This is a genomic window from Arthrobacter sp. NPDC058192 (assembly GCF_042883665.1).
Lineage (GTDB): Bacteria > Actinomycetota > Actinomycetes > Actinomycetales > Micrococcaceae > Arthrobacter.
Genome location: NZ_JBHVVJ010000013.1, coordinates 1 through 112580, shown reverse-complemented (window position 1 = coordinate 112580; position 112580 = coordinate 1). Strand labels below are relative to the sequence as shown.

Genomic DNA, 112580 nt, shown 5'->3' with positions numbered 1-112580 from the left:
AGACGCTGCTTTTCGCGCAGACGTACGGCGTAGTCGGAGTCCTGCTTCTTGCGGGCACGGCCATGCTCACCGGGACCGTACGGGCGGCGCTCCATGTACTTGGCGGCCTTGGGGGTCAGAGCGATGCCGAGTGCACGCGAAAGGCGTGCGGTACGGCGAGCACGAGTGTTGTTAGCCACTTGTGTCCTTCCAATATCTGCGGTGTGTCAGTGTTACTGGCCTCCACGATGGAGAGCATCGGCCAACCGCTGCCTTTTGCTACTGGGCACAGGGCAACCCGGATCAAATTCAATGATTTTCCAAAATTTGATGGATTGCGCGTCCGTGCCTTGCCAGACAACGAACTAGCCTACCATGACGGGGCCCGTGGCCCGAAGCCGGCATCGAAGTCAGATGCGTGCGTGCACGCCCCGGCTGCCCCTGCGCCCGAATGACGCCGCACCCAGGAATTCCACGGCTACAAACGGCTCCTGGCCCACCACCCACTCGTCGTGGCCCGGCGGAATCGCGTAGGTGTCGTTGGCGTGGATCGTCGAATGCAACCCTTCGGCAGTTTCCACCTCCATGCTTCCGGAAATGCAAAAACCCAGATGGTGGTGCTGGCAGACGTCGGTCAGCTCGTAGGGTCTGGTGTTCCACGACCACCGCCAGCCCGGGCCGAGGATCAACCTGGCCACCGAGTAGTCGTCCACTGTGCAAAGGTCAATTTCGGCCTTGTCGGGGCAACGTTTCCTGTCGGGCACATCAAACGACTTAACTGCCATGGCGGTGACGCAGTTGATGCTCATGGGACACTCACTTGGGAAAAACTGGGACGGGGGCGGGGACTCTCGGGGCGGGCGGAAGACCTTGGTGGAGCGAAGCCGGCCTAAGTCTGGGGTTCGCATGTCGGACCGGCGGAATGGGCTGCGCTGTCCCCTGCGTCGCACGAACAGTCAGCAGATCCGTGCTGACGTATTTTCCACGTTAGACCTCTTGGCCGCCATGTCAACGGCGGATTCCGGCCCCGCACAACCGCGGCGGGACCGCCGCTGGTCAGGGCTTGCTCTCCAACCGGCTACTGGCCGCGGATGATTTTCCGAAGCCGCTCGAGCCTGGTGGCGATGTCGCGTTCCGCGCCGTTGGCGGTGGGCTGATAATAATTCCGGCCCACCAGATCATCGGGCGGGTATTGCTGGGTGGCCACGGCGTGCGGGGCGTCGTGGGCGTATTTGTAGCCCGCGCCGTGGCCCAACTGTTTGGAGCCGGGGTAGTGGGCGTCGCGCAGGTGGGCGGGAATCCCGTTCCCGAGCCCGGCGCGGACGTCGGCGATCGCCTGGTTGATTCCCATGTACGCGGCGTTGGACTTCGGCGCGGTGGCTAGGTGCACCACGGCCTCCGCGAGGATGATGCGGCCTTCGGGCATGCCAATGAGCTGGACTGCCTGGGCGGCCGCGACGGCGGTCTGCAACGCCGTCGGATCCGCCATGCCGACATCCTCGGCGGCGGAGATCACGATCCGTCGGGCCACGAACCGCGGGTCCTCCCCTGCCTCGAGCATCCGGGCGAGGTAATGCAGTGCGGCGTCGACGTCGGAGCCCCGGATGGACTTGATGAACGCGCTGGCGACGTCGTAGTGCTGGTCCCCGGCGCGGTCGTAGCGAACGGAAGCGACATCCAGGGCCCGCTCCGTGTGCTTGAGCTCAATCTGCACGGGAGCGGGCGCCCCGGCGACTGTGCCGGCGATCCCGTCGACGTCGTCCCCGTCCCCGAATGCGACGCCGGCGGCCGCCTCGAGCGCGGTCAGCGCACGGCGGGCGTCCCCGCCGGAGAGCCGGACGAGGTGCGCCAGGGCTTCGGGGCTGAGCTCTGCCTTGCCGTTCAGGCCGCGGGCATCCGTGACGGCCCGCTGGAGCAGGCCCTCGACGTCGGCGTCGGTGAGCGGCTTGAGGGTCAGCAGCAGCGAGCGGGACAGCAGCGGGGACACCACGGAGAACGAGGGGTTCTCCGTCGTCGCCGCCACCAGCACCACCCAGCGGTTCTCCACGCCGGGAAGCAACGCATCCTGCTGTGCCTTGTTGAAGCGGTGGATTTCGTCGAGGAACAGCACCGTGGTGGTCCTGTACAGGTCGCGCGCGGTCAGGGCCTGGTCCATCACGCGGCGGACGTCCTTGACGCCGGCGGTGATCGCCGAAAGTTCGACGAATTTGCGGCCGGGGCCCTTGGCGATCACGTGGGCCAGGGTGGTCTTTCCGGTGCCCGGGGGACCCCACAGGATCACGGAGCTCGGCCCGGCCGGGCCGGTCGCATCGGAGCCGGCGGCCAACTGGCGCAGCGGGGAGCCCTGGCCCAGCAGGTGTTGCTGGCCCACCACGTCATCGAGGGTGCGCGGCCTCATCCGGACGGCGAGGGGGCTCCGCGGCGAGGCGTTCCCGGCGGCGGAACGGGCGTCGGTGGAGTCGGCAACACCGACGTCGTTACTGCCGTCGGCGTCGTCGTCTTCCCGCCCTGCGCCAAAGAGATCATCCACATAGATAGGCTACTTCTAGTTCCGGCCCGCCCTGACACCCGTCACCCCTCCCCCTCACTCCTCACCCCGCAACGGAGAGCCCGCCATGCCCAGCCCCGAAACCCGCGTGGCCTTTGTTTCCGGCGCCCGGCTGCCCGGCTGGGTGGAGCGCTTCGCGGCGAGCCACGGCGCGCTGGTGGAAGAGGAGCTCGACGCCGGCCTACGGCTGCGCGCCGCGGACGGCGCCGCTGCCCTGCTTACACCGCCGTGGCCGGTTGACGGGCGGCCGGGCCGGGGCGCTGACGCGGTGTCCCGCGTGGGCTCGCTCGCCTCGCAACCGCGGACGCTCGGTGCAGTCCTGGTCCGCCGGGGCGGCTATTCCGTGGCCGTGGTCAGCGCCGGCGCGGTGCTGGCCTCCAAGACCGGCACCCGGCACGTCCAGTCCCGGACAGCGGCGGGCGGCTGGTCCCAGCAACGCTTCGCCCGCCGTCGCGCGAACCAGGCCGACGCCCTCGTGGAGGCAGTAGCGGAGCACGCCGCCAGGATCTTTGCGGACCACCGGATCGAGTACCTGGCGCCCGGCGGTGACCGGACCCTCGCCGAGCAGGTCCTCGCCGAGCCGGTCCTGAAGCAGTACGCCGCGCTGTCCAGGCTGCCTTTCCTTGACGTCCCCGATCCCCGGGCCGCCGTCCTGAAGAAGGCCGCCGCGGACCTGTGTGCGGTGCGGATCCAGGTCACCGATCCCCCGGCGTAGCCCGCCGTCCCCCGTCCCCCGCCCCGCCCTCGCACGCCGCACGCCGCACGCAAGCCGCACCGTCGCGCGGTTTCCGGACCGCAGCTGCCCCGCTGGCCTCGCCGAAAGGTCAGCCGTGGTTACGGCGGAAGTGCCAGGCCGAGTAGATCAGCCACCCGACCCAGAACACGACCAGCGTGCCGGCCCCAGCCAGGAGGCTGCTCCATCGGAGGGGGTTCGCCTGGTCGAGCAACACCGCGAGTCCGGCCCAGACGGCCCCGGCCGCCACGAATAGCGTGAACAGGCCGCCCAGTAGTTCGGGCAGTTCCGACTGGCCGCGGCCCCATCCCACTGCCAGGTCCACCGCCAGAACCAGGACGAGGGCTGCGCCTGCCCCCAGCGGGTAGGAGCTGAAGCTGCCGCTGAAGTCCTGGGCGTCCGCCCAGAACAGGAAGATGAGCAAGCCCGCCAACAGTGCAAGGGCCTTGATCGCGGCCGCCGCGACGGCCAGGCGCGTCAGCCGCCGGTGCGTGTCGTGGCGCCGGCGCGGGATGTAGTCCCACGCGGCCCGCGTGAACCGCGAACCGACGAAACCGGCGATGACGGTGCCTAGTAGCGGCGCGACGACGGGTGTGACGTAGTTGTTGCTGACGGCCCACAATCCCGCCAGCAGGGCGGTGAACACCTGCGGCGTGGCCGCGATCCCCAGCCACCAACCTTTCAGGTACTCGCCCCGGGCCGCCGGCAGGTCCAGAGGATGGACGAGAAATCGTTGCTGCGGGTCGGGCAGTTGGACCTGCTCTTCGATCGGCTTCACGGAGTCCTCCAGGGCACGTTGTCGAAATGTGGTGGGCGAAGGCCGGCACGGGCAATCTCGTAGACCTTCTGGCGTGAGACGCCGAGTTCACCAGCCACGGTGACGGCGCTGTAGTCCTCCAGAAGCTGGGCAACCGCCTCCGAGCGGATGCCGGAGGCCCGTGACGTCACATGCGCGGCGAAAACGCTGATCTCCGCCGCGAGCAGGGCAACAGCCAGATTTCCGCCAAAAGGCTCGGCCCAGTCAGCGCCGTGGTGCCGCGCGGCCTCGTAGAGCGCGTCGCCGCCGTCGGACAGAGCCGCACGCACGTCTGCGGCCCCGACACCTGCCGCGGTGAACCGCGCCGCGGCGGCATCCCGGGACCCGTCCTCCGGCGGGCGGTAGGCCAGCACAGTCTCCCACTCGGCATCGGAAGCCGAACCGGCCATCTTGTCACCCCTGGGGTTACTTGACATGGCTCCAGCATGGGACCGCCGGGCCCGTTCGTCAACCCCGGGGCGACAATTCCATGCTTCCTGCATCTCCCGCGGCGACGTGCCGTTTCGTGCAGCGCCCGGCTTATTCGAAGCGTGTGGCCGTCATTGCCGCATTGGGGCGGATGAGACTGAATGTGGCGATGACGGCCCCGAGCGCCAGGAGCAGGCTGAGGCCCAGGGCGGTGAAATAGGCAGGCGTCGGCCAAGCCATCCGGTAGGTGTCGTCGATGAATGTCACCATCAGCCAGGCCACGAGGAATCCGAGGCCGACCGAGAGCAGCAGCACGGTCAGGAGCGGGACGGCCGCTTCACGGGTGACGATCCGGCGCAGGACGGATGCCGGCATCCCCATCAGCTGCATCAGCCTGAGCACCCTCCGCCGGTCCAGAATGGCGGAGGCGGTGGCGACGGCCAGGGACAAGCCGGCGATCGCGATCGCTACAAACATGCCGAGGTACGCGAGCACCGCCAGTCCCTGAATCAGGCGTGTGGTGGACTGCAGGCTGTTGTCCGACGGGGCAGCGGCAGGGATGGCTGTAACGCCTGAACCGTTGAGCGCTGTCCGGGCGCGGTCCATGGCCTCCGGGCTCCCGTCGGTGCCGAGCACAATGACCACCGGCACCAGTTCGCCCAGGTTGGCGGCTGGCGCCGGGGTCAGCGCCAATGGCTGGGTTGTCCAGTAGTGGAGGAACGAGGCATCGACGGCGACGCTCTCCGTGGCAGGAATGTCCTGGAATCCCAGGCCGGGAGCGTCTTTGGCGCGAAGGTAGATTTCCGGTCCGGCGTCCGGGGCGGACAGGGCGGCCGGGCCGTAGCCAACGGTGGCGCTCCGGATTCCGGGCAGTTCGCCGGCCCGGCGGGCGGTTTCCGCGACCTGGCCCGGGGTGTGTCCGGTGCCGACGGTGGCGTGGAGGCTGGTGGGTTGGAGCAGGCCGGGCCGGGCCGGAGGCGCCTCAGTGGATTCGATGATGCTGGATCCTCCAGCGAAGACGGAGACCACGAACACGGCGACCACTAGCCCTGACACGGAACGAAAGGTCGCTACGGGTGTTTTTTGGATCCGGCTGGCGGCAATGACTCCCGCCGTGGTCCGCGCCCGGCGCAACGCGATCCGACTCACCAGGCGGGTCAGCCACGGCCCGATGACCACGATGCCCACCAGCGTCAGCACAAAGCCGGCCACAAGGAGCGGCGATTCAAGCCAAGGCAACCGCGCGTCCAGGACCCGGATCAAGACGACAGCCGCGGCCATGGCTGCCAGGCCGGCGGCCAAGGGCACGACGCGCCACATGGTGGGCACTTTTTCGTGCACCACCCTTGTCACCCCGAGGGGGCCGATACCCGCACGGGTAGTGCGGTGCGCGGCCACGAACGCGGAGGCCGCGACCACTACAGCGACGACGGCGGCTGCCACCGCCCAGCCGAAGGTCAGGTCGGCCGCGAACATCCTCGTGCCATTGACGGGTATTTGCGCGGCAGCCGGCCTCAGGGCGATTGCCAGCACGACGCCCAGCACACCGCCGATCAGGCTGGGGACGGCAGTTTCTGCGGCGGCGATGCGGGAAACCGTGCGCGGTGACGCGCCAATGAGGCGCAGCGTGGCGAATCGTTCGCGGCGCTGGGCTGCACCCAGGCCGGTGACAATGCTGATCAGCAGCAGAACGGGGAACAACACCGCAAGGGCCCCAATGGACAGCACTGTGCTGTAGGCCGCCGCGCTGCCACCGTAGGGTTCGGTCGTGAAGTCCGTCACCAGGAAAGCGCGCCCGCTTTGGCGGAGCTCGGCTTCCGGGGCTCCCGTTACGACGACCAGGGAATCCGGTCCGGGCAAGGCGGCATCGTCGATTATGCCGGCGAAAGTTCCGAATCGCTCTCCAAGCTCATCCCGAGGGGTCGATTCGATCAGGCGCTGCAGCGCAGGAGATGCATAGTAATGGCCCGGCTGCGGAGGGTGGGTGATCCCGGGGATCTTGACGGTGCTCAAGCCAAGGAATGCGACATCGCGCCGGTTGATCAGTTGGTCCCGGAAAATCTCGGCAGCGTTGGCTTCCATGAGCATCGTGTCCGCGGTCAGCGGCACGGGGGTGGCCGGCCCCGAAGCGGTGGGATCGTCCGTCGTTTGCGGAGCTGTCACAGAGGGGCGCCCGGTCTCGCGAAGCCACGCGCCGCGGTCATCGCGTGCGGCCAGTCCGTTCGCGCCGCCCCACAACAGCAACAGCAGGCAGACGCCGACGGCGACCCCTCCGGCGATTCCGGCAAGCCTGCCATAGGCGGACCGGCTGCCGACGACGGCCAGCCGGAGCAACCCGGGATTCACGCGGACACCCGGTAGCCGGAGCCAACCACGCCGTCGCGCACCATGACCTCCCGGTCGGCATAGGCTGCGGTACGCGCGTCATGGGTGATCATGACCAGCGTCGTGCCCTCTTCACGGACCAGTCCGAGCATCTGGGCCAGCACGTTCTCTGCGGCGAGGGAGTCCAACGACCCCGTGGGCTCATCGGCGAACAACACCGCTGGGGACATTACGAGCGCGCGGGCGACAGCGACGCGCTGGGCCTGGCCGCCGGACAGTTCGCCGGGAAGCTTGGCGGCCGCCCCCTCCAGGCCGAGGCGTTCCAGCAGGTCCGTCGCCCGGCGCCTCGCCTCCGGGCGACGCGTTCCGGCCAGGAGCAGCGGGATGGTGACGTTGTCCGCCGCCGTCAGCTCCGGCAGCAGCTGCCCGTACTGAAAGACGAACCCGAAATCGGTCAGCCGCAGCCGGGTCCGCCTGGGCTCGGAGAGGGCACGGAGCTCAACTGGGGGCTGCCCGGCGGGACGGTAGGTCACAGTACCGCCGTCGGGGACGAGGACCCCGGCGAGGCAGTGCAGTAGCGTGGACTTGCCCGATCCGGACGGGCCCATGACGGCGAGTACCTCCCCCGGGCGGACGTCGAGGTCGATACCCCGCAATGCCTCGGTTTGCCCGAACGCGTGGTGCAGGCCGCGGGCCGTGAGGATGGGCGACGTGGCGTCCTTGGTGCTCATGCGCTCCGGAGCTCCTTCTTGAGTTGGGTCAGGCGGGCGCTGGTGAGGTCGATCCAGCGCAGGTCGGCTTCGATGTGGAACAGGCCGTGGTCGCACGTCAGGACCCGCAGCAGGTCGGCGTCGCGCTTGAGCCGGGTCAGCGCCCGCATCCGGCTCATGTGCTCCGCGCGCTGCACATCCAGCAGCCGCTCGGCGTCGTCGTCGAGCAGCAGCGCGATCACGGTCTTGGCAAAGAGGTTGCTTTGCAGGGTTTCCGAGGGAACGTCGGGTGTGAATAGCCACGCACGTACCCTGTCCTGGCCGGCGGTGGTGATCTCGTACTTCTTGCGGTCCGGACCCCCGCCGGTCTCATCACCCAGCGCCCGGATCAGCTCGTCGCGGACCATTCGGGCCAGCGTGGAATACACCTGCCCGAAAGCCAGCGCCTTGCCGGTTCCGAAGTAACGGTCGTAGGAATGCTTGAGGTCATAGCCATAGCTCGGCTCGCGGCTCAGGAGACCCAGCAGGGTCAGGGAGTTGTTCACCCCCTCATCTATACACTGAGTGCATAGAATCATCCGGGTGGCGCCGACTATGAAAACCTCGTGTCGTCCAGCTGCCCGTGGCGAACAGGCAGGGTGCCGCGGCCGCGCTCCTGTTTGGAGGCCCCGGGTTAGATTGGACCCGTGGATGACGAAGAGCTCCTGGCCGGCGGCAACTCGACCCTCGTGACGAGGGTCGGCCACACGGTGCGGCGAAGCACCGGGCCGTGGACGCCCGCCGTGCATGCGCTCCTCGACGCCCTTCGAGCCGCGGGCGTCACCGAGGTGCCGGAGGTCCTCGGCATCGACGAAGACGGCCGGGAGATCCTTACGTTCCTGCCGGGCGACGCGGCGCACTACCCGCTGCCGCAGTGGGTGTGGGATCCGTCGATCCTGCACGGCGCCGGGACACTGCTGCGACGCACCCACGACGCCGGCGCCGGGCTTGCCCGGGCGGACCTCCAGTGGCAGTTGCCGACCCATCACCCGGTAGAAGTCGTGTGCCATAACGACGCCGCGCCGTACAACATGGTCTTCCGCGATGGACAACTGGTGGGGCTCATCGACTTCGATACCGCCTCACCGGGTCCGAGAATCTGGGACTTCGCCTACCTCGCCTACCGGCTCGTGCCGCTGGGAGAAAACGGTGGCGAGGATGCCCCGGGCGAAAATGACAGATGGCCGCGGCTTGACGCCTTGATCAAGGCATATGGCGTCGAGTTTGGGCACCGGGACGTCTTTGAAACCCTCGCGATCCGGCTCGACGAGCTGGCCGTATTCACCGACGGGCGCGCGGCAGCGACAGGACGATCCGATTTCCTCGACCACTCCGCGATGTACCGCCGCGATCGCGACAACGCCCGTGCCCTTGCTGCCGGCCTTCCGAATGGCACGCATTCCGGCCCCCGCCGGCGCGCCACCCTGAATGAGAGCGGAACCCAGCCACCCCGGTAGCCTGTCCAGATGAATGTCCATGATCGCCTCGACAGCATCCGGTCAGCCTACGACGCGGTGGCAGGGAGCTACGCGGAATTGCTGCCTGATGCCAGCTTCGAGGCACCGACGGACCGCGGCATGATTGAAGCGTTCGCCTCCCACGTGGCCGCGGGAAATACCCGGCCGGTGGTCGATGCCGGCTGCGGGACTGGCCGCATGACCCGGTTGTTACGTCCTGCTCGGCTTCCAGGCGGGCGAAGGCCATCGGCATCTCTCGCGCGCCTACGGGCACGACGTGTCGATGACGGCGCACCTCTTCACACCTGAGATTATCGCCGGACATCTGACGGCGGCGGGCTTCAACGTGACCGCCCAGATGACACGCCAGCCCGGTCCCCTCGAGAACACGCCTCAGGCGGTCGTACTTGCTCACCGGCCCGCCAAGGAGACACAGCCCGGCCGGTAGGTTCCGGTTCCCTGCCGTTTCGAGCTGCGAAACGTCTACTGGGCACGGAACCGTCGAAACGGCGCGGTACGCGACGTCAGCAGCCGGTCAGGTGCCGCTTCGGCCGTTCCTGCCGGTAGAGGTACCGGCCCGCTGCCTGGAAGCCGGCGCGCGCGTAGAGTTCCCGGGCCCCGGCATTGGCGGCCGTCACCAGCAGCCAGTAACTGCCGAGGCCTTGGACATCACCTGCACGCAGCAGACCCTGCAGGACCCGCGAGCCGTGCCCGCGCCTGCGGGCGTCCGCTCGCGTGGCCATGCAGTACAGCCCGCCCGTGCCCGCAGCAGCGCCGGCACCAACGCCACCAGCAGCGCCGGGAAGCAAGGCAAGGCGTCCGACGGCGGCGGGTACGCCGTCGTCGTCCCGGACGAGGGCATACAGCGAGGGGCAGCGTTCGAGGATCCCCCGGGCGACGGCGAGGGCAGTTTCGTTCCCGCGGCCGTCCACGCTCCACCACAGCCGCAGCCACTCCGCGGAGGGCTCCGCAGCGATTTCGACGCCGGGATCGGTCGCCGGTGAATCCGTGCCGCCGCTCCGGACCAGCACCAGCGTTTCGGACTGCCGGGTAAACCCTTCCTCGTCCAGGACGGCGTTCAGCGGCCCGTAGCGCGGGTTGTCGAACACCTGGAAAATCAGCGGCAGTCGGCGGGTCCGGTACCAGAGGCGCGCCTCCCGGAGCGTGGCCAGAACCCGGTGGTGGTCGCCGCCGGGTTCCCGGGGCCAGACGGAGTTGGCCCGTTGCGTCACGCCGGCGGCAGCGCGGAGCACCCAGCCGCCGGACTCCTCCCGCTCGTCGGCGGGCCACGCACTGTCCATCAGTGCTTCAAACGCCGGCTTCGATTCCGGTTCCATGGGATCTCCTCCGCCCAGCATTCGTTCCGTAGTTCACTGACAGGAAAGGCTCCCCGGTTCCCCGGAGAGCCTTTCCTGATCTAGACGTCAGCCTACTTGGTGCCGTCCTCGTCCTTCTTGCCGTCTTCTGCCTTCGGCGCGGCTTTCTTCGCTTCCGGTTTGAAGTCCACGCCGGCCTCCTTGCGCTGCTGCGCGGTGATCGGAGCGGGCGCCTGGGTCAGCGGGTCGAAGCCGCCGCCGGACTTCGGGAACGCGATGACGTCGCGGATGGACTCCACGCCGGCCAGCAGCGCGACTACGCGGTCCCAGCCGAAGGCGATGCCGCCGTGCGGGGGCGCGCCGAACTTGAAGCCCTCGAGCAGGAAGCCGAACTTGGTCTGGGCATCGGCCTTGTCCAGGCCCATGAGCTCGAAGACCCGTTCCTGGACGTCGCGTTCGTGGATACGGATGGAGCCGCCGCCGATTTCGTTGCCGTTGCAGACAATGTCGTAGGCATAGGAGAGCGCCGACTCCGGATCCTGGTCGAAGCTGTCCAGGTACTCCGGCTTGGGCGAGGTGAACGCGTGGTGCACTGCGGTCCACTTGCCGGTGCCGACGGCGACGTCACCGGAGGCCACTGCGGCTGCGGCGGGTTCGAACATCGGCGCGTCCACGACCCAGCAGAAGGCCCAGTCCGCAGGGTTGATCAGGCCGGTGCGGTGGCCGATTTCCACGCGGGCAGCGCCCAGGAGGGCACGCGACGGGGTCTTCTCGCCGGCTGCGAAGAAGATGCAGTCGCCGGGCTTGGCGCCGACGGCGTCGGCGAGGCCGGCACGCTCGGTGTCGGTCAGGTTCTTGGCCACGGGGCCGGCGAGTTCGCCGTCCTCCTTGTACAGGACGTACGCCAGGCCCTTGGCGCCGCGCTGCTTGGCCCATTCCTGCCAGGCGTCGAGGGCGCGGCGGGCCTGGGAGGCGCCGCCGGGCATGACGACGGCACCGACGTAGGGCGCCTTGAAGACGCCGAAGTTGGTGTCCTTGAAGAACTCGGTCAGCTCGGTGAGCTCCAGGCCGAAGCGCAGGTCCGGCTTGTCCGAACCGTAACGGGCCATCGCGTCGTGGTAGGTGATGCGCTGGATCGGCGTCGGGATCTCGACGTCGATGAGCTTCCAGAGTGCCTTCACGATGCTTTCGCCGAGGCGGATGATGTCGTCCTGCTCGACGAAGCTGGCTTCGATATCAAGCTGGGTGAATTCCGGCTGGCGGTCCGCGCGGAAGTCCTCATCCCGGTAGCAGCGGGCAATCTGGTAGTACTTTTCGAAGCCGCCCACCTGCAGAAGCTGCTTGAACAGCTGCGGGGACTGCGGCAGCGCATACCAGGACCCCGGTGCGAGACGTGCGGGGACCACGAAGTCACGGGCGCCTTCCGGCGTCGAACGGGTCAGCGTGGGGGTCTCGATTTCCACGTAGCCGTCCTGGTGGAGCAGCTCGCGGGCCACGCGGTTCGCCTCCGAACGCAGGCGCAGGTTGCGGGCGGGGCCGGGGCGGCGCAGGTCCAGGTAGCGGTGCTTGAGGCGGGCTTCCTCGCCCACTTCAACGTGCTCGTCGATCTGGAACGGCAGCGGGTCGGAGGTGTTGAGGATGGTGACCTTCTCGGCCATGACCTCGATCTCACCAGTGGGAAGCGCCGGGTTCTCGTTGCCTTCGGGACGCTGGGAGACGGTACCGACAATCTGCAGCACGTATTCGTTGCGCAGGCCGTGGAAGACCTCCTCTTCGCGGACGACAACCTGGGCGACGCCGGACGCATCACGCAGGTCAACGAATGCGACACCACCGTGGTCACGACGCCGGCCGACCCACCCGGCCAGGGTTACGGTTTGTCCAATGTGCTCGGAGCGAAGGGATCCGAGGTCATGTGTGCGCAGCACAGCACGCCTTTCTGAAGAAGACAAGAGGGAAAATCAAAAGTGATGCTGATTTAGGATCGCTGCAGGAACGATCCCGTTCGAGTTTACCCGTTGGAAAGGCCCCTCCCGCCATGGCAAGCCGGCGTCACGGAACCCCGCCCGGCATGCCGCCGGGCGGCCACGCCGGCCAGCAGCGGCTCAAGCGCCGCCTCGGCGCGGTGGACTCGACGGCGATCGGCCTCGGTTCCATGCTCGGCGCGGGCGTGTTTGTGGTGTTCTCCCCCGCCGCCGCCCTGGCCGGGCCGCTGCTCAATCTCGCCGTGGCCGTGGCGGGCGTGATCGCTTACTGCAACGCCGTCGCGTCGGCGCAGCTGGCGGCCAAGTACCCCGCCAGCGGCGGCACGTACGTGTATGGACGCAGGCAGTTGGGCGAGTGGCCCGGCTTCATCGCGGGTTGGGGTTTCGTGACGGGCAAGACGGCGTCCTGTGCGGCGATGGCGCTCACGTTCGGGCACTACGCCGCCCCGGCCTACGCCACGCCGCTGGCTATCGGCGCCGTCGTGGTGCTCACCGGCGTCAACCTGCTTGGCATCACGCGGACCGCGCTGCTGACCAGAATCCTCCTCGCCGTCGTGCTGGCCACGCTCGTGTTCGTGGCAGTGGCGTCGCTGCTGGGCCCGCACCCGGAAGGCGCCCCCGGCGCGGCCGGGGAGCTTGCGCCGCTAGCGGCACCGACGACCGGTGGCTGGGGCGTCCTTCCGGCGGCGGGACTGATGTTTTTCGCGTTCGCGGGCTACGCCCGGGTCGCCACGCTGGGCGAGGAGGTCAAGGATCCGGCCCGCACCATCCCGCGCGCCATCCTAGCCGCCTTGGCCGGGGCCTTCGTGATTTACCTGGGACTGGCCGTCCTGCTGCAATGGCACCTGCCGCCGCAGCAGTTGGCGGGCTCGACGGCGCCGCTGCTGGACGCGGTGGAGCACTCCCGGCTCAGCGCCGGAGCCCCTTTCATCCAGGCCGGCGCAGCCGCCGCCTGTCTTGGCGCGCTTCTGGCCCTGATCGCAGGGGTAGGCAGGACCACCCTGGCGATGGCCAGGGAACGTGACCTGCCCGCCCCGCTGGCCCGGGTGGGCGGCGCCCACACCGTCCCGTTGGTCGCAGAACTGGCCGTCGCCGCCGTCGTCATCATCTTGCTGCTGACCCGCGACGTGCTGACCGTGGTCGGGTTTTCCAGCTTCGGCGTGCTGATCTATTACGCCGTGGCCAACGCCGCCGCCTTTACCCTTCCCGGCCGGCCGTGGCACGCCCCGCGCTGGCTCAATGTGCTGGGCTTCCTCGGCTGCGTGGTCCTGGCCGTGACGCTCCCGCCGGCCTCCATGCTGGTCATGGCCGGGGTGCTGGCCGCCGGAGTGGCCGGGAGGTTCCTCGTCCTGCGGCGGCGCCGTACCCAGTAAGGAACCAGTTCAGTGTAAGGAATTAGTTCGCGGTGGTGACCCGCACGTGCAGGTCCTCCTCCGACGGCGCCCACGTGGCCGGGTCGGCGTCGTACTGCTCGCCCGAGCGGATGTCCTTGACCTGGTGCTTGCCGTCGTCGTCAGTGAACCAGACGAAGGGAATGCCGCGGCGGTCCGCGAACTTGATCTGCTTGCCGAATTTCTCCGCCTTCGCCGCGACTTCGGTGGAGATGCCGCGGCTGCGCAGCTGGGCGGCGACGTCCTGTGCGGCTGCCCAGCTCTCGTCATCGTTCAGCGCCACCAGCACGGCCGTCGGAACAGACCGCGAGGCTTTCGCGAGGTCCTGACTGAGAATCCGGGATACCAGCCGGGTCACGCCGATGGACAGCCCGACGCCGGGGAACTTGCGGTTGCCTTTACTGGCTAGCGCGTCGTAGCGACCGCCGGAGCAGATGGAGCCCAGCTGCTCATGCCCCACCAGGACCGTTTCCACCACGGTGCCCGTGTAGTAGTCGAGTCCGCGCGCGATGCTGAGGTCGGCAACCACCCTCCCGGGGGCGTGCTGGACGGCGGCGGCGATGACCTGCTCCAGTTCGTTCAGGCCCTCCTCGAGCAGCTCGTTGCTGACGCCCAGCGCCCGCACCTGTGCCACGAAGGACGTGTCCTTGGTCCGGATCCCGGCGAGTTTGAGGGCGGCCTGCGCCTGCTCGTCGGTGGCTCCCAGCTCTTCCTTGAGCAGCTCGGCAACCTTTGCGGCCCCGACCTTTTCCAGCTTGTCGATGCTGCGCAGCACGCCCGGGGTGTCCGTCAGGCCGATCCCGGTGTAGAAACCTTCGGCCAGCTTGCGGTTGTTGATCCGGAGCAGGAAGTCGGGGATCGGCAGGGCGCTCAGGGCTTCGGCGATCACCAGCGCGATCTCGACGTCGTAGCGGAACGGCAGGTCGCCGTCGCCCACAACATCGATGTCCGCCTGGGTGAACTCGCGGGCGCGTCCCTCCTGCGGACGCTCGCCGCGCCAGACCTTCTGGATCTGGTAGCGGCGGAACGGAAACGCCAGGTACCCGGCGTTTTCGACGACGTAGCGCGCGAACGGCACGGTGAGGTCGAAGTGGAGGGCCAAGGCATGGTGATCGGTCTTCGGCGTTGCGTCTTCCTCGTCCTGGAGACGGCTGAGGCCATAAACCTCTTTGTCGATTTCGCCCTTGCGCAGCAACTGGCCGACAGTCTCCACGGCACGGGTTTCGATCGAGGAGAAACCATGGAGCTCAAATGTGCGGCGCAGCGTGTCCAGCACATGGAGTTCCACCAGCCGCTCCTCGGGAAGCCACTCGGGGAATCCTGACAGGGAGGCTGTGCGTGCCATGGTGAAATTTTCTCCTCTAGTTGCTACTGCTGTGTGTCGTTGCGACGCAGCATCTTCGGGCGCGGTCTTCTTCGGTCATTCTCTGTCGAAACGCAATGAAGATAGGCGGCAGACCGGCCAGTCGTGCATAAACTGTGTGCGGCAGTCAGTTTATGCGTTCGGCGCCCGCTTCTTCCAACGGGACCGGCCCGGCGGACTGCCGGCAGCTTGCAGCTGTAACCGCGACGGCGCCCACCGCCCGTTGCGGTCACGGCCTTACAACCAGGAGGACCATTGGCGCCCAGTTCACGCAGCGCCCGCGAGGCGAAGCGGCGCGTCCAGCAGATGGAGGCCAGGCGCGGTCTGCGCCGGGACCAGGACAAGCGCCGCAAGCGTGACAACGTTCTGGCTGTCAGCGCCGGCGCAGGGGCGATTGCCCTGGCCCTGATCATGCAGCTCACCGTCTTTTCTTCAAACCCGACCGAAGAAGAGGTCACTGCCGCGCAGGAGGGACTAGCGAGCCCGTCAGCGTCCGCCACGGCGACTGCTGCCGCGACGAATGCCGCCAACATCCCCAAAGCGGATACCGCCGCGGGCAAGACCTTTACCGGCGAACTGAAACTGAATGGCGGCGCGTTGGGCGTTGAGCTCGATGGCACGAAGGCTCCGCAGGCCGCGGCCGTTTTCAAGTCCCTGGCCGACCAAAACTTCTACAAGGGCCTCAATTGCCACCGGCTGACCACGGCCGAAAACTTTGGTGTCCTGCAGTGCGGTTCCAAGTCCGGCAACGGCAGCAGCGATCCGTCCTACGTCTGGGGTCCGGTGGAAAACGCCCCGGCGGACAACAAGTACCCCGCGGGAACGATCGCCGTGGCCCGGACCAGCGGCAACGCCAACAGCAACGGAACGCAGTTCTTCATCGTGTACAAGGACACGGTCATTCCGGCCGATGCCGCTGGCGGCTACACGGTGGTGGGCAAGGTGACGTCCGGGCTCGACGTGGTGAGCAGGATCGCCGCCGCCGGACTTAAACCGGGCGGGAGCGCCACCGACGGCGCACCTGTGGAACCAGTCACGATAGACTCGTTCTCACTGAAGTGACCAGCCGCGGCCCTGAAGGCCGTGGTCCGGTATCCCTCCAAGCGAAAGACTTCTAGCGGTGACAGAGAGTCAGAAATCCGACGAAACATTGGCAGCAGCTGCTGCCAACGAAACCGAAGCCGAGGCAACCCTGGCCCAGGGTGCTGGCGCTGCCCCGGACGCGTCCGGCGATGTAGCCGGCGAGACGGCGCCGGCCGCGGCTGAGACTGCGGAGCCGGCCACGAGCGACGCCGCCGAGGCTGCCGAGCCGGCCGAAGAAGCCGCGCCTGCCGCTGAGCCGGCCGAAGAAGCCGCGCCAGCCGCCGCGCCGGCCGCTGCTGCTCCCACGCCGTCCCCGCGCCCGGCGCCGGCCCCCCGGCCCGCGCCGACTCCGGCAGCATTCGCCGCCCGCCCCAAGGCCAAGCCGTCCCCGGCCGCTCCGGCTCCCGCGCCGGCGGCCGTGTCCTCCGCAGCCTCACTGGCCGAAGCAGCCCGCTGGGGCCGGGCGGAGGACGACGGCCACGTATTCCTGACTATTGACGGCACGGAATACCCCGTCGGCCAGTACCCGGGGGTCAGCGCCGACGAGGCGCTGGGGTACTTCGCCCGGAAGTTCGACGACGTTGTGGCCCAGATCGACCTGCTTGAACAGCGCGTCAGCTCCAAGGCACCCACCACGGACATGCAGAAGACCGTTACGCACCTGCGGGAGCAGCTCGCCGAACGGAATATGGTGGGTGACTTCCGCTCCGCGGAGGCCCGGCTGGACGCCCTCGTGACGCAGATCGGCGAGCTTGAGAAGGCCGAGAAGGCCGAACACGATGCCGTCCGCGCCGCCGAACTCGCCGCCCGCGAGGCCATCGTGGCCGAGGCCGAGGAGATCGCCGGGCATGATCCGGCGCAGATCCAGTGGAAGACTTCCAGCGCCCGGATGAACGAACTCTTCGAAAGCTGGAAGACGGCGCAGAAGAGCGGCGTCCGGCTTGGCCGCAGCAACGAGGACGCCCTGTGGAAGCGGTTCCGCGCCGCCCGCACGGTCTTCGACCGGCACCGTCGCGCCTACTTCTCCCAGCTGGACAGCACCAATTCTGCAGCCAAGGCTGCCAAGGAAAAACTCATTGCCGAGGCCGAGGCGTTGTCCTCATCGACGGACTGGGGCTTTGCCGCCGGCGAGTACCGCCGCCTGATGGAGGACTGGAAAGCGTCCCCCCGCGCCAGCCGCAAGGACGACGATGCCCTGTGGGCGCGGTTCCGCGCCGCGCAGGATGTCTTCTTCACCAACCGGCAGGCAGCCAACGACGAGATCGACCAGGAATACGGCGCGAACCTCGTCGTCAAGGAAGCGCTCTTGGCCGAGGCCAATGAGCTCCTGCCGATCAAGGACCTCGCAGCCGCCAAGAAGGCGCTGCAGTCCATCCGCGACCGCTGGGAAGAAGCCGGCAAGGTTCCGCGTGCCGACATGGGCCGCATCGAAGCGGGCCTCCGGAAGGTCGAGGACGCCGTCCGTGAGGCCGAGGACGAGAACTGGAAGCGTTCCAACCCTGAGACGAAGGCGCGCACCAACAGCGCGCTGACCCAGCTGGAAGCTGCCATTGCCGGCCTCAAGGAAGACTTGGCAAAGGCCGAGAAGGCTGGCGACGAGCGCAAGATCAAGTCAGCCAAGGAAGCCCTCGAGGCGAGGCAGGCCTGGCTGGAGCAGCTCGAGCGTTCGGCGAGCGAACTCGCCTAAGCACGTCAGGCAGCCAACTCAGGCCCCGTTCCGGTTTATCCACATGACCGGACCGGGGCCTGTTCTGTGTGCGGGTAAGCGGCAACGATGGCGGAATGGTACTCATGCCCCGCGCTCCCGCTCCGGGTCCGGGCCCCACGCGGGGGCAGGGTCCGAGGGCTCAGGGCGGGGAGCCAAGGGCCCAGGGACTGGGGCAATGCGAGCTCTACTCCCCCGGTGCCCTGTTTTCCTGGCCGGAACTGCAAGCCATGGCCGCCGACGGCGTGCTGACGCAGCTGTACCAGCGCGGCTACCTGCCGCCCGGCGCCCCTGCCAGCCCGCAGTTGCGGGCCCGCGCCGCGGCCCTTGCCGTGGCGCCGGCGATCCGGCAGCGGGTGGTGGCGGGGCGGATGACAGCCGCTTGGATTTACGGCTGCGCCGCCGAACCTGACCGCCTGGCACTGCTGGTCGATGCCAACCGGCGCATATCCAGCCTCAGGTCCGTGCGCGGCTGCACGTTCCATGAAGTGCGTTTGGGGCCGTTCGACGTGGTCAGCATGGGAGGCTTGATGGTGACCAGCCCGCTGCGAACCGCGCTGGACGTCGCCCTGCACGTGGAGGCGGAACGCGCCGCGCCAGTCCTGAGCGCTTTCCTGGCCAGACCCGAGCTGGGCGTTCGGCTCCGGCTACTCAGGCTCGCGATTGAGGCCAGCCCCCGCGTCCCACACAGGAGGGCGGCACTGGCCAAGCTCAGCGCCCTGGCGCCGCCCCTGAATGAACTGCCCCCGGAGGGGCCGCCGGTGGAGCCATCACCAAAGGAACGGTCCCCGGATAATCCGTCCTCGTAGGAGCCGGTCTGGGTTGGTTAGGTTGGCTAGTTGCGGCGGCGGTTGCCGGTGGTGCGGTACACGTCGAAGACGCCGTCGATCCGGCGGACGGCGCTGAGCACGTGGCTGAGGTACTTCGGATCGCCCATCTCGAAGGCAAACTTGGAGATCGCGACCCGGTCCGTGGAGGTATGCACACTGGCCGCCAGGATGTTGACGTGGTTGTCCGAGAGCACGCGGGTGACGTCCGAGAGCAGCGACTTGCGGTCCAGGGCTTCGACCTGGATCTCCACGAGGAAGACGCTGGACTGCGTGGGTGCCCAGTCCACTTCCACAATCCTGTCCGGCTGGTCCATCAGGCCGCTGACGTTCGTGCAGTCGGTCCGGTGCACCGACACCCCTGAGCCGCGCGTGACGAACCCCAGGATCGGGTCCGGCGGCACGGGTGTACAGCACCGGGCCAGCTTCACCCAGACATCGTCTACGCCGCGGACCACAACCCCGGAATCGGAGAACCGGGCCTTGCTGACCTGCGTGGGGATGGAGACCTCGGAGAGATTGTCGTCCGGGTGCTCGTTCCCGCCGAGGCTCTCGACCAGGCGTTCCATGACGGACTGCGCGGACGTGTGTCCGTCACCGACACCCGCGTAGAGTCCTGAGATGTCCGTGTACTTGAAGTCCTCGGCGATCGCGGCGAGGGCGTCATGGGTCATCAGTCGCTGCAGCGGGAGGTTTTGCTTCCGCATCGCCTTGGTCAGCAGGTCCTTGCCGCGGTCGATCGCTTCCTCGCGGCGTTCCTTGCTGAACCACTGCCGGATCTTGTTCCGGGCCCGGGCGCTCTTTACGAAGTGCTGCCAGTCCTGGCTGGGGCCGGCACCCTCTGCCTTGGACGTGAAGATCTCGACCCAGTCGCCATGGTTCAGTTCGCTGTTGAGCGGCACGAGCTTGCCGTTGACGCGGGCGCCGATGGTCCGGTGGCCCACCTCGGTGTGCACGGCGTAGGCAAAGTCCACCGGGGTGGAGCCCGCCGGAAGGGCCATGACCTCGCCCTTGGGGGTGAAGACGAACACTTCGCGGGCGTTGATTTCAAAGCGCAGCGAATCGAGGAACTCGCCCGGGTCCGAGGTTTCCTGCTGCCAGTCGACCAAGGAGCGCAGCCAGCCCATGTCGCCGTCGCGCGGGCTGCCCGGGCCCGCCGCGGTCCGGTTCGGCTGGTCCTTGTACTTCCAGTGTGCGGCGACGCCGTACTCGGCCCGGCGGTGCATCTCATGCGTCCGGATCTGGATTTCCACCGGCTTGCCGCCCGGACCGATCACCGTGGTGTGCAGCGACTGGTACATGTTGAACTTGGGCATCGCGATGTAGTCCTTGAACCGCCCGGGCAGGGGGTTCCAGCGTGAGTGCATCGCGCCCAGCGCCGCGTAACAGTCCCGGACGGAGTCGACCAGGACGCGGACGCCCATGAGGTCGTTGATGTCGTCGAAGTCCTTGTCGCGGACGATCATCTTTTGGTAGATCGAGTAGTAGTGCTTGGGCCGGCCGGTGATCGTGGCCTTGATCTTCGCGGCCCGAAGGTCCTCGGTGATCTGGTTGCGGATGACGGCCAGGTTCTTCTCGCGCTCCGGGGTCCGGTCCCCCACCATCCGCACGATTTCCTCGTACACCTTGGGATAGAGGGCCGCAAAGGACAGATCCTCCAGCTCCCACTTGATGGTGTTCATACCGAGCCGGTGGGCCAGCGGCGCGAAGATTTCCAGGGTCTCGCGGGCCTTGCGCGCCGAGGATTCAGCCGAGACGAAACGCCAGGTACGGGCGTTGTGCAGCCGGTCGGCGAGTTTGATCATCAGGACGCGGATGTCCTTGGCCATGGCCACGACCATCTTGCGGACGGTCTCGGACTGGGCCGCCTCGCCGAAGCTGACCTTGTCCAGTTTGGTGACGCCGTCCACCAACATGGCCACTTCCGGGCCGAATTCAGCCTTGAGGTCGGCCAGGGTGTAGGAGGTGTCCTCGACGGTGTCGTGCAGCAAGGCTGCGGCGAGGGTGGTGCCGCTGAGCCCCAGTTCGGCGAGGATGGTGGCGACCGCCACCGGGTGCGTGATGTACGGGTCGCCGCTCTTGCGTTTCTGTCCACGGTGGCAGCGTTCGGCCACCAGGAAGGCGCGCTGGATGAGGTCGAAGTCTTCTTTGGGATTGTTGGCGCGCACGGTGCGCAGCAGCGGCTCCAGGATGGGGGAATAGGCGGGCGCCCCGCGGCCCGTCAGCCGAGCAAGGCGCGACCTCGTGCGTTCACGCCGGCCCGGAAACGTTGGCCGGGCGCCGGTGTTGCCGACAGGTACTGGCACATCGGGACGTCCGGGAGCCACCAAGCCAGTCGGATGACCCTGGCCTGGGCCCTTGTCCACAGGTGCCACCGGCACCGGCGTCGAACGTTCTTCCAATGGAGCACCTCTCGCGACCGGTTTAATTATTCAAGTGTATTCCCGCGGCAGGATACTTCGATAACCCGCCGGAATGCGGAGACGGGCCGAAGACCGTCCTCAGGACGTTCTCCAGCCCGTCGATGGACCGTTCAAGGGCGGACCGTTAAGGGCAGCAGGGGCATGGGGTGCCCCGCCACCCGGGGCATCAGACCGTCCCGCGAGGGGTGGACTCAGGCCGGCGCGGCCGTTGCCTGCGCGCCAGCCTTGGCGGCCGCGTCCGCGCGCCGCTGCTCCACGCGCTTGGCCTGCTTGACCAGGTCAGGTTCGCCTTGCCGCAACGCGGCGTACAGCGGTGCCGCGATAAAGATCGTCGCGGCGGTGCCAACCAGGATGCCCACAAACAGCGCCAGGGACAGGTCCCGCAGGGTTCCGGCGCCCAGCAGCCCGGCACCGATGAAGAGGATGGCGCCAACCGGCAGGATCGCCACCACCATGGTGTTGATGGAGCGGACCAGGGTCTGGTTGATGGCGAGGTTGACCTCTTCGGCGAACGTCCGCCGGGTGGATGCCTGGATCTCCGACGTGTTCTCGCGGATCTTGTCGAACACCACCACGGTGTCATACAGGGAGTAGCTGAGCACGGTGAGGAAGCCGATAATCGCCGACGGTGTCACTTCGAAGTCACTGAGCCCGTAAACACCGGCGGTAATGAACATCGTGACGACCATCCCGACGAGGGCCGAGAGCGACATCTTCCAGGTCCGGAAGTAGAGCGCCATCAGTACGGCAGCCAGGCCGACGAAGGTTGCCAGGCCGATCAGGGCCTGCTTGGTGACGTCGGCGCCCCAGGTGGGGCCGACAAAGGTGGAGGTGACCTCGTTCTCCGTCACGCCGTAGGCCTTGGTGAGGCCTTCCTTGATCTGCAGTGTCTCGTCGTCGCTGAGCTTGTCCGTCTGGATGCGCATGGTGTTGCCGGCGACGTTGGCCACGCGGGGCACGGCGCCCGGCACGACTTGCTGAACGGCCTTCTCGCCGCGGGATGCCTCGGTGGACGTCACGTTGGAGACGGTGAACTCGGAGCCGCCGCGGAACTCGATGCCAAGGTTGAAGCCGCCCTTGGCGACCGGGATCAGGATCGACAGGGCGACCGCGATCCCGGCAATCAGGAACCAGACCTTCCTGTAACCGACAAAGTCGTAGGAGCGCTTGCCCGTATACAGCTCATTGCCGAACGTTGAGAAGTTGACCATTTACTTGCCCTCCTGGGATGTGATCTTGGAGGACCCGGCGAGCTGCCCCTGCTTTGCCTGCTCCTGCTTTTCCGCGAGTCGTCGTTCGGCGATCGTCATCCGGCGCTCCGCCTCTGCCGCGGCTCCGGAATTCTTCGCCCGCACCAGCACGGGCTTGTCCTCCGGGGTACGGAGCCGGCCGGCCCCACGGTACAGCGGGACGGCACCGAGGCGCTTCGGGTCAAGACCCGAGAACCGGTGGCCTTCGCCGAAGAACTTGGTCCGGGCCAGCAGCTGCAGGGTGGGGTGGGTAAACATGAAGACGACGATGAGGTCGGCGATGGCGGTGAGGCCGAGGGTGAAGGCGAAGCCGCGGACGTTGCCCACCGCCACGAAGAACAGCACGACGGCGGCGAGGAGGTTTACGGCCTTGGACGCCAGGACGGTGCGCTTGGCCCGCTTCCAGCCGTTCTCCACGGCAGAGACCAGGCCGCGGCCTTCGCGAAGTTCGTCGCGGATGCGTTCGAAGTAGACGATGAAGGAGTCCGCCGTCTGGCCGATGGCGACGATCAGGCCAGCCACGCCGGCGAGCGAAAGCCGGTAGTTCTCGGTCCAGCCGAGGATGGCGATGGCAAGGAACGTCAACACTCCGGCGATCACCAGGGATGCGACAGTCACGAAGCCAAGGGCTCGGTACTGGAACAGCGAGTAGACCACCACGAGCAGCAGGCCGATCAGGCCGGCGAGCATGCCCATGCGGAGCTGCTCCCCGCCAAGGGTTGCCGAGATTTGCTGTTCGCTCTGGATTTCGAAGCTGATCGGCAGGGCGCCGAAGCGAAGCTGGTCGGAAAGGGCCTTCGCGGATTCCTCGGTAAACCCGCCCGTGATCTGCGGGCGGCCATCAGTGATGACGGCGAGGGAACGCGGGGCGGAGATGACCTGGTCGTCCAGGACGATGGCGAACTGGGCCTTCGGATCGGAACCCGTCTCGCCGCCGCCGGCGGCGTAGAACTGGTACAGGCGCTGTGTGACGTCCTTGAACTTGGCGGTGCCCGCCTCGTCGAACTGAATGTTGACGGCCCATTCGTTGGTCACGGCGCCCTGGGCGCCGCGCTGCAACTGGAAGGAGGAGGACTTGATGTTCGAGCCCTTCACTTCAACCGGGCCCAGGATGTATTTGATGGCAGGTGACTTGGCCGACGCAGGCTCACAGGTCACCAGCGGCTTCGTCGGATCGGACCGCTGCTGCTTGTCCTGCGACGGGTTGTCGCAGTCAAGTGCCTCAAACTGCTTGTAGATCGCGGGGGTAATCCAGTTTGTGTCGCTGCTGTTCGCCGGCGCGGCCGTCGGTTTGGGTATTTGGCCTTCCGGCGTACGTGATGCTGCGGGGACTGCGGCGCCGGCGCCCGTCTGGAGAACGGGGCGGAAATTCATGTCCGCGGAAGCCTGGATCAGCGCACGGGTCTCCTTGGCAGGAGTTCCCGGAAGGCTGACAACGACGTTGCGGCCGGACTGCGTGCTGATCTCAGCTTCGGCAACGCCGGAGCCGTCGACGCGCTGACGAATGATCGCCACGGCCTGGTTCAGCTGATCTTCGGTAATACCCGAACCGCCCTCAACCTTGGGCGCCAGAATCATCTGGGTGCCGCCTTCGAGGTCCAGGGCGAGCTTGGGAGTCCACCCGGCCTGGCCGGCAATGGTGCCGCCCGCCAGAACGGCGGTCATGGCGGCGATGAGTACGCCAAGCCATACCAACGTTCTGATGGCTGAGTGTTTGGGGCCAGTTCGTGCCATTGTCGATCTTTCTATTTATTGACGGCGGATCCGCCGGCGGGGGCACTTGGCCCCGCCAGCGGATGCCCGCAACCGTTGCTTCGCGGGATAGCCCAGGTAGGCAGACTAGCTGTCTTTCTTGCCCTCGTCGTTGAGTCGGCGCAAGGTTTCCTCGGGGGTTTCGGTCCGGGGCGCTTCGTTAAGAGGGGCGGCGCTGTCCGTCTTCTCCATGGTCAGTGAGTTGTCAGTGGTCACGGAGTCCTCCGTGGTCAGCGAGGAAGCGTCGTGGGGAACAACTGTCGGCTCCTCCGCCGCCGCTACCGGCTCCACAATCTTGGTGACAGCCTGGCGGTGGACAGTGGCGGTATTGCCCGGGGACAGCTCGAGCGTGACCTTGTTCTCGGCCTCGTCGATGTCGACGATCCGGCCGAACAGTCCGAAGCTCGTCATAACCTCGACGCCAGGCCCGAACTTGGACTGGAGCTGGGTCTGCTGCTGCTGGGTCTTCTTGTTCCGTCGGAACATCATGAAGACGAACACACCGAGCATGACGAACAGGAGAATTGTCATTGGATCCAAGGGGATTGTTCCGTTCTGTACTTGCATAGCTGTTTTTCAGCAACGTCCGTTTGCTCCGGGCGGCGCGGGGCACGAGCCGCCACGGAACCCTGTCCGCGAGACCATCCCCCGCCGCCGGCGGCTACCTACTCTCCGCCCACGGAAACAAACCCGGACGTGCCGAGCGTCATACCAGTCTAAAGGGAAAAGCTGAAAGAACGGTGCTAGCTGCTATAACGGAACCGTTCCGGACCAGTTTCGTCGCCGAATTCTGCGCCGATTTCTCCGCCGGGGTTGCCTGGCGTCCCGTCGCCCCGCTCGTCGGATTGGAACAGCTCCAGGGGATCTTGCCCAAAGACTCCCGCGGGCACGGCGAAGCCCAGGTGTGTCCATGCAGGGGCCAGGGCGATGCGGCCCCGGGGCGTCCGGCCGAGCAGCCCCTCACGGACGAGGTACGGCTCGGCGACGGTTTCCACGGTCTCTGTTTCCTCGCCGACGGCGATCGCCAGCGTGGAAAGGCCCACCGGTCCTCCGCCGAACTTGGTAATAAGGGCTTCCAGAACGGACCGGTCCAGCCGGTCCAGCCCGCGCTTGTCCACCTCGTACATGTCCAAGGCCGCGGACGCCGCTCGGGCATCAATTTGCTCGATGCCGTGCACGAGTGCCCAGTCCCGCACCCGTCGCAGGAGCCGGTTGGCGATGCGGGGCGTGCCCCGGGACCGTCCGGCGATCTCGCTGAATCCCGCCGAATTGACCTTCAGGTCCAGCAGGCCCGCGGACCTGCGCAGGACGAGCTCCAGCTCTTCGACTGAATAAAACTCGAGGTGGCCGGTGAAACCGAAACGGTCACGCAGCGGTCCGGGGAGCAGACCGGCGCGCGTGGTGGCGCCCACCAGCGTGAACGGCGGCAGCTCGAGCGGGATGGCGGTTGCGCCGGCGCCCTTGCCGACGACGATGTCCACGCGGAAGTCCTCCATGGCCATGTACAGCATTTCCTCGGCCGGCCGGGACATGCGGTGGATCTCGTCCAGGAAGAGGACTTCGCCTTCAGAGAGCGAGGACAGGATGGCCGCGAGGTCGCCCGCGTGCTGGATGGCCGGCCCGCTGCTGATCCGCAGCGGAACGTTCATTTCCGCGGCGATGATCATCGACAGCGTGGTCTTTCCCAGGCCCGGAGGGCCGGAGAGCAATACATGGTCCGCGCTGCGGCCCCGCATGCGCGAGGCCTCAAGGACGAGGGACAACTGCTTCCGGACCCGGTGCTGGCCCACGAAGTCGTGCAGGTTCTTGGGCCGCAGGGCGGCTTCAATAGCGCGCTCCTCCGGCTCCTCTCCCCCGGCAACAATGGACGGCTCAGCCACGCGCGCCTACCCGGTTTCCGGCGCGGGCGCCGTCCTGCCCGAGCCACCGCAGCGTAGCGCGGAGGATCTCCGCCACGTTGCCGGCCGCGGCCAAATCCGGGGAATCGGCGAGGGACTTGTCAATGCTGGCGGCCGCGTCCTTCTCGGACCAGCCAAGGCTGGTCATGGCCGCGACGACCTGCGGCTTCCACACGGACTCCGCGGAAACCTGCGGCACCGACGCCCCGGCCGTGCCGTGCGGGACGAGCTTGCCGGCGAGTTCCAGCACAATACGGCCAGCCACCTTGGGGCCGATGCCGGGGACCTTCGTGAAGGCCTTGCCATCGCCGGAGTGGGCGGCCACGCGGATGGCTTCGGGTTCGTGGACGGCCAGCACGGCCAGGGCCAGGCGGGGTCCGACGCCGCTGACGCTGAGCAGGACGTCAAACACAACACGTTCGTCGTCGCTCGCAAAGCCGAACAGGGTCAACGAGTCCTCGCGCACAATCAGAGACGTGAACAGCTTCCCCTCTTCCCCCACGTGGAGGCTGCTGAGCGTCTGCGGCGTGGCGTTGACGCTCATGCCGGCGCCGTTGAGGTCGATCACAGCGGAGGACAGGCCTACGTGCGCTACGGTTCCGCGAAGAAAACTGATCAAGGCCTGGCTCCTGGTCTACAGCTTGGTGTGTCTTCAGATGGGGGGTGTACGGCTTGCTGCGATCCGCAACCACGAACCAGATGACAAGCCGGCCGGCGACCCAATCGTCCGAACATATCTACGAATACCCTACCAAGTTCCATGGGGGGTACAGGCGGACATTAGCGCGCGCGGCGCGCCTTGGCCTCCGCGTCCGCCCACGCCCGCTGGGCCGGGGTGAGCGACTGGCTTCCCGGGCCCGTCGTCGAGACGGCGGCGCCGCTGCCGGCCCGCCAGGCGTGGGTGATGGCCAGGGCCAGGGCGTCGGCGGCGTCGGCGGGGCGCGGCGGCGCATCCAGCCGGAGGATCTTGGTTACCAGCTTCGTCACGGCGTCCTTGTTGGAGGTGCCGCTGCCCGTTACCGCGGCCTTGACTTCGGACGGCGTGTGGAGCGCCACCGGGATGCCGCGGCGGGCGGCGGCCGCAATGACGACGCCGGAGGCCTGGGCAACGCCCATGACGGTGCTGACGTTGAGCTGGGAAAAGACCCGCTCCACGGCGAGGACGTGCGGTTCGTACCGGTCCAGCCAGTCGTCGATGGAAGTGGCGATGACGAGCAGCCGCTGGTCCAGGCTCTCCTCTGGTGAGGTTCCCACCACACCGAAGTCAACCATGGTGGCACGCCGGTTCTTTTCGACGTCGACGACGCCGATGCCGCAGCGGGTGAGGCCCGGGTCAACCCCCAAGACGCGCAGCGTCAAGGTCGGGCCGTCAAGACCGGGCCTCAAAGTCACGTCGTGGTGACCGGGTCACTCGGCTTCCAGTGCGGCCTGCACTTCGTCGCTGAGGTCGGCGTTGCTGTAGACGTTCTGGACGTCGTCGAGGTCCTCCAGGGCGTCCACGAGCTTCATGAACTTCTTAGCGGCGTCGACATCCAGCGGCACCTCCATCGAGGGCACGAATTCGGCCTCGTCGGTGTCGTATTCAATCCCGGCTTCCTTGAGCGCATCGCGGATGGCCTGCAGGTCGGTCGGCTCGGAGTGGATCTCGAAGCTGTCGCCGTTGTCCTTGACTTCCTCCGCACCCGCGTCCAGGACGGCCATCAGCAGGTCATCCTCGGTGAGGCCGTTCTTGGGCAGCGAAACCACACCCTTGCGCGTGAAGAGGTAGCTGACCGAGCCGGGATCGGCGATGGTGCCGCCGTTGCGGGAAATGGCCAGGCGGACCTCGGAGGCGGCACGGTTTTTGTTGTCCGTGAGGCACTCGATCAGCAGCGCCGAGCCCTGGGGGCCGCGGCATTCGTACATGATCTCGGTGTAGTCCACGACCTCGCCGGTAAGCCCGGCGCCGCGCTTGATGGCGCGGTCGATATTGTCGTTGGGGACGGAGGTCTTCTTGGCCTTCGTGACGGCAAGTTCCAGGCCCGGGTTGCCCGCGAGGTCCGGGCCGCCCATCCGCGCGGCAACTTCGATGTTCTTGATCAGCTTGGCGAACGACTTGGCCCGGCGGCTGTCAATGATGGCCTTTTTGTGCTTGGTCGTTGCCCATTTGGAGTGGCCTGACATGCTTTACGCTTCTCCTCTGATCATTCGAATAAACAGTTCATGCACGCGCTTCTCCCCCGTCACTTCCGGGTGGAAGGAGGTGGCCAGCAGCTTGCCGGAACGCACTGCAACAATTCTAGCCGTCCCGTCGAGGGATTCGGGGTGGGCCGCCTTGGACGGCTCCACCTGCGCGAGGACCTCGACGCCGTCGCCTGCGCGCTCTACCCAGGGCCCGCGGATGAAGACGGCGTGGACGGGAGCGACTTCGCCGTCTGCCGCGCTGAACTCCAACTCCTTGAAGTCGAGGTCCGTCTCAAAGGACTCGCGCTGCCGGCCGAACGCGTTGCGGCGCACCGTGATGTCGAGCCCGCCGAAGGTCTGCTGCGGGTTGCCGGCGAGGTCCGTTGCCGGGTCTGCGATCTCGTCGGCGAGCAGGATCATGCCGGCGCATGAGCCGTAGACGGGGAGTCCGTCGGCGATCAGTTTGCGCAGCGGATCCGTGAGCTCGAAGGCTCGCGCCAGCTTGTCGATGGCCGTGGATTCACCGCCCGGAATAATCAGTCCGTCAATGCCGTCGAGTTCGGCCGGCCGCCGGATTCCGAGGCCTGTGGCGCCCATTGCTTCCGCTGCTCGCAGGTGCTCCCGGAAATCGCCCTGTAGCGCCAGGACACCGATCCGGAGGCCTGTTCCCACGCGTGATTCACGGGAATAAGAGAGGGTGGTCATCTCCTCAGCATAATGCGCCGCGCGTGCCCGGAACGCATACGGCCGCACCGGGCGTCCAGGTTCCATGCCTCTGCTGGGATATATTACTGAGCATGCTTTACTTCAGCGTTCCGCTCGGCAAGCTCGTCCGCCGGGTCTCCCGGCTCAGGGGCGGAGGCTCGGCCCTTCCCGGGCTTGTAGTCGAAAAAATCGACCCCGGTTTCATGCAGCGGACCCTGTCCACGCTGCCCCAGGGGGTCGCCGTCGTCAGCGGCACGAACGGGAAGACCACCACCACCAAGATGGTGGTGGAACTGCTGGAAAGCCAAGGACTGAAGGTCTTCACGAACCGCACCGGCAGCAACTTCACGCGCGGTGTGGCCGCGGCGCTGCTGGGCGAAGTGGACTGGCGGGGCCGGCTGGATGCCGACATCGCGGTCCTGGAACTCGACGAGGCGCATGCCGTGCACTTCGTCAACAGGGTCCCTCCGCGGTACAGCCTCCTGCTCAATGTCCTCCGCGACCAGCTGGACCGTTTCGGCGAGATCGACAAGACCGCGGAGCTGCTCCAGCACATCGCCGCCAAGACCACCGGGACTGTGGTTCTGAACCGGGAAGACCCCCGGGTAGCGCGGATTGCCGGGACGCTGAACGAACCGGACGTGCTGTACTTCGGGCTCGACGATTCCCTGCTGAGCACCTTCCCCAACGACGACGAAATGCGCGCGGCGCCGGGCAGCCCGGTGCCTGCGGCGCCAGCCCGGGCGGACGCCGACGTCGTGCTGCGCCGGGTGGGCGCCAATGACGCCGATTTCGAGTACGACGGCGGCACGGTCACCACGCCGATGAAGCTGCGCGGCGTCTACAACATTTTCAATGCCGCCGCCGCGCTGACCCTGGCGCGCGCGATCGCAGGCGCCCGCGGCACGGGCACCGACCAGGCCGGTCTGCTCACGGCCCTGTCCAACGTGGCGCCGGCGTTCGGCCGCGGTGAAAGCCTCGTGGTCGATGGCCAGCCGCTGGAACTGGTTCTGGTCAAGAACCCCAGCGGCTTCCGCCTCGGACTAAAGTCCTTCCCGGCCGCCGGTTACGCCACCATGATCGCAATCAATGACAACTATGCGGACGGCCGGGACATGTCCTGGCTGTGGGATGTCGAATTCGACACGCTCCGCGACGGCGGCGTGGACCAGCTGACGGGCTCCCGCGCGTACGACATGGCGCTGCGCCTGCAGTACGACGACGTCGCCATCGGCGCCGTCGACACGGAGATTGCGCCGGCGCTGGCGGCGTTCATCCGCGGCGGCCAAGGCAAGCCGAAGAGGATCTTCTGCACGTACACGGCCATGCTGGCCATCCGCCGCGAGCTGTCCAAAATCACCACAGTGGAGGTGGTCTCATGACCCCCCGATCCCCGGAAACCCCGCACGGGCTCTCTTTTGGGCACGAACTGCCGCCCAAAGACTCCCCCGCGCCGAGCAAGGGAACCCTTCGGGTCCTGCAGCTCTACCCGCGCGACATGAACATCTACGGCGACTGGGGCAACGCCCTGGTTCTCGCGCAGCGCCTGCGCTGGCATGGCTACACACCCGAGCTGCTCGAATACAACGTCGGTGACCCGTTCCCCTCGGACGTTGACCTCATTGTGGGCGGCGGCGGGCAGGACAGCGGACAGCTCGTGATCCAGGACGACCTGCTCTCCCGCGAGTCCACGCTGAAGGAACTGGCCGAAGACGGCACCCCGATGCTCGTGATCTGCGGGCTCTACCAGCTCTTCGGAAAATTCTTCAAAACCCGGCTCGGCACGGTCATTCCGGGCATCGGCATCCTCGATGTGGAGACGCACGGCACCGATGAACGCCTGATCGGCAACGTCACCGTCTCCTCCCCGGAATTCGGCAACATCCTGGGCTACGAGAACCACAGCGGCCAGACCACTCTGGGACCCGGCGTCGAGCCGCTTGGAACCACCGCCAAGGGCACCGGCAACAACAGCGCCGACGGCCAGGAGGGCGCCCGCTACCGCAACATCGTGGCGAGCTACCTGCACGGCTCGCTGCTGCCCAAGAATCCGGCCCTGGCGGACTTCCTGATCCGGGCCGCCGTCGAACGCAAATACGGCAGCTTCACGCCCGGCACGCCGGATGACTCCTACGCGGTGCTGGCCCGGGAACACGCTGCCCGCCGGCCCCGCTGAGGAGCCGGGAGAACGGCGGAGGACCAGATGATTCGGATTGAGCGGGACGACCCGGGGCGACTGGATGTGCAGAAGCTCTTGGGCGAGCACCTCGCGGACATGTACGCGACGTCGCCTCCGGAGAGCGTGCACGCGCTGGATCACGAATCGCTTTCCGGTCCGGGGATGACGTTCTGGACCGCCCGGCAGGACTCCGAGGTCCTCGGCTGCTGCGCGCTCAAGCAACTGGACGCCGGGCCCGGCAAAGAGAAACAGGGCGAGATCAAGTCGATGCGCACCGCGGCGCATGCCCGCGGCCGGGGCGTTGCCACGGGTCTGCTCGAACACCTCCTTGCGGAGGCCCGGCGAAGCGGCTACGAACAATTGTTCCTGGAGACCGGAAGCCAGGAATTCTTCGCCCCCGCCCGCCGGCTGTATCAGCGGCACGGGTTCGTCGACTGCCCGCCGTTTGGCACCTACGTACCCGATCCGAACAGTATCTTCATGACCCGTGTACTGCCCTAATTGCCGTTGACACTAATTGCCGCTGACGAACGCCAACACGTCGCGTGCGACCCTGCTGCTGGCGGCCACCCGAAGGTGACCGAGGCCTTCATACCAGATCAGCGTGCAGTCCGGGATCAGCCCGGCGGTCTCGGCAGCAACATCCTTGGGAAAGAATCTGTCGCTGTCGCCGCAGATAAGCAGTACAGGCGGCTGGATCCTCGGCAGGACCTCCCGGGAATTGAAGCTCAGCTCCGCCCGGGCTTCAGTCTTCACGTCCTCCGGCGGGTAGTCGGAGGCGGCCAGCAGGCGACCACCGATGAGGGGCCCCAGCAGCCGGCGGAGCCATTGCAGCCGCGTCTCTGGAAACAGGTACTCGGCGAACACAGTCCCCGCCCGCCCGGCGTCGCCGTTGGCGATGGCGCCCGCCATTCGCGTATCGAAGTCCTTGCCCCAGTCGCTTAGCTCAGCCGCGGCGACAACGACGACGATCCGGCCGGAAGCGTCGGGGTGCAGGGCCGCCAGGTACTGCGCAATCATTCCGCCGAACGACTCGGCCACCACGACGTCGACGTGTCCGCCGAACTCCTCCGTGATCACGTGGGCGTAGTCGCCGGCCATGTCGGCAATCGTGTGCCCGTGCGGCATGTTCCTGCGCCGGGTCACCACCCAGACGGAAAAGCCCGCGTCCAGATACGGCTCAAACTGCCGCCGGATCATCCGGCGCATCATCCCCTGGGGCACCGCACTGCCGGGGCCGCCCTGGATGAACAAGAGCGTCTTCGGGCCGCTGCCCCAGCACAGGTACTCCATGCCGTTGCCGAACATCCCGCTCCTGGCGGTGCGTTCGGCCGGCCGCTGCGCCGCTGTCACCGGCTGACGTGGCTTTCCCGCAGCAGCTGCGCGAACTCCGAGGGCCGGGACGCCGGCCACCAGTGGCCGCTGTCCACCCTGACGACAGTCAGCTGATCCACCCACGCCTCCAGTCCTTCCACGAGACCCGGTGACAGGAAGGGATCCTTGAGCGGCACCACCACCTGGACGGGCATCGTCACGCGGCCGCCTGCCGGCCAGTTCTCCGACGAGAAGAAGTTGGCGCGGTAGAGCGCCAGCCCCCGGACCGGGTCATCGCCGACGTCGCGCTTCGCGGTCTGGGCGTAGCGTTTGGTGAGGAACAGCCGCCAGGCGGCCTCCGGCAGCTTCGGCACGAGGAAGGCTGCGATATACCAGCTGCGGGCCAGCTGCCCCGCCAGCTGCGGCCAGGCGCGTGGCCGCGAATACCGGCCGCGCACCCAGCGGGCGAAGTGCCGCAGGTCCGGGCCCGAGATGGAAGTGTACCGGCCGATCAGGCCCGCGGCCCGGGGGTCCTGGACGGCGGCCCAGCCCTGGATCGATCCCCAGTCGTGCCCCACGAGATGAACGTCCGTGGCTCCGACGGCCACCAGCACGGCGAACATGTCATTCACGAGCGTCTCCAAGGTGAAATCCCCGGGGAGACCGACTGCGGCCGATGCACCCGCGTTCCGGGTGTCGTAGGCGACCACGTGGTGGCTCCGGGCCAGGTCACGGATGGCAGGCGAGTAGACCCGATGGTCGTCCGGGTAGCCGTGCACCAGCAGCAGTGTCGGCACATCCGGCCCGGGCTCGAGTCCGTACTCAAACACGGCCAGCGCAGCCCCGGGCGACGCCACGATGCGCCGCCGCTCATTCAACGTCTCCATGCTGCCCAAGCTTAGGGCCCCGGACAGAATGAGCCGGTCATTTTGCGTCGGCGGACTCACAACACCCCGCGCCACCGTTGAGAAACACCCGCCATGCATGAAAGAGTTCCTTCATGACCAATCCCCTCCTCAGCCCCAGCACCCTGCCCTACGGCCTGCCGCCTTTCGCGGATATCGAAGACGCACACTATGCCGAGGCCGTTGAGGCCGGCCTGGCCGAACAGCTTGCCGAAATCCAGGCCATTGTGGACAACCCGGAGGCCCCGTCCTTCGAGAACACCGCCCTCGCCATGGAACGCTCGGGCCGGCTCCTGGAACGGGCGGCGGCGTCCTTCTTCACGCTCGTTTCCGCGCACGCATCGGATGCCATCCGCGATCTCGAAACCCGTCTCTCCCCCTTGTTCTCCGCCCACCAGGATGCCGTCTACCTCAACAGGGGGCTCTACGAACGCTTCGCGGCGCTGGACCCCGCCGCCCTGGATCCGGAGTCCGCCCGTCTCGTGGAGGAATACCTTAAGGAGTTCCGGGCCTCGGGCATCCAGCTTGACGACGCCGGACAGCAGCGGCTCAAGGACATCAATGCCGAGCTTGCCCGCCTGGGCACCGAGTTCGGGCAACGTGTGAAGGAAGGCATGAAGTCCGCGGCCCTGCTGCTGGAGGACGCCACCGACCTCGCCGGCCTGCCCGCCGACGACGTCGCCAGCGCGGCGGAGGCCGCCCGGACCGCCGGACACGAGGGCAAGTTCCTGCTCACGCTGATCCAGCCGAGCAACCAGCCTGCCATGGCGGCCCTGGCGAACCGGGATGTCCGCCGTCGGCTCTACGAGGCCTCGATCGGGCGCGGCAGCGGTGGCGGCAACCTCGATGTCCTCGATCTGGTCAAGGACATGGTCCGGTTGCGCGCCGAGAAGGCCGCCCTGCTGGGGTTTGCGAACTTCGCCGAACTCACTGTGGACCGGCAGACGGCGCCGGACTTCCAGGCGGTGCAGGACATGATGAGCCGGCTGGCCCCCGCAGCCGTCCGCAATGCCGACCGGGAGGCCGAAGCGCTGGCCGAGGCCGCCGGCCACCCGCTCGAGGCTTGGGACTGGGCGTATTACTCGGCCAAGGTCAAGCGCGAGCAGTACGCCGTGGACGAGCAGGCGCTGCGCCCCTATTTCGAGCTGGACCGGGTTTTGAAGGACGGCGTGTTCTTCGCTGCGAACGCCCTGTACGGCATCACTTTCCACGAGCGCACCGACCTCGCCGGCTACCACCCGGACGTTCGCGTCTGGGAGGTGAAGAATTCCGACGGCACTGACCTTGGCCTGTTCCTGGGCGACTACTACACCCGTGACACCAAGCGCGGCGGAGCCTGGATGAATTCCCTCGTGGAGCAGTCCGGGCTGCTGAACACCCGATCAGTGGTGATCAACAACCTCAACATCTCCAAGCCGCCGGCCGGCGAGCCCACCTTGCTGACACTGGACGAACTGCGCACCACGTTCCACGAGTTCGGCCATGCCCTCCACGGGCTGTTTTCCGCCGTCACCTATCCGCGGTTCTCCGGCACCAACGTGCCGCGGGACTTCGTGGAATACCCGTCGCAGGTCAACGAAATGTGGATCATGTGGCCCGAGGTCCTGGCCAACTACGCGCGGCACTACGCGACCGGCGAAGCCCTCCCGCAGGAAACCGTCGACAAGCTCAATGCCGCCCAGCTGTGGGGGGAAGGCTTCGGCACCACGGAATACCTCGGCGCAGCCCTACTGGACCTGGCCTGGCATGTGCTGGACGTATCCGGGACCCCCGATGATGCCCTCGAATTCGAAGCCAAGGCCCTCGCGGCGGCCGGCGTGGCGCACAGTCTCATCCCGCCGCGCTACCGGACGGGCTACTTCCAGCACATTTTCGCCGGCGGCTGGTACGCCGCCGGCTACTACTCCTACATCTGGAGCGAAGTCCTGGACGCCGACACCGTGGAATGGTTCAAAGAAAAGGGCGGACTCAGCCGGGCCAACGGCGATTTCTTCCGGGCCGAGCTGCTTTCCCGCGGCAACAGCCGGGACCCGCTGGAGTCGTTCCGTTCCTTCCGAGGCCGGGACGCGGACCTAGGCCCGCTGCTCAAGCGCCGCGGCTTGGACTGACCCGCCATATCCAAATAGCTAGCAGCAGGGGCCGTTCTGCGGGCTCAGAACGGCCTCTGCTGCGAGTTGGTTGGAAGAAACGACGACGGCGGCGAGTCACCCAAGAGAGGTGACTCGCCGCCGTCGTACTAATGAGGAGCGCAAGGCGCCGGGCGGTGTGATCCGACCGTCGTTCAAACAGGAGCGCGAGGCGCCGGGCGGTGTGATCCGGCAGCTCGCGGTTTACGTTCAGGCGACAAGCGCGCCCGACTCTCTCGGCTTAAGCGCCCGACTCTCTCGGCTTAATAAGAGAGGGCGCAGAGGCTCAACATTCGGGGCGCCCTGCGCCACGAATGTTGAGAAGCGTCCGAACGTTACCAGCCGCGCTCGGCGAGGCGGTGCGGCTGCGGGATCTCGTCGACGTTGATGCCGACCATGGCCTCGCCCAGGCCGCGGGAGGCCTTGGCAATCTCGTCCGGGTCGTCGTAGAAGGTGGTGGCCTTCACGACGGCGGCGGCGCGCTGGGCCGGGTTGCCGGACTTGAAGATGCCGGAGCCGACGAACACGCCGTCGGCGCCGAGCTGCATCATCATGGCGGCGTCGGCCGGGGTGGCGATGCCGCCGGCGGTAAACAGCACCACCGGGAGCTTGCCGGTCGCGGCGACTTCCTTGACCAGTTCGTACGGCGCCTGCAGTTCCTTGGCCGCGACGTAGAGCTCGTCCTCCGGCATGCCGGCGAGCTTCTTGATCTCAGCGCGGATCTGGCGCATGTGCGTGGTGGCGTTGGAGACATCGCCGGTGCCGGCCTCGCCCTTGGAGCGGATCATCGCCGCGCCCTCGTTGATGCGACGCAGGGCCTCACCGAGGTTGGTGGCACCGCACACGAACGGAACGGTGAAGTTCCACTTGTCGATGTGGTTGGTGTAGTCGGCCGGGGTCAGGACCTCGGACTCGTCGATGTAGTCCACGCCGAGGGACTGCAGGACCTGCGCCTCGACGAAGTGCCCGATCCGGGCCTTGGCCATGACCGGCACGGAGACGGCGGCAATGATCTTGTCGATCATGTCCGGATCGGACATGCGGGACACGCCGCCCTGGGCGCGGATATCGGCCGGAACGCGTTCCAGCGCCATCACTGCCACGGCACCGGCGTCTTCGGCGATGCGGGCCTGCTCGGCGTTGACGACGTCCATGATGACGCCGCCCTTGAGCATCTCCGCCATGCCGCGCTTGACGCGGCTGCTGCCCGTGACGTTCTTCGCGGACGCGCCGGCTTCGCTGCTTACATCAGGTGTAGACACAAAAACCCCTATGGGTAGATAGATGACCTCGCCGGGGCGCGGACGGCACGTTCATGCCGTGTCTCGCACACACCGGATTACCGGATCCATTGGCCGGTAAAGCTAATACTAGCCCCCGGCCGGGGGCGTGGCAGAATTCCGGTTACGGCAGCTTGACCCGCTCGGGGCCGCGGTTTCTCTGCACGGGCCCGACGCCGTGAGGCGGGCTCAGGCCGGCTGTTCCGTGGCGGTTCCTTCGGGTTCCGCCAGCGACTGGCGGTGCACCGTCACGATGCGCTGGATCACCGTTATCAGGCTCGCTGCCGCGAGGAGGCACAGCGTCGCGAAGAGCACGACGGCGGGCAGGCCCAGGCCGGTGAGTCCCGTGACCACGAGCACGGACACCAGCCGCTCGGCGCGCTCGGCAATCCCGACGTTGGCGTGGAAACCCAAGGCTTCCGCCTTGGCCCGCGCGTAGGAGACCACCATGCCCAGCACGAGGCAGACGACGGCGGCGATGGCGATCGGCGGATTGGCGCCCCCGGTGAAGAACCACACGGCGAGGCCGGCAAACAGGGAGCCGTCGGCCACGCGGTCCAGCGTGGAGTCCAGGAAGTTGCCCCACCGGCCGCCCCGGTGCTGCATTCGGGCCATGATCCCGTCAATGACGTCCGAGAAAATAAAGGCCGTGATGAACAAGGTTCCCCAGAAGAGCTGTCCGAGCGGGTAGAACACCAGGGAGCCGACCACCACGCCGAGTGTGCCGACTACCGTCACGGCGTCCGGAGACACGCCGATCTTCAGCAGCCAGCGGGCAAACGGCGAGAACAGGGCGGTGAAGAAGCCTCGGGCGTGCCTGTTAAGCATCCTTCTCCCCGAGCGCTTGTTCCTGCCCCGGCAAATCCTGCGGCCACGCATCCGCCACCTGCTGTCGAACCTCGCCGAGGGTCTGCGTGATCGCCTTGGTCTGGGCAATGATGGGGAAGAAATTCCCGTCCCCGCCCCAGCGCGGCACCACATGCTGGTGCAGGTGGCCGGCAATGCCTGCCCCGCCGGTGACCCCCTGGTTCATGCCCAGATTGAAACCGGACGGATTGGCGACTTTGCGCAGCACCCGCATGGCTGTCTGGGTCAGCTCGGAAAACTCGGCCGTTTCCTCGACCGTGAGATCCGTGTAGTCGGGGATGTGCCGGTAGGGGCAGACCAGCAGGTGGCCGGGGTTGTACGGGAACAGGTTCAGCACCACGTAGCTGGTCCTTCCCCGGTACACGATCAGGGAGTCTTCGTCCCCCCGCTCCGGCGCGGCGCAGAACGGGCAGTCGTCCGGGTTCTTGAACTGGTGCTGGCCGCCCTTGATGTACGCCATCCGGTGCGGGGTCCACAGGCGCTGGAAGGCGTCCGGGACCCCGGCCAGGCCGAACTCATCCGTCACGTCGTGGTCGCCCGGATACTCCGGCCCGGCCCCTGTGGTTTCCTGCACGCGCTGCCCTTCCGTCTGCCTAGCTGGTCCTGTTACGGACGGCGTCGACGATCCGCTTGACCGCCTCGGCGACGGGAACACCGTTGTCCTGGCTGCCATCACGGAAGCGGAAGGACACGGCTCCTGCCTCGGCGTCGTCCCCGCCGGCGATCAGCACGAAGGGGATCTTGTCCTTGCTGGCGGTACGAATCTTCTTCGGGAAACGGTCCGAGGAGATGTCCACCTCGGCGCGGATGCCGGCCGCCTTAAGCTGGTCCACGACGTCGAACATGTAGTCGTTGAACGCCTCCGCCACCGGAATGCCGACCACCTGCACGGGCGCCAGCCAGGCCGGGAAGGCGCCGGCGTAGTGTTCGGTCAGCACGCCCATGAAGCGCTCCACCGACCCAAACAAGGCGCGGTGGATCATCACGGGCCGCTGGCGGGTGCCGTCGGCGGCCTGGAACTCCAGTTCGAAACGCTCCGGCAAGTTGAAGTCCAGCTGGATGGTGGACATCTGCCAGGTGCGGCCGAGGGCGTCCTTGGCCTGGACCGAGATCTTGGGGCCGTAGAACGCGGCTCCGCCCGGATCCGGGACGAGTTCCAGGCCGGAGGCTTCGGCTACTTCGGCGAGGGTCCGGGTCGCTTCCTCCCAGGTGGCGTCGTCGCCGACAAACTTGTCCTCGTTCTTCGTGGAGAGCTCGAGGTAGAAGTCATCCAGGCCGTAGTCCTTGAGCAGGCCCAGGACGAAGTTCAGCGTGGTGGTGAGCTCATCCTTCATCTGCTCGCGGGTGCAGTAGATGTGGGCGTCGTCCTGGGTCATGCCACGCACGCGGGTCAGGCCGTGCACGACGCCGGACTTTTCGTAGCGGTATACCGACCCGAACTCGAAGAGCCGCAGGGGCAGTTCGCGGTAGGAGCGTCCGCGCGAGCGGAAGATCAGGTTGTGCATGGGGCAGTTCATCGGCTTGAGGTAGTAGTCCTGGCCGGGCTTGCGCACGGTCCCGTCCTCGTTCAGCTCCGCGTCGATGTGCATCGCCGGGAACATGCCTTCCTTGTACCAGTCCAGGTGCCCCGAGACTTCGTACAGGTGCCCCTTGGTGATGTGCGGGGTGTAAACGAACTCGTAGCCGGCGTCGACATGCCGCTGCCGGGAGTAGTCCTCCATGGCCTTGCGGATGATGCCGCCCTTGGGGTGGAACACCGGCAGGCCCGAGCCCAGTTCATCCGGGAAGGAGAACAGGTCCAGCTCGGCGCCCAGTTTGCGGTGGTCGCGGCGTTCGGCCTCGGCGATGCGTTCCTGGTAGGCCTTGAGCGCGTCCTTGGTGGGCCAGGCTGTGCCGTAGATGCGCTGCAGCTGCTGGTTGTTCTGGTTGCCGAGCCAGTACGCGGCAGAAGAACGGGTCAGCGCGAAGGCATTGGAAATCAGCTTGGTGTTGGGCAGGTGCGGGCCGCGGCAGAGGTCGCACCAGACGGTGTCGCCGCTCTTGCGGTCCACGTTGTCATAGATGGTGATGTCGCCGGCGCCGACTTCGACGTTGACGCCCTCCCCGGCGTCGGCGGCGTCGTTCTTCTTGCCCAGGAGCTCGAGCTTGTAGGGCTCATCCTTCATCGCTTCGCGGGCCTCCTCCTCGGAGACGACGCGGCGGACGAACCTCTGGTTCTGGTTGATGATCTTCTGCATCATCTTTTCCAGCTGGCGGAGGTCTTCCGGGGTGAAGGGTTCCGCGACGTCGAAGTCGAAGTAGAAGCCGTCGGTGATGTAGGGGCCGATGCCGAGCTTCGCGTCGGGGCGCAGCTGCTGCACGGCCTGGGCCATGACGTGGGCCGTGGAGTGGCGCAGGACGTTAAGCCCGTCAGGGGAATCCATGGTGATGCCCTCGACCGTGGCATCCTCGGGCAGGGGCTGGTCCAGGTCCTTGAGTTCGCCGTTAACGCGGGCAACTACGACGTCGCGGCGCTCAAAGAAGAGTTCCGCGCCGGTGGTCCCGGTAGTCACCTTGGTCTCTTCGCCGTCGACGAGAAGGGTGATCTGCTGGGCATCTGACACGGGTGTCTCCTATTCAAAGTTAAGGCTTCGTAGCTTGTGGCGTACGGGGACCACAGCCAGCCTCGTCCATGCTATCGGTTTCTCCACAGGCCAACCAACGCGCCACGGGGCGGGCCGCGCCGCGGCGGCGGGGTCACCGGAGGGCGCTCAGCCGCCCAGCCCGGTGATGGCGAGGTTCCGGCTGATCCCGTCCAGCGGACCGGGCAGTTCCGGTTCGCGGGAGGCGGTGGTACCTGGAACAGGTTCCGGGAACGGCAGGGTCTGAGGGCGGCTGAGGTCCCAGGCCATGCTGGCGCTGATGCTGATCCCCCGCGGCCCGGTCCGGCGGGTGGTGCCGCGGATCAGCAGCAGGCGGGTGCCGAACAGCAAGGATCCTGCCTGCTCCTGCGCTTCGTGGAAGAACACCGAATCCACGCAGCCGGTGCCGTCGTCGATGCTGATGAACACCACCCGCCTGCCGCCCCGCATGGGCGGAGTCTGGGTGGCCACCCGGACCCCGGCCACCAGCACTTCTGTGCCGTTGCGAAGTCCCAGCAGCCTATCCGCGGTGGTGACGCCTAGCCGGTCCAGCAACGGACGGTGGCTGGTCATGAGGTGCTCGCTGACGTCCACTGCCATCAGGTCCAGTTCCGCCCGGACGTTGTCCACCATGCTGGGTGCGGGAAGTGCTCCCTTCAGGTTCTTCAGCTCCACATCCCCCAACGGCAATGCCAATTGGCCGTCAACGATCTCCACGCCCTTCCGCTGGGGACGGGCCTGGAGCTTTTGCAGATGCTGGACCAGATCCGCCCGGTTGGCGGTTCCCCCGGAGGCCCGGTGCAGCGAATCGAAGGCGCCCAACTGGGCCAGTCTCTGGATGCTGGGCCGGCTCAGCCGAGAACGGGCGCGCAGATCCGCCAGGGAATCGTAGGGCTGGCCGGCCACGATCCGTTTCAGCTCGGCGCCGGAGAGGCCGAAGATGCCATTCAGACTCAGCCGGATGCCCAGCCTGCCCCGGTCCGGCCCGGATTCCACCCGCTCCACCCGGTACTCGGCCTGGCTCCGGTTGATGTCCAGGGGAAGGATGGGGATGCCCAGCCGGCGGGCCTCGGCGACAAGCAGGCGTTTGGGGTACATGCCGGGGTCGTGTTCCCAGAGCCCGGCCAGGAAGGCTTCCGGGTGGTGCGCCTTGAGCCAGGCCGACTGGTAGGTGGGCACGGCAAAGGCTGCCCCGTGGGCCTTGCAGAACCCGAAGCTGCCAAAGGCCTTCAACGTCCCCCAGACCTTGTCCACCACCTCTGGGCTGTAGTTCCGGACCCGCGCCTCCTTCCGGAAGAACTCCTCCACTTTCGCTTCCAGCACCTCGTTGCCCAGTGCCCGGCGGAACTCATCAGCCCGCGCCAGCCCGCATCCGGTCAGAACGTCGAAGGTCTTCAGGATCTGCTCATGGAACACGGTGACCCCGTGCGTCTCCTGAAGGACCGGCTTGAGATCCGGGTGCGGATAGACCTCCGGCGCGAAGCCGTGCCGATGTTCCAGGAAGGGCCGCACCATGTCTGATTTCATCGGCCCGGGCCGGAAGAGGGAGATGTCGATAATGAGGTCGTTGAATTCCCGGGGCGCCAGTTTTCCGATGAGTTCGCGCTGGCCCGGGGATTCGATCTGGAAACAGCCCAGGGTGTGGGTGCTGCGGATCAGTTCGTAGGTGGGCTCGTCGTCGAGCGGGACCGCGTTAAGGTCAATCCGGCCGTCCTCGGCGATGTAATCCGGGCCTGCCCCGTCCGGACCGGCCGGATGCGCGCCGGCGGCGACCACCTCAGCCTTGGAGGGGTGGAGACGGATCACTTCCCGGACGGCGAAGGCCATGGCGCTCTGCATCCGGACGCCCAGGACATCGAGTTTGAGCATGCCCATCGGGTCCATGTCGTGCTTGTCGAACTGGCTCATGGGCAGTCCCAGGCCGCTGGGCTGCACCGGAGTGCGGTCCAGCAGGGTGGCATCGCCAAGAATGACGCCGCACGGGTGCATGGAGATGTGGCGGGGCAGCCGGTCCAGACGTTCCGTGAGGTCCACCAGCAGGTCCAGCTGCTGGTTTTCGCCAAAGCCGCGCTGCTCCACCCGGTCGGCGAATTCCTTCAGTTCGGGTTTCTCCACGAGGGCTTCGCGGAAGTGCCGGGCAGAAAAACGCCACAGCTGCTTGGCGATCTCCCCGACCTCGCCGTCGTCCATGCCCAGCGCCAGGCCGGCATCCCGCACGGCACCGCGAGCGCGGTAGCCGTTCTGCATGCTCATCAGCGTGACCCGCTCCGCCCCGAAGCGCTCAAAGATCTTCCGGTAGACGTTGTGCCGTTCGGCGCTTTCGACGTCGATATCAATGTCGGGCAGGGTGGCGCGGTCGCGGGAGAGGAAGCGCTCAAAGATGAGGTCGTGCTGGAGCGGGTTCACCTGGCTGACATCGATCAGGTAGTTGACCAGGCTTGAGGCGCCCGAGCCGCGGGCGGCTGCCCGGACGCCCATGGCCATGATCATCCGCGAGACCTCCGCGACGGTCAGGAAGTAGGAGGCGAAGCCCAGCGAGTCGATGATCCGGAGCTCGTGCTTCAGCCGGGATCGCATCTGCTGTTCCCGCTGCCCGGAGATTCCCGGGAAACGGCGCCCGATGCCGGCCTCACAGCGCAGGGTCAGCTCTGCGAGCGCGTCTCCGGCGATCCCGATCACGGACGCTTCCGGGACCACAGGCTGTTTCCAGCCCATATCGGCCACCGGATCCATGCGGCAGCGGTCCGCGAGCGCCTCGGTCTGGGCGAGAAGCCGTCTGAGGTCCGCCGTGCCGTACCCCGCGGCGTGGATAATTTCCCTGCCCAGTTGCAGCATCTGGGCACCCGATTTCAGCCAGCCCTGCCCGTTGGGCTGCAGCAACGGGGCCGCGGAGAGTTCGGGGAGGGATTTGAGCGTCCTGGCGGAGTCAAGCACATCAGCTGTTGCCGCGCCGTCCTCGGCGACATACCGCACGGCGTTGGTCAGCACCGCGGGGACCCCGTGTTCTGCCGCAAGTTTGAGCATGCGCACCGCGTGGGCGGTGCTCAGTGCTTCCCCTGGCGGGCTGAGCTGGGAAACGACCTCCGCGGCAAGGGTGCCCGGCGGCATGGCGTCCAGCCAGCGTTTGAACAGGGTGCGGGGGCGCAAGTACCGGCGGCCGCCCATGGCGCGGCCGACGTCGGAGTCCGGGCCGATCAGCACCGTCAGGACCGGCTGGAGGGTTTCCGGGTGCAAGGTCCGCGAGGCCAGTTCGGCCCTGGTGACGGCCACCGGCACCGTTCCCCCGGCCTTGCCCGTGGTGCGGGCATGGGCGTCGGAGATCAACCGGCACAGGGCCCGGTAACCGGCGCCGTTGTTGTGCCCGTGCGCCAGCACGACGACGCGTCCCCCCAGCTGGGTACGGAGGTCGCCGTCGTTGTCAAAGACCGCGAGGTCCACCCCGACGATCGCCTCCAGTCCCGCCGCCATGCACGCTTTCAGGTGCTTTACTGTTCCGTACAGTCCGTCCCGGTCCGTGCAGGCCAGCGCGGTGGCGCCGTCGGCGGCTGCGGCGGCGGCAAGTTCATCGGGCCACGAGACGCCGTAGTGGGCGCTGAAGGCGGTGGAGACATGCAGGTGGGTGAAGCTCATGCTGGTTCAGCCCTCCGCATGGGGTGCAGGGCGTCGTGGATCCTCACAAGCCGCCACCGCCCGCTGCCGATATGCCGGCTCAGGTCTAGGGTGAGGGTGGGTTCTGCCGCGTCCTCCCCCGCAGCGCGCACCTGGACCCGCCAGATCTCGTGGTCCACCAGCCCCGCACCGCTCCCGAGCGGCGCCCGGCTTTCCTCCGTCCACCACTGGCGTCGTTCATACCAGCGGACGGGCTCAGCGCAGACCGTGTAATGCCGGCCTTTCCAAACGAGGCGCAGGGGCTGGCCTGAGGGCAGGCAGGCCACCTCCACGGACTCGCTGAACATGCCCACACTGCCTCCCGACCCCGTCCGGGCTGGGGCCGGCCCAGTCCCCGCTTCGGCTTTCCGCTTCTAGCGCTTCTTCTAGTAGTTCTTCTACTATTTTTCCTCAGGTATTCGAACATATCTTCGAATAAAACCAGTCTACGCCGGAGGCGCTGCAAAACCCATCTCAGGGGTGGACGGACGCTGATGCAGGTAGCAGGATTGAGCCATGAGCTCCCATAACGCACTCCTGAAGCACGTAAGGATCGCCGCCAAGGAATCAATCTTGGTGGCGACTTTTGATATTGAAGGCAACATTCCCGGCCAGGGCGCATATGTGGTGGGTCTCCTGGCGGCCACCCCGGACTACTCCCATCAGCGCAGAATGGGGATCGAATTCATGAATGGTGAAGCAGTTTCCTTCTTCTGCTTCAGCCATGACGGCACCGAGGAAAATTTCGACCTCAACGGGGTCGAGCACTCGGGCAACACCATCACCGGCCATTTCCCGCTCGCCACGGTGCTGGGGCTGCCGAAGGGCCACCTCATGACGGCGTTCAGCGACGCGGATGGCCGGGACTACCAGGCCAACGTGCCCGTGGAAGAGGCCTTGTAGCCGGCGGCATCTGGCGCACCGGCTGCCGTCGCGTTTTTGTAGCGGGGACGGCCTAGTCCGGCGACCGGTGGAGGACAAAGATACCGCCGAACGCGGGCTGGTCCGGCCGCTGCCGGTCACTGTCGGTATATTCGTTCAGCACAGCCTCGATCCGCGTGACGAGGTCCTCAACGTCGCCCTCGGAGAGGTGCAGAACGAAGCGTGAGAGACTGGCGAGCGCATCCGGCCCCGCTTCCGTCAGCTCTTCCCGAAACGCCTCCAGCGGCGCCAGCGGACCGCCCGGGCCGGCCTCATTCAGTGCGGTGTCCAGGTTCCAGGACCGCCCCGTGGAACGATACGGCTTCTCCAGCGCACCGCTGACTCCCGTGCGGACTTCGGCGGGCTCAAGAAATCCGGTTGTGAGCAGTTGCCGCACGTGATAGAGAACCGTCCCCGGGTCCTGGCCCAGTCGGTCGGCGAGCTGCTTGTTGGTCAGCTCGTGGAGCCCGCACAGGCGCAGGATCCTCAAGCGCAGCGGATGGGCCAATGCCTTAATCTCCCGGGCGCTCGCTACGGGTTTTTTCTTGTCCGGGATCTTCTGCCCTGCGTCCGCCATGTCTCTATCCTACAAACTGATGTACTAAACTCAACCACCTTGAACTTTCTCAATCAATGTGGAATGGTCCACCTATGACCATTCCCGCGGGCCAGGTAAAAGAACGGCAACGTGCGCCGCTGGGTGCGTCCTACTGGAAGCTGTGGACCTCATCCGGGTTGTCCAACCTCGCGGACGGCGTCTTCAAGATCGCGCTACCGCTTCTGGCCGTTCAGCTCACTCAGTCCCCCACAGCGGTCGCCGGGCTTACCGTCACCGCCACGCTTCCCTGGCTTCTCTTCGCCCTGACTGCTGGGGCGCTGGCCGACCGGCTGGACCGGCGCAAGCTCATGTTGTGGGCCAACCTCAGCCGCGCGCTCCTGCCCGCCGTGCTGGTCGGCCTCATCCTGCTGGACTTCGGCTCCATTGCGGCACTCTACGTCGTCGCATTGATGGTCGGTGTGGCTGAAACGCTCTACGACACTTCGGCGCAGTCGATCATGCCCCAGGTAGTCCAGCGCGATCAGCTCTCGCGCGCTAACGGCCGGCTCTACGCCGTCGAGCTCACCACCAACCAGTTCGTGGGCCCCCCGCTGGGCGGGCTGCTGGTGGCCCTCGGCGTCGTTGCGGGTTTTGCCGTGCCGGCGGCACTGTGGCTCGCCGCCGTCGGTGTCCTGCTCATGGTCCCGGGGACTTTCCGCGTTGAGCGGGAGCAGAAGTCGACGCTGCGATCCGACATCGGTGAGGGTTTGCGGTTCCTCTGGAACCAGAAAATCCTTCGCACGCTCGCGGTGATGACCGGAGTCTTCAACTTCGCGTCCAGTGCGGCATTCGCGGTCCTGGTGCTGTTTGCCGTGGGACCGGCCTCAGAAATGAAACTGTCCGAGGTGGGGTTCGGCCTACTCCTGACGACCTCCGCTCTCGGCTCCGTGGTCGGCTCGTTCATTTCCGAACGGGTGGAGGCCAGGCTGGGCCGGTCAAAGTCGCTGACGCTCACGGTCTTCGGGGGTGCGCTGTTCATCGGCGCTCCCGCCCTGACCAACAACCCCTATGTTCTTGGCCCGGTCTTCTTTGTGGGGGGCATTCTGATCGTGCTCTGGAACGTCATCACCGTATCCCTGCGCCAACGCATTACTCCCAACGGACTGCTGGGCAGAGTCAACAGCGCCTACCGCCTGCTGGCCTGGGGCACCATGCCGCTCGGGGCGGCAGCGGGCGGCCTGCTGGCCCAATGGCTGGGCCTGCAGGCCATGTTCGGCATCATGGGAGTGCTGACCCTTGCCCTACTCGGGATGATGCCCATCCTCACGGACAAGGCAATCGCCGCGGCCGACGTCGAATCCTAGGCGGCACTCCAACCGGCAGTTGTTACCTCACGGCCGAGTCAGCTGCCGGCTTTGTACACTTCGAGTTCCAGCGCGATGAACGCATCGACCATGGCGCGGTAGGTCTTTTCGACGAGTTCGACGTCGATGTCCTTCTGTTCCGCTGTCGCCTTGACGTGTTCGAGCACGCGCTCCACGCGGCCCGGCGCCCGAACCTCTGCACTGTCGGCCTTCAGGGTTCCGGCGATCCGGATCAACCGCTCCCGGCGGCCGATCAGCGCCACAATCTGCTCATCCACTTCGTCAACTGCCACCCGCACAGCTGCAAGCTGCTCCTTGTCGGCCTGGGCGTCTTTGTCGAATGTGTGATTTGTGGACATGTTTCTGACAGTATCCAAAGATGCAGCCACGAGTCGACTTAATCTCACTGGGTGTCCGCAGTGTTGCCGCCTCCCGCAGCTTCTACGTTGACGGCCTTGGATGGCCCGTCCACCGGGAGGTTCCCGGCGAGGTGCTCTTCATCCAAATCAACCACGGCCTCCTCCTCTCGCTCTGGGACGCCGGGCAAATGCAGGCCGAAGCCGGCACTGACCCCCCGTCCGGGGTTCCGTGCATCACACTTAGCCATAATCTGGGCAATGCCGCGGAGGTCGATCGGGTCATGGCCGACGCCGCATCGGCAGGCGCCGCCATTGCCGCTGCGCCGCAGACGCAACCCTGGGGTGGCTACACCGGGTACTTCGCTGATCCGGACGGCTACCGCTGGGAGGTCGCATTCAACCCCAGTTGGGCGGTCGACGGCGGCGGCAGAGTGACGCTCTGACCGGCCTCGAAGACACTGTGGCGCCGCAGGGGCCGCCCCCCGCCTCCAGCCGGCGGACAGGCTCGCTGACCGCCCGGCAAACCCAGCGCTAGAACAGGGTTCCGACCGGCTGGATGAGTTCCGGCGAGTCGTTCTTGACGTTCCCGACGGCGGTGCCGACGGCGTCGATCCGCCAGCCTTCCGCGACGTCGTGCGCCCCGGCCCGGACCAGGTCCACGAGCCCGGCCGCGTCGTCGGCCTGCGGGTCCAGCCACGTCTGCATAGTGTCGCGGTCCATTGGCAGCGGAACGCGGTCATGCAGCGCGGTCAGCTCGGCCAGCATGCCCCCGGCGTACCCCTCGGGCGGAGAGTCGGTGGTGATGATCGACGTCGAGAGCATCCAGCGTTCCGGGTCGCCCTCGGCTTTGGACGGGTCCTTCCACCATTCATAGAGTCCGGCAAACACAATGGGCCGCCCGTCCTTGGGATGCACATAGTAGGGTTGCTTGCCGCGGCCCTCGCCCTTCCACTCGTAGTAGCCGTCCGCCGGGACAGCGCAGCGCCGGGACCGGGTCGCCTTCCGGAAAGCGGGCTTCTCCAGCACGCTCTCACTGCGCGCATTGATCATCTTCGACCCGATTCCCGGGTCCTTGGCCCAGGAAGGCACCAGTCCCCAGCGGGCTATATGGAGCTGGCGGACCGGCTCCCCATCCACGAGTCGTTCCAGCAAAATAGGAACGTCGGCCGTCGGGGCAACATTCCAGGACGGCGGGATCGCGATCTCATCTTCGAGTTCCGCGTCGAATTCGGCCAGCAGGTCTCCCACGGCCCGGGCCATCACGTAGCGTCCACACATGTCCCCAGCATGCCACCGCGGGTCTCTCCGGGCCACTGGCGGACACGCCGTGCGGGAATAGTGGGGTGCACGGTACGGTTGTTGGCAGTGAGGCAAGACTTCCGTGGGCACCTGGCACTACGCGCCGGTCCCAACAACCAGCTTGAGGAGAACTTAGTGGACTTCACCCCCGAATCCGGCACCATCACCATGTTTTCGACCACCTGGTGCGGCTACTGCAACCGCCTGAAGAAGCAGCTGGATGCCCAGGGCATCGGGTACACCGAGATCAACATCGAAGAAGTCGAAGGCACCGCCGATCTCGTGGAGCAGCTCAACGGCGGCAACCGCACCGTCCCCACCGTCCTCTTCCCGGACGGCACCGCCGCCACCAACCCCTCCGCGGCCGAGGTCAAGAGCCGGCTCGCCGCCTAGCCCTTCCACTCTCCGGAGACCATCCAGAAGCGACACCAAACCACGACGGCGCGGCCTCCCAAGGGCCGCGCCGTCGCCCGTTGTGCCAGTATGTTGTGCGGATATGCCGCCATCAGAGCAGAGGAGCTTGTTCCATGGTTCATAAGGTCAAAGCCGCAGTAGTCCGTTCCAAGAATGCCGACGTCACGCTTGAGACGATCCTGGTGCCGGATCCCGGCCCCGGCGAGGCCCTCGTGGACATCCTCACCTGCGGTGTCTGCCACACGGACCTGCACTACAAGCAGGGAGCCATCAATGACGACTTCCCCTTCCTGCTCGGCCACGAGGCCACCGGAGTTGTCAGCGCGGTGGGGCCCGACGTTACGGACATTGCCCCGGGTGACCGCGTGGTGCTGAACTGGCGTGCCGTCTGCGGCGAGTGCCGCGCCTGCCGCCGCGGTGAACCCCAGTACTGCTTCAACACCCATAACGCCACCCAGAAGATGACGCTGGAAGACGGAACGGAACTGAGCCCCGCCTTGGGCATCGGCGCCTTCGCCGAAAAGACCCTCGTCGCCGCCGGACAGTGCACCAAGGTGGACCCCGACGCCGACGCCGCCGCCGTCGGACTGCTCGGCTGCGGCGTCATGGCCGGCATCGGCGCGGCGATCAACACCGGAAACGTCAAGCGCGGCGATTCCGTTGCCGTGATCGGCTGCGGCGGTGTAGGCGTGGCGGCCGTCGCCGGTGCCGCCCTCGCCGGCGCCACCACCGTGATCGCCGTCGACATCGATGCCAAGAAGCTCGACCGTGCGAAGGACCTCGGCGCCACCCACACGGTGGATTCCTCCGCCGTCGACCCCGTGGAAGCGATCCGCGAAATGACCGGGGGCTTCGGTGCCGATGTGGTGATTGACGCCGTCGGCCGCCCGGAAACCTACAAGCAGGCCTTCTACGCCCGCGACCTCGCCGGCACGGTGGTCCTGGTGGGCGTGCCGAGCCCCGAGATGACCCTCGAACTGCCGCTGCTGGACGTGTTCGGCCGCGGCGGGTCACTCAAGTCCTCCTGGTACGGCGACTGCCTGCCCTCGCGCGACTTCCCCATGCTGATCAGCCTCTACCGGCAAGGCAAGCTGGACCTGGATGCCTTCGTGACGGAGCGGATCCGGATCGACCAGATCGAGGAAGCCTTCGACAAGATGCATGCCGGCGCGGTGCTGCGCTCGGTGGTGGAGCTGTGAGCATCCGGATCGACCGGCTGGTCACCTCCGGGACGTTTTCGCTCGACGGCGGGACCTGGGACGTTGACAACAACGTCTGGATCATCGGGGACGACGCCGAATGCGTCATCATCGACCCGGCGCACGACCCCGCTGCCGTGGCCGCCGCCGTCGCGGGCCGGAAGGTCACGGCGATCCTGCTTACGCACGGCCACGATGACCACATCCGCGCCGTCGGCGAGGTTCGCAGGCTGGTGAACGCCCCCGTGTACCTGCACCGGGAGGACTGGATGCTCTGGGAGCAGGTCTTCCCGGGCACTGAGCCGGACCACGCCATCGCCGACGGCGACAGGTTCGACGTCGCGGGGGCCAGCCTCGTGGCCCTGCGTACTCCCGGCCACTCGCCCGGGTCCGTGTGCTTCCTGCTTGAGGGCAATGACGCTGCGTCTGCAGGCGCCGTGCCTGCAAGCACCGTGTTCAGTGGCGACACGCTGTTCCAGGGCGGCCCGGGCGCAACCGGCCGCTCCTTCAGCGACTTCCCCACCATCATCGGCTCCATCCGGAACCGGCTCCTGCCGCTTCCCGCGGACACAGTGGTACGCACCGGCCACGGGGATCCGACGACGATCGGCGCCGAGGCGCCGCACCTCGAGGAATGGGTCGCCCGGGGGCACTGACCGGATTCCTGGTCGGTCGGTGCCGTTGGTGCGATGGACTGGCCGCACCGGCGTGTCCGGATCCACGGCAACGCTGAGGGTCGGTACTAGGCTTTGGGGCCATGAGACCAAACCCCAGCATGGAACCGGACACATGGACCGCGGACATCCGGACCCAGCTCGATGCGTTCCTCGATGAGCACCGCGCGGCCCTGCACGACTGTCTCGACGGGCTGACGGAGCAGGAGGCCCGGGCATCGCTCGTCCCGTCCAGCACGACCCTCCTGGGGCTGGTCAAGCACGCCACGTTCGTGGAAAAGGTCTGGTTCGACGAGGCCATCACACGCAGGACGCGCCAGGAGATCGGTATTCCGGCCACGCCCGATGAATCCTTTATCCTCGGGGACGGCGCCACAATTCCCGGCATCCAGGCCGCCTACAGCCAGGCTTGCGAAGAGTCACGCCGCCGGGCCGCTCCCCTGGCCCTTGACGACGTCGTCCGGGGCAACCGGCGCGGCCCGCTGCCCCTGCGGTGGGTCTACCTGCATATGCTGCGGGAACTGGCCCAACACTGCGGTCACGCGGACATCCTGCGCGAACAGATCCTCGCTGCCCGCAAGTAACTGCCACGCCCGCGACCATGAAATCACCACCGCGGACCCCGGAAAGCGTTTGAGCCTCCAGCCCATAACGGGCCCTCTGGAACCACCGGCGACAACCAGCTCGGCCCGGAGCCCGGTGAAACCAAGGTCAGGCTCTCCCTGTACCCGGCGTCGTGCTGTCGAAGTTTGCCGGAAATTCTCGCCAGGTTCGCACTGGCGACAACGCGATAGGGACCGCGGAGGCCCCCGCGAGCAGGGCCCAGATCCAGAGCACGGCTTGGACGCCAATCAAGCCGGCCAGGGCGCCACCGGCGAGGCTGGCGACCGGCATAATTCCGAGGACAAATAGCCTGTTACTGGCCATGACGGTTCCGAGCCTGTGGGAGGGGGCGATGCGCGGGACGATGCCGGCGCCGGCTACCGATATGACCACCACGAGGAATGCCCATCCAAACGCGGACGCACCGAGCCAGAGCGCGGGGAACCATGGCAGGACCTCGGCCATGGGCGCCAGCGCAACCACCGGGACGCAGGCAACACCGGCGAAAATCCTGGTGTTCCCGATGCCGAGCTGCTTCAGGATGGCCGGTGCTGCGAAGGAGGCCACAAGGCCGCCCAGAGCGGCAAAAGTGCTGAGTATCGCGAACACGGCAGGGCTAAGCCCCAGGACGTTGAGGGCATATACCGCCATGGCGGCGCTGCCGAATATGGTGGCAGCGTTAAGCATCATTCCGGAAAGAAGCAGCCCCCTGAGCACCGGGTGGTGAACGGTGAAGGACAAGCCGGCCCGCGCCGCAGGCAAGAACCGCTCGTGGCTTTGGGGCGGCGTGACGTTCTCGTCGACCTGGATTCTCGTGAGCGACAAGGCTGAGGAGGCGTAGGACAGTCCGGCCGTCACGAGTACAAACGGTGCGGCGATCGCACTCAGCAGCGCTCCCGTCAAGGAGGGAGACGCGACGGCGACGGCGCTGGCGGCCGACTGCAGCCGGGCATGAGCATCACTGACCCGTTCCCGCCCCACCACCGTAGGAATGAACGCTCCATGGGCCGTAGTGAAGACAACATCGCCGACGCTGATCAACGCCACGCAGGCCAGCAGATGGCCCATCGTCAACGCACCGGTTACGAAGGCGGCCGGAACGCTCAGAACCACGATGGCCCGGAACACGTCCGCGGCGATCATCAGCCGGCGTCGGCGGATCCGGTCCACCCAAACGCCGACCGGCAGGCCCAGGACAAGGAACGCACTCAAGCCCAGAGCATTAATGATTCCCACGTCCAAAGCACCGGCACCGAGCATCGAGACTGCGACGATCGGGACCACGACCCGACTGGCTTCATCGCCGACGCCCTCGAGCGCACTGGCGATCCAAAGCTTCCGGAACGCAACCAGCCGCGCCACTGACGCGTCCACTCGTGGCCGGGCTCTGGCGTCTACACCTCTTTGTAAGGTCACACCTGACAACTTGTCAGGCGTGACCTTACAAGTCAAGTAAGCTGGACCCCGTTACCCGATCATGTGAGGGAGAATCCCATGGAGCTGGAACCACCGCTGACTGGCCCGCTGATGTGCAGCTTCTGCGCGAGGTCGGCTGGCGCCGCAGGCCGCCTGGTGGCGGGGCCCGGAGTTGCCATTTGTGCGGCGTGTGTCGAGGCATCCATGAAGCTCTTGAGCGGTACGAACGGATCACAGGCAGAGAATCCTTGGCTACGCATGACCGACGACGAACTACTGGCCCACCTGCCGGAAATCGCCGCTGTTGCCTCGCAGGTTGAAGAGCGTCTGCGGTCCTGGATTGGGACCGCGCGGCAAAGACGAATCAGCTGGGCGCGCATAGGCGCCTCGCTGGGCATGACAAGACAATCAGCGTGGGAACGCTTTCAGACTCCGCGCTAGACACAGGCTCCTGCCTCGCAACCCGCAGGTAGCTGTCAGACACCTGTCCGCCGGACTCCCGGATCACCCGGGCTGGCGAAAATGGGCAAAAACGCGCACGGGTTCCGGACGGAAATCCCGCCCTTCGGTAAAGCCCAACGCTTGGTAAAAGGCGCGCTGGGCCGGCTCGTCGTCGGTGATCAGCACGGTTTGCCGCACGTGACCGTACTTGTCGGTGATGCTTGCCAGCATTGCCCGGCCGATGCCGTTGCCCTGCCAGGCGGGCCGGACAAGTACGTCCTGCACATAGCAAATAGTCGAATCATCCGAGATCGCCCGGGCCAGCCCCAGCAGCTGGCCACGGTCGTCGCGGGCTGCAACGACGTACGACGAGTTGCGGACCGCCTGGGCCAAAACCTCGGGCTGACGGGTATACGCGGACCATCCGACAGACTCGTACAAGTCGACCAACTCGACCTCGGAAACCTCGCTGACGGTGGAGATGCTGAACGTTGGCATCGGCCCAGTGTCGCACAACGCTTCGAGCTTCCGTTGTCCTGCGGGCCCCATGCGGGCCGGTCCCGATCGACCGACCAGAGGATATTCTTGCGTTCCTATCCACAAGCCAAACTGAAGGAGAGAATCCGTGATCATGCGAGGCGACGTGCTCGAAGCGGAGAGGCGCATCAGCGGCTATGTGAGGCGCACGCCCCTGCTCCGCGGTGGCACCGCCACCGCTCCACTGTGGTTCAAGTGCGAGTTCCTGCAGCACACCGGGGTCTTCAAAGCCCGAGGGGCCTTCAACCGCATCCTGGCTGCTCGCGAGCGTGGGGAACTCGACCCAACGATTGGCGTAGTGGCGGCATCCGGCGGCAATGCTGGCCTGGCCAATGCCTACACCGCGGCGGCACTCGGGGTTCCGGCAACTGTGTTCGTGCCGGAGACGGCGCCTCGGGTCAAAGTCGAGCGCCTGCTCGGGTACAACGCAACAGTCCGTCAGGTCGGCGCGGAGTACGCGGAGGCCTATGCGGCCGCAATGCAGTACGTCGAAGCCAGCGGTGCCTTGTTCTGCCACGCCTACGACCAGCTGGAGATCGCTGCGGGGGCCGGCACGCTCGCCGAAGAAATCTTTCAGGACGAACCCGGCATTGACACCATTGTTGTCGCCGTCGGCGGGGGCGGGCTGTACGCTGGCGTCGCCGCCGCTGCTGAAGGCCGGGCACGCATCGTCGCGGTAGAACCCTTCAATATCCCCACCCTGCACGCGGCCCTCGAAGCCGGCCGCCCGGTCAACGTGTCCGTATCCGGGATTGCCGCGGATTCCTTGGGTGCCCGGCAGGTGGGCGAGATCGCTTTCAGCATGGCTTCGCGTGTCCCACCGACGTCGGTGCTCGTGGATGACGCAGCCATTGTCAGCGCCCGATCCCAGCTGTGGAGCGAGTACCGCATCCCCGCTGAGTACGGTGCGGCGGCGGCCCTCGCTGCCCTCACTTCCGGCGCCTACATACCAAGCGAAGGCGAACGCGTGGCAGTAATCGTCTGCGGAGCCAACACCGATGTGCATACGCTCTAGGCATTGACCACGGACCGCAACGCGGCGCTTCTGGGACAGACGGACCCAGCCTTATTCGAGGCGGAAGTATCTGTTCCGGCGGGGTGTCTGGCCCGGATCGACGTGCGGCGGCGGGATGAACCAGGGAATGCCGCTGCGCATCTGGATGGTCCACTGTTCCTTGTGGATCAGGTGGTGATGGTGCGAACACAGCAGCGTTCCGTTCTCTGTTCCGGTGCTGCCGCCCCGGGACCAGTACGTCACATGGTGGGCCTCGCACCACGCCGCGGGGATGGTGCATTGCGGGAACGAACAGCCCTGGTCCCGGACCGTGATGGCCCTGCGGATATGCGGCGGAAAGACCCTTGAGGCGCGGCCGATGTCCAGGACCCTGCCCTCGCCGCCGAGCAGGACCGGGATGATGTCGGCATCGCAGGCGATCTTGCGCACGGTCGACGCCGTGACCGGCCCGGTGAACAACAACGATCCGGTCCCGCCGGCGCCATAGGTCGCGGTGGCGCCGGAAGATTCATTTGCCCAGGGGCCGTTGGTCCAGGGGTCGTTGGTCTGGGGTTCGGTGGCGCCGAGCCGTCCGACGAGGTCCTGATAGTTGATGGTTGCCATCACCTGGGGGCGGAGCCCTCCCGCCACAGACAGCTGTCCCGAAGCCAGGGCGGCCCTGCATCCGCCGACGAGCCCGTCGAGGAGTTTCTGCGGCCTTGTTCGGGGGTCCAGCCGGGCTTCGACCGGGTCGATTCCGTTCCCGGTCGCGGCCGGCGCGGGGACAGCCGGGTCGGGGACGACCGGGTCGGGGACAACCGGGTCGGCGACGGCCGGGTCGGCGACGACCGGGTCGGGGACGGCCGGGTCGGGGGCGGCCGCACGGTCGCCGGCACTGCCCGCATCGGCTGCGGCACCGGCGGTGGCCAGGCGTGGATTGGTGGCCACATTCATCACTGTGACCAGGCCCTCGAACTGGTCCGTGGTGGCGAAGATTTCCAGATGATGCAGCCCGTGGCGCGGTTTCCGGATGAAGACGCCCTGGAGCCGGCGCAGCACCTCCTCCGATGGCTCGGCTCCGTCCTGGTCCAGGGCATCGATCCACCGCCGGGTGACCCTGGCCAGGAAATCGGGGTCGTTCTCGACCGCCGTCATCGTCAGGGCATGCTCCATGCCATCAACAGCCTCCGGCGGGGCCACATGCCCCGCCCGGTTCAGGGACATCGCGATGAGCGTGGCCGTATGGGAGGCGATGGCTCCCTCGGCGACCGCTGCGGCGAGTTCCTGCCGCGCCGGCGGCAGGGACCGGCCCGCAATGCCGGCCCGGGGCAGCACCACGGCGCCCAGCGCGATCCGGCGCTTGGCCTCGGACGCACCAATCCGCAGCCGCGCCCGCAGGAACTCCGCCGAATTCCTGTACCCGTCATCCGCCACCGCAGCCACAGCAGACCTCCCCACCGCAGACACGGCCGCGGCACCAGTTCCGGCAGGCACTGCCGGACCCCCGCCCGGGGCTGCCCCGCCCTCCGCCCCGGCGCCGTTCCCGCCGTCGAATTCATTCCCGGACCCAACCTCGCTCCCGGGATTGGCCGCTCCCCCGGGAACGCCATCACCGGGCACTGTGTTCCACCCCGTCAGCCAGCCACCGGCCGCTCCGGCCGCCGCCTCCCAGCCCCACCCGCCGGGCGCCTTCTCCACCAAGGCCGCCTCGCGGCGCGCGCGGTCCACCCGGGCGGCACCGATGACCTGCAGATACTCCACTATCCGGGACAGCTCCTCCACGCCTTCGGCGAAGTCCGAAGCCCGAAAGAAGTCCAATCCGGCAACGTTTTCCGCCGCCGTCCCCGTGGCTGCCCGGAGCAACTCCAGGGCCGCGGCCACAGCGCCGTCCACCGAATCACCTGGCACCGAGGGAACGGCTGACACCTGCGGAAGCCCGAGGCGCATCGCGGACCCCGGCCGGTAGGCCCGATCCGGAACGAACTCTCCAACAGCTTCCATAACTGAACTCTGCCAGAGGGGTACGACAGAAATCATGGAGCTGGCTGGGTTGCTGGTTGCGTCAGTAATTGCGGCGCGACTCCGGGTACGACTGACGCACTGGATCCTCATGGCCCGTTGACCAGCGATTCGGCCTCGCCCCGCCGTGGGGAGAAAGTCCCAGCGGAAGAGGCGTGTCCCAAAGGCGGTCGAAACAGCCCCACGCCCGGCACACGGCGCTGGTAGGGTCAGCGCATGGATGAAAATTTGGGGAAGTTCATCGACAATTTCGCGCGGCTCGTGGAGATCGCACAGTCCGGACAGCATCGGGTGAAACGCGGAACCCAGTTGCTGACAACGCTAACCGACCATTTGGAGGTCCCGGCGGAAACAGTGTCCGTGGTGGTGGAGGAGATTCCGCCGCACCGGTTCGTGGACGCTGACATCCTTATGGCAGAGCTCGCCGCAGAGGACCCCGAGTTCCGGCTCGCGGGCATCGGCGGCGGCGACCAACGCCACCATCAGTCGCTGAGCGACATGCTGCAGCAGTCGCAAATGTTCCCCCACTTCCCCCTGTCCCAGCCCGACTACACCAACCTCGCGGTCGGTCCGGATGAGCAGCGGCAGGTAGTGGCGCTGGGACTATGGCTGTTCAACCACGCAGGAAGTCCGATTGCGATCCTGCAAAGGGACGCCAATCCCCGGTACGGCCGGCAAACGGCGTCCCTGGAAGTCCTCGCCGGCGCCACCGACCACTCCGCACGCTTCCTGACGGAGTTCCGACGGCGGATGCATCACCGCAGTGTCCTCAAGGGCCAGGTTATCTCCCTGGTGATGGGCGAATACGGTCCCAGCGCGGCCGGAGTGACCTTCCACGCCCGGCCTGCCCTCGCCGCGGACGATGTCATCCTGCCCGATGGCCTGCTGGAAAGGGTCTCCGACCACGCCCTGGGCATCGGTGAGCACCGGGACGCTCTCAACAAGTACGGGCAGCACCTCAAGCGCGGCGTCCTACTCTACGGCCAGCCGGGGACCGGCAAGACCCACACTGTGCGGTATCTGCTGAGCCGCGGCGAAGGTGCCACAGCGATCCTCCTTTCGGGAGGATCACTGGCCAGGATCTCCGAGGCCGCCACCATGGCCCGGGCCCTGCAGCCCTCCATCGTCGTCCTGGAGGACTGCGACCTCATCGCCGAAGACCGAAGCTTCGGTCACGGGCCTCAGCCGCTGCTGTTCGAGGTGCTGGACGCCATGGACGGCTTGGCCAACGACGCGGATGTTGCGTTCGTCCTCACCACCAACCGCGTCGACATGCTGGAACGCGCGCTGGCACAGCGGCCCGGGCGTGTGGACCTGGCCGTGGAAATTCCCCTCCCTGCCCCGGCGGAACGTATCTCCCTGCTCAGGCTCTATGCCCGCGGCATTTCCTTCAGCCCGGAGGCACTCGAGGATGCGGCAGCGCGCACCGAAGGCACCACCGCCTCGTTCGCACGGGAGCTGGTCCGCCGGGCGGTCGTTGCCGCCGCGTTGGACGGCGTCCCGGTCGCGGACTCCCATTTGGCGAAGGCCGTGGATGACTTGATGGCCGACAGCGCCGCCCTGACCCGGAGCCTCCTCGGCAGCGGGACCGGCGGAGATGGCGACGGCCATGGCGGAGGGTTTCCCGGACCGTTCCCCGGGCCGCCAGGAGCATTCCACTTCGGGGGCTAGGAACGGGAGTTGCAACCAGCTCCACGGGCCGGCTAGAAGGTGTAGCGCAGGATTCGCGCCTTGCGGGCAAGGCTCGGTATGCGCCCGGAGAACCGAGTCGCGACGCGCAGCCATGCCGGGAAAAGCTCCACCTCCGGGGCATGGGCCAGGCTGGTCTCCTCCACCAGCTTCAGCCGGGGGTTCCACGCCTCTGGCCGGTGGGCGTCCTTGAATCCGGGGTAGCCGCTCCATTGGCCGGACACGGCCTTGAACATCCGCTGGGGAGCCAGCTTCGCCATTTCCCTACTCACCCAACCGATGCGGCCGTAATCGTTGAAGGCCAGCTCACCCGACTTAAAGTGACCGGTCACCGCCGTGAACAATGAAATGATCTCTTGCTCGCTGAGGAAAGCCAGCAAGCCGTTTGCGATCAGCATGGTCGGTTGCCCCGCCGGGATCGGGTCCGGCCAGTGGTCGCCGGTGAGCGATTGGGGCACGCTGTGGGCCCGGGCATTCGCGGGAACAACTCTGTCCCGGAGCGCGATCACCGCAGGGAGGTCAACGCTGTACCAATCGACACTCGCCGGCGGCTGCACCCGGGACATGCCGTCGTCCAGCCCAGCCCCGAGATCCACCACGACGGCGTCGGGATGACCGGCAACGAACGTGCGCACCCTGTCGTCCAGCATCTTCGTGCGCAGGGCCGCCTGGCAGACGACGCTGGTCACCAGACCAAGTCCGGCGAAGTCGTAGTCGATGCCGGCGGCGATCCTGTCTGCGCCCTTGTCGCCGAGGATCGTCCGTGGCGAACGGCTGTCCAAGGCCCGGGCGTACAACGTCAGTAACGCCGTTTCTCCCAACGGCGTAATACCGTCGACGTCGATCCCCATGTTCCCGCCTCCCTGCGCCATGCCCGGGGGTTGTGCCCGCGCTGGACATGCACTCCGCGGCCCCGAATCCGGCCATCACCGCCGTCCATATGGCCCCGCCCCTCTAGGCCGGGGACCTTACGCGCCAGGGAGTGAGCCTGGGCAGCCAGCGCGGCACGTTGTCGCGGTAGGCCTCATACTCAGGACCGAACTTCCGTGCCAGCGTGGGCTCTTCATGGAGCACGACAAATGCGGCCACTGGGACGGCGCCCAACGCGGCAAGGCCAAAAAGCTTGGGCTGCCCGAGTACGAGGCCCTGTCCGGTTATCGCCGCGGCCAGGGCAACGTAGATGGGGTTCCGCACGAAGCCGTACCAGCCGCCGACCACCAGATGCTTCGTCTGCGCAAAGGGCGCAGGCGTTCCCAGCCCCTCAACGGCGAACCGCACAAAGGAACTTGTGATCACCGTTGCGCCCGCGCCGATCAGCACGACGCCGACGCACTGCGCGGGGAGTCCGCCCGGCACCGGCCGTTTCACCTGCCAGCGCGTCATCACCCAGGGGACGAGACCCGCCGCCGTGGCCGGTGCGACGGCGAACACCGCCGTGCCAATCGCCGCGAGTCTCTTCTCACGCGCTGTCTCTCCGGATGCTGCCATGCTGATCATTTCATTTTTCACCTACCGTGCGTCGCGGTGCCGACCCGTCGGCCTGTCCAGACAAGTGCTGCCAGCACGGCACTGGGCGCCGGCCCTTGCGGCCGGTCGATGCCCCGGCCGGTCAGATTCTGCGGCCCTTCGGGCGAGGCGGACTAGTTACAGCTTGGACCTCCCGCGGTCCAACCGCCAGAGCGCCTCCAAAAGCCACTCCACGCAGGGATCTTCGGCTGCGGTTCAGCAGCCTGGCGGCCAGAGGCCAGCCGGTCGCAGGCCTCTTCCACGGCCTGCCCAGCAGGCTTAGACTCGATTCGCTTGACTCAACAGGGAGAAGTTCGGCATGAGGCTCGTCGTCGATCTCACTAAATGCCAGGGTTATGCCCAATGCGCCTTCCTCGCCCCGGACGTCTTCACGATCCAGGGGGACGAGGCGCTCACGTATGACCCGGACCCTGACCCGGCGCAGCGCACAAGGATCCGGCGGGCCGCCGCGGCCTGTCCCGTCCAGGCAATCCGGCTCGATCAGCTTGACGAACCGGCCCAGTCGCGGTCTTCGGACAGGCCACGCACGGCATCCACTGTCGAGAGCAACGGCGGCCACTTCAAGCGATCCGGTCGGATCGTTATCGTTGGCGCATCGGTGACCGGGTTGCGCGCAGCGGAGCGGCTGCGCGAGGAGGGGTTCACCGGCTCCTTGACACTCGTCGGCGAGGAAGCCCACGAGCCCTATGACCGGCCGCCGCTGTCGAAACAGGTCCTGGCGGGATATGTCGTGTCCGGAGACACTTCGCTGCCCCGGCACCGGGACATCGACGCTGACTGGCGTCTGGGCGTCGCGGCCACGAGTCTGGATCTGGCCGCGAAGCAGGTGCAGCTCGCGGACGGCAGCCGGATCGGCTTCGACAAGCTGCTGATCGCTACCGGCGTGCGGGCCCGGTCCTGGCCAAACGCTGCGGAGGCCGCGCTGGCAGGCGTCCTGACCCTGCGGACCAAGGAGGACGCGGCAACCCTCCGACAGTTCCTCGCCCGGCGCCCTCGTCGCGTCTTGGTCATCGGCGCCGGGTTCATCGGCTGCGAAGTCGCTTCCGTGTGCCGCGAACTCGGCCTTCCGGTCACCGTTGCTGAAGCCGGCCCGGCACCGCTCGACGCGGCGCTCGGACGTGTGGTCGGCGCAATCGCCGGCGAGCTGCAGCTAGAGAACGGCGTGGACCTGCGCTGCGCCGTCAGGGTCGTTTCCCTCGAGGGCGATGCCACCGGACAGCTGCGACGCGCCCACCTGTCCGATGGCACAACACTTGACGTGGACGTGGCGGTCGCCGCCCTGGGAGCCGTTCGAAACGGCGAATGGCTCGCCGGTTCGGGATTGGCAAGCGGCATGTGGGGGGTCGCGTGCGACGCCGGCTGCCGTGCTTTCGACGCCAACGGGCTGGTCACCGACGACGTCTTCGTCGCCGGGGACGTGGCACGCGCCCCGCAGCCGATGTTCGGCTACCAGTTCCTCGCCGTTGAACACTGGGGCAATGCGAACTCCCAAGCCGAGGTTGCGGCCCACAATATGGTCAGCGACGAGACAGAACGGTGGCCCCACCTTGCCGTGCCCAAATTCTGGTCGGTCCAATTCGGCACCGAGATCAAAAGCGTGGGCGTTCCCTCAGTCGCCGATCAGGTCGTCATCGCGCAAGGATCGGTTGCCTCGCGGCGGTTCCTGGCGGTCTATGGCTACAAGGGACGCATCGTGGCAGCGGTCGCCTTCAACCAGAACAAATGGCTTGATTTCTACGAACCGCTGATCGAGCAAGCGGCGTCATTCCCGCCGTCTTTCCATCATATTGACGAGCCCACGGATGCCCAGCCGGTGCCGGCCGGGTTCCGGCCAACTACCAGCCCTACCCAGGACGCAACCGTCGTCGTGACCGGTCACTATCCAAATGAGCGCCGCGCCCGACTAACCGATCACCGCCTCCCCTGAAGCGCCTTCCCGGGCCCGGAAGCCACCGGCGCCCCCTATCTAAGGAGTCTGCACCATGACCGAGCCCAGCTCATGGGACCAGATCCTCGACTACTCCAACCGGGCGAACCCGTACCCGTTTTACGACGAACTCCGCAAGACCCCGGTGACACGGCTTCCGGACGGAAGCTATCTGGTGAGCACCTACGCGGAGATCACCGCCCTGCTGCACGATCCGCGGGTCAGTTCAGACATCACGCGCAACCCGGCCGCCGCCGCGGCAGGCGTCACTGCGGGCGGCGACGACGACGGGGGCGGACCGGGCATGTCTCCGACCTTCCTCAGCATGGACCCTCCTGACCACGACAAGTTTCGACGGATCACCATGCGGCATTTCGGGCCGCCGACGACGCCGGGCAGGGTTGCCGGGATGGAGGCGAGGATGACGGACATTGTCACCGACCTGATCGACAACATGGCGGGGTTCAGCCGGATCGACGTCGTCGATGACCTGGCCTACCCGCTGCCCGTCACGGTGATCTGCGAACTTCTTGGCGTCCCCCCAGGCGACGAACAGCGGTTCCGGGTCTGGGTAGACGTCGCCCTGCAATCCACGGATCCCGGTCTCGATCCTGAAACACAGCAAAAGAAGAGGGTTGAGGCCGGCAAGGAACTGCGTGCCTTCATGGAAGAACTGGTCGAAGCCCACCGGCAGTCACCCGGCAATGACCTGCTCTCAGCTATGGCCACCGACGACGGCCCGGAAGGTCGCATGCCGGACGAGCAACTGGTGAGCACCGGGCTCCTCCTGCTCATCGCCGGACACGAAACCACCGTCAATCTCATCTCCAATGGCGCTTTGACGTTGCTCAGGCACCCGGCGGCGCTCCAAAGGCTGCGCAACGACCCCGGCCTCGCCATCCCGATGGTCGAGGAGTTGCTGCGCTACGAGCCGCCCGTACATTTTGTCCCCTTCCGCACTGCCCTCGACGACATCGAGATCGCCGGAACCACCATCCCGGCCGGCGCCTCCCTCACCCTGGTCCTGGCCGCTGCCAACCGCGACCCCGCCCACGTCACCGACCCCGACGCCTTCATTCCGGACCGGCGCAACAACCAGCATCTGGGCTTCGGCGGCGGCGTCCATCTCTGCTTCGGAGCACCCCTGGCCCGGCTGGAAGCGCAGATCGCCCTCACGGCATTCGCCACGAGGCTGGAAAACCCGCGGCTGGTCTCCGACCCGCCGCCGTACCGGCCGAGCCCATTCCTGCGCGGCCCCTCCCACCTCCCGATAGACATCGACGGCATCGCCGACCGAAGGCTGGCGACCTGAGCCTACCTGTGCGCGCAGATGAGGCAGTCGGCATTGTCAGCGCCCGGGCCCACATGGACCTCGGTCGCCTGGCACATTAGGCTGCCTCCGACCGTGATGGCGGCGTCGTTGCAGGCCGACGGCGTCCGCGCTTGCACAATACGTTAGTCAGTACTAACGTATCTTTTGTGTTGGATGCCTTGGAGGTCGCCGCGGAGCCGAACCGGCGCAGGCTGTTGCATCTCCTGGCGAGCCATGAACAGTCGGTCGGGGAACTGGCCGCGCATTTCACCGTGAGCCGCCCTGCCGTTTCTCAACATCTACTGCTGCTGGAGCAGGCAGGCCTCGTGTCTGCCCGCAAAGAGGGACGCAACAGGTACTACCGGCTCGACCCCAACGGCATGGGCAGGCTCCGTGAGCTTGTCGAGCAGTTCTGGACCAATGAGTTGGACCTGCTGGCCTCTGACGCGGCAGCGCTTGCCGAACGGCGTCACGACTCAAAGCCCACAACGTAGTCGGAAACTTCAATCCCAGAAAAAGGACCACACATGAGCTTCGACAAGACCATCCACCTTCCCGTCGACGCGGACGAGGCGTTCGCCCTCATTACGGAGCCCGAACGCCTCCGCCGCTGGCAGACGATCGCTGCCCGGGTGGACCTTCGGATCGGCGGCGAGTACCGCTGGACGATTACCCCCGGCCACCACGCGGCGGGGACGTTCCAGGAGATCGAACCGGGCAAGCGGGTCGTCTTCACCTGGGGCTGGGAATCCGGCATGGACCTGGCGCCGGGCGCGTCCACCGTAACCATTACGCTCGAGCCCGACGCCGCGGGCACCTCACTGCGCCTGGTCCACGAGGGGCTCAACGAGGCTCAGGCCTCAGCCCACGCCGAGGGCTGGAACCACTACCTGGACCGCCTGGTAGCCGAAACGTCCTCGGATGCCGGCGCCGGACCGGACGAGTGGTCCGCGGCCCCGGACCCGATCGACCACTTCAGCTCCGCCGAGGCATCCCTCGGAGTCCTCCTGGGCGTGCTCCGCAAGCTCACCCCCGCAGACCGTGAGAAAGCCACGCCGTGCGCAGACTTCAACGCCCATGAGCTGCTGGAGCACCTTGCCGGCTCGCTCAAAAACATTGGCACGGCACTCGGCGCGGACGTGACGGACCACACCGACGCGTCCCCTGAGGTGCGCATCGCCGGGCTCGCCCAGACCACCCTGGAAGCCTTCACCCGCCGCGGAATCGAAGGCACCATCGACATGGGCTTCGCGGAACTGCCAGCCACCATGGTCGCGGGCATCGTCAACCTGGAACTGCTTGTGCACGCCTGGGATTTCGCGACCGCCACGGGCCAGGAGCTCATCGTCTCAGACGTCGTCACCGGGTTCGTCGAGGACCTCGCGCGGCAGACCATCTCCGAGCAGGTCCGCACCGGCGGCAGCTTCGCCGCTGCCCAGCCGACCGCGGAGACGGCCGACAGCCTCGAGCGCCTCATCGCCTTCACCGGCCGCTCCGTCAACGCCTAAGTTCCCACCAGCAGCAAACCCAACACGAATCAACAGAAAGCAGGGTCCCATGTCCAAGTTCGTTTTCATTTACCACGCCCCAATGACCCCAGCCGAGGCCGCTCCGCCGTCGCCCGAAGAGATGGCCGCCGTCATGGGCCAGTGGAACGCGTGGGGAGCCAAGGTGGGCGACGGCCTGGTCGACTTCGGCACCCCGCTGGCCAACGGTGTCCGCGTCTCCCCCGGTGGAACCACGGCCCCGAGCCAGCGTGAGGTGGCCGGCTACAGCATCATCGAAGCGGACAACCTCGATGCAGCCGTGGAGCTCGCCAAGCAGCACCCGCACCTGAACATGCCCGGCGGCTGTGAAATCGAGGTCCACGAGGCCCAGCAGATCCCTGGCATGTAGCACCGGTCCACGCCGGACCTGACAGGGCGTCCGCTGCTGCTCGGCAACAGGGAACTCGGACACTGGTCTGGCAACAGGCACACGAGGGCAGTCGGCATAGGCCGGCTGCCCTCGTGGTTTCCGGGAGGATCACGGGGAGACGAGCGGGCGCTGCAGAACCACGCGCGGCGCCAAAACCTTGCTGTGGCGGCGCTCCGATACCGGAGGATTGAACCGGGTATCTTCCAGGGCTCCCCCGTCGTCGAGCCAGCCTCGGTGGTTGTAGAAGCTGATTGCCCGACTGTTGCCTTTCTCCACCCAGAGAAAGGCCCGGTTACAGCCGAGTTCGATGAACTTTTGCTCGGCCGCTGCAAACAGGACGGATCCAAGGCCCCGGGCCCACCAGTCCGGATGCACATTGATCGCGTAGAGCTGTCCTGTTCCAGGGTCAGCGTCTTCAGGGGCAGCGCCGAGAATGGCGAAAGCCGCAACGTCATCGCCGCTTTGAACGACGAGATGAACCGTCCCGTCCCCGGGCTCAAGGATGTTTCGACGCCAAGCATGAGACGCCCGTCCGACGTCGAGTCCGTCAAGGTACTCATCGGTCATGACCCCGCGGTAGGTGGCCCGCCACGCCGCGATGTGAACTTCTGCCAGCCGGGCGGCATCGTGTTCAGTTGCTGTCCTGACGGTGACATTCGGAAGGGTCATGTTCCCGAATCTATCAACCCGGGTCACCGGCTACGTGCGGCGGATACGAGGCGGCGGGCGAGGTGGACGATGACGACGACGCTGACTGCCACCAGGAGCCACGAGCCGGCCAGCCCAAGGATCGGGCCGCTCGTGCAGGTACTAACGGCGCCTGACTCCACCGCGAAGTCGTGACACTCCCCGACCCGAAACCCGAGCATCAAGGCGTCCACGGCAATCACGAGCCCCATGGCCATTACCCAGGGCCACCGCCGGCCCCGGCGCAGCTGAGGCTGAGGCGCTTCCTTCACGGCACCGCCCCCGCATCTCTCCATAGAGGAGTTCTCCCATAGACCACTTGGTAGCTATCACAACACGAGTCGGTGGCAACGGAAAGGCTCTGGTTACACAAATTCAGAAACCCCTAACTAGCCCACGAAGACCGTCGCTTTCGGTCCTTACCGGCTCCGAATTCGCACCTGACCGCCTCCATATGCGCTGAAGCATCTATGCTTCGCTGAGTCGCGAACGCGGCATTGACAGGCACCGCAGGTTGTTGTGGTACAGGGAGATGCCTCCGCCGTCGGGAATGCGGAAAGCAGATTAGGATCGCATCGCCGGGCTGCTCTTGCCCGCCGACTTGCATACCCAAGGAGCCACGTGAACCGCGCCCTTCTCGTCATCGACGTCCAGAACGAGTACATCTCCGGAAACCTGCCGATCGGCTTCCCTCACCCGGACGTGAGCCTGTCCAACATCGGCAAAGCCATAGATGCCGCCACAGAAGCAGGAATACCTGTGATCGCAGTTCAGCAAGCTGCGCCGGAGACATCACCGATCTTCGCCCGCGGCAGCCACGGATTCGACCTGCATCCCGTTGTCGGCAGCCGTGGCCACGACCACCTGGTCGAGAAGACCCTTCCGTCCTGCTTCACCGGCACTGATCTCGCCGAATGGCTCACTGCCCACGACGTCGACACGGTCGCAATCAGCGGATATATGACGCAGAATTGCGATGAATCGACGGCCCGGGACGCAGCACACCGTGGACTGAAAGTCGAGTTTCTCGCCGACGCCACAGGCACGCTGGCCATGTCCAACGAGGCGGGATCGCTGGGGGCCGAGCAGCTGCACACCGCGGTGCTTGTGGTCCTCCAGTCGCGCTTCGCCTCTGTTGTTTCGACTGCCGAGTGGATCGATGCCGTGCAGCACGGCTCGCCCGTTCCGAAGCCGGACATTTTCAGGAGCACGCAGGCCGGCCGCGACGCCGCCGCGGACTTGGTCTGACCCGTTCAGACCGAGCGGTACCGGAGTGAGCCGGGAATCTCGCCCCGGCGCCCCAGGCTGTCCCCGTAGGCGAACTTCGCCCAAAGTGCCCGGATCGCCCGGCCGTGGGTGTTGATGTCCTCCCAAGTCGCGCCGGCCAGTAGCCCGGCGCCCTCCCATGTGCCTTGGTGGCCGAACAGCAGCGGCAGATCAACGGTGTGCGCGGCGCCGTAGGGATTGCCGGGTGCCCGCCAGGAAAGCACGTAGCTGTGGGCCCGTCCGCCCGCGCGCACGTGCCGCCGCGCGAACTGCCGGGCCGACTTGCCGTAGACCAGCTCGGTCACCGCCCACGTGATCGCCGTTAGGACTGCGTTGCCGACGACGGGGATCCGCCCCACCCGGCTCAGGCGGCGGCTCCTGGGCAGGAACAGCCGGACCTCCTCCGCGGTATGGCCGATCAGGACGTCGATCCCCGGCGCGGCAGCATCCCAGGCCCGGCCGATCTCGGATTCCTGGGGCAGGGGCGCGTGCCCGTACTGGGTTCCGAACGGCATGGCAGCCATCAGCCCGAATTTGCGCGCCGTCTGGGCAACATTCTCTTCGATGGCCACCACCTCCATGGCCGGCGTGCGCTCGGTGACGGCCTCAGCGGCGGCGCCCATGGCGGCGTTCATCCTTTCCCGGCCGCGGGAGATACCCAGGGGCGCGCTTTGGATGATGGCCCGCTGGAACAGTGATGCCGCGTCCGGCGTCGCCATGAGGTGTGCGACGGCGTCGCCGCCGGCGGATTGCCCGAAGGCGGTCACCCGGCCAGGATCGCCGCCAAAGGCGGCGATGTTCCGCTGCACCCAGCGGAACGCCTCGAGCTGGTCCAGCAGGCCGAGGTTGGCTGGCCGGCCGGTGCTCGTGGCGAGATAGCCGAAGAGGCCCAGACGGTACGTCACCGAGACAACGATGACCTGGTTTTCGGCAACCAGCGACGCCGGATCGAATATGGCCAAGTCACCCGAGCCGGACGTGTAGGAGCCGCCGTGGAGCCACACCATCACCGACAGCCGCGCGTCGGCGTCGACGCCGGCAGGCAGCGTGATGGAGAGGCGCTGGCAATTTTCGTCGCCGGGAAGTTCCCCGTAGCGGGTGCCCAGCACGTCATCGAGGAACGGCACCGGCGCCTGTGGGCACGCCGGCGACAGGGTGGTGGCAATGAGCATGTCGGACCAGTCGGGCGCCGGGGCGGGCGGCTGGAACCGGCCGGCGGCGGCGTACGGAATGCCGGTGGCCCGGACGACGTCGCCGTCGAGCCACCCGGCGACCGGGCCGCACGGCGGCTCAAAGGCAAGGTTCACGTAACGATCTACCCGTTTTTCAGCAGGGCCACATCGGAGACAAGGTCGAGGTGCTCCAGCATCGCCGCCGCCGCGGCGGCGGAATCCTGGGCCCTGATGGCGTCTGCAATCCGGCGGTGGGAAGCGAGGGACTGCTCCGGGCGGCCGGGCTGCCCGAGCGATTCGAGGCGCGTCTCCAGCACCATTCCGGCAATGAACGTCATCAGCTGGGCCAGCACTGCCGAATGCGCCGCGGCGGTCACGGCCTGGTGGAACAACTCGTCGCCGTGCGCGCCCTTGGCCCCCGAGGAGACTTCGGCCGCCATCGCGTCGAGCGCCTGGTCGATCGCTTGCATGTCCGCCTCAGTCCGCCGGGCCGCGGCAAGTTCGGCCAGCTTGACTTCCAGGGTGCTCCGCGCTTCCACGATCTCTGGCAAACGGTTGCGGTGCTCGCGGAGGCCCTTGATCACCGACGGAATGTTGGGCCGGTACACGAGCACCGCTCCCGTGCCGTGCTGGACGTCGATCACGCCCAATACTTCGAGGGCCACCAGGGCCTGGGCCAGGGTGGCCCGCGAGACACCCAGCTGTTCGGCAAGCTCCCGCTCGGCCGGCAGCGTGTCCCCCGGCCCCAGCTGTGCGGCCTCAACGAAATCCATGATCTGCTCCACCAGCTGCTCATAGAGCCGGGGCCGCGAAACACGGGAAATGTGGTGCGTTGCCGACTGCTTTGCCATGCGCGTCCTTCCGCCCTGTCGTGAGCCCAGCGTACCGGACATCTATTGACAAAGACACCCGGTGTCTAGGAGGCTAGGCCACTAAGCCAGTAAGCCACATCACATCAATTCCCGATCCGGAGGCACAACGATGTCCGCTCCCGTACTCTCTATCATCATCCTGGCGGTGATGTTCCTGCTTGCCACGGTGCTGCCCCTCAACATGGGCGCCCTGGCCTTCGTGGGCGCATTCCTGCTGGGCTCGGTCGTGCTCGGCATGTCCACCAACGACATTCTTGCCAACTTCCCCGGCGGGCTGTTCCTGACCATCGTCGGGGTCACATACCTCTTCGCCATCGCCCAGAACAACGGAACCATTGACCTGCTGGTCCGCGGCGCCGTCCGGCTGGTGGGCAATAAAGTCGCCCTCATCCCTTGGGTGATGTTCGCCATCACCGCGCTCATCACCGCTGTAGGCGCCCTGTCTCCCGCCGCCGTCGCGATTATCGCGCCGATCGCACTAAGCTTCGCCGCCAAGCACAAGATCAACCCGCTGCTGATGGGCATGATGGTCATCCATGGCGCACAGGCCGGCGGCTTTTCCCCGATCGCCGTCTACGGCGTCACGGTCAACGGCATCATCGCCAAGACCGACCTGGAAGCCAGCCCGATGGCCATCTTCCTGGCCAGCTTCATCTTCAACCTCGCCATTGCCGTGGTGCTGTCCATCGTCCTGGGCGGTAACAGGTTCCGCTCCACGAAGGCTGGCCGGCTGGTGGAGCAGGCCGCCGAAACCCGGATGACTGTCAGCGTGGGCGCCCGTGCAGCCGGCGCCACCCTGCGGGGCTCCGGCTCTGACATCTCGCCCGCCGGCGTTTCGGCGAAGGGAACCTCCGGTTCCGGCTCAGCCGGTTCCACCGCCGCCGACGCCAGCGCTGCCCGCGCGACCGTTCCGCAACTGGTCACCATCGCGGGCCTGATCGCCCTGGCCGTCATCTCGCTCGGTTTCAAGGTGGACGTCGGGTTCGTCTCCATCACCATCGCCATCATCCTGGCCCTCGTCTCCCCGGCCGCCCAGAAGGGCGCCGTGAACAAAATCAGCTGGTCCACCGTCCTGCTCATTTGCGGCATGCTCACGTTCGTGGGCGTCCTGGAGGAAGCCGGCACCATCAAGTTCGTTTCCGACGGCGTAGCCCATATGGGGATGCCCCTGCTCGCGGCCCTGCTGATTTGCTACATCGGCGCCGTGGTCTCGGCCTTCGCCTCCTCCACCGCCATCCTCGCCGCCCTCATCCCGCTGGCCGTCCCCTTCCTGTCCACCGGCGAAGTCGGCGCCGTCGGCGTGATCGCCGCCCTGGCCGTCGCCGCCACGATCGTGGACGTCTCCCCGTTCTCCACCAACGGCGCGCTGGTGCTCGCCAACGCCCCGGAAGACGTGGACAAGGACAAGTTCTACAAGCAGATCCTGGCCTACAGCGGCATCGTCGTCGTCGTCGGGCCCGCCGTCGCCTGGCTGGTCATGGTGATGCCGGGCTGGATGTAGCCGGCCCCGCAACGAACGCCGCTGGCGGAATCCCGCCAGCGGCAGGCGCTAACAGCAAAATCCAGCAAGAAAGCAAGAAAAGGAACACCATGAGCACTGAACCAACGCCCCCAGCCGAAGGCCCCCTTTCGGGCTACCTCGTGGTTGACCTGAGCCGTGCCCTCGCCGGCCCGCACGCCGGAATGATGCTGGCCGACCTCGGAGCGCGGGTCATCAAAGTGGAGAACCCTGGGACCGGGGACGATACCCGCGGCTGGGGTCCGCCGTTCGTTGGCCCCGAGGACGACCCGCAGGCCACGTACTTCCTGTCCTGCAACCGCAACAAGGAATCCATTGCCCTGGACCTCAAGAGCGACGACGGGCAGACCGTGCTGCGTGAACTGCTGGAGCGCGCCGACGTCGTGATCGAGAATTTCCGGCCCGGCGTCCTGGACCGGCTCGGGTTCTCGGCCGCGCAGATGCATGCCCTGAACCCCAAGCTGGTGATCCTGTCCATTACCGGCTTCGGCCACGACGGGCCAGAATCCCGGCGCAGCGGCTACGACCAAATCCTGCAGGGGGAGGCCGGACTGATGTCCCTGACCGGGTCCGGGCCGGACGACCCCCAGCGCGTGGGGGTGCCCATCGCCGATCTGCTCTCCGGCATGTACGGCGCGTTCGGCACGCTCGCGGCGCTGCTGCAGCGGGAGCGGACCGGCCAGGGGCAGATCGTCCGCACGTCCCTGCTGGCAGCCCTGATCGGGGTCCACGCCTTCCAGGGCACGCGCGCCACCGTGGCGGGCGAAGTCCCGAAGGCCCAGGGAAACCACCACCCTTCCATCGCCCCCTACGGGCTGTTCCACTGCCGGCAGGGCCGGGTGCAGATCAGCGTCGGCAGCGAGAAGCTCTGGGCCACCTTCGCCTCCACCTTCGGGATCGACAACACCCGGCCCGAGTTCGCCACCAACGCCGAGCGCGTCCGGAACCGGGAGAAGGTCATCGAAGAGGTGGAGCGCGTGTTCGCCGACTACGAGGCGGAGCCGCTGCTGGCCAAGCTGAACGACGCCGGGATCCCGGCCGGCAAGGTCCGCACCCTGGACGAGGTCTACGAATGGGAGCAGGTGCACTCCCAGGGCCTGGTGATTGACGTCGACCATAAGATCCTCGGCAACGTGAGCCTCCCCGGGCCGCCGCTGCGGTTCTTCACCGCCGCTGACACCGACGAAACGACACTCAAGACCCACACCGCGCCCCCGCTGCTGGACCAGGACGGGGACCAGATCCGGCAATGGCTGGGGCTCTCCCTCGCAGCCGGAGCCAGCCGCGGGGCGGAAGGCCAGTGAGCATGCAAGTGGATGAGGAAGTCCGGCCGGAACAGCAGGGGCCGGAACATAAGGGGCCGGAACATAAAGTCCGGCACCTGGACGCCACCGAACTCATCGCGGCAGTCCTGGATCCGGGCTCCTACCGCACCTGGGATACCGCGGTGACCGATCCGGCGCCGGATCCCGCCTACCGGGACGAACTCGCCGCGGCGCGGGCAAAGACCGGCGTGGACGAATCAGTCCTGACCGGGGAGGGCCTCATCCGGGGCCGCCGGGTGGCCGTGATCGTGAGCGAATTCCGCTTCCTGGCCGGCTCCATCGGGCTCGCCGCGGCGGAACGGATCGTGAACGCCGTCGAACGGGCAACCCGCGAGGGACTTCCGCTGCTGGCCGGCCCGGCGTCCGGGGGAACACGCATGCAGGAAGGCACCATCGCCTTCCTGTCCATGGTGAAGATCAGCGCGGCCGTGCGGGCACACCGCCAGGCCGGGCTGCCGTACCTCGTCTACCTGCGCCACCCCACCACCGGCGGCGTGATGGCGTCCTGGGGCTCGCTCGGACACATCACCGTGGCCGAGCCGGGGGCGCTGCTTGGCTTCCTGGGGCCCCGGGTCTACGAGTCGCTCTACGGCAGCCCCTTTCCGAAGAACGTCCAGGTAGCCGAAAACCTCTTCGACAAGGGGCTCGTCGACGCCGTCGTCCCGCCCTGGCAGCTGTCCGACGTCGTGGACCGCGCCCTGAACATCCTGGTCACAGGACCGAACGCGCGGGTGAGTCCGCCCCGGACGCTCGCCGTCAAACCGTCCGACGCCGGGGCCTGGGAGTCGATCGAAATCTCCCGGAATCCGCGCCGGCCCGACCTGCGGCAACTGCTCGCCTACGGTGCCCGCGACGTTCTCCCGCTCAACGGCACAGGGCAGGGCGAGAAGGACCCCGGCCTGCTGCTGGCCCTTGCCCGCTTCGGCCAGAAGTCCTGCGTGGTGATCGGCCATACCCGGCCGCGACCCTCGCAGCAGACGGCGATGGGGCCGGCGTCGCTGCGGGAGGCCCGCCGCGGAATGCGGCTCGCCGAGGAGCTCGGCCTGCCGCTGGTCACTGTGATCGATACGGGCGGCGCCGCGCTGTCCAAGGAGGCTGAGGAAGGCGGGCTCGCGGGTGAAATCGCCCGGTCGCTGCAGGACCTCATCGGCCTGAATTCGCCCGCCGTCTCTGTATTGCTCGGCCAGGGAGCCGGCGGGGGCGCCCTGGCGCTGCTGCCGGCCGACCGGACCATCGCGGCCCAGCACGCCTGGCTGTCCCCGCTGCCGCCCGAAGGCGCGAGCGCCATCGTCCACCGCACCACGGACTTTGCTCCGGCGATGTCCGAAGCCCAGGGCGTCAATGTCGCCTCGCTGTACGCCGGCGGCCTCGTGGATCACATCGTGGACGAGCGCGGCGACGCCGCGCAGGAGGCCAGGGCCTTCTGCCAGCGCGTCGGCCAGGCCATCGAGTACGAGCTCGCGACCCTCGCCGGGGCCGGGATTACCGAGTTGCTCGCCGGGCGGCTGGCGAAATACCGCAACCTGGGCGGCATTGGCGGACGGGCCTAGCTGTCCATCTAGCGCAAGCTGGAGAACTCCGCCCGGCGGAGCGTGGCGTAACGGCCGTAGGCGGCGACCACAGCAGCCTCGACGGCGTCGACGTCGAGCCCCGGCACGAGGTCATCGGCCGCACCCGCCGTCGTCGGGTCCCACGCGAGGCCGAGGGCGGCGTAGCTGGCCTCGAGGACGGCGCGGATCGGGGCGGAGTTCTCCACTACGATCACGGAGCTGAAGAGCCAGCCGCCGGCGACGACCCGCTGGGCGGTGCCGACCAGTTTGATCCGGTGGCCCGGGTCCTGCGGGCCGGTGCCGTGCACGCTGAACTCCCCGGGGCAGTACTCCCCCGGGATCTCGCCGACGCCGGCGTCCACACCGGCGTCGCGCAGCGCCCCGGCGAGCAGTTCACCAAACAGGGAGAACCGACCCTTGGCCCCGGCGATGGCATCGGCGTGCGGCTCGATGTGGTCGATCACCAGCGTCCCCTGGTGATAGGCGGCGGCCCGGCCGCCGGCCTTCCGGACCAGAGGTTCGAACCCCAGATCCCGGCAGGCCTGAACCGCAGCATGAAAGCCCGGCAGGTGGGTGTCCCGCTGGCCGAAGGCCACGGTGGGTTCGGGCCGGTACAGCCGCAGGGTCGGGCCCACGTTTCCGGTCTTGACCCGCTGCAGCAAATCCAGGGCGAAGTCCAGGTCCGCGGCGGCGCCCAGAGTCTCCCCCTGCCGGACAACAGCCAGTGTCTGGGGTCCGGCGTCGGCCTGCGGCATGTTGTTATGCTCCCTTATGCTCATCTTGCAGTTTCTGGTCGTCGCCGCCGCTTTCGCCGTCCTGGATGCGGTCTGGCTCAAATCAATGAGCAAGTTTTACCGGAACCATCTGGGCCACCTCATGGCGGACAAGCCCCATCTAGGGTACGCCGTCGTCTTCTACGTGCTGTACATCGCCGGGATTCTCTTCTTCGCCCTGGCGCCCTCGCTCGACGGCGGCAGCTGGCTCACCGCGCTCGGCTACGGTGCCGCGCTGGGCACGTTCGCCTACGCCACCTATGACCTGACCAACGCTGCGACGTTAAGGGACTGGCCGCTCCCGATTGTGGTGGCGGACATCGTGTGGGGCGCCGTCCTGACCGGACTGGCAACCCTTGCCGGCTGGCTTGTGTTCCACTAGCACGGCGGTTTCCCCGCGACCGTTGTGGCTCCGGCCGAGCCGGCAGAGAACCCGCCCGCGTAGATGCATTAGTTGTGCGCTGGGCTGTGCGGGTCGGGACTTGTGCGGTGTCAGGATTTGCGTAGCGTCAGGATCTGTTCGGCGCGGCCAAACGGGCCGGTCAGGTCGTGCAGCACGGTGGAGGTCAGTCCGATGCCGTCCGTGCCGAACGAGACCTCGTTATCCAGCCCAAGCCATTCCCCCTCCGGCTGCCGGTACATGTGGATCTGCAGGTCCAGGTTAGGGAAGGCGTAGCTGCCCTTGCCTGGCGGAACACGGGCGGCTATCCCGTTGGCCGTGTCCACGAGGCCGACGAGGCGGGCGAGGTCGCTGCTGTCCGCCCGGTTTGTCAGCGGATGGTCTGTGTGCAGCCACACCGTTCCCGAGCCTGCCCGGTGGCCCTCGGCAATCCACATCTGCAGTGAGGCGATGTAGCCGCCAGGCCAGATGCTCGCGGCGTCGTAGGGCTTGCAGTCCTCCGGCGCCGGGATTTTCGGGTCTTCGAACGCGGCGATGGCCGACGTGTCGGAGGTGATCATCCGCCAGGCAGTGGCGCGGATGGCGGTGCGGCCGCCCGCCACGAGTTCGGCCTGCACCAGCTCAATGGTGCGGCCGGGGCGCAGTGTCGTGGTCACCACCTCGAAGTCGCCGCCGGGAATCAGGCCCAGGATCTCGTAGCTGAGCCGGGCCATGCGCATATCCTCGCGGGGCTCGTGCCGGGCAAGGCAGTCGGCCATGATGCCGGACGCCGGGGCCATGTGCTGCTCCTGTTCGTTCCAGGCGCCCTGCGCATGAATCGTGGAGCGGAACCGGCCGTCCCCCAGCACCTCATAGTAAAAATTGCCCTCGGCAAGTTCCGGTAATGCAGCAGCCAACGTCCGCCCTTTCATGCAACTGGTGATTCCAGAACACACTATCCCCTAGCCACCGCGGACGCGCCCAGCGGCCGGCATGGGTATGCCCCGGCCGCTGGGCCCACAATCCGGCGGCCGGCTGCCGGGGTCCCGGCCGACCCGCCCAGCCGCTGTTGCTCCCGAGTCGGCGGGACTGGGTAGACTCGGACAGACGGTCCGCAACTATCCTCCGAAGAGGTGCTCTCCTGATTCGAGTCATCAGTTACAACCTCCGCAAGCACGCGGCCAGTGGCGAGCTGGTCGATCTGGCCCGCGACTTCGAGATTGATGCGCTGTGCCTCCAGGAGTGCGATACCGAAGACCTGCCGACCACGATCGGCGACCTGCACATCGCCGACGCCACCCGGGGAAACCGGCTGGGACTGGCGATCTATTACCGCAAGGACCGCTTCACCGCTTACGACACCCAGACCTTCGCGTTGAAGAAATCCCTCCACGACCGCGTCCTCGCCCCCGCGCATGAGCGGCTCATTGGAACCCGGGTAACGGACAACGAGACGGACCACGAGCTCGTCATCGCTTCCTTCCACGCCGCACCGCTGACGGCGTCGAACTCGCTGCGGCGGAACCAAATCCATGCGGCCCACGGCGAACTGCTCAGCATGGGCGACGGCCTGATGTCGCTGATGGTCGGCGATTTCAACTATCCGTTCTTCACCAAGTCCTTGACGGCGCAGATGAAGGATGCCGGCTACGAACTTTCGCTTAGCGACCGCAGGACCTACACCCGGTACAAGGTCTTCAAGGGCCACTTCGACTTCGCCACGTCCCTGGGACTGGAAATCGAAAGTGTGGAGACCCTGCCCCGTGGCGCCTCGGACCACCTCCCCATCCTGATCTCGGCCGAGTACGGCCAGGAGGCTACCGGAAACGGAAACGGGCACGGAACCGGTTCGGCGACAGCGTCCCCCTAAAGGTTCAGGGGCGGCCGTTGAAGACGTCAGCACCGAAGCTGTCCAGGCCCGGTGCACCGGCATACCCGAGCCGTGGCAGCGAAAACGCGTCTTCGATGCTGGCAAGGAGGCTGAAATGGTTGTAAGGCCGGTCCGACGTCGTGCCGCCACGGGTGAATGGCGAGAGCACCAGCGCCCCGATCCTGCCGCCGGCGGTCCCGCCGGGCAACAGATCTGATGGTCCCACCGTCTTGCCCTCGGCTTCATCAAAGGTGATGACCAGCATCCCGTCCTGCCTGAAGGCCGGGGAATCCAGGATCGCCGGGACTTGCCGGCTTAACCAGCCGTCCGCTGCCGCCAGGCCGCCGGGACTGCCATCGACGCAGGGGTCGTCGTGGCCGTCATTGCAAAGGTTCGGCGAGATATAGGACAAATTCCGTGTGGTCTCAACGGAGCGGAGGTCGCCGGCGAATTCGGCATAGTCCACCACGTTGCGTTGGCAGTCCGGCGACGAGGTGATGGACTCGAAGTAGACAAACGGATTATGCCGCGTAGCGTACTGGTCGCCCACCTTGGCACCCTGGCTGCTGTCCTTGGCGCCAAGTTCGGGATGCCGGCATGGCGTTCCCATGTCCTCCATGTAGGCCTTCCAGGTCTTGCCGGCCGCACTGAGCTGCCCGGCAACCGTGGGGACCGAATCCGGATAAACACAGCCGCTTCCCTCAACCTGACCCAGCGCGGCGGTCCCTGTTTGCTGGAATGCGGCGTAGGTGGGGCAGTCGTCCCGGGTCATGGCGTTGGAAGTTTGCCCGGAGATTTGCGCGAGGTAGTTCGGGTGGGAGTTGTGGGCGATCCCGTAGTACTGGGACAGCAGGACGCCGCGGCTTCGAAGCGTCTGCGAGAGGTACGTGGCCTGGGAATCGGCGCCCCACACCTCGTGGTAGCCCTTGTTCTCTAGGTTGATCACGAACACGTGCCCCGGCTTGGCAGCGGCCTGCCCGGTGGTGCCGCCGCTGGGCGTGGGGCCCGCACCCCCGCCGGGCGGCCCGGGCACGCACGCTGCTGCCGAGGCGAGCAGGAGCGCTGCAACAAGCCCCGTGGTGATGTGACGCGCGGTTTTCTTGGCGTTCCAGCTCATGGATTCCGGCTTCCTGATTGACCTGATCAGCATGGCATTGGTGGCTCCAGTGGTTGAACTCTTGCACACCGCCGTCAGGAAAACCCGTGAACCGCCTAGAGAGTCGCTGGGAAAAGGCCCGGGCGTTTCGCACCGTTGGAAGCACCGGAACCAAACCGGCGGACTGTTCATTAGACCTCCAGTTAATCGGTCAGTAGACCGTTCAGTAGTGAATGCGGTGGTGGTAGTTTGCAGTCATGAACGCAGCACTGGATTCAATTCCGCTTCTGGACCTCAGCGCAGCCAGGGGCCAGGATGGCGCCTTTGACCCCGCGTTCGTGGAGGCCTTGCGCGACGCGTCGCACCGGGTGGGCTTCTTCCAGCTGACCGGGTACGGGGCCGATGCGGCCCAGGTGGATCAACTATTTGATGTCACCCGGCGGTTCTTCGAACTCCCGCTGGAGTCCAGGTTGGAACTGGACAATCGGCTGTCACCACATTTTCGCGGCTACACACGCTTGGGCCACGAAGTCACCAAGGGCCGGCCCGACGCCCGTGAGCAGCTTGATTTCGGACCGGAACGCCCCGCCGTCGACCACTACCCTCCAGACCAGCCCTATTGGCTGGTACAGGGGCCCAACCTGCTGCCGGACCAGGCGTTGCCGGAGCTGCGACCCGTATGCATGGCCTGGGCGGAGCGGATGTCCCGTGTCGGCGCGGAATTGCTCAGCGCCATCGCCGTGTCCCTGGAGCTGCCGGAAGACTACTTCGCCGAACCATTCCACGGCTCCCCAGCGTGGATGGCCAAGCTCGTCCACTATGTCGGCGGCGTCGTCGCCGATGCCGGCCAGCAGGGCGTCGGCGCGCACGCCGACTACGGATTCGTCACGTTGTTGCTCCAGGACCAGGTCGGCGGCCTGGAGGTGCTCCCGCCGGGCAGCGACGACTGGATTCCTGTAGAGCCGATTCCGGGGGCCCTGGTGGTCAATCTCGGTGAAATGCTCGAAGTCGCCACACAGGGCTATTTGGCGGCCACGATCCACCGGGTGGAGGCGCCTCCGCCCGGCGTTGACCGCTACACGGTCCCCTTCTTCTGGTCACCCCGCCTCGATGCGGTCATCGATCCTGTCCCCCTGCCGCCTGCTCTCGCGGCGCGGTCCCGGGGAATCTCCGACGATCCGCACAATCCAATGCTCGCCTCCTATGGCGCCAACGTGCTGAAGGGGTGGCTGCGGGCGCATCCGGAGGTCGCCCGGATCCATCATCCAGAACTCGTCCGCGCCCGCGAGTAGCCAGGGCCGGCCGTCTCTCTCCCCCCAGGGCGGGCCGCCTCCCAGGTCAGGCCTCCCCCAGGGCGGGCCTCCCCTCAGGCGTTGCGCTGGTGGTTTTAGGCTTTGCGCTGGGCGACGGCGGCCGCGAGCGCGGCCAGGCCCTTCTCGAAGTCGGTGCCAACCATCTTGTCCATGTTCATGAACAAGGCGAAGACCTTGCCGATGCCCTTGTTCTCGCCGGTCATCGTCCACGTAACCTCAGTGCCGCTGGCTGACGGCGTGAACGTGAAACTGGTTGGGTTGACCGCTTTGAAGGGCTTGGTGAACTCCAAGCGGATCTTGATGCTGCGCGGCTCGGCAGTAGCGATTATTTCCATCGTGCCGGAGCCGGCCTTGCGGTTGCCGCTCCAGGCGTATCTGGCCCCTACACCGGAGTCGCTGCCTGAATAGCTCCGTTCCATGGCAGGGTCAACCGCCTCCCACGGAGACCACTTGGTCCATTCGTGGAAGCTGTTGACCAGCGGAAAGATGTCCTCGGCCGGTGCTGGAATGACTGCGCTGCGGGTAACTTCATAGGTAGACATGCCGCCATCCTAGGGGAACCGAGCGCAAAGCCCCCGCCACCGTGCTGCTGACTATGGCAGGACTTCCCTACGGGCCGCCTTCGTTCCGTTCGACGACGAAGTCCCCGCCCGGAAAGATGATGGTCTCGTGGCCGTCGTCGAACCTCACGTGGTACGGCGGCGCGCCGTCAGCGCCCCTTACCTCCAGGATCAGACCGTGCCGATCCGTGGACTCGACCGTGGTTCCCCGGATGATGATGCGGTCCCCTGCGGCTGCCTTCATGGCGGTCACCTGCATTTCTCTTGACGCGTCTGTGCCCGAAGATCATTATTGCAATTGTCGGCTGGGGGGCGCTATGGCCTTGGATGAGGAGCCTTGCCATGAATAGCAGCCAGGCATTTTGCAAACCCGCATATGGGATCGGCGGCTTTGGCCCGAAAACCGATTTCGCGGCAGGACTGCTGCACGGCAAGCTCCCTCACCTGAACGGACTCTGCCATCCGGGCTACCGACGACGTCGAAGCCGCGGGGGTGATTCCTTTGACCCGCGCAACACTGCAGGACCAGCGGGGTTTGAGCCATGATGACCGCAATCCTCCGTCTGGTTATGCAGTTCCGGCTCTTGGTGCTGGCAGTTGCGGCAGGAATCCTGGCCTTCGGGCTTACGAGCCTGCCGAACATGTCCGTGGACGCCTTTCCGGAATTCGCCCCTCCGCAGGTCGAGATCCAGACTGAAGCGCTGGGGCTCTCGGCTGCCGAGGTTGAGCAGCTCATCACCTCGCCCATGGAGGCCGACCTGCTCAACGGTGTGGCCTGGGTGGAGGCGATCCGGTCCAAGTCGGTGCCCGGTCTTTCGTCGATCCAGATGGTCTTCAAGCCCGGGACCGACCTCTTCCGCGCACGCCAGCTGGTCTCGGAACGGCTGACACAGGCCCGCGCTCTGCCCAACGTGTCCGCGGCGCCTGTGCTGATGCAGCCGCTGTCCTCGACCAGCCGGGTCATGATGGTCCGGCTGACCTCGAAGGACATGTCGGCCATCGACATGTCCGTGCTGGCCCGCTGGACCATGAAGCCCGGCCTCCTGGCCGTACCGGGCGTGGCCAACGTGGCCATCTGGGGCCAGCGCGACCAGCAACTTCAAGTCCTGGTGGACCCGGCGCAGCTCGAAGCCAAGGGCGTGACGCTGGACGAAGTTATCAAGACCACCGGCAATTCCGTGTGGGTTTCGCCACTAAGCTTCCTGGAGGCATCCACACCGGGCACCGGCGGTTTCTTCGAGACGGGCCACCAGCGGATCGGTGTCCAGCATGTCCTGCCGATCACCACCCCGCAGGACCTGGGCCAGGTTCCGATCGAAGGATCGCCCGGGAAGCTGCTGCTCAAGGACGTGGCCACGGTCGCAACCGACCACCAGCCGCTGATCGGCGATGCTCTGCTGGGCAAGGATCCCGAGTTGTTGCTGGTGATCGAAAAGTTCCCGGACGCGAACACGATGGACGTGACCCGGGGCGTTGACGAGGAACTCCGCGCACTCCAACCTGGCCTGCCCGGGGTCACGATCGACACCAGCGTCTACCGGCAGGCATCCTTCATCGACGAGGAGGTCGGGACGCTCGGCATCGCCCTGCTGGTCACGCTGCTGGTGATCGTGGGCATGATTGGCGCCTTCTTCCGCTCCTGGCGCACGGCCCTGATCAGCCTCATCAGCATTCCGGTGTCGCTGACCGCGGCGGCGCTGGTGCTCGAAGCGCGCGGCACCGGGATGAACGCCATGGTCCTGGCGGGCATGGTGCTGGCCTTAGCCGACATCGTGGGGGATGTCGCCGAGGACCTCAGCGGCATCGCCCGGACCCGTCGCGCCGCGGCCGCATCAGCCCAGACGGCCGGCGACGCCGGCCGGCAGGAGACGCGCGAGGAGCGCGAGGCGCTTATCCCGGAGGCTTTGCGCGCGGCCCGCACCCCGATGCTCTACTCGCTGCTGATCACGGCGCTGGCCGTCTTGCCCGCCCTCTCCATCGCGGGCGAGAACGAGGCCCTCTTCGGCCCCTTGGTCCAGAGCTACCTGCTCGCCCTGGTTGCCTCCATGATCGTGGCGCTGACCGTCACGGCCGCACTGGCCTACTACCTCCCCGTGGGCTCCTCCGCGAGGGAACGCCGGTCCCTGCGCCGGCTTCAGGGTTCCTACGGCAGAGCGGTGACGCGCCTGGCCGGCAAGACGCGCTGGGTGTTCGCCGCCGGCGCTGTGGTGGCGCTCGCGGGGCTCGCCCTCGTTCCCTTCCTAGCCGCCAGCCAGCCCGTTGTGCCAGTCCTTGCCGACAAGACCCTGGTGGTGCATTGGAGTGCGATGGCCGGCACATCCGACCAGGAGATGGGCCGGATTACCGAGGCCGCTGCCCAGGAGCTGCGGGCGCTGCCTGGTGTCGCCAACGTCGGAGGACATGTAGGACGGGCAATCACCTCGGATCAAGTCGGCGACGTCAGCTCCGGCGAGCTGTGGGTCACCGTGGCCGCCGACGCGGCCTATGCCGACACGGCCGCCTCGGTCGAGCGGCTCATTGCCGGCTATCCGGGGCTGACCAGCAAAGTCTCCACCTATCCGCAGGAACGCATCGACCAGATCCGGGAAGAAGCCGACTCCGGCTTTGCCGTCCGCGTCTATGGACTCGACCCGGCGATACTGCGGCAGAAAGCGGCGGAGGTGCAGCAGATTCTCGGGCACACGGCGGGAGTTGGCAATCCCCACGTCGACCTGCCGGCCGAACAACCCATCGCCGAGGTCAAGGTGGATCTTGCCAAGGCCCAAAAGGCCGGAGTCGTACCAGGCGAAGTGCGGCGGGCGGCTGCCGCCCTGCTGCAGGGCATTGAAGTCGGGAACCTCTACGAACAGCAGAAAGTCTTCTCGGTCGTCGTGAAGGGGGCTGCGGCCACCAGGAGCAGCCTTGACAGCGTCCGCAACCTGATCATCGACACTCCCAGCGGCGGCCACGCCCGCCTGGGCGACGTAGCCCAAGTGACCATGGTCGGGAACGAGTCCGTGATCCTGCATGACGACACGTCGCGGCGCATCGACGTGAAAGCCGATATCCAGGGCCGTCCGCTGGGCGACATCGAACGTGACATCAACGCAAGCCTGCAGCAGATGCAGTTCCCGATCTCCTACCACGCCGAGATCCTGCCCCAGTATGCCCAGCAGCAAAGCAACTTCGAATGGCTGTGGCTGCTCGCGGCGGTCGCCGCCGCAGGCATCCTAGTGCTGCTGCAGACGGCGACAGGAAGCTGGCGGCTCGCCGCCCCACTCTTCCTGGGCCTGGTTCTGGCGCTGTCCGGTGGCGTGCTGGCCGCCCAGCTTACGGGCGGCGTCAACTCCCTAGTGGCCCTGGTCGCGTTTGCCGCCGTCCTGGGCATCGCCGTCCGCGGCGCGCTCCTACTGGTCGGCACTGTGCGCAGCCTGCGTGCCGGGGACGCCTCAGCGCCATGGCCCGCACTCGTGACCCGCGGCGCCAGGCAGCGGCTGGGACCCGTCCTGGCCTCGACCCTGATCACGGCCGTGGCGCTGTTGCCCCTGGTCCTCTTCGGGGGCGTCGTCGGAACGGAAATCATCCTGCCCCTCGCCGTGATCATCTGGGGCGGCCTGCTGACCACCGTCTTCTTCACCCTGTTTGTTGTGCCCGCCACGCTGCTTCGGTTCGAGCCGAAGCGAGCCGCCGCAGCGCCGAACGCCCAGGGCCCCGCTCCACGCACTGAAAGTCAGGATGCGTCATGAACTCCACACCTTCGCGGGGCAAGAGGGCCGCGGCAGTCATCCCTGCATCCTTCGTGGCCGTGCTCACGGCAGTCGGCCTGGCTGGCTGTGCCCAGACGCCGGACAATGCCCCCGGCGGCGACAGCCCGGCGGTCGTGGCCGAAATACCCGGCACCGACCTCCACCGGCTCACCCTGACCGAACACGCCGTCGAACGCACCGGAATCCGGACAGCCGCAACGGCCCAGGATCCCAAGACGCACAAGCTCACCGTCCCCTACGGGGCCATCATCTATGACAGCGCCGGCAAGACATGGGTCTACACCAACCCGGAGCCCCAGGTCTACATCCGCCGGTCCGTCACGGTGGAACGGATCAACGGCCAGGTTGCCCTGCTGACGGACGGGCCGCCGGCCGGCACCGTCGTCGTCACGACCGGCGCCGAGGAACTCTTAGGCGCCGAATTCGATGTGGGTGAGTGAGGATGCGCTGGCTCATCGGGATCAGCCTTAGGTTCAAGACAGTCGTTGTCGCTATTGCGTGCGCGGTGATGCTGCTCGGTTCGCTGCAGCTGGGCTCGGCATCCGTGGATGTTTTTCCGGAATTCGCGCCGCCGCGCGTTGAAATCCAAACCGCTTGCCTGGGACTGACCGCCCAGGAAGTCGAAGAGCTGGTGAGCGTGCCGATTGAGGCCGCGGTAAGCGGTATGCCGGGCCTGGACGAGATCCGGTCCAAATCCGTGCCCCAGTTGTCCTCTATCGTGCTGATCTTCCACCAGGGCACGGACCTGCTCAACGCCCGCCAGCTGGTCTCGGAACGGATGTCCTCGGTAACCGCGGCGCTGCCCACCTGGGCCGCCCCGCCGGTGATGCTGCAGCCGCTGTCGGCCACGAGCCGGGTGATGAAGATCGGGATGACCTCGTCCGAACACTCGCTCATTGAGATGTCCATGCTGTCCTACTGGACCATCCGGGCCCGGCTGTTGCGGGTCCCCGGCGTGGCCAACGTGGCTATTTGGGGCGAGCGGCTCCAGATGCTGCAGGTACAAGTGGAACCGGACAAGCTCAAGGCCCAGAACGTTTCACTCAACCAGGTCATGGAAGTCACCGCCGGCGCCCTCGACGCCGGTCTGCTGCAGTACTCACCGGGACGTTTCATCGGCACGGGCGGCTTCATCGAAAGCCCCACCCAGAGAATGGGGATCAGGCACGTCCAGCCGATTCAGACGTCCGCAGATCTGGCCCAGGTGACTATTCGGGAGAAGGACGGCGTGGCGCTGCATCTGGGAGATGTGGCCCGGGTCGTGGAGGACCACCAGCCGCTCATTGGCGATGCCGTGATCAACAACGGACACGGGCTCATGCTCATCGTCGAAAAGCTGCCGTGGGGTAACACCCTGGACGTGACCAAAGGCGTAGAGGAAGCCCTCCACGAACTGCAGCCCGGACTGAGCGGCATCAAGTTCGACACCACCATCTTCCGGCCCGCCAGCTTTGTCGAAGAGTCAATCTCGAACCTCAGCACAGCCTTGCTGCTTGGCTGCCTGCTCGTCGTGATGATCCTCGTCGCGTTCCTCTTCCAATGGCGCACGGCCCTGATCAGCCTCATCGCCATCCCGTTGTCCCTGCTCACAGCCGCACTGGTGCTGTACTACACGGCAAGTTCGATCAACACGATGGTCCTGGCGGGGCTGGTCATCGCCGTTGGGGTGGTGGTCGATGACGCGATCATCGACGTCGAAAACATCATGCGCAGGTTGCGGCAGCAGCGCGCCCAGGGGAGCACCGAATCTGCCGCGTCCGTGGTCCTGAAAGCTTCGGTCGAGATGCGTAGCCCGATTGTGTACGCAACGCTGATCATCGTGGTCGCCGCCGTGCCGATCTTCTTCCTGGAAGGACTGACCGGGGTGTTCTTCCGGCCGCTGGCCATCACCTACACCCTGGCTGTCCTGGCATCCATGCTGGTGGCACTGACGGTTACGCCGGCCCTGGCGCTGATCCTGCTGGGCAATGCCAAACTGGACCAACGCGATGCTCCGCTGGTCCGGGTGCTCAAACGCGGCTACCACGCGGTCCTGACAAGGTTCATGAACCGGCCCCGGTACGGATACGCGGGCTTCGGCGTCCTGGCGATGGTGGGCCTGGCCATTGTTCCCCTGCTGGGCCAGTCCCTCTTCCCAACTTTCAAGGAACGGGACTTCCTGATGCACTGGATCTCGCAGCCTGGCACCTCAGCGGAGGAGGAATTCCGGATCTCGCAGCGCGGCTGCTCGGAGTTCCTCCAGGTCCCGGGCGTCCTGAACTGCGGCACGCACATCGGCCAGGCGTTCGCCGCGGACGAGATCGTCGGCGTCAACGCCGGTGAGCACTGGATCAGCATCGACCGGCACGCGGACTACGAGAAGACCCTGGCCAACGTCCAGGGAGTTGTGGACGGGTATCCGGGCCTGTTCCGGGACGTCCAGACCTATCTGAAGGAACGGATCGAGGAGGTCCTGACCGGCGCCAGCGAACCCATCCTTGTCCGTGTTTATGGGGATGATCTCCCCACGCTGCGGGCACAGGCCCAACGGGTCAAGGCGATTCTGGAGGACATCCAGGGCACCGAAGACTCGCATGTGTCCCTGGAGGTGGAGGTCCCGCAAATTGCCGTGACCGTTGACCTCGCCAAGGCACAGAAGTACGGGCTCAAACCCGGGGACGTGAGGCGGGCAGCCGCGACGCTTGTGGCCGGCGAAGAGGTGGGGGACGTCTTCCGCGACGGGCGGGCCTACGACGTCCAGGTCTGGAGCACGCCGGCAACCCGTTCCAGCGTCACCAGCATCGAGGACCTGCCTATCGATACGCCCAGTGGCCAGCGCGTCCGCCTCGCCGACGTCGCGGCCGTCAGTCTGCAGGCCGTGCCTAACCAGATCGACCGCACCAACGGGTCCCGCCGGGTGGAAGTCGGCTCCTTCCTCGCGCAGGGCGCAGATCTTGGAGAGGTTGTCGGCGAGCTGCAGGCACGGCTGGAGAAGCTGGATCTGCCAGCCGGCTACAGCGTGCAGCTGCTTGGCGAGTACACCGAACGCCAGGCAGCCACGAACCGGCTCATGATCTTCGCCGCGGCTGCCCTCGCCCTGATCCTGCTGCTGCTGCAGACATCGTTCCGGAGCTGGCGGCTGGCCGTGTTGTCGCTACTGACGCTGCCGGTAGCGCTGGTGGGCGGGGTCATCGCGGCATTCATCTCCGGCGGCGTCCTGTCCCTGGGGTCGGTTGTCGGGTTCCTTACCGTGATGGGGATCGCCGCGCGCAACGGCATCCTGCTCATCAACCACTGCCAGCACCTGGAACGGAATGAGGGAGAGCGCTTCGGGCGGCCCCTGGTCATGCGTGGGGCTTCGGAGCGGCTTTCGCCGATCCTCATGACCACGCTGGCGACCGCGCTGGCTTTGGTTCCCCTCGTGGTCATGGGCAACGTCCCGGGCCATGAGATCGAGCACCCCATGGCCGTGGTCATCTTGGGCGGTCTGGTGACCTCCACGCTGCTGAACCTATTCATCGTTCCCTCCTTGTACCTCCGGTTCGCCAAGTCCAAGAAGTCGCTCGAACGGGAGCGCGCCACAGACGGGACAGCGACCGTCTGAGTCCGGCCACAACCCCGCTGGAACCCGCAAAGGAAATATCCGATGATCCGCAAGCACATTGCCGTAGTCAGTTGCCTCGTGGCGTTGCCATTGTCACTCTTCACGTCCGGGGCAGCTGAGGCCGGCACGGGTCCGGCCCCGACAGGTTCCGCCGGCGCCGCCCCCCAGGCCGGTCCCCCGACAGACTGCGGCCCTGGGTCCCTCCCGGCCTTTAGGGCGCGTGACTTCCCCCGCCGGCCGGAGGTGGACAACACCTGGCTCCCCATGAAACCGGGAACGCGCTCCGAGTTCATCGGCCGCGTCACGGACCTCACCACCAAGCCGCCAGAGGTCCACACGCACAAAGTGGTGTCCATCGTGACGGGGCTGACCAAAATGGTCCACGGAGTCCGCACGATTGTCCTGTGGGACCGGGACTACAACGACGGAGTCCTGGAAGAATCCGAGCTGGCCTTCTTTGCGCAGACGGAGAAGGGTGCGGTCTGGCTGTTGGGCGAGTACCCGGAGGAGTTCGACGGCGGGAAGTTTGCTGGCGCCCCCAACACGTTTATCGCAGGGGTAGACAAAGCACGTGCCGGCATCGCCATGCTGGCGCACCCGTCGAAGGGATCCGGCCCCTACACGCAGGCGTCAGCGCCCGCGATTGAATTCTTGGACTGCGGCCAGGTGGCCAGCAAGACGGCCAAGACTCTCAAGATCGACGAGTTCAACCCCCTCGAAGGGTCCTCCGCCGGCCACCAGCAGAAGTATTACCGGGCCGGAGTGGGAAGTTTCAAAGTAACGGCCACCAGCGGTGACAGCCAGGAATTCCTGAACCTCCACTCGACCACCAGGCTCGACGAGGCTGCACTGGCCGCCGTCAACAAGCGAGCGCTGGCGCAGGACCGGCACGGCTACGCGGTCAGCCCCGGAGTCTACGGCACCACAGAACGGGCCAAGGCCAGGTGCTCATGACCACGGCCGCCCGACGATGACAGCTGCAGTGACAGCCGGAACGGCGGCCCTCAGAACAGCGTGGCCGACACGGTCCGGGTGAGCTGCTGGATGATCCGGGCCCGCGGGTCCATGTCAGCGTAGTTTTTGCCGCGGGTGTAGACGACGAACACGAAGGCCCGGCCGTCCTTGACCAGAATGCTCGCGTCATGCAGGTTGCCAAAGAGCAGTCCGTACTTGTGATATACCCCTACCCCGGGCGGAACCGCGGACGGGATCAGCGTCTCGTAGTTGGTGTTCTGCATGTACGACAAAAGCTCGGCTGTGTGCTGCGCGTTGAGCAGCCGTCCTGTGTAGAGCAGCTGAAGCGTCCGGGCCATCTCCGCCGGGGTCAACAGGTTCACGGTAAAGTCGTACCCGATCCCGAGCGACGCAGCGTAGTCCGTCATGCCCCGCCGACCGACCGCCCTCTGGATCAGTGCCCATGAATTGTTGTTGCTTTGCTGGACCATCTGCCGGATCTGGGCCCCCGCCGTCGACGCTCCCAGCCGGGAATTCAGCGAGGCGCGCCCGGTCTCCACGAGGTGGTAGTAGGCCGAAGCGGCCAGGATTTTGGCCGTACTCGCGGCCACAAAGTTGCTTTGGTCCCCGTAGCCGTGGACCACGCCGTCGGAGAGATCGATCAACGACACCCCCACTGCATAGGAGCCATTGGCGGCGATAATCGCGCGGATCTGGCTGTCCAGCTTGGGGCCGACGGCCGGGACCGCGGCGGCGGGGAGTGGATTTGCAGCGGGTTTCGTGGCGGCCGCTTTGGCGCTCGCGGTGGGGGCGGCACTGGCCGCCGGTGCCACCGACATCCGGGGCGCCGTGAGCGGGGATGCGACGGATGGTTGGCCCGCAGTTGCGGAGGGCTCGGCCGCGGCGGCGGGCGGGTCGGCCTGAGGATCCGGCTGGCTCACCGCGTAGACGCCGCCGGCTGCCACAAGGGCAACTGCGACGACGGCGGCGGCCAGGTGCTGCGGCCGGATTCTCCCGACGCGCGAAGCGAGAGGTCCCGGTCTGGAACCGCTGTCCGCCCGGTGCAAGCCGGAGCCGTAGTGGCGCGCCGGCTGAGCCATCCGATTTTCCGCGGGACTTGTGCTCGGAACTTTCGCGGGCATCTGTCTCCCTCCGTACGCGGCTGACCCCGGCTGGGCACCAAAGTCTTTCGCATTCTTCCCGCTAGCAACTCCAGACACAAGAGTTCGGCCGTTGATTAAGCTAGCGACCGCCCTCCCGCGTTCCGTCACTTCTCCAAACTTTCACGCTCTCAGTTGCGGGGCTTCTGCAGAGGCGTACGCTGTGAAAGACGCGCTGGTGAGAGGCAAAGGAGCGGCGATGCGCAAAGTCATCCTTTCCATGCAGGTGTCCCTCGACGGGTTCTTCGAGGGCCTGAACCAGGACCTGAGCTGGCATATGGTCGACGACGAACTCCACCGCCACTTCAACGAACAGCTCGCCGCCATGGGCGCCTTCCTGGACGGAAGGGTCACGTACGAGTTGATGGCGGACTTCTGGCCGACGGCGGACTCGGACCCCGACACCAACCCTTCGATGGCCGAGTTCGCCCGCATTTGGCGGGACATGCCCAAGATCGTGTACTCCCGGACCCTCTCGACGACCGGCTGGAACACCACTGTGGTCCCGGAGGTGGTGGTCGACGAGGTCCAGGCGCTGAAGGCCCAGCCGGGCGGGGACCTGGCCCTTGGCGGGGCAAACCTGGCCGACACGTTCCGGCGGCACGGGCTGATCGACGAATACTGGTTGTACATCCACCCGGTACTGGTCGGCCAGGGCAACCCGCTGTTTAAATCTTCGGACAGCGTGGCCCAACTCCAACTCCTGGAGACGCGGTCCTTCGGCAACGGGGTGACGCTGCTGCGTTACGCCGCGTAGGCCGCGACGGCGTCCTCCGGCAGGCACTTCTTAAGAGTTTCTTAAACGGCCGGCGGAAGAGTTGGAACCGGCGCCCGTTCCGGACGCCACGCCCCGAGCCGGAGAATCCCATGACTGGACCCGCCCCCATTCGACCCGATGCAGCACGCAGCCATCCTGCACAAAGCCGTCCCAACGCGGCGCGGCCGCGGTTATTGGTCCTCCCCCAGGTCCGCCACTGGCTGCTGCTGGGACTCCTGCTCGCCGCTTCCGTCCTCGCCCTCGGCCTGGCCGCCCAGCTGACGCCGGGCATGAGCGCCGCCGAGCTCGGCGTCGACCAGGACCTCAGCCAGCATCACGCCGCCGCCTTGACCGCCGTCGCGATGATACTGAACGTGGTATTCGGTCCCGTCGCGGGCCTCGCACTGATCGGCGTCGCCGCGCTCGGGATCTGGCTGTTCCGCGGCGGCCTGGCCAAGGCGGTAGCCTTCGGACTGGTCGCGTCGTCCGGTTCGGTGGCCAGCGAATTCTTCAAGATCATCGTTGCCCGCCAGCGGCCCAACCCCGCACTGCTGTTTGATCCGTTGGCGCCGGAGACGGGCTCTAACAGTTTCCCGAGCGGCCACGTGTCCTTTGCTGTCGCGTTGGGTTTCGCGGTGTACTTCCTGGCACGCGGAACCCGCTGGGCCAAGGTCACGGCTATCGCGGCGGCGGGGCTGGCGCTCATCGTGGCGTGGTCAAGGCTGTATATCGGCGTCCACTACCCCACCGACGTCGCGGCATCATTCCTGGCGGCGAGCGCAGCGGTGGTCCTGATTGCCGGGCTGTGGAACCGTGCCCTGCCACGGGTTGCGGACCGGCTTTCCCCGCACTCCGCCACCGGTTCGCTGGCCGCCAGTTCGTCGGACGCAGACTCGACGAGCACTGAGAGGAAGTAGCCATGCACCCCTTGGACATTGCGGCCCTCCTTCCGGCGGCGCAGGCCGCCGGGTCACCGTCTCTGCTGGACCCCGCAAGCCTGCTGGCCGGGCTCGGCCCCGGCGCTTTGGGTGTTATCGCGCTCATGGTCTTCGTTGAGTCCGGCGTGCTCTTTCCTTTCCTTCCCGGAGATTCGCTGCTCTTCACGGCGGGCCTCCTGCACCACCAGCTGCAACTGACGTTGCCGGTGCTGATCGGCGTCGTCACGGCCGCCGCCATCGCAGGGGACCAGGTCGGCTACATGCTGGGGCGCACTTTTGGCCGGCGCTGGTTCAAGGACGATGCGCGGATCCTGAAGACGGCGCACCTGACCACCACGGAGGACTTCTTCCGCCGCCACGGCGGCGCCGCCGTCGTGCTGGCCCGCTTCGTCCCCATGGTCAGAACCTTTGCCCCGCTCAGTGCCGGTATCGCGCGCTATGACTACAAGTCCTTCACCCTCTGGAACATCACCGGCGCGCTGGCGTGGGCCGGCTCCGTGACCCTGCTGGGCACCTGGCTGGGACACTTTGACATCATCGCCAGGAACATCGATGTCATCGCCGTGGCCATGGTCCTCTTCTCCGTCCTTCCGGCGATCATCCAGTTCCTCAAGCGCCGCCGCAAGAGCGCACGTGCCGGCGCGGCCACCGAGGACACGGCAGAGGGAACTGAGGACGGATTACGGGCAGAGGAAATGGCCACGGAAGAATAGCTGCCATGACCACCACGGACCGGCCCTCCCTGTTACTCGTTGAGGACGACGCCGTCCTGGGACCGCTGATCGCCGAGCTGCTGGAACCCGACTACCGGGTCCGGCTGGTCGCCAACGGTCATGATGGCCTGCATTTGGGACTGACCGGGGCCTGGGATGTCATGGTGATTGACCGCGGGCTGCCGGCGATGGATGGCATAGCCCTGATCGCGGCGTTGCGGTCAAAAGGCATCGCCACCCCCATTTTGATCCTGACGGCGCTGGGCGCCGCCGAGGAGAAGGTCCGGGGCCTGGACGCGGGCGCCGACGACTATGTGACCAAACCTTTCGACGCCGGCGAGCTCGCGGCGCGCTTGCGCGCACTGACGCGCACCTACGCTTCCGCGCCGACAGCAGTGACGGTCGGGGACTGGGAATTCGACCCGCGGCAGCGCTCAGCCCGGTCCGTTTACGGGCACACAGTGTCCCTGACGGCAAAAGAAGGCCAATTGCTGGCAGCTCTGGCCGCCGAACCGGACCGGGTCTTCACCAGGGACGAACTTCTGGCGGCCTACTTCCATGACTCCGACCAGCCCGGCGTGATCGATACCTATGTTCATCACCTGCGCCGGAAAATCACCAAGACCATCATCCGCACGGTTCACGGCATCGGCTACCAGATCGGAGATGCCCATGAGTAGCGGCGGGACCGCCGGCGAAAATCCGGACCAGTCCACACTCCGCAGGGCCTCACTCAAGGTCGCCCTCCGGATCAGCGCCGCCTGCGCGGTCATGGTCATCGGCCTCCTCGCCGCCACGGCCCTCTACCTCGTGAACCAGCTGGCCCACCCGGAAGTTCCGGGCCCGGCAGGGTCCGGGACGGCGTACGCGTACCTCGATTCCAGGGACGTGCTCGCAGCCATGGTCATCGCCGGTGCGGCGGGGATCCTGCTGGCGGGCGTCGTCGGCTGGCTCAGCGCGCGCAGCGCCATCCGCCCCCTCGGTGACGCCCTGGCCCGGCAACGGCGCTTCGTCCAGGACGCCAGCCACGAACTCCGCACCCCCTTGACCATCCTGGACACCCGGATCCAGCTGGCCCAGCGCAACGTCGAGCCCGTATCCAAGCACGGTCAGGACCTGGCCCTGATCCGCAAGGACGCTGCCACGCTGACCGGCATCGTCAACGAACTCCTGCTCGCCGCAACCGCCGACGCCCCCAACCCAGCAATACCGCCAGTGGATTTGGCCGTCGCCGCCGCCGGCGTTGCCGAGAGCATCCGGCTGGTGGCAGAGCAACGGGACGTACACCTGGAATTCGCCGCCGACGCCCGGCCGCAGGCGCGGGTCGATGAAAATGCATTCCGCCGTGCTGTCCTCGCCCTGGCAGATAACGCGCTCGCTCACACCCCGCCGGGCGGCCGCGTATCCATCAGGACCGCGATCGAGCAAAAGCGCGCGGTCATCACCGTTGCGGACACGGGGACCGGAATCACCGGTGTGGACCAGGACCGGATCTTTGACCGTTTTGTGCGGACCTCCAGCAGCGGCGGGACGCAGGGACAGCGGAGCTTCGGCATTGGTTTGGCCCTGGTCCGGGAAATCGCGGTGGCTGCCGGGGGCACCGTCGCGGTGGCTGCGACCGGTCCCGGAGGAACCGTCATGAAGATGACGCTTCCGCTGGCAGCGGATGAGGGCGCAAGGAGACCGCATCGCATATGACAGAGTGACGGCACAGGAAAAAACCGGCGATCGCCTGCCCCCAAAGGCAGTCGATCGCCGGTCTTTCCGGACTAACAGGCCCGGTTTGTTCTGGCCTGGAAGTGTTCTCGCCCCGTGGGGCACTACGGCCTAGGCGCGGACGAAGGTCACGGGGCCCGTCGCGGTGAGCCAGGAGAGGGGGTGGACCATCGTCTGGTTCTTGTAGTTCATGCCGCCGCTGACCACGCGGCCGTTGCCGGCGTAGATGCCGACGTGGCCGGACTGGACCACCATGTCGCCGGGGATCGGGGTCGAGACACGGGTTCCGAGGCCAAGGAAGGCCCGCGGACCGATGTCGCCAACCGGCTTACCCGCCGCGCGAAGGGCTTTTTCCACCATGGCGGTGCAGTCCTGCGTGATGCCCACCTGGCGGTAGGCGGAAGCCAGCATGATGGCGTTGCGGCCGGCAGCGGGCGCCAGAGCGGCGGGGGCTTTGGCAGCGGGCGCTGCGGCCGGGGCCGCCTGAACGTGCACGGTTGCCTTCGGCGCCACGGGCTTCGCCGCAGGCGCTACTGCGGGAACTGCGGCAGGAACTGCGGCGGCGGGCTTGGGCTGTTGGGTGACCGGCGCGGCGACGGCAGCCACCGCGGGGCGGTCGAAGCTGATCCTAACGCTTGAATCGGCCGTGAGCGGCGCGCTGACCAGTCCCTTGACGTCCACATGGGACGCCGCGACGGCACCGCGCTGCACCGGTGCTGTGGCGGCGTTGGCCGCCATTCCGGTGGTCAGAACGAGGCCCGATGCGGCGGCGAGAACGGCGGCATGGCGCGCAAAAGTATTGATTGAAGACAAGAATGTACCTCTCCCAATGCCTGCGAGGTGAGCTGTCGGATTCGGATGGGAGGCACCCGGCCGCACTCCCGGGCCCGTCATAGCGGGCACTGTGCGGCTTCACCCCAAGACCTGCGTGATCAGCAGGTCAAAAGTGGTTTCCCCGTCTCTGCCGGTCGTCGATGCGAGTTACCCCCGGGCCGCGGCAGAGTTAGGCAATCGGCTGGGGGGCGCCCGTCTCGGAATCAACTGGGCACATATCCACGGTAACCCGAGGTCCGGCCAAATGTCACATTAAGGTAACGAAGGCCACACCCGGAGCGGACGCTGCCCATAGGGCGGCAGGGCTTCCGAACGTAGGATGATGCCATCAGCACCACCTCGAAGCGGAGGCCCAAGATGAGAAACCACTGCGTTGCCATCTGCCAGTTGAGCAACCAGCCCCAGGAGGATTTCGACGTCAACACCGAACTGCTGATCCTGGACGGGCAAGACGTGCACGTGGCTACGTGGGATGCGGAACCGCGCGACGGCGGCTTCGACGAGCACGTCCTGAACGACCGGGTGGACACGCTCGGGTTCATGGTGGTCAATGACTGGGCCTTCTTGGATGGCCGAGCGTACGCGGTGGTGGAACGCCGGTCGGCAGGCTAGGCGCGCCATGACGTTCCTGTCCCTGGCGCTGATCTCCGTCGCGGCCCTGGCCGGTCCCCTGCTGGCACTGCCGGTGCGCTGGCGGCTGCCGGTGGTGCTGGGCGAACTGCTGGCAGGAATCCTGATCGGGCGGAGCGGGCTGGGCCTCGTGGACCCGGCCGATCCGACATTCAGCCTGCTGGCCAACATCGGGTTTGCGCTGATGATGTTTGTGGCCGGAACCCATGTTCCGGTGAGGGATCCGGTGATCCGTTCCGCACTCGGCCATGGTGCCCGGCGGGCCGCGGCTGCCACAGCGGCTGCCGTGGCCGTCGGAACCGGAATCGGTCTGCTTTTCGGGACCGGACATGCTCCCCTGTACGTCGTGCTGCTGGCGTCGTCGTCGGCTGCCTTGGTCCTTCCGATCGTCGACTCCCTGCGGCTGGGCGGACCCGCCGTCGTCGCCATGATCGCGCAGGTGGCGATCGCCGACATCGCCTGCATTGTGGCGCTGCCGCTTATGGTGGACCCGCCGCACGCCGGGCGGGCGGCACTGGGCCTGCTAACAGTGACGGCGTGCTCCGTCGCGCTCTTCTTTGTGCTGCGTCGGCTGGAGAGCAGCGGCATCCGCGGGCGCTTCCACCGGCTCTCGGAAGCCCGCAAGTTCGCCCTGGAACTGCGCGTCCAGCTGGCGGTCCTTTTTGCCCTGGCCGGTGTGGCGACGTTCAGCAATGTCTCGGTGATGATGGCCGGCTTCTCCTTCGGCCTGGTCATGGCTGCCGTCGGCGAACCGCGGCGGCTGGCCCGGCAATTGTTCGCCGTCAGTGACGGCTTTCTGGGCCCGGTGTTCTTCGTCTGGCTTGGTGCCTCCCTCACACTCAAGGACCTGGCCGGGCATCCGGACATGATCGGCTTGGGCATGGCCCTGGGGGCGGGAACGCTGCTGACCCACGCGGGCTTGGCCTTCCTGGGACTCCCGCTGCCGCTCGGTGTGTTGTCGGCGGCCCAGCTCGGCGTTCCGGTGGCGGCGGCGAGCATCGGCACGCAGCTTCAGGTGCTGCTCCCCGGCGAGGCAGCGGCCCTGCTGGTGGGTGCGCTGGTCACCATTGCGGCGAGCGCTGTGGCCGGGTCGCGGGCCGCCAGGACGTTCGCACTTCCGCCGAACGTCCACGGAGGACGCGGCAATGCCGGCAGCGCCGTCGGATAAGGCGGTACCTGTCGATCGCAGGGACCGAACTTAGTTTCACCCCGCGTCGGGTGTGAACTGCAGCTCCGGTCTCGTCTTCGCCACCTCCGCCAGGACCCGGGAAAGCGCCTCCCGGACCGCTGCGGCACCGGCGGTGCCACCGACTTCGGCGTCGGCGGAACCAAAGCGCCTTCCGGACTCGCCGAGCACTGCCCGGGCATGGCGGACGAACCGGTCCCAGTCCCCCGCCCCGGCGCGCAGCGCCAGCAGCGGTGAGAGCAGCGCTGCCCGGCGCAGCCAGGCATCGGGCTCGCGCACCCACCGGTCCAGCACACTGTCCGCCCGCACCCGGCCCAGAATGTCCAGACCATCCACGAGGGGTCCGACGACGTCGACGGCGAGCGGATCCACGAGGTCCGGCATCCGCGCCTCCCGGATGAAGCCCTCCAGCCGGGTGAGATCGGAGTTGGTCAACAACTTCACGTTGGCCTGCAGGAGCACCACCGCGGCCAGCCGCCGCTCAAAAACCGGCACCTCCCACAGTTCGGAGCTGAGCGCCGTGACCGCGTCATGCGAAAGCCCCGCGTAGCGCCGCCCGGCATCCCGGACGGTCCCGCGGATGGCACCCACTGAGGCGCCGTAGAACCGGAGGCCACGGCCACCTGGATTCTTTTCCAGCCGGGTCCGCAGCTCATCTGCACGGCTCCAGGAACCCTCCCGCTGCAGCGCCAGGTCAATGAACTCGCCAGCATCACTCATGCGTTCATTCTTCCCCCGGGCAGAAAAACGCGGGAAATCCGCAAGGAGTGGTTTTGCGGGCCCCGGTAACGTTCGGGTAACGTTGCCCCCTGGCCTTGAAGGCTTGGCCCGAATGCAGGGCCCCGGTTAGCCCGCGTCGCCGGGCGCCGCTACGCCGATGGGCGTCTGCCTGCCCATGCCTGCGGCAGGGCCGGAGGAAGCTTCCCGCACTCGCCGCCGCTTTGGTAGCCACGGTTGTGTGTGCCAGTCACAAAGCCCGGAGGGGTCCGTTGTTCCAGAAGACACAGTCCAAGACCAGCCGTCTCAATAAAGTAGCCATTGTGGTGGCCATGGGCGCGCTGTCCCTGACCGGGTGCGGTGTCGCATCCACGGCGGGCGCCGCTGCCCCTTCGTCAGGTCAGGCCGCACGCTCCGCCGCAGCCCCGGCGTCCCCGGTTGCGGACGCGCCAAAGGCCGCCGCCACGCCAAAGACTGCGGCAACGCCTAAGGCGAGGGCAACCGGCACTGCTGTGGTGCCTGACGAGAAGGACACCGCCCCCACCGGCAGGACAGCCGAGACCGCCGCAGCCCCCGCCTCCGAAGCGGCGCCCGTCGCCCCGGTCGAAGCGACGGCAAAGGGTAGTGCCGCTGCGGGCACGACGCCGGCCGTCGCCGCCCCGGCCCCCGCTCCCGTAGCCGCTCAAGCCGCTGCCGCCGCGACCGGCAATGGGTCGCAGGCTGCCACCGCCCGCGGCTGGGGTGCGGTTGTTGCGGGTGACGAGTTCTCCAAGACCGGTGCGCCCGACTCGACCAAGTGGAGTGTCTTCAAGGGAACCGGCCACGCCGGAAAAGGCGCGCGGAGTCCACAGGCGTGGTCTGTGGCCAACGGCGTGGCGACGGTCAGCGGCAACTCAGCCGGAAGCACAGGCGGCATGTCAGCCAAGTTCGCCCAGCAAAAGTACGGCAAGTGGGAAACGCGAATGAGGACCAACGCCAGGGACCCGAAGTACCACCCCGTGCTGATTCTGTGGCCCAACAACAACACTTCCCCCAACTGCGCCGAGATCGACTACGCCGAGGGGAGCACCAACACTGCCCAGGTCAAGTTCTTCCTGCACTACGCCTGCGGCGGCTCGAGCTTCCAGACGACCGCGGCCAAGGCCATCGACACCACGCAGTGGCACAACTACGCCGTGGAGTGGACTCCGGCCGGCGTCACCGGTTACATCGACGGTGTCAAGACCTTCTCCGACACTAACCCGGCGCACCTGCCCACAGTGGGCATGCACCAGACGCTGCAGCTGGACTGGTTCCCGGATGGCTCGGCCACCAAGCCATCGCAGATGCAGGTCGACTGGGTCCGCGTATACAAGTAAAAGCGGCCCATCCGGCAGTCCGGCCCATCCAGTGAAGTCCCGCGCCCAACCAGGCACGGGACTTCACTGTGCTGTTGGGGCCCTCAGGGCATCGACAGCAAAACCTGTGCATCACCTTGGCGAAAACTTCGCTTCCGTTGAGCTACGGCGCGCGGCGCCGATATAGGGTTTGTCACGGTGGGCCGCCTTCAGCACCGGGACCTACGCCCGGGATGGGGGGAAGGCGGCAGACCGCATTGACCGGAGGAATAGCCCATGTCGGTGGAGCCGTCATCCCGCCCGGGACGCCCCGAAATCCAGGATCCCGATGATCGGGCTACCGGTGCCGAGCACGCCGCCAATGCGGCTGGTATCCGACACCAGGCAGCGAGAATCATCGAATCCGTCCTCGCCGACACCACCCCGGAGCACGGCCGCGTCCGGGAACTGCTTCGCAAGCAGGTCGCTGCGCATCCCGGGCGCCCGGAGCGAGCGCTTGCAGAGCACCTCGCCGCTTTGACAACGGCGGCCGAACCGCTCGACGGGTCCTTCGAGCCTGCCGAGCACCCCGGGCCGGACGGCGCCTCAGAAGCCTGAAGACGTGTTAAGCGGCCAGTGGAGGCTCATTTATACACACGGATCCAGGCGACCTGAAACCGGGCCGGCCTGGTAGATGTCCCGGCCGGAAACCAGTCAAGCTGCACCGTTTGATGCATCCCCACCGTGGGCTGGTGGGCCGGGTTCGTATCGGCAAACCACACCGACCCGTCGAGGTATCCGGTGATCCCGCCCGGGGTCCACTCCACGGCGTAGTTGTGCCATTGGGTGGTGTCCACCCTCCGCGCGTCCCGGGTCTGGAAGTTCGGGCCGTGGCAGGCGTGGTGCAGGTTGAACTTGATCTGGGTGATGTCCGCCGTACCTTCGGCATAGTCGATTTCCGCGCAGGTGGGCGAAACGTTGTTGTTCGGCCACAGGAGCAGGACAGGATGATACTGGGAATCGCGTGCGCTGGTTTTCATCCGGGCCTCCCAGCGGCCGTACCGCTGCCGGGCAAAACGGGAAGACATGCCGCCCGTGGTGCCCGCCGAGTCGCCGCTGATTGTGACGGCGCCCCCGCCGACAGCCAGGGCCTTCGGGCTCCGAATCCCCTTGCCCGCGTGTCCTCGTCCGTCATAGACCTTCCACTTGGCGGGGTCAGGCGGTCCCGAGTAGTTGAATTCGTCCCCGGCCACCACTGGGCCCCATCCGTGCACGACGGCGGCCTGCGCCCCGTCCGGTCCGGATGCTGCAACGCCCAGCCGGTCAAGCGCGGGGGCGGCTCCGCACCCTGCCAGGCCCAACGTACCCGCCGCGGTCACCGCGGCCGCGAAGCGATGTGCCAACATGAGAATTCCTATTCCTGGACCGCGATGGCCGGATCCGTCGACATGTCTCCGCTGTCAAACGTACTTACCAAACCAGGCCAAGGTGTCGTTCCAGGCAGCGGTTGCCTGCTCCTGGTTATAACGCTCCCCCGTGTCGTTGTGGAAAGCGTGGTCCACGCCGGGGTAGACCTTGAGTTCGTGTCGCACGTCGGTCGCGTCCAAGGCATCCTTGAACGCCGGCATGGCGCCGGTGATCCGCTGATCCAGTTCGGCGTAGACGCCAAAGACCGCCGCCTTGATGGCCGGAACTTTATCGAGATCGGGCGCAGGGCCGTAGAACGCCGACGTGGCGTTCAGCCCGGGGAGCGCCGTCGCCGCCAACCAGGTGATGCCGCCGCCAAAGCAGAAGCCAGTCATGGCGATCCGCCCATGATCCACGAAGTCCTGTGCCTGCAGGTAGTCGAATCCCGCGGCGAAGTCGGCGACGTGCCGCGCAGCTCCGGCCTGCGTCAACGCTCCGGGGACGGCATCCGGGTCCAGGCTTGCCGTGCCTCCCTCCCTGCTCAACAGGTCCAGGGCCAGTGCGGCGTATCCCGCTTTGGCGAAGCGGCGGGCCACGTCCTGGATATGCGCGGTCAGGCCGCGGTTCTCATGGCAGACCAGCACTGCCGGCCGGGGCGGCCCATTCTCGGGCCGGGCCAAATAACCACTGATCTCGGTCCCGCCGGACGGGAACCGCACCGTCGCCGTCGTAAGTCCCGCCGCCCCTTCGGGGATGGACAGCGGGCTCTTGGCGCCAGGGACCGTACCCGCCGACGCGCTGCCCGACGCCGGCGACACCGAGGAAAGCGTCGGCGTCGGCATGGGGTCCGTGGCGCGGGGAACTTCATCGGGCGTGCACCCGACCAGCAGCATCGCTGCCGACGCTGCCCCCATGCTCCCCATGATGAACGCAACGCGCCGCGTGAAGGTGTGCTGCGTCATGGCTCCGGCGCGGTAGTCGTCGAAGAATTCCTCGATCAGGTATTTTTCAAACTTGCCAAGCTGGGTCATCCGCGCCTCCCCAAGTTGCCGAACATCCTCCTCCGAAACCTGCCTGCGGGCAAGGGCCGAGGCGGCTGCGCACCTCGGCCCCGCTTCCAACCGGCGAGACTTGGCTCCATTGAGGCCTCGCTATCCGGTCACCCGCCCTGTCGACCTGTTCCAGGTCAACCGCCCGTTTCGGAAATCCGATCTGCGTCCTTCGGAAACGGAGTACTCGTCGCTGGTCGGATAGCCGAGCCGGCTCTTCTCCCAGCCGAGGGCTGCCCACCTGGTCCGGATCGCACCCTCGACATCGTGGGCCCCGGTGGACGGAGTGTAGTAGATCGAGGCGCCGCCCGAACCCGAGAAGTGGTTGTACCGCCCCACCTTGTCCGATGTGCCATTCTCATCCGAGGTCGGATAGCCCAGCGGGCCCGCCTCCCAGCCCTTTGCCGCCCACTTGGCCCGTATCCCGCCCAGGACAAAGTGCGCCCCGGTGGATGGCGAGTAGTAGATCGAGGCACCGCCCGTGCCCGCGAAGTGGTTGTACCGCCCCACCTTGTCCGGGGTGCCATTCTCATCCGTGGTCGGATAGCCCAGCGGGCCCCTCTCCCAACCCGTTTCCGCCCACTTGGTCCGTATCCCGCCCAGGACAAAGTGCGCCCCGGTGGATGGCGAGTAGAAGATAGATGCACCGCCCTTACCTGAGAAGTGGTTGTACGCACCCACCTTGTCCGCGGTCGTTTTGGTGTCCCCGGTCGGATAGCCCAGCGTGCCCGCCTCCCAGCCGAGCGATGCCCATTTGGTGCGGATCGCACCCGATACCGAGTGCGCCCCGGTAGCCGGCGACCAGTAGATCGAGGCACCGCCCGTACCCGAGAAGTGGTTGTACCGCCCCACCTTGTCCGGGGTGCCATTCTCATCCGTGGTCGGATAGCCCAGCGTGCTCGCTTCCCAGCCGAGCGATGCCCATTTGGTGCGGATCGCACCCGATACCGAGTGCGCCCCGGTAGCCGGCGACCAGTAGATCGAGGACCCGTTCGAGCCCGAGAAGTGGTTGTACTGCCCAACCTTATCCGGCGCCCCCTTCTGATCGGTGGTCGGGAAGCCGAGGCTGCCCGCGGCACCACCCGCCGCCTTGTAGCGCGCATAGATCGCGCCGTGAACTTCATGCGCCCCCGTCTTGGGCGACCAGCAGATCACTCCTCTGACATAGTCCTGGCACTTGCCTTCCGCTACCTTGTACTCCAGGGTCAGCGAGCGGCCAAGTGTCGAGCGCGGATCACCGGCGCCGGTCTTCCAGGCGTAGGCAGCGATCGGGTCGTCGGTTCCGGTCCCGGTGAGCATCACCTTCAGGGCGCCCTGGCCGTCATTCGCCGTGAGCAGGTAAAAAGTTTCCTTCGTCCCGGCCTGCCCGACGGCTACCGGGGCGAAGGTCACGCTCTGGTGAGCGGATTCACCCGGCGGGATCACCAGGCCTTCGGAGATGGGAGCGGTGGTGGTGAAGACCCCCTGCGGAGCCTTCGCCTTGGTGATGGTCATCGGGATGTTTCCGGTGTTTGTGATCGTAAAGTCCCTCGTCACCGACGTCCCCACCGGGACGACACCGAAGTCCAGGGCGGACGGCAGCTGCAGGTGCGCCGTTCCGGAAACAGCGGTCGCCGTGACCGGCACGGTCAATGAGCCGCGGTCACTCCGGATGACCAGCTTGTCGGTGACCGGATTCGCCGTTGTTGGGCTGAAAGTCAGAGACACTGGAACGGACGCCTGGGGCTGGATGGCCTGCCCCACCGCCGGCACGGTGCTCGAGTCGACTTTGAGCGTTGCGTTGGCCGGCAAGGTAACGCCGGTGACTTTGGCGACGGTGGTGCCGGTGTTGACGATGTTGACGGTCTGCCGGCTGCCCGTCTTGGTCGGGACGTCGGTGAACTCGAGCGACGCGGGTGTGGCTCCCAGCCCGTCCTTGGTGCCGACGCCGTGGACGCCGATGAGGTTCGTCTCGCCGTCGCTTGTCTTGACGGTCAGCGTCCCGTCAGCCTGTCCGGGAACCGTCGGCGCGAAGGTCACCGGGACGGTTATGCTGCCGCCCTTGGCCAGCGTCCGAGGAAGGGTCATCGTTCCTACCTTGAACGGCGCACTTCCTGTGATGGTGCTGACCGTCACCGCCCTTGAAGCCGTGAGCGTCACGCTGCCGGTACGCGAAGCGCCGACCGGCGCCGTGCCCAGATCGGTTTTCGTCGCCCCGACGGCCGAGGTTGTCGGGATGCCGAAGCCGATCACGTGCCCGTCGCGGGTGCCGACGTACACCCGACCATTATCCGTGGCCACCGTGACGAACTTGGCGGCTATGCCAATTGGTGCGCTAAAGACCTGCTTGAGCTGGCCAGTGTTGTCCGGCAGCGCACGGTAGGCCCGCAGTTCCGCGTCGGCCCCGGTCCCTCCCGTGGTGTAGACCACCCATACCAGTGCGGAGGACCCGTCCTTCCCGTTCGAGGTCACTGTCGGAGCGCCGGAGCTGAACCCGAACGTGCTCGCGGACGTGCCCACGGAGGCTAGTTTGACCCCGCCCGAGGCGCTCGGCAAGAGCTTGTGCGCGCGCAGGTAACCCTTGCTCTCTACGGTGTAGATGTATCCGCCGCTGGTCGTTCCGAGGAACGCGGGCCGCCCCCACACCCCGTTGTAAGGGCCGGCTTCGTCCAGGACCGCATCGGTTCCGCCCGGGCCCTGCGCCATTCCGCCTAGGTTGTCCCGGTCAAGAAGGTAGACGCGTCCGTCCTTACCCACTTGGGCCAAGAGGTGTGGATGTGCCGCAGTGCCGTAACCGTCCGGGATGCCGATCGGGGCCCCGGACCCCAAGTCTGCGTCATCCTGGTCCAGCTTCGCGTTGTTGGCGGGGCTGAAGAAGTCGGTGGACTTGAGGTTGCCGTCTGCACCGACCTTGAGCCGGACCACCGACTCGGCCAAGGTCGTGGGAGGCTTCTTGCCAGGGCCTGCCTTCGGCGAGATGCCGTTCCCCGTGGTCAGCAGGATCTGCCCCGCGCCGTCGGAGACCAGTCCTCCGCCGGACTGCCAGACCCCGCCCTCAGCGCTGCTGTTGCCGGACTCGGTCGCCCACATCGTTGTCTGGCGGCCGCTGGTGGACACGCCGACGACGTAGCCCACGAAAGGCGTGTAGTCGCAGTGGCTGGCAAACCCGGCATAGACGACCCCGTTCATGAGCAGCAGGCCGGGGCGCTGCATTGCAGTCATGGCGTTAAACGGGCGACTGCGGTCGTTCGTCGGCGCACCGTCGATGACAACGGGGAAGCCGGGCCTCTCTGCGCCCGTGGCCGCATCGAGGGAATGCATGTACCAGTGCGGGAGACGGGCATTCGCTCCGTCGTTGGTCTTCGCCAGCAGATAGACGCTCTTCGTCGCCGCGTCGTAGACCGGCGTCGACGTGACACCGATATTTGGCGTGAGGTCACCGCATCCAACCGTCGAAGCCGGCCATGCCGGTCCGAGGTTGCGGGTCCATTTCTTCGCGCCCGTCACCCCGTCCAGCCCATAAACGTTATTGTTCTCCGTCGCCGCTATCACCACGCCTCCGACCACGAGCGGCTGGGCGTAGACCTGCCCATTCACGGCTGCGGAAAACAGCTTGCCGAAATTCGAGGACGCAACCGACGACGGCGTAAGCGCGGTCTCGTTGTTGTCCCAACCTGTCCGCAGCGAGTTGTGGGCGATGGTCCCTACGTCTGCTGAGGCCGTCCCGCTGACCGACAGCCCGGCAAATGCGAGCGACGTCGTCAGGAGGGCTGCCCAGGCCGGCCGTTGCAACCGGAAGGGCGCTGGCCCACCCATGCGTTGACTGCGTAGACGGCCCAAAAAATGGCCAGAAATTCCACGATTTTTTGCTTGATCACGCATGGTTGAGACCCGTTCCTGATCATTACATTGACTTGTAAATTGATTTGCTTAAACCCAGTACTCAGGAGCGTAGGAGCGGGCATTTACGGGCGCCCGAGTGGGGACCACTCGTATTTTTTGCGGGAGGTCCGGGCTTTTACACGGGTGCTACTTGGCTGCTGCATGGGCGCACAAGTGCCCTACCTGATTCCCCCGTTACGCGGCAGGCAAGGGCGCCGCCGGCAGGCCCGGGCGAATTCCGGCCTTAGCCGGCGTCGGACGTGCCTTTTCCCGATTCGAGCTTCCGGCGTCTGCGCCGCCGCCAGACGATCACCAGGCCAAGGACGACGACGGGGAGCAGCACCCAGCCGCCGATGTCCAGAGCATCGCCGATCGCTTGTGCCGCAGCCCCGGCCGCGTAGGCGAGAACGCTAAGGCTCGCGACCCAGGCGATGCACCCCGGGATGGTCCACAGCAAGAACTTGGGCCAGGGCATCTGTGCAGCCCCCGCGGCGATGGCGCCCCAGAGCCGTACGACAATGACCCACCGGCCGAAGAACAAAGCCGTCCCGCCGTGCCGTTCGAAGAACGATTCCAGCTGTTCGATGCGATGTTCATCAGCATGGAACCGTTTGGCGAGCTTGAGCATCAACGGACGCCCACCTACCCGCCCCAGGATGTAGCCGATGGTGCTCCCGACGATGGCACCCAGGCTGCCGAAGGCGATCACGGCAGCAAGGTTAAGACCTCCCTGGCGAGCCGCGGTGTAGGCCCCGAGCAGTACGGCGACGGCGGGAAGCGGTACACCGGCGCACTGGGCGAGCACGATCACGAGCACTCCGAAGTAGTACGCCCAATCGTCTGCCATGTTTGCGTTCGAGGCGGCGAGGACGGCCCAGCCGAGCGCCAGGGTGCGGAACGTGCTTGCTCCGGCCATGACTCACCTCGCCCGTGCTGCCCGTGATCGGCCCCTGGTCGCGGCCCCCGCAACGACACCGGGATGGCCCTTGTCTACGCCTGTGGCCCGGCCTCGTCAAGGGTCCTCAGCCGCGTCTGATCAGCTCCGCCCGATCAGCTCTGCCACGAGGTCGAGCTCTTCCTCGGAATTGTAGAAATGTACCGACAGCCGGATCCTGCCCTCCCGGATCGACGCCACGACGTTGGCCTGGCGGAGCCGCGCCAGGACCGCCTCCGTGTCTGTCACGGGCATGGAGACGATGGTGGAACGGTGCTCCGCGGGGAAGGGCCGGAAGGCGGGGGCCTGTGCCGCCAGCGCTTCCACCAGGCGCTCGGTGAGCCGGGCGTTGCGATCCAGCAAGTCCGTGATCCCAAAGCGGCCGAAGATGGCGAGCGCGGCCTGCTCGGCCAGGGCCGGGAACCACGCCAACGACGCATCGAGCTTGGACGCGGTGGGTGACAGGTCCATGTCCGGCCCGTAGAAACTCTCGGTCGGATTGCGGGCGGCTTTCCAGCCGGGCACGATGGGGCGCAGGTGCTCAAGGAGCCCTTGACGGACGTAGAGGTAGCCCATGCCCCGCGAGCCGAGCAGGAACTTGTGGCTGGCGGCCGCCAGGAAATCGACGCCGTCACGCACCACGTCCAGCGGCACCGCGCCGGCCGCCTGGCAGGCGTCGACGAAGAACCACGCGCCGGAGCGGGCAGCCACCCGGCTGAGCGCGGGCAGGTCGGCCCGGTAGCCGTTGGCTGAGTGCACGGCGCTCACCGCGATCAGGCGGGTACCGCCGTCGGCCGCCTGTCCGAACACCGACGCCGGCGCGCCGTCGCTGTCGCCGTCCGGCGCCACCGCACGGACCTCATAGCCGCGCTCGCGGAGCAGTAACCAGGGGTAGTAGTTCGAGGTGAACTCGTTCCCGGCGACCACGATGTTCTCGCCGTGCTTCGCGGCCGGCAGGTTGGCGGCCACAATTCCCGCCGCTGTGCTCACGGCCGGAACGAGGGCGACCTCGGCGGCGGTGCCGCCTATGATCCCGGCGAACATGGCGCGTGCGTCCTCCCCTGCCCGCTCGGCGTCCATCCAGTCGAATCGGCCGCTGGACCAGCGCTCGACCGCCAGCTCATAGGCCGCCTTTGCGGGGGCGCAGCCGACATTCACGGAGGCGGTGTTGAGGTAGATGGTGTCCTTGAGCCCGGGGAAGAGCTGGCGGACCTTGGCAGCATCCATGTGTACCCGTCTCTGATCAGCCGCCGGGATGCAATCCCTTGGCATAAGCGGCCTGCCCCACGTGCTGGAGGCAATCGGCGATCATGCTGACCAGCCGCACCCCGAGTGTGACCGGCGGGTCCCAGCGGGTGTCGACGATGCGGTCGAGGTCCTCGTCACTGAGCGTCTTCAGGAACTCCACGCTCTGCCGGTGAACGGCGTCGTAGTATTCGAACAACAGCTGCGGCGGTGCCTGCACCGCGTCAACTCGCTTGCTCGAATGACCGTAACCGGTGTCGTGTTCGGGGAGCGGCAGGTTGAAGCGGGCGGCGAATCCTTGCGAGGTCCAGACCTCCTGCAGCCCGGCGGCGGCGGCAAGCTGCGCGTCTTCGACCCGGCTGAGGTGCCAGACCAGCCACGCCATTGAATTTCCGCTGCCCGCCGGCCGGCGGGCCAGGACCTCGTCGTCGGCCCCTTGCAGCACGGCGGCCACGGTCTCATGGATCCGGCCGAAGGCATCCAGCAGCAGTTCGTTGGATTTCATTTCAGCCTTTCGGTCCAGCCCGACTCATCCGCCGAATCTAGTGAGGGCAGGTTGCAAAAAGCTGTGGGAGCTGCTGGCCGCTGCCGGACTCACAGCGCGGGACTGCCCGGCCGCCTCTCACTTGACCGTCAGTGTTCCGTGCATGTTGGGGTGGTACTTGCAGTGGAAGGCGTAGGTTCCGGGCTTCGAAGGAGCGGTAAACGTTGCCTTTCCGCCGTTTTCCTTGACTTCCACATTGAAGGAGGATCCGTCGTCGGCGGTCACCGTGTGCTCCACAGTATCCATGTTGGTCACGCTCACCTCGGCGCCGGGAGCCACCGACATGGGGACCTTGTACTCGAAGTTGCTGATCGTGATGGCCGCCGCGGCGGCGCTCGCCGGCACGCTTTCCGAGCCCATACTGGTTGAGCCCGCCGGCGATGACGGTTCCATCGACATGCTGGCGGAGCCACCTGACGTTGTCGCGGGGGCCGATGCCGGTGATCCGCCGCCTCCGCCGCACCCGCTCGCACCGATCAAGACCGCAGCCAGTACCAGCGCAGTCCGTGTCCTCGTGTTTGTCATGGCATGCCGTCCTCGGCTGGAAGGAGGCGGGGAAATCCGCCCGGGCTCCTTAATTCTGCACCCGCCGACAGTCAAAATCATGGGCCATATGTCACCCCAGGGTCACGTCCGCGCTCTGCTGCTGGCCGCCCCGGACAAAGGAGACCGTCACTTTGGCTCCCGCAGCCTGTTCACGCGTTGCGGCCGTGAGCGCGGCGGCGTCAGTGATGCTGCGGCCACCGACTTGGGTGATCACGTCGCCGGCTTTGAGCCCGGCCCGGGCTGCCGCGGATCCGGGAGTCACTGTGGAGATTTGGGCGCCGGTGGTGAACCCTGATGGGCTGCCCGCGCTGTTGTCCGTGACGGAGACGCCGAGTTGACCATGTGTGGCTTTCCCCGTGGCGATGATTTCCCGGCCGACCCGCTTCGCGTCGTTGATCGGGATGGAGAAGCCGACGCCGATGTTGCCGGACTGGGCGTCGGAAGATGACGTTCCGGCCGAGGCGATTGCCACATTGACGCCGATGATCTCGCCTTGCGCGTTTACCAGGGCACCGCCGGAGTTGCCGGGGTTGATAGCGGCATCCGTCTGGATGACGTTGATGCTGATGGAGTCCTGCGTGCCGCCGGTGGTGCTGGTCGTGGAACCGGACGCCGAGGACGCGGGTTCAATCGTGCGGTTCGCTGCGGAGACGATGCCGTCCGTGACCGTGCCGCTCAGCCCTAGGGGAGCTCCGATGGCAATGGCGGTGTCGCCGACGTTGACCTTGTCTGAGTCGCCCAGGGTCGCCGGGACCAGCCCCTCGGCTGTGATCTGGACGATCGCCAGGTCCGCGAGCGGATCGGTGCCGATAATGGTCCCCGGATACACGCTGCCGTCGTTGGTGCGGACTTCGATGTCCGCGTTCGCGGCCTGACCGTCCAGGGTGACCACGTGCATGTTGGTGAGAATATGGCCCGAGGCATCCAGAATGATGCCCGATCCGGTACCTCCGGAGCTGCCGGCACTTGCGCTGATGGTCACCACACTGGCCGTTGCCTTCTGCGCGGCCGCAGTCACCGCGTTGACGCTGCCCAGATTGTTGACGATCACGGGCGTGTATTGCGCTGTTTGGGCAGGCGCCGATTCCGCGCCGGCGCTATTAGCCAATCCGGAGGTCACTGCCGCCACCGTGCCACCGCCGAGCACGCCGGCACCGAGCAGGCAAGCGAGAAAGGCTCCGGCCCCCACCCTGCTCCTAGCTTTCGGACCGGTTGCCGCCGTTACGCCAGTGTTCATGATGGTGCTCCTTAAAGTCCGGAATCAAAGAGTTCGAAGTCGTGACCCCATCGTGTGATCCGGGCCTATCGGCCGGCTATCGCACGGCTGTGAACGGACTGTGAGGAGTTGTTCCGGAATCGGGGTGGGCCTATCTCAAATTCACGGGCGCGCCCGGGGACCCCGCCTGGTTCCAGGAGCTGATGGAAGCCAGGCCCGCGGCCGCGCCGGCGCTCAACACCACTGCTCCCAACCACATCGACACCGGCCACCCGATCCCTGACGCCAGGGCAATGCCGATCAGCTGGCCGGTCCAGATGAGTGCCGCGGCCGCGGCCGTCACGGCGGGCAGCCGGCGCCGCAGCGAGTTCGGTGGCATTCGGATGAGCAGCGCGTCAGCTGGCCATACCAAGGGCGGGAGGAATCTCCGCCTGGGTATGCTCGGGGCTTCCGATCGGCGTTGGCAGATATGGGACGGCCGGTGCGGCCCGGACAAAAGCCGAACAGTAAATGAGGAAGAAGGCGCCCAGCACAAGAATCAGGACAAGGGCCAGGACTGCCGGGGCCGTCGATTCCAAGGCGGCGGGACGGCTCGCGGCCTGTGCGCTGCGAATGCCGGTGCCAAGAATCAGGGAGAGGCTGAAGCCAAGCAGCAGGTGGGTTGGGCTCACCAGCGCGTCCAGTGAAACTTCGATGCCCAGGATCTCGTGCCACGCCAGGTCCAGGACGCCCGCGACGCCGAAGAGGAAGACGCCGATGACCGTACCTCGGTATCCGGCCGGGATCGCCTCGGAGATAGGCTGCCCGGGTTCCCGGTTCCGCCGGATCACTCCGGCCGTCCACGCGGCCGTGGCCAGGAGGCCCGAATAAAGGGCAGCGTGCCACGGGGTGAAGAATGTCTCGAGCCCGGGAAGGTGCAGATGGGCCCAGCCGTCCAGGAAGACCGCCAGGAGGAGCCAGATTCCGAGCAACTGCGTCACGAGGTCCCGGCGCGCGCCGGCCCTGCGAGTCCGTGGTGCCGTTTCGACCATGATCGTTCTCCTCGCACTCGCCGTACGGCGTCAACGCCGACGGCGTCTGCGGGTCCGCCCGGCAGGCGGCGGTGCCGACGAGTTATAGCTTGGACCCGAAGACGGCGCGCCGCCAGTGCGCATGGCCACGGCCAGCCGGGCGGCGACCGCCACGTTGTGCGTTCCGGGCAGTCCGCGCTGCGGCCGACTCCCACTGTGACGAATCTCTCACTGGTGGCGGTGAACTGCCCGACCGCCCCGATGCCCCGGCATCTGCGGGCACTGCGGCTGCTTCCACCTCAAGCCTGAGCATTTGGAGAATTATTTGGACCGTCACCCCGTGAGTCCGGTCAATTGTTCGGATTTGGTGGCTTCGTCGCCTTGTTGGCAGAATTTGTGACTTGTGTGCGGACGACGTTTGTGCACGATCTCGCGGGAGCGCTTCCGTGAAAATTCCAGCCACCACAGGGAGCACCATCCATGATTTCCGTCAGCCGGGTCTCGAAGAGCTACGGCTCCGGGGCAACGGCCGTCCGGGCCCTTGACGACGTCACACTGTCCGTCGCCCGGGGCGAGGTATTCGGCGTCGTCGGCCAAAGCGGCGCCGGGAAAAGCACGCTGATCCGAACGATCAATTCACTGGAGCGACCGGATTCCGGCAGCGTCACCGTCGACGGCCGTGAGATGACCACCCTGGCTGGACCGGAGTTGCGCCAGGCACGCCACAACATCGGCATGATCTTCCAGCACTTCAACCTGCTGAGCAGCAGGACCGTGCAGGCGAATGTCGAGCTCTCCCTCGAGATCACCGGTGCGGCACGCCCGGCAAGGCGGACGCGGGCGCTCGAGATCCTTGAGCTGGTGGGCCTCCACGGCAAGGCAGCCGCCTATCCGGCGCAGTTGTCCGGCGGGCAGAAACAGCGCGTCGGCATTGCCCGCGCGTTGGCTTCCAACCCAACAGTGCTTCTCAGTGACGAGGCGACATCAGCGCTTGACCCGGAGACGACGACGCAGATCCTGGATCTCATCCGCCAGCTCAGCAAAGACCTGGGACTGACGGTTCTGCTGATCACGCATGAGATGGATGTCGTCAAGAGCATCTGTGATTCCGCAGCCGTCATGAGCGGCGGCCGGATCCTGGAGCAGGGGCCGGTGGAAGAACTGCTGACCACAGAGAAATCCCTGCTGGGCCAGGCCCTCTTCCCCCTGGGAGAAATCCCGGAGACGTCCAGCGCCGTCGTCGAGATTACATTTAACGGGGTCAAGACGGACCGTCCGGTGATCGCCCAGCTGGCGCGCAAGCACCGGATCGACGTCGGAATCCTGGGCGCCGCGGTTGAAACCATCCGGGGGCTCCAGACGGGACGCACGCGGCTCGAGCTGCCCGGCGACCAGCAGACTGTGGCTGCCGCCGTCGCGGACCTGCGCGCCCAGGGACTATTTGTGGAGGTCATCAAGTGATCGACCGCAATGATCCGTACTTCTGGTCAGACCTCCTGGACACCATCCTCAAGAGCGCGGGAGAGACGTTTTACACCGTGGGCCTGAGCCTGCTGTTCACGGTCGTTTTCGGCTTGGCGGCCGGCGTGCTGCTCGTGACCACCGAGTCCGGCGGGCTGCTCGCGAAGCTCTTCGGCAGCCGGGCACTGGGGTTCTGCGTCAACCGGGTCTTGGACGTCGTGGTGAACATCGGCAGATCCGTCCCGTTCATCATCCTGATGATCCTGCTCATACCGTTCACCCGCCTGCTCGTCGGGTCCTTCATCGGCCCCACCGCGGCGATTGTTCCGCTGACCATCGCCGGTATCCCCTTCTTCGCCCGGCTCGTGGAGATCGGCATCCGCGAGGTTCCGGTGGGGCTCGTCGAAGCCGCCCAGTCGCTGGGCGCCACCCGGTGGACCATCCTGACAAAGGTGATGGTCGCCGAGGCAGTGCCGGCCTTGGCGCTCGGGCTGTCCACCACCGTCGTGGGACTCATCGGCTACTCGGCCATGGTCGGCGCAGTGGGCGGCGGGGGCCTTGGGGACGTCGCTTTCCGCTACGGCTACCAGCGCTACAGCCCCGAGTACATGTTCGGCGTCGTCATCCTCCTGGTCCTGCTGGTCCAAGTGTTCCAGTCCCTGGGCAACTTCGCGGCGCGGCGCCTGTCCCACCGATAGCCGCCCACCCGCTCCGCAATTTCTTCCCGTATCACCTTCCATTCTGCGAAAGAGTTCCAATGTTCCGTGCACACATCCTGAAGGCCGCCGTTACCGGCGTGGCCGCCATCCTCGCCCTCTCCGCCTGCGGCGCTGGCGCGTCCAGCTCGGCCGGGGCCACCGAGACCATCAAGGTCGGCGCCCTGGCCGTGCCGGCCGGCGACATGCTGAAGCAGGTCCAGCGGGAGCTCGCCCCCAAGGAGGGCCTCAACGTGGAGTACAAGGAGTTCAGCGACTACAACACGCCCAACCCGGCTGTGAGCGACGGCGACATCGACGCCAACCTGTTCCAGAACACCACCTTCATGGAGACCTACAACAAGGCCTCGGGCAAGAACCTCGTCAGCGTGGGCAAGGTCTACCTGCCGCCGATGGCTTTGTACTCCAACAACGTGGCCGACCTGGGGGCGCTTCCCGAGGGCGCGTCGGTAGCCATCCCCAACGACCCCACCAATGAGTCCCGCGCCCTGAAGCTCTTGGCGTCCAAGGGACTCATCGAGGTCAGCGCCAACCCGATCACGCTCAAGGACGTCAAGGCAAACCCGAAGAACCTCAAGTTCACGGAGATCGAAAACGCCAGCCTGCCGCAGGCCCTGAACGACAAGGACGCTGCCATCGTGACGCTGGCATTTGCCCTTCCCGCCGGCCTGAGCGCGGACAAGCAACTGCTGGTCGAGGGCAAGGACAGCGCCTACTACAACGTCCTGGCGGTGAAGGCCGAGATGAAGGATGATCCGCGCGTGCAGAAGCTCTACAAAATCCTGACCTCGCAGGACATGAAGGATTTCATCCAGGCCAAGTTCAAGGGCCTCGTGATCCCGGCTAGCTGACGGCAGACCGAACCCCCTCGTGATGCTGAACGGCCCTGCACGCGCCTGGCGGTTTCTAGGGGTCGTTGCAACACCTGTTGGTTAGGTGGTTAGTAGTAAATCACGCAGACGCTCGGCTGGAGTTTTCCAGCCGAGCGTTTT

106 protein-coding genes and 1 riboswitch (1 of these 107 running past the window's edge) are annotated in these 112580 nt (G+C 66.7%); of the genes, 48 read left to right on the top strand and 58 right to left on the bottom strand.

Going from position 1 to position 112580, the window contains the following annotated elements:
• The 3 genes from rpsD to ACFVVK_RS14180 form a co-directional block, all read right to left on the bottom strand.
• Nucleotides 1-179, bottom strand: partial view of a 30S ribosomal protein S4 gene (rpsD, locus tag ACFVVK_RS14190; RefSeq protein WP_018773157.1) — the 5' end (the start) only. Its footprint begins 448 nt before the window's first position; the window shows 179 of its 627 coding nt (coding positions 1-179); its start codon is at nucleotides 177-179; its stop codon lies off the left edge, out of view.
• 210 nt (nucleotides 180-389) lie between these two features.
• A complete protein-coding gene (locus ACFVVK_RS14185; protein WP_390267966.1) occupies nucleotides 390-788 on the bottom strand; it encodes a cupin in 399 nt (132 codons plus the stop codon).
• 269 nt (nucleotides 789-1057) lie between these two features.
• Complete coding sequence (locus ACFVVK_RS14180) at nucleotides 1058-2509, bottom strand: replication-associated recombination protein A (RefSeq protein WP_390267963.1); 1452 nt, start codon at nucleotides 2507-2509, stop codon at nucleotides 1058-1060.
• Nucleotides 2510-2594: 85 nt separating this feature from the next.
• Here ACFVVK_RS14180 and ACFVVK_RS14175 point away from each other — a divergent pair, with 85 nt between their 5' ends.
• Entirely contained in the window at nucleotides 2595-3242 is a 648-nt protein-coding gene (locus ACFVVK_RS14175; protein WP_390267961.1) for an acVLRF1 family peptidyl-tRNA hydrolase, read from the top strand.
• A gap of 109 nt (nucleotides 3243-3351) precedes the next feature.
• Here ACFVVK_RS14175 and ACFVVK_RS14170 read toward each other — a convergent pair whose 3' ends face one another.
• From ACFVVK_RS14170 to ACFVVK_RS14150, 5 genes are all read right to left on the bottom strand, one after another.
• A complete protein-coding gene (locus tag ACFVVK_RS14170; protein ID WP_390267958.1) occupies nucleotides 3352-4038 on the bottom strand; it encodes a hypothetical protein in 687 nt (228 codons plus the stop codon).
• Nucleotides 4035-4493, bottom strand: a complete 459-nt coding sequence (locus ACFVVK_RS14165) for a hypothetical protein (protein WP_390267955.1) — start codon at nucleotides 4491-4493, stop codon at nucleotides 4035-4037. The genes ACFVVK_RS14170 and ACFVVK_RS14165 overlap by 4 nt, the downstream gene beginning before the upstream one ends.
• Nucleotides 4494-4596: 103 nt before the next feature.
• Complete coding sequence (locus tag ACFVVK_RS14160) at nucleotides 4597-6831, bottom strand: FtsX-like permease family protein (RefSeq protein WP_390267952.1); 2235 nt, start codon at nucleotides 6829-6831, stop codon at nucleotides 4597-4599.
• Complete coding sequence (locus ACFVVK_RS14155) at nucleotides 6828-7541, bottom strand: ABC transporter ATP-binding protein (protein WP_390267950.1); 714 nt, start codon at nucleotides 7539-7541, stop codon at nucleotides 6828-6830. Before ACFVVK_RS14155 ends, ACFVVK_RS14160 begins: the two co-directional genes overlap by 4 nt.
• Nucleotides 7538-8065 (bottom strand): PadR family transcriptional regulator, encoded by a 528-nt coding sequence (locus tag ACFVVK_RS14150; RefSeq protein ID WP_390267947.1) that lies wholly within the window; start codon nucleotides 8063-8065, stop codon nucleotides 7538-7540. Before ACFVVK_RS14150 ends, ACFVVK_RS14155 begins: the two co-directional genes overlap by 4 nt.
• A gap of 141 nt (nucleotides 8066-8206) precedes the next feature.
• On the opposite strand from ACFVVK_RS14150, the gene ACFVVK_RS14145 reads away from it, so the two are divergent.
• Nucleotides 8207-9016 carry a phosphotransferase enzyme family protein gene (locus ACFVVK_RS14145; RefSeq protein ID WP_390267944.1) on the top strand — a complete coding sequence of 270 codons (810 nt, stop codon included), beginning with the start codon at nucleotides 8207-8209 and terminating at the stop codon, nucleotides 9014-9016.
• Nucleotides 9017-9540: 524 nt separating this feature from the next.
• Here the strand turns inward: ACFVVK_RS14145 and ACFVVK_RS14140 are convergent.
• Both ACFVVK_RS14140 and aspS read right to left on the bottom strand, forming a co-directional pair.
• Nucleotides 9541-10353 carry a GNAT family N-acetyltransferase gene (locus ACFVVK_RS14140; protein WP_390267941.1) on the bottom strand — a complete coding sequence of 271 codons (813 nt, stop codon included), beginning with the start codon at nucleotides 10351-10353 and terminating at the stop codon, nucleotides 9541-9543.
• A gap of 92 nt (nucleotides 10354-10445) precedes the next feature.
• Nucleotides 10446-12260, bottom strand: a complete 1815-nt coding sequence (gene aspS, locus ACFVVK_RS14135) for an aspartate--tRNA ligase (protein ID WP_390267938.1) — start codon at nucleotides 12258-12260, stop codon at nucleotides 10446-10448.
• Nucleotides 12261-12370: 110 nt separating this feature from the next.
• On the opposite strand from aspS, the gene ACFVVK_RS14130 reads away from it, so the two are divergent.
• Nucleotides 12371-13690, top strand: coding sequence for an APC family permease (locus tag ACFVVK_RS14130; RefSeq protein WP_390267935.1), 1320 nt, complete (start codon nucleotides 12371-12373; stop codon nucleotides 13688-13690).
• Between the two features lie 22 nt (nucleotides 13691-13712).
• Here ACFVVK_RS14130 and hisS read toward each other — a convergent pair whose 3' ends face one another.
• Complete coding sequence (hisS, locus tag ACFVVK_RS14125; protein WP_390267933.1) at nucleotides 13713-15053, bottom strand: histidine--tRNA ligase; 1341 nt, start codon at nucleotides 15051-15053, stop codon at nucleotides 13713-13715.
• 273 nt (nucleotides 15054-15326) lie between these two features.
• On the opposite strand from hisS, the gene ACFVVK_RS14120 reads away from it, so the two are divergent.
• From ACFVVK_RS14120 to ACFVVK_RS14110, 3 genes are all read left to right on the top strand, one after another.
• On the top strand, nucleotides 15327-16133 hold the full coding sequence (locus ACFVVK_RS14120; protein WP_390267931.1) for a peptidylprolyl isomerase: 807 nt from the start codon (nucleotides 15327-15329) through the stop codon (nucleotides 16131-16133).
• A 58-nt stretch (nucleotides 16134-16191) separates the two neighbouring features.
• The gene (locus ACFVVK_RS14115) at nucleotides 16192-17841 is read left to right on the top strand and encodes a DUF349 domain-containing protein (RefSeq protein WP_390267929.1); all 1650 of its coding nucleotides are present in this window, start codon (nucleotides 16192-16194) and stop codon (nucleotides 17839-17841) included.
• 95 nt (nucleotides 17842-17936) lie between these two features.
• The gene (locus tag ACFVVK_RS14110; protein ID WP_390267927.1) at nucleotides 17937-18668 is read left to right on the top strand and encodes a hypothetical protein; all 732 of its coding nucleotides are present in this window, start codon (nucleotides 17937-17939) and stop codon (nucleotides 18666-18668) included.
• 26 nt (nucleotides 18669-18694) lie between these two features.
• Here the strand turns inward: ACFVVK_RS14110 and ACFVVK_RS14105 are convergent, their stop codons facing one another.
• The 9 genes from ACFVVK_RS14105 to pdxT form a co-directional block, all read right to left on the bottom strand.
• Nucleotides 18695-21052 (bottom strand): RelA/SpoT family protein, encoded by a 2358-nt coding sequence (locus ACFVVK_RS14105; protein ID WP_390268071.1) that lies wholly within the window; start codon nucleotides 21050-21052, stop codon nucleotides 18695-18697.
• A gap of 248 nt (nucleotides 21053-21300) precedes the next feature.
• Nucleotides 21301-22320 (bottom strand): protein translocase subunit SecF, encoded by a 1020-nt coding sequence (gene secF / locus ACFVVK_RS14100; RefSeq protein WP_390267924.1) that lies wholly within the window; start codon nucleotides 22318-22320, stop codon nucleotides 21301-21303.
• Nucleotides 22321-24093 carry a protein translocase subunit SecD gene (secD, locus tag ACFVVK_RS14095; RefSeq protein WP_390267921.1) on the bottom strand — a complete coding sequence of 591 codons (1773 nt, stop codon included), beginning with the start codon at nucleotides 24091-24093 and terminating at the stop codon, nucleotides 22321-22323.
• 105 nt (nucleotides 24094-24198) lie between these two features.
• Nucleotides 24199-24642: a preprotein translocase subunit YajC gene (gene yajC / locus ACFVVK_RS14090; protein ID WP_390267918.1), complete on the bottom strand. Its 444-nt coding sequence runs from the start codon at nucleotides 24640-24642 to the stop codon at nucleotides 24199-24201.
• A gap of 212 nt (nucleotides 24643-24854) precedes the next feature.
• The gene (ruvB, locus tag ACFVVK_RS14085; RefSeq protein WP_390267915.1) at nucleotides 24855-25991 is read right to left on the bottom strand and encodes a Holliday junction branch migration DNA helicase RuvB; all 1137 of its coding nucleotides are present in this window, start codon (nucleotides 25989-25991) and stop codon (nucleotides 24855-24857) included.
• Nucleotides 25984-26628, bottom strand: coding sequence for a Holliday junction branch migration protein RuvA (ruvA, locus tag ACFVVK_RS14080; RefSeq protein ID WP_390267912.1), 645 nt, complete (start codon nucleotides 26626-26628; stop codon nucleotides 25984-25986). The genes ruvB and ruvA overlap by 8 nt, the downstream gene beginning before the upstream one ends.
• Before the next feature lie 161 nt (nucleotides 26629-26789).
• Nucleotides 26790-27368, bottom strand: a complete 579-nt coding sequence (gene ruvC, locus ACFVVK_RS14075; RefSeq protein WP_390268068.1) for a crossover junction endodeoxyribonuclease RuvC — start codon at nucleotides 27366-27368, stop codon at nucleotides 26790-26792.
• A gap of 48 nt (nucleotides 27369-27416) precedes the next feature.
• Nucleotides 27417-28172: a YebC/PmpR family DNA-binding transcriptional regulator gene (locus ACFVVK_RS14070; RefSeq protein ID WP_390267909.1), complete on the bottom strand. Its 756-nt coding sequence runs from the start codon at nucleotides 28170-28172 to the stop codon at nucleotides 27417-27419.
• Nucleotides 28173-28175: 3 nt separating this feature from the next.
• Complete coding sequence (pdxT, locus tag ACFVVK_RS14065) at nucleotides 28176-28877, bottom strand: pyridoxal 5'-phosphate synthase glutaminase subunit PdxT (RefSeq protein ID WP_390267906.1); 702 nt, start codon at nucleotides 28875-28877, stop codon at nucleotides 28176-28178.
• Nucleotides 28878-28969: 92 nt separating this feature from the next.
• Between pdxT and ACFVVK_RS14060 the strand changes: the two genes are divergently transcribed.
• From ACFVVK_RS14060 to ACFVVK_RS14050, 3 genes are read left to right on the top strand one after another with little or no spacing between them, the layout of a single operon-like run.
• The gene (locus tag ACFVVK_RS14060) at nucleotides 28970-30259 is read left to right on the top strand and encodes a MurT ligase domain-containing protein (RefSeq protein WP_390267903.1); all 1290 of its coding nucleotides are present in this window, start codon (nucleotides 28970-28972) and stop codon (nucleotides 30257-30259) included.
• Nucleotides 30256-31053 (top strand): type 1 glutamine amidotransferase, encoded by a 798-nt coding sequence (locus ACFVVK_RS14055; protein ID WP_390267900.1) that lies wholly within the window; start codon nucleotides 30256-30258, stop codon nucleotides 31051-31053. Before ACFVVK_RS14060 ends, ACFVVK_RS14055 begins: the two co-directional genes overlap by 4 nt.
• Before the next feature lie 27 nt (nucleotides 31054-31080).
• A complete protein-coding gene (locus tag ACFVVK_RS14050; protein WP_390267897.1) occupies nucleotides 31081-31557 on the top strand; it encodes a GNAT family N-acetyltransferase in 477 nt (158 codons plus the stop codon).
• A gap of 12 nt (nucleotides 31558-31569) precedes the next feature.
• Here the strand turns inward: ACFVVK_RS14050 and ACFVVK_RS14045 are convergent, their stop codons facing one another.
• Together ACFVVK_RS14045 and ACFVVK_RS14040 are read right to left on the bottom strand one after the other, a co-directional pair.
• A complete protein-coding gene (locus ACFVVK_RS14045) occupies nucleotides 31570-32409 on the bottom strand; it encodes an alpha/beta fold hydrolase (protein ID WP_390267894.1) in 840 nt (279 codons plus the stop codon).
• Complete coding sequence (locus ACFVVK_RS14040; RefSeq protein ID WP_390267891.1) at nucleotides 32406-33257, bottom strand: alpha/beta fold hydrolase; 852 nt, start codon at nucleotides 33255-33257, stop codon at nucleotides 32406-32408. Before ACFVVK_RS14040 ends, ACFVVK_RS14045 begins: the two co-directional genes overlap by 4 nt.
• Before the next feature lie 113 nt (nucleotides 33258-33370).
• On the opposite strand from ACFVVK_RS14040, the gene ACFVVK_RS14035 reads away from it, so the two are divergent.
• Entirely contained in the window at nucleotides 33371-35383 is a 2013-nt protein-coding gene (locus ACFVVK_RS14035) for a M3 family metallopeptidase (protein WP_390267889.1), read from the top strand.
• A gap of 353 nt (nucleotides 35384-35736) precedes the next feature.
• On the opposite strand, the gene pdxS is transcribed toward ACFVVK_RS14035, so the two are convergent.
• From pdxS to ACFVVK_RS14005, 6 genes are all read right to left on the bottom strand, one after another.
• Complete coding sequence (gene pdxS / locus ACFVVK_RS14030; protein ID WP_390267886.1) at nucleotides 35737-36663, bottom strand: pyridoxal 5'-phosphate synthase lyase subunit PdxS; 927 nt, start codon at nucleotides 36661-36663, stop codon at nucleotides 35737-35739.
• Nucleotides 36664-36870: 207 nt separating this feature from the next.
• Nucleotides 36871-37509: a phosphatidylinositol phosphate synthase gene (gene pgsA, locus ACFVVK_RS14025; protein ID WP_390267883.1), complete on the bottom strand. Its 639-nt coding sequence runs from the start codon at nucleotides 37507-37509 to the stop codon at nucleotides 36871-36873.
• Nucleotides 37502-38122 (bottom strand): HIT family protein, encoded by a 621-nt coding sequence (locus tag ACFVVK_RS14020; RefSeq protein ID WP_390267880.1) that lies wholly within the window; start codon nucleotides 38120-38122, stop codon nucleotides 37502-37504. The genes pgsA and ACFVVK_RS14020 overlap by 8 nt, the downstream gene beginning before the upstream one ends.
• 19 nt (nucleotides 38123-38141) lie before the next feature.
• A complete protein-coding gene (gene thrS, locus ACFVVK_RS14015; protein ID WP_390267877.1) occupies nucleotides 38142-40151 on the bottom strand; it encodes a threonine--tRNA ligase in 2010 nt (669 codons plus the stop codon).
• Between the two features lie 147 nt (nucleotides 40152-40298).
• Nucleotides 40299-43799, bottom strand: a complete 3501-nt coding sequence (locus tag ACFVVK_RS14010; RefSeq protein WP_390267874.1) for a DNA polymerase III subunit alpha — start codon at nucleotides 43797-43799, stop codon at nucleotides 40299-40301.
• Nucleotides 43796-44131 carry a DUF6504 family protein gene (locus ACFVVK_RS14005; protein WP_390267871.1) on the bottom strand — a complete coding sequence of 112 codons (336 nt, stop codon included), beginning with the start codon at nucleotides 44129-44131 and terminating at the stop codon, nucleotides 43796-43798. Before ACFVVK_RS14005 ends, ACFVVK_RS14010 begins: the two co-directional genes overlap by 4 nt.
• 202 nt (nucleotides 44132-44333) lie before the next feature.
• Between ACFVVK_RS14005 and ACFVVK_RS14000 the strand changes: the two genes are divergently transcribed.
• Nucleotides 44334-44720, top strand: a complete 387-nt coding sequence (locus tag ACFVVK_RS14000; RefSeq protein ID WP_390267868.1) for a hypothetical protein — start codon at nucleotides 44334-44336, stop codon at nucleotides 44718-44720.
• A gap of 52 nt (nucleotides 44721-44772) precedes the next feature.
• On the opposite strand, the gene ACFVVK_RS13995 is transcribed toward ACFVVK_RS14000, so the two are convergent.
• Nucleotides 44773-45315 (bottom strand): ArsR/SmtB family transcription factor, encoded by a 543-nt coding sequence (locus ACFVVK_RS13995; RefSeq protein ID WP_390267865.1) that lies wholly within the window; start codon nucleotides 45313-45315, stop codon nucleotides 44773-44775.
• Nucleotides 45316-45389: 74 nt separating this feature from the next.
• Between ACFVVK_RS13995 and ACFVVK_RS13990 the strand changes: the two genes are divergently transcribed.
• Nucleotides 45390-46640, top strand: a complete 1251-nt coding sequence (locus tag ACFVVK_RS13990; RefSeq protein ID WP_390267862.1) for an MFS transporter — start codon at nucleotides 45390-45392, stop codon at nucleotides 46638-46640.
• A gap of 38 nt (nucleotides 46641-46678) precedes the next feature.
• Here ACFVVK_RS13990 and ACFVVK_RS13985 read toward each other — a convergent pair whose 3' ends face one another.
• Nucleotides 46679-46999, bottom strand: a complete 321-nt coding sequence (locus ACFVVK_RS13985) for a chorismate mutase (protein ID WP_390267859.1) — start codon at nucleotides 46997-46999, stop codon at nucleotides 46679-46681.
• 20 nt (nucleotides 47000-47019) lie between these two features.
• On the opposite strand from ACFVVK_RS13985, the gene ACFVVK_RS13980 reads away from it, so the two are divergent.
• Nucleotides 47020-47442 (top strand): VOC family protein, encoded by a 423-nt coding sequence (locus ACFVVK_RS13980; RefSeq protein ID WP_390267856.1) that lies wholly within the window; start codon nucleotides 47020-47022, stop codon nucleotides 47440-47442.
• An 88-nt stretch (nucleotides 47443-47530) separates the two neighbouring features.
• Here ACFVVK_RS13980 and ACFVVK_RS13975 read toward each other — a convergent pair whose 3' ends face one another.
• On the bottom strand, nucleotides 47531-48277 hold the full coding sequence (locus tag ACFVVK_RS13975; RefSeq protein ID WP_390267853.1) for an SOS response-associated peptidase: 747 nt from the start codon (nucleotides 48275-48277) through the stop codon (nucleotides 47531-47533).
• A 156-nt stretch (nucleotides 48278-48433) separates the two neighbouring features.
• Here ACFVVK_RS13975 and ACFVVK_RS13970 point away from each other — a divergent pair, with 156 nt between their 5' ends.
• The 4 genes from ACFVVK_RS13970 (at nucleotide 48434) to ACFVVK_RS13955 (ending at nucleotide 51169) form a co-directional block, all read left to right on the top strand.
• A complete protein-coding gene (locus ACFVVK_RS13970) occupies nucleotides 48434-48691 on the top strand; it encodes a mycoredoxin (protein ID WP_011692168.1) in 258 nt (85 codons plus the stop codon).
• A 134-nt stretch (nucleotides 48692-48825) separates the two neighbouring features.
• On the top strand, nucleotides 48826-49911 hold the full coding sequence (locus tag ACFVVK_RS13965) for an S-(hydroxymethyl)mycothiol dehydrogenase (RefSeq protein WP_390267850.1): 1086 nt from the start codon (nucleotides 48826-48828) through the stop codon (nucleotides 49909-49911).
• The gene (locus tag ACFVVK_RS13960; protein ID WP_390267847.1) at nucleotides 49908-50567 is read left to right on the top strand and encodes an MBL fold metallo-hydrolase; all 660 of its coding nucleotides are present in this window, start codon (nucleotides 49908-49910) and stop codon (nucleotides 50565-50567) included. The genes ACFVVK_RS13965 and ACFVVK_RS13960 overlap by 4 nt, the downstream gene beginning before the upstream one ends.
• A gap of 101 nt (nucleotides 50568-50668) precedes the next feature.
• Nucleotides 50669-51169, top strand: a complete 501-nt coding sequence (locus ACFVVK_RS13955; protein WP_390267845.1) for a DinB family protein — start codon at nucleotides 50669-50671, stop codon at nucleotides 51167-51169.
• A gap of 127 nt (nucleotides 51170-51296) precedes the next feature.
• On the opposite strand, the gene ACFVVK_RS13950 is transcribed toward ACFVVK_RS13955, so the two are convergent.
• Nucleotides 51297-52550 carry an MFS transporter gene (locus tag ACFVVK_RS13950; protein WP_390267842.1) on the bottom strand — a complete coding sequence of 418 codons (1254 nt, stop codon included), beginning with the start codon at nucleotides 52548-52550 and terminating at the stop codon, nucleotides 51297-51299.
• A gap of 132 nt (nucleotides 52551-52682) precedes the next feature.
• On the opposite strand from ACFVVK_RS13950, the gene ACFVVK_RS13945 reads away from it, so the two are divergent.
• Nucleotides 52683-53045 (top strand): ClpX C4-type zinc finger protein, encoded by a 363-nt coding sequence (locus tag ACFVVK_RS13945; RefSeq protein ID WP_390267839.1) that lies wholly within the window; start codon nucleotides 52683-52685, stop codon nucleotides 53043-53045.
• Nucleotides 53046-53108: 63 nt separating this feature from the next.
• On the opposite strand, the gene ACFVVK_RS13940 is transcribed toward ACFVVK_RS13945, so the two are convergent.
• A complete protein-coding gene (locus ACFVVK_RS13940) occupies nucleotides 53109-53543 on the bottom strand; it encodes a GNAT family N-acetyltransferase (protein WP_390267836.1) in 435 nt (144 codons plus the stop codon).
• Nucleotides 53544-53670: 127 nt separating this feature from the next.
• On the opposite strand from ACFVVK_RS13940, the gene ACFVVK_RS13935 reads away from it, so the two are divergent.
• The gene (locus tag ACFVVK_RS13935) at nucleotides 53671-54597 is read left to right on the top strand and encodes a threonine/serine dehydratase (protein WP_390267833.1); all 927 of its coding nucleotides are present in this window, start codon (nucleotides 53671-53673) and stop codon (nucleotides 54595-54597) included.
• 51 nt (nucleotides 54598-54648) lie between these two features.
• Here the strand turns inward: ACFVVK_RS13935 and ACFVVK_RS13930 are convergent, their stop codons facing one another.
• A complete protein-coding gene (locus tag ACFVVK_RS13930; protein ID WP_390267831.1) occupies nucleotides 54649-56577 on the bottom strand; it encodes a DUF222 domain-containing protein in 1929 nt (642 codons plus the stop codon).
• Between the two features lie 234 nt (nucleotides 56578-56811).
• On the opposite strand from ACFVVK_RS13930, the gene ACFVVK_RS13925 reads away from it, so the two are divergent.
• Entirely contained in the window at nucleotides 56812-58266 is a 1455-nt protein-coding gene (locus ACFVVK_RS13925; protein WP_390267828.1) for an AAA family ATPase, read from the top strand.
• A 32-nt stretch (nucleotides 58267-58298) separates the two neighbouring features.
• Here ACFVVK_RS13925 and ACFVVK_RS13920 read toward each other — a convergent pair whose 3' ends face one another.
• Together ACFVVK_RS13920 and ACFVVK_RS13915 are read right to left on the bottom strand one after the other, a co-directional pair.
• Entirely contained in the window at nucleotides 58299-59135 is an 837-nt protein-coding gene (locus tag ACFVVK_RS13920; RefSeq protein ID WP_390267825.1) for a class I SAM-dependent methyltransferase, read from the bottom strand.
• 103 nt (nucleotides 59136-59238) lie between these two features.
• Nucleotides 59239-59772 (bottom strand): methyltransferase family protein, encoded by a 534-nt coding sequence (locus tag ACFVVK_RS13915; protein ID WP_390267823.1) that lies wholly within the window; start codon nucleotides 59770-59772, stop codon nucleotides 59239-59241.
• A 337-nt stretch (nucleotides 59773-60109) separates the two neighbouring features.
• On the opposite strand from ACFVVK_RS13915, the gene ACFVVK_RS13910 reads away from it, so the two are divergent.
• The 5 genes from ACFVVK_RS13910 to ACFVVK_RS13890 all read left to right on the top strand — a co-directional run bounded on the left by ACFVVK_RS13910 (nucleotide 60110) and on the right by ACFVVK_RS13890 (nucleotide 64946).
• Nucleotides 60110-61738: an FAD-dependent oxidoreductase gene (locus ACFVVK_RS13910; RefSeq protein WP_390267820.1), complete on the top strand. Its 1629-nt coding sequence runs from the start codon at nucleotides 60110-60112 to the stop codon at nucleotides 61736-61738.
• Nucleotides 61739-61793: 55 nt separating this feature from the next.
• Nucleotides 61794-63050 carry a cytochrome P450 gene (locus tag ACFVVK_RS13905; RefSeq protein ID WP_390267817.1) on the top strand — a complete coding sequence of 419 codons (1257 nt, stop codon included), beginning with the start codon at nucleotides 61794-61796 and terminating at the stop codon, nucleotides 63048-63050.
• Nucleotides 63051-63217: 167 nt separating this feature from the next.
• A complete protein-coding gene (locus ACFVVK_RS13900) occupies nucleotides 63218-63544 on the top strand; it encodes an ArsR/SmtB family transcription factor (RefSeq protein WP_390267814.1) in 327 nt (108 codons plus the stop codon).
• Between the two features lie 33 nt (nucleotides 63545-63577).
• Nucleotides 63578-64558: a TIGR03086 family metal-binding protein gene (locus tag ACFVVK_RS13895; RefSeq protein ID WP_390267811.1), complete on the top strand. Its 981-nt coding sequence runs from the start codon at nucleotides 63578-63580 to the stop codon at nucleotides 64556-64558.
• 49 nt (nucleotides 64559-64607) lie between these two features.
• Nucleotides 64608-64946, top strand: a complete 339-nt coding sequence (locus ACFVVK_RS13890; protein ID WP_390267808.1) for a YciI family protein — start codon at nucleotides 64608-64610, stop codon at nucleotides 64944-64946.
• 129 nt (nucleotides 64947-65075) lie between these two features.
• Here the strand turns inward: ACFVVK_RS13890 and ACFVVK_RS13885 are convergent, their stop codons facing one another.
• Both ACFVVK_RS13885 and ACFVVK_RS13880 read right to left on the bottom strand, forming a co-directional pair.
• Nucleotides 65076-65636: a GNAT family N-acetyltransferase gene (locus tag ACFVVK_RS13885; protein WP_390267805.1), complete on the bottom strand. Its 561-nt coding sequence runs from the start codon at nucleotides 65634-65636 to the stop codon at nucleotides 65076-65078.
• Nucleotides 65637-65659: 23 nt separating this feature from the next.
• On the bottom strand, nucleotides 65660-65866 hold the full coding sequence (locus ACFVVK_RS13880; RefSeq protein ID WP_390267802.1) for a hypothetical protein: 207 nt from the start codon (nucleotides 65864-65866) through the stop codon (nucleotides 65660-65662).
• 409 nt (nucleotides 65867-66275) lie between these two features.
• Between ACFVVK_RS13880 and ACFVVK_RS13875 the strand changes: the two genes are divergently transcribed.
• The gene (locus ACFVVK_RS13875) at nucleotides 66276-66902 is read left to right on the top strand and encodes a cysteine hydrolase family protein (protein WP_390267799.1); all 627 of its coding nucleotides are present in this window, start codon (nucleotides 66276-66278) and stop codon (nucleotides 66900-66902) included.
• Between the two features lie 5 nt (nucleotides 66903-66907).
• Here ACFVVK_RS13875 and ACFVVK_RS13870 read toward each other — a convergent pair whose 3' ends face one another.
• Both ACFVVK_RS13870 and ACFVVK_RS13865 read right to left on the bottom strand, forming a co-directional pair.
• Nucleotides 66908-68227: a carboxylesterase family protein gene (locus tag ACFVVK_RS13870; RefSeq protein WP_390267796.1), complete on the bottom strand. Its 1320-nt coding sequence runs from the start codon at nucleotides 68225-68227 to the stop codon at nucleotides 66908-66910.
• A gap of 8 nt (nucleotides 68228-68235) precedes the next feature.
• On the bottom strand, nucleotides 68236-68943 hold the full coding sequence (locus tag ACFVVK_RS13865; RefSeq protein WP_390267793.1) for a FadR/GntR family transcriptional regulator: 708 nt from the start codon (nucleotides 68941-68943) through the stop codon (nucleotides 68236-68238).
• Between the two features lie 130 nt (nucleotides 68944-69073).
• Here ACFVVK_RS13865 and ACFVVK_RS13860 point away from each other — a divergent pair, with 130 nt between their 5' ends.
• The 3 genes from ACFVVK_RS13860 to ACFVVK_RS13850 all read left to right on the top strand — a co-directional run bounded on the left by ACFVVK_RS13860 (nucleotide 69074) and on the right by ACFVVK_RS13850 (nucleotide 73358).
• Complete coding sequence (locus ACFVVK_RS13860) at nucleotides 69074-70465, top strand: SLC13 family permease (protein ID WP_390267790.1); 1392 nt, start codon at nucleotides 69074-69076, stop codon at nucleotides 70463-70465.
• Nucleotides 70466-70554: 89 nt separating this feature from the next.
• Nucleotides 70555-71787 carry a CaiB/BaiF CoA transferase family protein gene (locus ACFVVK_RS13855; protein ID WP_390267787.1) on the top strand — a complete coding sequence of 411 codons (1233 nt, stop codon included), beginning with the start codon at nucleotides 70555-70557 and terminating at the stop codon, nucleotides 71785-71787.
• A 2-nt stretch (nucleotides 71788-71789) separates the two neighbouring features.
• Nucleotides 71790-73358 (top strand): carboxyl transferase domain-containing protein, encoded by a 1569-nt coding sequence (locus tag ACFVVK_RS13850; RefSeq protein WP_390268065.1) that lies wholly within the window; start codon nucleotides 71790-71792, stop codon nucleotides 73356-73358.
• Between the two features lie 8 nt (nucleotides 73359-73366).
• On the opposite strand, the gene ACFVVK_RS13845 is transcribed toward ACFVVK_RS13850, so the two are convergent.
• On the bottom strand, nucleotides 73367-74113 hold the full coding sequence (locus tag ACFVVK_RS13845) for a biotin/lipoate A/B protein ligase family protein (RefSeq protein ID WP_390267784.1): 747 nt from the start codon (nucleotides 74111-74113) through the stop codon (nucleotides 73367-73369).
• A gap of 16 nt (nucleotides 74114-74129) precedes the next feature.
• On the opposite strand from ACFVVK_RS13845, the gene ACFVVK_RS13840 reads away from it, so the two are divergent.
• On the top strand, nucleotides 74130-74513 hold the full coding sequence (locus ACFVVK_RS13840) for a DUF2177 family protein (RefSeq protein WP_390267781.1): 384 nt from the start codon (nucleotides 74130-74132) through the stop codon (nucleotides 74511-74513).
• A 110-nt stretch (nucleotides 74514-74623) separates the two neighbouring features.
• On the opposite strand, the gene ACFVVK_RS13835 is transcribed toward ACFVVK_RS13840, so the two are convergent.
• Nucleotides 74624-75427, bottom strand: coding sequence for a thioesterase family protein (locus tag ACFVVK_RS13835; RefSeq protein ID WP_390267779.1), 804 nt, complete (start codon nucleotides 75425-75427; stop codon nucleotides 74624-74626).
• Nucleotides 75428-75654: 227 nt separating this feature from the next.
• On the opposite strand from ACFVVK_RS13835, the gene ACFVVK_RS13830 reads away from it, so the two are divergent.
• Nucleotides 75655-76380 carry an endonuclease/exonuclease/phosphatase family protein gene (locus tag ACFVVK_RS13830; protein ID WP_390268062.1) on the top strand — a complete coding sequence of 242 codons (726 nt, stop codon included), beginning with the start codon at nucleotides 75655-75657 and terminating at the stop codon, nucleotides 76378-76380.
• Nucleotides 76381-76384: 4 nt separating this feature from the next.
• On the opposite strand, the gene ACFVVK_RS13825 is transcribed toward ACFVVK_RS13830, so the two are convergent.
• Nucleotides 76385-77497 (bottom strand): alkaline phosphatase family protein, encoded by a 1113-nt coding sequence (locus tag ACFVVK_RS13825; RefSeq protein WP_390267776.1) that lies wholly within the window; start codon nucleotides 77495-77497, stop codon nucleotides 76385-76387.
• A gap of 236 nt (nucleotides 77498-77733) precedes the next feature.
• Between ACFVVK_RS13825 and ACFVVK_RS13820 the strand changes: the two genes are divergently transcribed.
• Entirely contained in the window at nucleotides 77734-78768 is a 1035-nt protein-coding gene (locus tag ACFVVK_RS13820; protein ID WP_390267773.1) for an isopenicillin N synthase family dioxygenase, read from the top strand.
• A 95-nt stretch (nucleotides 78769-78863) separates the two neighbouring features.
• On the opposite strand, the gene ACFVVK_RS13815 is transcribed toward ACFVVK_RS13820, so the two are convergent.
• Both ACFVVK_RS13815 and ACFVVK_RS13810 read right to left on the bottom strand, forming a co-directional pair.
• A complete protein-coding gene (locus ACFVVK_RS13815) occupies nucleotides 78864-79331 on the bottom strand; it encodes an SRPBCC family protein (protein ID WP_390267770.1) in 468 nt (155 codons plus the stop codon).
• Nucleotides 79332-79398: 67 nt separating this feature from the next.
• Entirely contained in the window at nucleotides 79399-79593 is a 195-nt protein-coding gene (locus ACFVVK_RS13810) for a DUF1918 domain-containing protein (RefSeq protein ID WP_390267767.1), read from the bottom strand.
• Nucleotides 79594-79891: 298 nt separating this feature from the next.
• Here ACFVVK_RS13810 and ACFVVK_RS13805 point away from each other — a divergent pair, with 298 nt between their 5' ends.
• The 4 genes from ACFVVK_RS13805 to ACFVVK_RS13790 are packed head-to-tail and all read left to right on the top strand — an operon-like array spanning nucleotide 79892 to nucleotide 87632.
• Entirely contained in the window at nucleotides 79892-83074 is a 3183-nt protein-coding gene (locus tag ACFVVK_RS13805; protein ID WP_390267764.1) for an efflux RND transporter permease subunit, read from the top strand.
• The gene (locus tag ACFVVK_RS13800; RefSeq protein ID WP_390267761.1) at nucleotides 83071-83535 is read left to right on the top strand and encodes a hypothetical protein; all 465 of its coding nucleotides are present in this window, start codon (nucleotides 83071-83073) and stop codon (nucleotides 83533-83535) included. The genes ACFVVK_RS13805 and ACFVVK_RS13800 overlap by 4 nt, the downstream gene beginning before the upstream one ends.
• Nucleotides 83536-83537: 2 nt before the next feature.
• A complete protein-coding gene (locus ACFVVK_RS13795; protein ID WP_390267758.1) occupies nucleotides 83538-86678 on the top strand; it encodes an efflux RND transporter permease subunit in 3141 nt (1046 codons plus the stop codon).
• A 42-nt stretch (nucleotides 86679-86720) separates the two neighbouring features.
• Nucleotides 86721-87632, top strand: a complete 912-nt coding sequence (locus ACFVVK_RS13790) for a hypothetical protein (protein WP_390267755.1) — start codon at nucleotides 86721-86723, stop codon at nucleotides 87630-87632.
• 50 nt (nucleotides 87633-87682) lie between these two features.
• Here ACFVVK_RS13790 and ACFVVK_RS13785 read toward each other — a convergent pair whose 3' ends face one another.
• Nucleotides 87683-88732 carry a serine hydrolase gene (locus ACFVVK_RS13785; RefSeq protein WP_390267752.1) on the bottom strand — a complete coding sequence of 350 codons (1050 nt, stop codon included), beginning with the start codon at nucleotides 88730-88732 and terminating at the stop codon, nucleotides 87683-87685.
• Between the two features lie 259 nt (nucleotides 88733-88991).
• On the opposite strand from ACFVVK_RS13785, the gene ACFVVK_RS13780 reads away from it, so the two are divergent.
• From ACFVVK_RS13780 to ACFVVK_RS13760, 5 genes are all read left to right on the top strand, one after another.
• On the top strand, nucleotides 88992-89549 hold the full coding sequence (locus tag ACFVVK_RS13780; RefSeq protein ID WP_390267749.1) for a dihydrofolate reductase family protein: 558 nt from the start codon (nucleotides 88992-88994) through the stop codon (nucleotides 89547-89549).
• Between the two features lie 110 nt (nucleotides 89550-89659).
• Entirely contained in the window at nucleotides 89660-90466 is an 807-nt protein-coding gene (locus ACFVVK_RS13775; protein WP_390267746.1) for a phosphatase PAP2 family protein, read from the top strand.
• Between the two features lie 2 nt (nucleotides 90467-90468).
• Nucleotides 90469-91200 carry a VTT domain-containing protein gene (locus tag ACFVVK_RS13770; protein ID WP_390267743.1) on the top strand — a complete coding sequence of 244 codons (732 nt, stop codon included), beginning with the start codon at nucleotides 90469-90471 and terminating at the stop codon, nucleotides 91198-91200.
• Between the two features lie 5 nt (nucleotides 91201-91205).
• The gene (locus ACFVVK_RS13765; protein WP_390267740.1) at nucleotides 91206-91880 is read left to right on the top strand and encodes a response regulator transcription factor; all 675 of its coding nucleotides are present in this window, start codon (nucleotides 91206-91208) and stop codon (nucleotides 91878-91880) included.
• Nucleotides 91873-92898 (top strand): sensor histidine kinase, encoded by a 1026-nt coding sequence (locus ACFVVK_RS13760; RefSeq protein ID WP_390267737.1) that lies wholly within the window; start codon nucleotides 91873-91875, stop codon nucleotides 92896-92898. The genes ACFVVK_RS13765 and ACFVVK_RS13760 overlap by 8 nt, the downstream gene beginning before the upstream one ends.
• A gap of 129 nt (nucleotides 92899-93027) precedes the next feature.
• Here the strand turns inward: ACFVVK_RS13760 and ACFVVK_RS13755 are convergent, their stop codons facing one another.
• Entirely contained in the window at nucleotides 93028-93729 is a 702-nt protein-coding gene (locus ACFVVK_RS13755) for a hypothetical protein (RefSeq protein WP_390267734.1), read from the bottom strand.
• Nucleotides 93730-93732: 3 nt separating this feature from the next.
• Nucleotides 93733-93933, bottom strand: a riboswitch (cyclic di-AMP (ydaO/yuaA leader).
• A gap of 174 nt (nucleotides 93934-94107) precedes the next feature.
• Between ACFVVK_RS13755 and ACFVVK_RS13750 the strand changes: the two genes are divergently transcribed.
• Both ACFVVK_RS13750 and ACFVVK_RS13745 read left to right on the top strand, forming a co-directional pair.
• On the top strand, nucleotides 94108-94362 hold the full coding sequence (locus tag ACFVVK_RS13750) for a hypothetical protein (RefSeq protein WP_390267731.1): 255 nt from the start codon (nucleotides 94108-94110) through the stop codon (nucleotides 94360-94362).
• A 7-nt stretch (nucleotides 94363-94369) separates the two neighbouring features.
• Nucleotides 94370-95548, top strand: coding sequence for a cation:proton antiporter (locus ACFVVK_RS13745; protein ID WP_390267728.1), 1179 nt, complete (start codon nucleotides 94370-94372; stop codon nucleotides 95546-95548).
• 36 nt (nucleotides 95549-95584) lie between these two features.
• Here ACFVVK_RS13745 and ACFVVK_RS13740 read toward each other — a convergent pair whose 3' ends face one another.
• On the bottom strand, nucleotides 95585-96286 hold the full coding sequence (locus ACFVVK_RS13740) for a DNA alkylation repair protein (RefSeq protein WP_390267725.1): 702 nt from the start codon (nucleotides 96284-96286) through the stop codon (nucleotides 95585-95587).
• 269 nt (nucleotides 96287-96555) lie between these two features.
• Between ACFVVK_RS13740 and ACFVVK_RS13735 the strand changes: the two genes are divergently transcribed.
• The gene (locus ACFVVK_RS13735; protein WP_390267722.1) at nucleotides 96556-97641 is read left to right on the top strand and encodes a glycoside hydrolase family 16 protein; all 1086 of its coding nucleotides are present in this window, start codon (nucleotides 96556-96558) and stop codon (nucleotides 97639-97641) included.
• 255 nt (nucleotides 97642-97896) lie between these two features.
• The gene (locus ACFVVK_RS13730) at nucleotides 97897-98217 is read left to right on the top strand and encodes a hypothetical protein (RefSeq protein WP_390267719.1); all 321 of its coding nucleotides are present in this window, start codon (nucleotides 97897-97899) and stop codon (nucleotides 98215-98217) included.
• Nucleotides 98218-98243: 26 nt separating this feature from the next.
• Here the strand turns inward: ACFVVK_RS13730 and ACFVVK_RS13725 are convergent, their stop codons facing one another.
• The 10 genes from ACFVVK_RS13725 to ACFVVK_RS13680 all read right to left on the bottom strand — a co-directional run bounded on the left by ACFVVK_RS13725 (nucleotide 98244) and on the right by ACFVVK_RS13680 (nucleotide 109432).
• Nucleotides 98244-99005 (bottom strand): glycoside hydrolase family 16 protein, encoded by a 762-nt coding sequence (locus tag ACFVVK_RS13725; protein WP_390267716.1) that lies wholly within the window; start codon nucleotides 99003-99005, stop codon nucleotides 98244-98246.
• A gap of 54 nt (nucleotides 99006-99059) precedes the next feature.
• Complete coding sequence (locus ACFVVK_RS13720) at nucleotides 99060-100037, bottom strand: dienelactone hydrolase family protein (RefSeq protein ID WP_390267713.1); 978 nt, start codon at nucleotides 100035-100037, stop codon at nucleotides 99060-99062.
• Between the two features lie 120 nt (nucleotides 100038-100157).
• Nucleotides 100158-103850 (bottom strand): choice-of-anchor D domain-containing protein, encoded by a 3693-nt coding sequence (locus ACFVVK_RS13715; RefSeq protein ID WP_390267710.1) that lies wholly within the window; start codon nucleotides 103848-103850, stop codon nucleotides 100158-100160.
• 310 nt (nucleotides 103851-104160) lie between these two features.
• Nucleotides 104161-104832, bottom strand: coding sequence for a DedA family protein (locus ACFVVK_RS13710; RefSeq protein WP_390267707.1), 672 nt, complete (start codon nucleotides 104830-104832; stop codon nucleotides 104161-104163).
• 120 nt (nucleotides 104833-104952) lie between these two features.
• Nucleotides 104953-106077 carry an aminotransferase class V-fold PLP-dependent enzyme gene (locus ACFVVK_RS13705; protein WP_390267704.1) on the bottom strand — a complete coding sequence of 375 codons (1125 nt, stop codon included), beginning with the start codon at nucleotides 106075-106077 and terminating at the stop codon, nucleotides 104953-104955.
• Between the two features lie 16 nt (nucleotides 106078-106093).
• Complete coding sequence (locus ACFVVK_RS13700) at nucleotides 106094-106600, bottom strand: DUF664 domain-containing protein (RefSeq protein WP_390267701.1); 507 nt, start codon at nucleotides 106598-106600, stop codon at nucleotides 106094-106096.
• A gap of 117 nt (nucleotides 106601-106717) precedes the next feature.
• Nucleotides 106718-107038: a cupredoxin domain-containing protein gene (locus ACFVVK_RS13695; protein WP_390267698.1), complete on the bottom strand. Its 321-nt coding sequence runs from the start codon at nucleotides 107036-107038 to the stop codon at nucleotides 106718-106720.
• A gap of 217 nt (nucleotides 107039-107255) precedes the next feature.
• Complete coding sequence (locus ACFVVK_RS13690) at nucleotides 107256-108422, bottom strand: S1C family serine protease (protein WP_390267695.1); 1167 nt, start codon at nucleotides 108420-108422, stop codon at nucleotides 107256-107258.
• 130 nt (nucleotides 108423-108552) lie between these two features.
• On the bottom strand, nucleotides 108553-108780 hold the full coding sequence (locus tag ACFVVK_RS13685; RefSeq protein WP_390267692.1) for a hypothetical protein: 228 nt from the start codon (nucleotides 108778-108780) through the stop codon (nucleotides 108553-108555).
• 16 nt (nucleotides 108781-108796) lie between these two features.
• Nucleotides 108797-109432, bottom strand: a complete 636-nt coding sequence (locus ACFVVK_RS13680) for a hypothetical protein (protein ID WP_390267689.1) — start codon at nucleotides 109430-109432, stop codon at nucleotides 108797-108799.
• A 459-nt stretch (nucleotides 109433-109891) separates the two neighbouring features.
• Here ACFVVK_RS13680 and ACFVVK_RS13675 point away from each other — a divergent pair, with 459 nt between their 5' ends.
• The 3 genes from ACFVVK_RS13675 to ACFVVK_RS13665 are packed head-to-tail and all read left to right on the top strand — an operon-like array spanning nucleotide 109892 to nucleotide 112439.
• Entirely contained in the window at nucleotides 109892-110872 is a 981-nt protein-coding gene (locus tag ACFVVK_RS13675) for a methionine ABC transporter ATP-binding protein (protein WP_390267686.1), read from the top strand.
• A complete protein-coding gene (locus tag ACFVVK_RS13670) occupies nucleotides 110869-111570 on the top strand; it encodes a methionine ABC transporter permease (RefSeq protein WP_390267683.1) in 702 nt (233 codons plus the stop codon). The genes ACFVVK_RS13675 and ACFVVK_RS13670 overlap by 4 nt, the downstream gene beginning before the upstream one ends.
• A gap of 59 nt (nucleotides 111571-111629) precedes the next feature.
• On the top strand, nucleotides 111630-112439 hold the full coding sequence (locus ACFVVK_RS13665) for a MetQ/NlpA family ABC transporter substrate-binding protein (RefSeq protein ID WP_390267680.1): 810 nt from the start codon (nucleotides 111630-111632) through the stop codon (nucleotides 112437-112439).
• Nucleotides 112440-112580: the final 141 nt, after the last annotated feature.

Bases quoted from the DNA above. Each gene is read 5' to 3' on its own strand.
- ACFVVK_RS14185 (WP_390267966.1), bottom strand. From the start codon at position 788: ATGAGCATCAACTGCGTCACCGCCATGGCAGTTAAGTCGTTTGATGTG.
- ACFVVK_RS14175 (WP_390267961.1), top strand. From the start codon at position 2,595: ATGCCCAGCCCCGAAACCCGCGTGGCCTTTGTTTCCGGCGCCCGGCTG.
- ACFVVK_RS14165 (WP_390267955.1), bottom strand. From the start codon at position 4,493: ATGTCAAGTAACCCCAGGGGTGACAAGATGGCCGGTTCGGCTTCCGAT.
- ACFVVK_RS14155 (WP_390267950.1), bottom strand. From the start codon at position 7,541: ATGAGCACCAAGGACGCCACGTCGCCCATCCTCACGGCCCGCGGCCTG.
- ACFVVK_RS14140 (WP_390267941.1), bottom strand. From the start codon at position 10,353: ATGGAACCGGAATCGAAGCCGGCGTTTGAAGCACTGATGGACAGTGCG.
- ACFVVK_RS14130 (WP_390267935.1), top strand. From the start codon at position 12,371: ATGGCAAGCCGGCGTCACGGAACCCCGCCCGGCATGCCGCCGGGCGGC.
- hisS (WP_390267933.1), bottom strand. From the start codon at position 15,053: ATGGCACGCACAGCCTCCCTGTCAGGATTCCCCGAGTGGCTTCCCGAG.
- ACFVVK_RS14110 (WP_390267927.1), top strand. From the start codon at position 17,937: ATGGTACTCATGCCCCGCGCTCCCGCTCCGGGTCCGGGCCCCACGCGG.
- secF (WP_390267924.1), bottom strand. From the start codon at position 22,320: ATGGTCAACTTCTCAACGTTCGGCAATGAGCTGTATACGGGCAAGCGC.
- secD (WP_390267921.1), bottom strand. From the start codon at position 24,093: ATGGCACGAACTGGCCCCAAACACTCAGCCATCAGAACGTTGGTATGG.
- yajC (WP_390267918.1), bottom strand. From the start codon at position 24,642: ATGACAATTCTCCTGTTCGTCATGCTCGGTGTGTTCGTCTTCATGATG.
- ACFVVK_RS14070 (WP_390267909.1), bottom strand. From the start codon at position 28,172: ATGTCAGGCCACTCCAAATGGGCAACGACCAAGCACAAAAAGGCCATC.
- pdxT (WP_390267906.1), bottom strand. From the start codon at position 28,877: ATGACCACCCTCTCTTATTCCCGTGAATCACGCGTGGGAACAGGCCTC.
- ACFVVK_RS14060 (WP_390267903.1), top strand. From the start codon at position 28,970: ATGCTTTACTTCAGCGTTCCGCTCGGCAAGCTCGTCCGCCGGGTCTCC.
- ACFVVK_RS14055 (WP_390267900.1), top strand. From the start codon at position 30,256: ATGACCCCCCGATCCCCGGAAACCCCGCACGGGCTCTCTTTTGGGCAC.
- ACFVVK_RS14050 (WP_390267897.1), top strand. From the start codon at position 31,081: ATGATTCGGATTGAGCGGGACGACCCGGGGCGACTGGATGTGCAGAAG.
- ACFVVK_RS14040 (WP_390267891.1), bottom strand. From the start codon at position 33,257: ATGGAGACGTTGAATGAGCGGCGGCGCATCGTGGCGTCGCCCGGGGCT.
- ACFVVK_RS14035 (WP_390267889.1), top strand. From the start codon at position 33,371: ATGACCAATCCCCTCCTCAGCCCCAGCACCCTGCCCTACGGCCTGCCG.
- pgsA (WP_390267883.1), bottom strand. From the start codon at position 37,509: ATGCTTAACAGGCACGCCCGAGGCTTCTTCACCGCCCTGTTCTCGCCG.
- ACFVVK_RS14010 (WP_390267874.1), bottom strand. From the start codon at position 43,799: ATGAGCTTCACCCACCTGCATGTCTCCACCGCCTTCAGCGCCCACTAC.
- ACFVVK_RS14000 (WP_390267868.1), top strand. From the start codon at position 44,334: ATGAGCTCCCATAACGCACTCCTGAAGCACGTAAGGATCGCCGCCAAG.
- ACFVVK_RS13995 (WP_390267865.1), bottom strand. From the start codon at position 45,315: ATGGCGGACGCAGGGCAGAAGATCCCGGACAAGAAAAAACCCGTAGCG.
- ACFVVK_RS13990 (WP_390267862.1), top strand. From the start codon at position 45,390: ATGACCATTCCCGCGGGCCAGGTAAAAGAACGGCAACGTGCGCCGCTG.
- ACFVVK_RS13985 (WP_390267859.1), bottom strand. From the start codon at position 46,999: ATGTCCACAAATCACACATTCGACAAAGACGCCCAGGCCGACAAGGAG.
- ACFVVK_RS13980 (WP_390267856.1), top strand. From the start codon at position 47,020: ATGCAGCCACGAGTCGACTTAATCTCACTGGGTGTCCGCAGTGTTGCC.
- ACFVVK_RS13975 (WP_390267853.1), bottom strand. From the start codon at position 48,277: ATGTGTGGACGCTACGTGATGGCCCGGGCCGTGGGAGACCTGCTGGCC.
- ACFVVK_RS13965 (WP_390267850.1), top strand. From the start codon at position 48,826: ATGGTTCATAAGGTCAAAGCCGCAGTAGTCCGTTCCAAGAATGCCGAC.
- ACFVVK_RS13955 (WP_390267845.1), top strand. From the start codon at position 50,669: ATGAGACCAAACCCCAGCATGGAACCGGACACATGGACCGCGGACATC.
- ACFVVK_RS13945 (WP_390267839.1), top strand. From the start codon at position 52,683: ATGGAGCTGGAACCACCGCTGACTGGCCCGCTGATGTGCAGCTTCTGC.
- ACFVVK_RS13940 (WP_390267836.1), bottom strand. From the start codon at position 53,543: ATGCCAACGTTCAGCATCTCCACCGTCAGCGAGGTTTCCGAGGTCGAG.
- ACFVVK_RS13930 (WP_390267831.1), bottom strand. From the start codon at position 56,577: ATGGAAGCTGTTGGAGAGTTCGTTCCGGATCGGGCCTACCGGCCGGGG.
- ACFVVK_RS13925 (WP_390267828.1), top strand. From the start codon at position 56,812: ATGGATGAAAATTTGGGGAAGTTCATCGACAATTTCGCGCGGCTCGTG.
- ACFVVK_RS13920 (WP_390267825.1), bottom strand. From the start codon at position 59,135: ATGGGGATCGACGTCGACGGTATTACGCCGTTGGGAGAAACGGCGTTA.
- ACFVVK_RS13915 (WP_390267823.1), bottom strand. From the start codon at position 59,772: ATGGCAGCATCCGGAGAGACAGCGCGTGAGAAGAGACTCGCGGCGATT.
- ACFVVK_RS13910 (WP_390267820.1), top strand. From the start codon at position 60,110: ATGAGGCTCGTCGTCGATCTCACTAAATGCCAGGGTTATGCCCAATGC.
- ACFVVK_RS13905 (WP_390267817.1), top strand. From the start codon at position 61,794: ATGACCGAGCCCAGCTCATGGGACCAGATCCTCGACTACTCCAACCGG.
- ACFVVK_RS13895 (WP_390267811.1), top strand. From the start codon at position 63,578: ATGAGCTTCGACAAGACCATCCACCTTCCCGTCGACGCGGACGAGGCG.
- ACFVVK_RS13890 (WP_390267808.1), top strand. From the start codon at position 64,608: ATGTCCAAGTTCGTTTTCATTTACCACGCCCCAATGACCCCAGCCGAG.
- ACFVVK_RS13885 (WP_390267805.1), bottom strand. From the start codon at position 65,636: ATGACCCTTCCGAATGTCACCGTCAGGACAGCAACTGAACACGATGCC.
- ACFVVK_RS13880 (WP_390267802.1), bottom strand. From the start codon at position 65,866: ATGGGGCTCGTGATTGCCGTGGACGCCTTGATGCTCGGGTTTCGGGTC.
- ACFVVK_RS13865 (WP_390267793.1), bottom strand. From the start codon at position 68,943: ATGGCAAAGCAGTCGGCAACGCACCACATTTCCCGTGTTTCGCGGCCC.
- ACFVVK_RS13860 (WP_390267790.1), top strand. From the start codon at position 69,074: ATGTCCGCTCCCGTACTCTCTATCATCATCCTGGCGGTGATGTTCCTG.
- ACFVVK_RS13855 (WP_390267787.1), top strand. From the start codon at position 70,555: ATGAGCACTGAACCAACGCCCCCAGCCGAAGGCCCCCTTTCGGGCTAC.
- ACFVVK_RS13850 (WP_390268065.1), top strand. From the start codon at position 71,790: ATGCAAGTGGATGAGGAAGTCCGGCCGGAACAGCAGGGGCCGGAACAT.
- ACFVVK_RS13845 (WP_390267784.1), bottom strand. From the start codon at position 74,113: ATGCCGCAGGCCGACGCCGGACCCCAGACACTGGCTGTTGTCCGGCAG.
- ACFVVK_RS13840 (WP_390267781.1), top strand. From the start codon at position 74,130: ATGCTCATCTTGCAGTTTCTGGTCGTCGCCGCCGCTTTCGCCGTCCTG.
- ACFVVK_RS13825 (WP_390267776.1), bottom strand. From the start codon at position 77,497: ATGAGCTGGAACGCCAAGAAAACCGCGCGTCACATCACCACGGGGCTT.
- ACFVVK_RS13820 (WP_390267773.1), top strand. From the start codon at position 77,734: ATGAACGCAGCACTGGATTCAATTCCGCTTCTGGACCTCAGCGCAGCC.
- ACFVVK_RS13815 (WP_390267770.1), bottom strand. From the start codon at position 79,331: ATGTCTACCTATGAAGTTACCCGCAGCGCAGTCATTCCAGCACCGGCC.
- ACFVVK_RS13810 (WP_390267767.1), bottom strand. From the start codon at position 79,593: ATGAAGGCAGCCGCAGGGGACCGCATCATCATCCGGGGAACCACGGTC.
- ACFVVK_RS13805 (WP_390267764.1), top strand. From the start codon at position 79,892: ATGATGACCGCAATCCTCCGTCTGGTTATGCAGTTCCGGCTCTTGGTG.
- ACFVVK_RS13800 (WP_390267761.1), top strand. From the start codon at position 83,071: ATGAACTCCACACCTTCGCGGGGCAAGAGGGCCGCGGCAGTCATCCCT.
- ACFVVK_RS13795 (WP_390267758.1), top strand. From the start codon at position 83,538: ATGCGCTGGCTCATCGGGATCAGCCTTAGGTTCAAGACAGTCGTTGTC.
- ACFVVK_RS13790 (WP_390267755.1), top strand. From the start codon at position 86,721: ATGATCCGCAAGCACATTGCCGTAGTCAGTTGCCTCGTGGCGTTGCCA.
- ACFVVK_RS13785 (WP_390267752.1), bottom strand. From the start codon at position 88,732: ATGGCTCAGCCGGCGCGCCACTACGGCTCCGGCTTGCACCGGGCGGAC.
- ACFVVK_RS13780 (WP_390267749.1), top strand. From the start codon at position 88,992: ATGCGCAAAGTCATCCTTTCCATGCAGGTGTCCCTCGACGGGTTCTTC.
- ACFVVK_RS13775 (WP_390267746.1), top strand. From the start codon at position 89,660: ATGACTGGACCCGCCCCCATTCGACCCGATGCAGCACGCAGCCATCCT.
- ACFVVK_RS13770 (WP_390267743.1), top strand. From the start codon at position 90,469: ATGCACCCCTTGGACATTGCGGCCCTCCTTCCGGCGGCGCAGGCCGCC.
- ACFVVK_RS13765 (WP_390267740.1), top strand. From the start codon at position 91,206: ATGACCACCACGGACCGGCCCTCCCTGTTACTCGTTGAGGACGACGCC.
- ACFVVK_RS13760 (WP_390267737.1), top strand. From the start codon at position 91,873: ATGAGTAGCGGCGGGACCGCCGGCGAAAATCCGGACCAGTCCACACTC.
- ACFVVK_RS13750 (WP_390267731.1), top strand. From the start codon at position 94,108: ATGAGAAACCACTGCGTTGCCATCTGCCAGTTGAGCAACCAGCCCCAG.
- ACFVVK_RS13745 (WP_390267728.1), top strand. From the start codon at position 94,370: ATGACGTTCCTGTCCCTGGCGCTGATCTCCGTCGCGGCCCTGGCCGGT.
- ACFVVK_RS13740 (WP_390267725.1), bottom strand. From the start codon at position 96,286: ATGAGTGATGCTGGCGAGTTCATTGACCTGGCGCTGCAGCGGGAGGGT.
- ACFVVK_RS13730 (WP_390267719.1), top strand. From the start codon at position 97,897: ATGTCGGTGGAGCCGTCATCCCGCCCGGGACGCCCCGAAATCCAGGAT.
- ACFVVK_RS13725 (WP_390267716.1), bottom strand. From the start codon at position 99,005: ATGTTGGCACATCGCTTCGCGGCCGCGGTGACCGCGGCGGGTACGTTG.
- ACFVVK_RS13720 (WP_390267713.1), bottom strand. From the start codon at position 100,037: ATGACCCAGCTTGGCAAGTTTGAAAAATACCTGATCGAGGAATTCTTC.
- ACFVVK_RS13715 (WP_390267710.1), bottom strand. From the start codon at position 103,850: ATGGGTGGGCCAGCGCCCTTCCGGTTGCAACGGCCGGCCTGGGCAGCC.
- ACFVVK_RS13710 (WP_390267707.1), bottom strand. From the start codon at position 104,832: ATGGCCGGAGCAAGCACGTTCCGCACCCTGGCGCTCGGCTGGGCCGTC.
- ACFVVK_RS13705 (WP_390267704.1), bottom strand. From the start codon at position 106,077: ATGGATGCTGCCAAGGTCCGCCAGCTCTTCCCCGGGCTCAAGGACACC.
- ACFVVK_RS13700 (WP_390267701.1), bottom strand. From the start codon at position 106,600: ATGAAATCCAACGAACTGCTGCTGGATGCCTTCGGCCGGATCCATGAG.
- ACFVVK_RS13695 (WP_390267698.1), bottom strand. From the start codon at position 107,038: ATGTCGATGGAACCGTCATCGCCGGCGGGCTCAACCAGTATGGGCTCG.
- ACFVVK_RS13690 (WP_390267695.1), bottom strand. From the start codon at position 108,422: ATGAACACTGGCGTAACGGCGGCAACCGGTCCGAAAGCTAGGAGCAGG.
- ACFVVK_RS13685 (WP_390267692.1), bottom strand. From the start codon at position 108,780: ATGCCACCGAACTCGCTGCGGCGCCGGCTGCCCGCCGTGACGGCCGCG.
- ACFVVK_RS13680 (WP_390267689.1), bottom strand. From the start codon at position 109,432: ATGGTCGAAACGGCACCACGGACTCGCAGGGCCGGCGCGCGCCGGGAC.
- ACFVVK_RS13675 (WP_390267686.1), top strand. From the start codon at position 109,892: ATGATTTCCGTCAGCCGGGTCTCGAAGAGCTACGGCTCCGGGGCAACG.
- ACFVVK_RS13665 (WP_390267680.1), top strand. From the start codon at position 111,630: ATGTTCCGTGCACACATCCTGAAGGCCGCCGTTACCGGCGTGGCCGCC.